Origin of the sequence: Paenibacillus sp. LHD-117 (genome assembly GCF_030929555.1) — a bacterium.
GTDB lineage: Bacteria > Bacillota > Bacilli > Paenibacillales > Paenibacillaceae > Pristimantibacillus.
Genome location: NZ_JAVFVT010000016.1, coordinates 57,672 through 138,820 on the forward strand (window position 1 = coordinate 57,672; position 81,149 = coordinate 138,820).

General features: G+C 54.5%; 79 protein-coding genes (1 of these 79 only partly in view). 53 read left to right on the top strand and 26 right to left on the bottom strand.

Features of this window, described 5'->3' with window-relative positions; translation table 11 throughout:
* Positions 1–531, top strand: partial view of an NAD(P)-dependent alcohol dehydrogenase gene (locus tag RB620_RS14235; RefSeq protein WP_308095321.1) — the 3' portion only. Its footprint begins 381 nt before the window's first position; 531 of the gene's 912 nt are visible here — the last part of the coding sequence; the start codon falls outside the window, past its left edge; its stop codon occupies positions 529–531.
* Between the two features lie 292 nt (positions 532–823).
* Positions 824–1,474 carry a FusB/FusC family EF-G-binding protein gene (locus RB620_RS14240; protein ID WP_308095323.1) on the top strand — a complete coding sequence of 217 codons (651 nt, stop codon included), beginning with the start codon at positions 824–826 and terminating at the stop codon, positions 1,472–1,474.
* A gap of 66 nt (positions 1,475–1,540) precedes the next feature.
* Here the strand turns inward: RB620_RS14240 and RB620_RS14245 are convergent, their stop codons facing one another.
* Complete coding sequence (locus RB620_RS14245; RefSeq protein WP_308095324.1) at positions 1,541–2,581, bottom strand: Gfo/Idh/MocA family protein; 1,041 nt, start codon at positions 2,579–2,581, stop codon at positions 1,541–1,543.
* 140 nt (positions 2,582–2,721) lie between these two features.
* On the opposite strand from RB620_RS14245, the gene RB620_RS14250 reads away from it, so the two are divergent.
* Entirely contained in the window at positions 2,722–3,039 is a 318-nt protein-coding gene (locus tag RB620_RS14250; RefSeq protein WP_308095326.1) for a DUF1806 family protein, read from the top strand.
* Positions 3,036–3,746, top strand: a complete 711-nt coding sequence (locus tag RB620_RS14255) for a PIG-L family deacetylase (protein WP_308095328.1) — start codon at positions 3,036–3,038, stop codon at positions 3,744–3,746. The genes RB620_RS14250 and RB620_RS14255 overlap by 4 nt, the downstream gene beginning before the upstream one ends.
* A 435-nt stretch (positions 3,747–4,181) precedes the next feature.
* Here the strand turns inward: RB620_RS14255 and RB620_RS14260 are convergent, their stop codons facing one another.
* Complete coding sequence (locus tag RB620_RS14260; RefSeq protein ID WP_308095329.1) at positions 4,182–5,345, bottom strand: acyl-CoA dehydrogenase family protein; 1,164 nt, start codon at positions 5,343–5,345, stop codon at positions 4,182–4,184.
* Positions 5,346–5,520: 175 nt separating this feature from the next.
* Between RB620_RS14260 and RB620_RS14265 the strand changes: the two genes are divergently transcribed.
* The 7 genes from RB620_RS14265 to RB620_RS14295 all read left to right on the top strand — a co-directional run bounded on the left by RB620_RS14265 (position 5,521) and on the right by RB620_RS14295 (position 11,518).
* Positions 5,521–6,345 (top strand): class I SAM-dependent methyltransferase, encoded by an 825-nt coding sequence (locus tag RB620_RS14265; RefSeq protein WP_308095331.1) that lies wholly within the window; start codon positions 5,521–5,523, stop codon positions 6,343–6,345.
* 31 nt (positions 6,346–6,376) lie between these two features.
* A complete protein-coding gene (locus RB620_RS14270) occupies positions 6,377–6,553 on the top strand; it encodes a hypothetical protein (RefSeq protein WP_308095332.1) in 177 nt (58 codons plus the stop codon).
* A 47-nt stretch (positions 6,554–6,600) separates the two neighbouring features.
* Complete coding sequence (locus RB620_RS14275) at positions 6,601–7,023, top strand: GNAT family N-acetyltransferase (RefSeq protein ID WP_308095333.1); 423 nt, start codon at positions 6,601–6,603, stop codon at positions 7,021–7,023.
* A 13-nt stretch (positions 7,024–7,036) separates the two neighbouring features.
* Positions 7,037–7,597 carry a GNAT family N-acetyltransferase gene (locus tag RB620_RS14280; RefSeq protein WP_308095334.1) on the top strand — a complete coding sequence of 187 codons (561 nt, stop codon included), beginning with the start codon at positions 7,037–7,039 and terminating at the stop codon, positions 7,595–7,597.
* Positions 7,598–7,611: 14 nt separating this feature from the next.
* Positions 7,612–8,463 (top strand): SDR family NAD(P)-dependent oxidoreductase, encoded by an 852-nt coding sequence (locus RB620_RS14285; RefSeq protein ID WP_308095336.1) that lies wholly within the window; start codon positions 7,612–7,614, stop codon positions 8,461–8,463.
* 5 nt (positions 8,464–8,468) lie between these two features.
* Entirely contained in the window at positions 8,469–10,019 is a 1,551-nt protein-coding gene (locus RB620_RS14290; protein ID WP_308095338.1) for an AMP-binding protein, read from the top strand.
* A gap of 80 nt (positions 10,020–10,099) precedes the next feature.
* Positions 10,100–11,518: an MATE family efflux transporter gene (locus tag RB620_RS14295; protein ID WP_308095340.1), complete on the top strand. Its 1,419-nt coding sequence runs from the start codon at positions 10,100–10,102 to the stop codon at positions 11,516–11,518.
* On the opposite strand, the gene RB620_RS14300 is transcribed toward RB620_RS14295, so the two are convergent.
* On the bottom strand, positions 11,519–12,052 hold the full coding sequence (locus RB620_RS14300) for a hypothetical protein (protein WP_308095341.1): 534 nt from the start codon (positions 12,050–12,052) through the stop codon (positions 11,519–11,521).
* Positions 12,053–12,114: 62 nt separating this feature from the next.
* On the opposite strand from RB620_RS14300, the gene RB620_RS14305 reads away from it, so the two are divergent.
* From RB620_RS14305 to RB620_RS14325, 5 genes are all read left to right on the top strand, one after another.
* On the top strand, positions 12,115–12,255 hold the full coding sequence (locus RB620_RS14305; protein WP_308095343.1) for a hypothetical protein: 141 nt from the start codon (positions 12,115–12,117) through the stop codon (positions 12,253–12,255).
* A 5-nt stretch (positions 12,256–12,260) separates the two neighbouring features.
* The gene (locus RB620_RS14310) at positions 12,261–13,562 is read left to right on the top strand and encodes a phytoene desaturase family protein (RefSeq protein ID WP_308095344.1); all 1,302 of its coding nucleotides are present in this window, start codon (positions 12,261–12,263) and stop codon (positions 13,560–13,562) included.
* Entirely contained in the window at positions 13,540–14,181 is a 642-nt protein-coding gene (locus RB620_RS14315) for a sigma-70 family RNA polymerase sigma factor (RefSeq protein WP_308095346.1), read from the top strand. The genes RB620_RS14310 and RB620_RS14315 overlap by 23 nt, the downstream gene beginning before the upstream one ends.
* A gap of 54 nt (positions 14,182–14,235) precedes the next feature.
* A complete protein-coding gene (locus RB620_RS14320) occupies positions 14,236–14,415 on the top strand; it encodes a hypothetical protein (RefSeq protein ID WP_308095348.1) in 180 nt (59 codons plus the stop codon).
* A 114-nt stretch (positions 14,416–14,529) separates the two neighbouring features.
* Positions 14,530–15,120 (top strand): Uma2 family endonuclease, encoded by a 591-nt coding sequence (locus RB620_RS14325; protein ID WP_308095349.1) that lies wholly within the window; start codon positions 14,530–14,532, stop codon positions 15,118–15,120.
* A 1-nt stretch (position 15,121) separates the two neighbouring features.
* Here the strand turns inward: RB620_RS14325 and RB620_RS14330 are convergent, their stop codons facing one another.
* Positions 15,122–15,706, bottom strand: coding sequence for an NAD(P)H-dependent oxidoreductase (locus tag RB620_RS14330; protein WP_308095351.1), 585 nt, complete (start codon positions 15,704–15,706; stop codon positions 15,122–15,124).
* Positions 15,707–15,735: 29 nt separating this feature from the next.
* Here RB620_RS14330 and RB620_RS14335 point away from each other — a divergent pair, with 29 nt between their 5' ends.
* Positions 15,736–16,872 carry an AraC family transcriptional regulator gene (locus tag RB620_RS14335; protein ID WP_308095352.1) on the top strand — a complete coding sequence of 379 codons (1,137 nt, stop codon included), beginning with the start codon at positions 15,736–15,738 and terminating at the stop codon, positions 16,870–16,872.
* A 13-nt stretch (positions 16,873–16,885) separates the two neighbouring features.
* On the top strand, positions 16,886–17,050 hold the full coding sequence (locus RB620_RS30355) for an S-layer homology domain-containing protein (RefSeq protein ID WP_374121409.1): 165 nt from the start codon (positions 16,886–16,888) through the stop codon (positions 17,048–17,050).
* 82 nt (positions 17,051–17,132) lie between these two features.
* Here the strand turns inward: RB620_RS30355 and RB620_RS14340 are convergent, their stop codons facing one another.
* Positions 17,133–17,432 carry a LysR substrate-binding domain-containing protein gene (locus RB620_RS14340; protein ID WP_308095436.1) on the bottom strand — a complete coding sequence of 100 codons (300 nt, stop codon included), beginning with the start codon at positions 17,430–17,432 and terminating at the stop codon, positions 17,133–17,135.
* Here RB620_RS14340 and RB620_RS14345 point away from each other — a divergent pair.
* Positions 17,343–17,531, top strand: a complete 189-nt coding sequence (locus RB620_RS14345) for a hypothetical protein (protein ID WP_308095354.1) — start codon at positions 17,343–17,345, stop codon at positions 17,529–17,531. The two genes, RB620_RS14340 and RB620_RS14345, sit on opposite strands and share 90 nt — an antisense overlap.
* Positions 17,532–17,570: 39 nt before the next feature.
* Here the strand turns inward: RB620_RS14345 and RB620_RS14350 are convergent, their stop codons facing one another.
* On the bottom strand, positions 17,571–18,545 hold the full coding sequence (locus tag RB620_RS14350; protein ID WP_308095355.1) for a glycoside hydrolase family 43 protein: 975 nt from the start codon (positions 18,543–18,545) through the stop codon (positions 17,571–17,573).
* A 401-nt stretch (positions 18,546–18,946) separates the two neighbouring features.
* Positions 18,947–19,426: a hypothetical protein gene (locus tag RB620_RS14355; RefSeq protein WP_308095357.1), complete on the bottom strand. Its 480-nt coding sequence runs from the start codon at positions 19,424–19,426 to the stop codon at positions 18,947–18,949.
* A gap of 362 nt (positions 19,427–19,788) precedes the next feature.
* Between RB620_RS14355 and RB620_RS14360 the strand changes: the two genes are divergently transcribed.
* Positions 19,789–21,660, top strand: coding sequence for a prenyltransferase/squalene oxidase repeat-containing protein (locus tag RB620_RS14360; RefSeq protein WP_308095359.1), 1,872 nt, complete (start codon positions 19,789–19,791; stop codon positions 21,658–21,660).
* Positions 21,661–21,772: 112 nt separating this feature from the next.
* Here the strand turns inward: RB620_RS14360 and RB620_RS14365 are convergent, their stop codons facing one another.
* A complete protein-coding gene (locus RB620_RS14365; RefSeq protein WP_308095360.1) occupies positions 21,773–22,525 on the bottom strand; it encodes an SDR family NAD(P)-dependent oxidoreductase in 753 nt (250 codons plus the stop codon).
* 186 nt (positions 22,526–22,711) lie between these two features.
* Here RB620_RS14365 and RB620_RS14370 point away from each other — a divergent pair, with 186 nt between their 5' ends.
* Positions 22,712–23,365 (top strand): TetR/AcrR family transcriptional regulator, encoded by a 654-nt coding sequence (locus RB620_RS14370; RefSeq protein WP_308095362.1) that lies wholly within the window; start codon positions 22,712–22,714, stop codon positions 23,363–23,365.
* A 240-nt stretch (positions 23,366–23,605) separates the two neighbouring features.
* On the opposite strand, the gene RB620_RS14375 is transcribed toward RB620_RS14370, so the two are convergent.
* Positions 23,606–24,526: an aldo/keto reductase gene (locus RB620_RS14375; RefSeq protein WP_308095363.1), complete on the bottom strand. Its 921-nt coding sequence runs from the start codon at positions 24,524–24,526 to the stop codon at positions 23,606–23,608.
* A gap of 175 nt (positions 24,527–24,701) precedes the next feature.
* Here RB620_RS14375 and RB620_RS14380 point away from each other — a divergent pair, with 175 nt between their 5' ends.
* Entirely contained in the window at positions 24,702–25,088 is a 387-nt protein-coding gene (locus tag RB620_RS14380; protein WP_308095365.1) for a MerR family transcriptional regulator, read from the top strand.
* Between the two features lie 80 nt (positions 25,089–25,168).
* Positions 25,169–25,591, top strand: a complete 423-nt coding sequence (locus RB620_RS14385) for a VOC family protein (protein ID WP_308095367.1) — start codon at positions 25,169–25,171, stop codon at positions 25,589–25,591.
* 1 nt (position 25,592) lies between these two features.
* Here the strand turns inward: RB620_RS14385 and RB620_RS14390 are convergent, their stop codons facing one another.
* Positions 25,593–26,978, bottom strand: a complete 1,386-nt coding sequence (locus RB620_RS14390; RefSeq protein ID WP_308095368.1) for a sensor histidine kinase — start codon at positions 26,976–26,978, stop codon at positions 25,593–25,595.
* A 9-nt stretch (positions 26,979–26,987) separates the two neighbouring features.
* Positions 26,988–27,677 (bottom strand): response regulator transcription factor, encoded by a 690-nt coding sequence (locus RB620_RS14395; RefSeq protein ID WP_308095369.1) that lies wholly within the window; start codon positions 27,675–27,677, stop codon positions 26,988–26,990.
* 204 nt (positions 27,678–27,881) lie between these two features.
* On the opposite strand from RB620_RS14395, the gene RB620_RS14400 reads away from it, so the two are divergent.
* From RB620_RS14400 to RB620_RS14410, 3 genes are read left to right on the top strand one after another with little or no spacing between them, the layout of a single operon-like run.
* Positions 27,882–28,751 carry a carbohydrate ABC transporter permease gene (locus tag RB620_RS14400; protein WP_308095370.1) on the top strand — a complete coding sequence of 290 codons (870 nt, stop codon included), beginning with the start codon at positions 27,882–27,884 and terminating at the stop codon, positions 28,749–28,751.
* 24 nt (positions 28,752–28,775) lie between these two features.
* Positions 28,776–29,633: a carbohydrate ABC transporter permease gene (locus tag RB620_RS14405; RefSeq protein WP_308095372.1), complete on the top strand. Its 858-nt coding sequence runs from the start codon at positions 28,776–28,778 to the stop codon at positions 29,631–29,633.
* Between the two features lie 35 nt (positions 29,634–29,668).
* Positions 29,669–30,952: an ABC transporter substrate-binding protein gene (locus tag RB620_RS14410; protein ID WP_308095373.1), complete on the top strand. Its 1,284-nt coding sequence runs from the start codon at positions 29,669–29,671 to the stop codon at positions 30,950–30,952.
* A gap of 30 nt (positions 30,953–30,982) precedes the next feature.
* Here the strand turns inward: RB620_RS14410 and RB620_RS14415 are convergent, their stop codons facing one another.
* Entirely contained in the window at positions 30,983–32,167 is a 1,185-nt protein-coding gene (locus tag RB620_RS14415) for an MFS transporter (protein ID WP_308095375.1), read from the bottom strand.
* A gap of 138 nt (positions 32,168–32,305) precedes the next feature.
* Here RB620_RS14415 and RB620_RS14420 point away from each other — a divergent pair, with 138 nt between their 5' ends.
* Positions 32,306–32,650 carry a winged helix-turn-helix transcriptional regulator gene (locus RB620_RS14420; RefSeq protein WP_308095376.1) on the top strand — a complete coding sequence of 115 codons (345 nt, stop codon included), beginning with the start codon at positions 32,306–32,308 and terminating at the stop codon, positions 32,648–32,650.
* 102 nt (positions 32,651–32,752) lie between these two features.
* Here the strand turns inward: RB620_RS14420 and RB620_RS14425 are convergent, their stop codons facing one another.
* Positions 32,753–34,372, bottom strand: coding sequence for a hypothetical protein (locus RB620_RS14425; RefSeq protein WP_308095377.1), 1,620 nt, complete (start codon positions 34,370–34,372; stop codon positions 32,753–32,755).
* Between the two features lie 87 nt (positions 34,373–34,459).
* Here RB620_RS14425 and RB620_RS14430 point away from each other — a divergent pair, with 87 nt between their 5' ends.
* Positions 34,460–35,302, top strand: coding sequence for an MBL fold metallo-hydrolase (locus tag RB620_RS14430; RefSeq protein WP_308095378.1), 843 nt, complete (start codon positions 34,460–34,462; stop codon positions 35,300–35,302).
* Between the two features lie 81 nt (positions 35,303–35,383).
* Here RB620_RS14430 and RB620_RS14435 read toward each other — a convergent pair whose 3' ends face one another.
* Positions 35,384–36,586, bottom strand: a complete 1,203-nt coding sequence (locus RB620_RS14435) for an ROK family protein (protein ID WP_308095379.1) — start codon at positions 36,584–36,586, stop codon at positions 35,384–35,386.
* A 271-nt stretch (positions 36,587–36,857) separates the two neighbouring features.
* On the opposite strand from RB620_RS14435, the gene RB620_RS14440 reads away from it, so the two are divergent.
* The 3 genes from RB620_RS14440 to RB620_RS14450 are packed head-to-tail and all read left to right on the top strand — an operon-like array spanning position 36,858 to position 39,055.
* On the top strand, positions 36,858–37,478 hold the full coding sequence (locus RB620_RS14440; protein WP_308095380.1) for a chromate transporter: 621 nt from the start codon (positions 36,858–36,860) through the stop codon (positions 37,476–37,478).
* A gap of 19 nt (positions 37,479–37,497) precedes the next feature.
* Entirely contained in the window at positions 37,498–38,040 is a 543-nt protein-coding gene (locus tag RB620_RS14445) for a chromate transporter (protein WP_308095381.1), read from the top strand.
* Positions 38,041–38,071: 31 nt separating this feature from the next.
* On the top strand, positions 38,072–39,055 hold the full coding sequence (locus RB620_RS14450; RefSeq protein WP_308095382.1) for an SUMF1/EgtB/PvdO family nonheme iron enzyme: 984 nt from the start codon (positions 38,072–38,074) through the stop codon (positions 39,053–39,055).
* Positions 39,056–39,161: 106 nt separating this feature from the next.
* On the opposite strand, the gene RB620_RS14455 is transcribed toward RB620_RS14450, so the two are convergent.
* The gene (locus tag RB620_RS14455) at positions 39,162–40,010 is read right to left on the bottom strand and encodes a helix-turn-helix domain-containing protein (RefSeq protein ID WP_308095384.1); all 849 of its coding nucleotides are present in this window, start codon (positions 40,008–40,010) and stop codon (positions 39,162–39,164) included.
* Positions 40,011–40,099: 89 nt separating this feature from the next.
* Between RB620_RS14455 and RB620_RS14460 the strand changes: the two genes are divergently transcribed.
* From RB620_RS14460 to RB620_RS14490, 7 genes are all read left to right on the top strand, one after another.
* The gene (locus tag RB620_RS14460; protein ID WP_308095386.1) at positions 40,100–40,909 is read left to right on the top strand and encodes a phytanoyl-CoA dioxygenase family protein; all 810 of its coding nucleotides are present in this window, start codon (positions 40,100–40,102) and stop codon (positions 40,907–40,909) included.
* A gap of 12 nt (positions 40,910–40,921) precedes the next feature.
* Positions 40,922–41,179 (top strand): helix-turn-helix domain-containing protein, encoded by a 258-nt coding sequence (locus tag RB620_RS14465; protein WP_308095388.1) that lies wholly within the window; start codon positions 40,922–40,924, stop codon positions 41,177–41,179.
* Positions 41,180–41,429: 250 nt separating this feature from the next.
* Positions 41,430–42,431 carry a phytanoyl-CoA dioxygenase family protein gene (locus tag RB620_RS14470; RefSeq protein WP_308095391.1) on the top strand — a complete coding sequence of 334 codons (1,002 nt, stop codon included), beginning with the start codon at positions 41,430–41,432 and terminating at the stop codon, positions 42,429–42,431.
* Entirely contained in the window at positions 42,431–43,237 is an 807-nt protein-coding gene (locus tag RB620_RS14475) for a sugar phosphate isomerase/epimerase family protein (protein WP_308095393.1), read from the top strand. Before RB620_RS14470 ends, RB620_RS14475 begins: the two co-directional genes overlap by 1 nt.
* A 188-nt stretch (positions 43,238–43,425) precedes the next feature.
* Positions 43,426–44,817 (top strand): spore germination protein, encoded by a 1,392-nt coding sequence (locus tag RB620_RS14480; protein ID WP_308095395.1) that lies wholly within the window; start codon positions 43,426–43,428, stop codon positions 44,815–44,817.
* Between the two features lie 21 nt (positions 44,818–44,838).
* Entirely contained in the window at positions 44,839–45,936 is a 1,098-nt protein-coding gene (locus tag RB620_RS14485; RefSeq protein WP_308095396.1) for a GerAB/ArcD/ProY family transporter, read from the top strand.
* Complete coding sequence (locus RB620_RS14490) at positions 45,936–47,048, top strand: Ger(x)C family spore germination protein (RefSeq protein ID WP_308095398.1); 1,113 nt, start codon at positions 45,936–45,938, stop codon at positions 47,046–47,048. Before RB620_RS14485 ends, RB620_RS14490 begins: the two co-directional genes overlap by 1 nt.
* An 80-nt stretch (positions 47,049–47,128) precedes the next feature.
* On the opposite strand, the gene RB620_RS14495 is transcribed toward RB620_RS14490, so the two are convergent.
* From RB620_RS14495 to RB620_RS14515, 5 genes are all read right to left on the bottom strand, one after another.
* A complete protein-coding gene (locus RB620_RS14495; protein WP_308095437.1) occupies positions 47,129–52,618 on the bottom strand; it encodes a family 10 glycosylhydrolase in 5,490 nt (1,829 codons plus the stop codon).
* 483 nt (positions 52,619–53,101) lie between these two features.
* A complete protein-coding gene (locus tag RB620_RS14500; RefSeq protein ID WP_308095400.1) occupies positions 53,102–54,106 on the bottom strand; it encodes a FecCD family ABC transporter permease in 1,005 nt (334 codons plus the stop codon).
* A complete protein-coding gene (locus RB620_RS14505) occupies positions 54,103–55,107 on the bottom strand; it encodes a FecCD family ABC transporter permease (protein WP_308095402.1) in 1,005 nt (334 codons plus the stop codon). Before RB620_RS14505 ends, RB620_RS14500 begins: the two co-directional genes overlap by 4 nt.
* A 19-nt stretch (positions 55,108–55,126) precedes the next feature.
* On the bottom strand, positions 55,127–56,089 hold the full coding sequence (locus RB620_RS14510) for an iron-hydroxamate ABC transporter substrate-binding protein (RefSeq protein WP_308095404.1): 963 nt from the start codon (positions 56,087–56,089) through the stop codon (positions 55,127–55,129).
* A 178-nt stretch (positions 56,090–56,267) separates the two neighbouring features.
* Positions 56,268–56,627 (bottom strand): c-type cytochrome, encoded by a 360-nt coding sequence (locus RB620_RS14515; protein ID WP_308095406.1) that lies wholly within the window; start codon positions 56,625–56,627, stop codon positions 56,268–56,270.
* Positions 56,628–56,967: 340 nt separating this feature from the next.
* Between RB620_RS14515 and RB620_RS14520 the strand changes: the two genes are divergently transcribed.
* Complete coding sequence (locus tag RB620_RS14520) at positions 56,968–57,126, top strand: hypothetical protein (protein ID WP_308095407.1); 159 nt, start codon at positions 56,968–56,970, stop codon at positions 57,124–57,126.
* On the opposite strand, the gene RB620_RS14525 is transcribed toward RB620_RS14520, so the two are convergent.
* Complete coding sequence (locus RB620_RS14525) at positions 57,080–57,472, bottom strand: helix-turn-helix domain-containing protein (RefSeq protein ID WP_308095408.1); 393 nt, start codon at positions 57,470–57,472, stop codon at positions 57,080–57,082. The genes RB620_RS14520 and RB620_RS14525 overlap by 47 nt on opposite strands.
* 89 nt (positions 57,473–57,561) lie before the next feature.
* Complete coding sequence (locus tag RB620_RS14530; protein WP_308095410.1) at positions 57,562–58,278, bottom strand: MerR family transcriptional regulator; 717 nt, start codon at positions 58,276–58,278, stop codon at positions 57,562–57,564.
* A 167-nt stretch (positions 58,279–58,445) separates the two neighbouring features.
* Between RB620_RS14530 and uvrA the strand changes: the two genes are divergently transcribed.
* Positions 58,446–60,980 carry an excinuclease ABC subunit UvrA gene (uvrA, locus tag RB620_RS14535; protein WP_308095411.1) on the top strand — a complete coding sequence of 845 codons (2,535 nt, stop codon included), beginning with the start codon at positions 58,446–58,448 and terminating at the stop codon, positions 60,978–60,980.
* Here the strand turns inward: uvrA and RB620_RS14540 are convergent.
* Positions 60,945–61,595 carry a TetR/AcrR family transcriptional regulator gene (locus RB620_RS14540; RefSeq protein WP_308095412.1) on the bottom strand — a complete coding sequence of 217 codons (651 nt, stop codon included), beginning with the start codon at positions 61,593–61,595 and terminating at the stop codon, positions 60,945–60,947. The genes uvrA and RB620_RS14540 overlap by 36 nt on opposite strands.
* Before the next feature lie 166 nt (positions 61,596–61,761).
* On the opposite strand from RB620_RS14540, the gene RB620_RS14545 reads away from it, so the two are divergent.
* The gene (locus RB620_RS14545) at positions 61,762–62,541 is read left to right on the top strand and encodes an SDR family NAD(P)-dependent oxidoreductase (protein WP_308095413.1); all 780 of its coding nucleotides are present in this window, start codon (positions 61,762–61,764) and stop codon (positions 62,539–62,541) included.
* Positions 62,542–62,661: 120 nt separating this feature from the next.
* On the opposite strand, the gene RB620_RS14550 is transcribed toward RB620_RS14545, so the two are convergent.
* The gene (locus RB620_RS14550; RefSeq protein ID WP_308095415.1) at positions 62,662–63,375 is read right to left on the bottom strand and encodes a FadR/GntR family transcriptional regulator; all 714 of its coding nucleotides are present in this window, start codon (positions 63,373–63,375) and stop codon (positions 62,662–62,664) included.
* A gap of 174 nt (positions 63,376–63,549) precedes the next feature.
* Between RB620_RS14550 and RB620_RS14555 the strand changes: the two genes are divergently transcribed.
* From RB620_RS14555 to RB620_RS14570, 4 genes are all read left to right on the top strand, one after another.
* The gene (locus RB620_RS14555; protein ID WP_308095439.1) at positions 63,550–64,965 is read left to right on the top strand and encodes an FAD-binding oxidoreductase; all 1,416 of its coding nucleotides are present in this window, start codon (positions 63,550–63,552) and stop codon (positions 64,963–64,965) included.
* A complete protein-coding gene (locus tag RB620_RS14560; RefSeq protein ID WP_374121408.1) occupies positions 64,958–66,346 on the top strand; it encodes a (Fe-S)-binding protein in 1,389 nt (462 codons plus the stop codon). Before RB620_RS14555 ends, RB620_RS14560 begins: the two co-directional genes overlap by 8 nt.
* A 70-nt stretch (positions 66,347–66,416) precedes the next feature.
* Entirely contained in the window at positions 66,417–66,734 is a 318-nt protein-coding gene (locus RB620_RS14565) for a cupin domain-containing protein (protein WP_308095416.1), read from the top strand.
* A gap of 281 nt (positions 66,735–67,015) precedes the next feature.
* Positions 67,016–69,001, top strand: coding sequence for a methyl-accepting chemotaxis protein (locus RB620_RS14570; RefSeq protein WP_308095418.1), 1,986 nt, complete (start codon positions 67,016–67,018; stop codon positions 68,999–69,001).
* 68 nt (positions 69,002–69,069) lie between these two features.
* Here the strand turns inward: RB620_RS14570 and RB620_RS14575 are convergent, their stop codons facing one another.
* Together RB620_RS14575 and RB620_RS14580 are read right to left on the bottom strand one after the other, a co-directional pair.
* The gene (locus RB620_RS14575; RefSeq protein ID WP_308095420.1) at positions 69,070–70,056 is read right to left on the bottom strand and encodes a Gfo/Idh/MocA family protein; all 987 of its coding nucleotides are present in this window, start codon (positions 70,054–70,056) and stop codon (positions 69,070–69,072) included.
* Positions 70,053–71,042, bottom strand: a complete 990-nt coding sequence (locus RB620_RS14580; RefSeq protein ID WP_308095421.1) for a Gfo/Idh/MocA family protein — start codon at positions 71,040–71,042, stop codon at positions 70,053–70,055. Before RB620_RS14580 ends, RB620_RS14575 begins: the two co-directional genes overlap by 4 nt.
* A gap of 133 nt (positions 71,043–71,175) precedes the next feature.
* Here RB620_RS14580 and RB620_RS14585 point away from each other — a divergent pair, with 133 nt between their 5' ends.
* From RB620_RS14585 to RB620_RS14620, 8 genes are all read left to right on the top strand, one after another.
* Entirely contained in the window at positions 71,176–72,057 is an 882-nt protein-coding gene (locus tag RB620_RS14585) for a helix-turn-helix transcriptional regulator (protein WP_308095423.1), read from the top strand.
* Positions 72,058–72,245: 188 nt separating this feature from the next.
* Complete coding sequence (locus RB620_RS14590; protein ID WP_308095424.1) at positions 72,246–73,289, top strand: ABC transporter ATP-binding protein; 1,044 nt, start codon at positions 72,246–72,248, stop codon at positions 73,287–73,289.
* Positions 73,290–73,319: 30 nt separating this feature from the next.
* The gene (locus tag RB620_RS14595) at positions 73,320–75,041 is read left to right on the top strand and encodes a putative 2-aminoethylphosphonate ABC transporter permease subunit (RefSeq protein WP_374121411.1); all 1,722 of its coding nucleotides are present in this window, start codon (positions 73,320–73,322) and stop codon (positions 75,039–75,041) included.
* Between the two features lie 27 nt (positions 75,042–75,068).
* Positions 75,069–75,866: a phosphonoacetaldehyde hydrolase gene (phnX, locus tag RB620_RS14600; RefSeq protein WP_308095427.1), complete on the top strand. Its 798-nt coding sequence runs from the start codon at positions 75,069–75,071 to the stop codon at positions 75,864–75,866.
* Positions 75,866–77,002 (top strand): 2-aminoethylphosphonate--pyruvate transaminase, encoded by a 1,137-nt coding sequence (phnW, locus tag RB620_RS14605; RefSeq protein WP_308095442.1) that lies wholly within the window; start codon positions 75,866–75,868, stop codon positions 77,000–77,002. The genes phnX and phnW overlap by 1 nt, the downstream gene beginning before the upstream one ends.
* A 1-nt stretch (position 77,003) precedes the next feature.
* Positions 77,004–78,185, top strand: a complete 1,182-nt coding sequence (locus RB620_RS14610; RefSeq protein WP_308095429.1) for a saccharopine dehydrogenase family protein — start codon at positions 77,004–77,006, stop codon at positions 78,183–78,185.
* 17 nt (positions 78,186–78,202) lie between these two features.
* On the top strand, positions 78,203–78,988 hold the full coding sequence (locus RB620_RS14615; protein ID WP_308095431.1) for a DeoR/GlpR family DNA-binding transcription regulator: 786 nt from the start codon (positions 78,203–78,205) through the stop codon (positions 78,986–78,988).
* A gap of 126 nt (positions 78,989–79,114) precedes the next feature.
* Positions 79,115–80,236, top strand: a complete 1,122-nt coding sequence (locus tag RB620_RS14620) for a putative 2-aminoethylphosphonate ABC transporter substrate-binding protein (protein ID WP_308095432.1) — start codon at positions 79,115–79,117, stop codon at positions 80,234–80,236.
* The last annotated feature ends 913 nt before the right edge of the window (positions 80,237–81,149 follow it).

An 81,149-nucleotide genomic window follows, 5' to 3' on the forward strand; every position in this document is an offset into this window, starting at 1 on the left:
TCGTTCGAGGATGCGGCTGCCGTAGCGTTCGGGGCAACGACGGCTCTGCATTTTTTTCGCAAAGGTAAGCTGGGCAGCGGTCAACGCGTGTTGATCTACGGCGCTTCGGGAGCGGTCGGAACGGCAGCGGTGCAAATCGCGGCTGCGCTTGGAGCGGAGGTGACGGGCGTATGCAGCACGGCGAACATGGGATTGGTGAAATCGCTTGGAGCCAGTCGCGTCTTCGATTACACCAAGGAGGATTTTGCGGCAAGCGGCGGTCCGTACGATTTGATTTTCGATGCGGTGGGGAAAACGTCAAAGGCTGCTTGCAAGAGCGCGCTGGCTCAGAACGGGACATTCGTGTCCGTTGAAGGGCAGGGCATGGCCAAGGAGCTGTCCCAAGACTTGGCATACATGAACGGTTTAATGGAGGCGGGAATTTATCGGCCGGCGATCGATAGGCGTTATCCGCTTGACCAAGTTCCGGAAGCGCACGGATACGTGCAGGAAGGTCGGAAAAAAGGCAATGTCGTCATAACGGTACGGTGAGCGCCACTGCATATACGGCCGTCCGCGGGTGAAATTCGTTATAATCGTTTGATGAATTGCGAAGGGAGCCGGCCGCCTTTTATAATGGGAATCGAAAGGTGGTCGGTAAATATGGCAAATCAGTTTGCCGGAACTAGAAGCAGCTCATGCAGAGCCTAGTTGGTTAGGGCGATACTTTGCATGGGCGGACGGGATATCGGAACAGAAGTCGCCCGATCGAACAAGCTATCGTTTCGAAGAATGGGCTCTGCTGCTTATTTGATCAAAACAAACAAATAAGGAGCTGTATCCTATGCAACCATTCATTAGAAACCATCAATATAACGTCATTCGCAAGCAAGCGGCTTTGCTGGAGCGCGCCTGCGCGACCGTCGCCGATCCGAAAGTCATCGAAGCGGTGCGGTACAGCACAACGACCAGAACGATAGAAGCATTCCCGAACGCGACGGAGGAACAGCTCGGCCTGCTCGAGCAGATCGCGGTGCTTCGAACCTCCGAACAGTTCCAGCTTTACCTGCAATCGTTTGAGCCGTATATGGCAGAATTCCCCTCCTTGACGGCGAAGCAGGCGAATCGATTGTTCCCGAAGGTCAAAAAATTGAAGTTACCCGATTTGGCGGCTATCGACTATAGGTTCGTGACGTATGTCGGATGGACCGATGTAGCCACGGGCCGCATGTATATCGTCTATGAGCGGGATGGCCGATTCGTGGGCATCGAAGGAAGGTTTACGCCCGCGAAGAAAGGCGTATGTTTCCTGTGCAATAGGCATGAAGAGGTCGCTTTGTTCACATCCGTGTCCAAGTTACGACCGGCCAATGCTTCGCCGGATTATTACATGGCCATCGGCAACTATATGTGCGTAGACAGCGGCGCCTGCAACAAAAATATAACGGACCTCGCGGCGCTGGAGAAATTTCTTCAGGCGGTCGTCGGTTCATAGGGAAAAGGAAGCGGCGCGCACCTACCGGTGAGCGCCGCTTTTTGGCATGCGAATTCGCGATGTCGGTTATCCCTTCATGTAAGTCGAAATATCGACTTTCATCCCGCTACGCGCGCTCTCGACCGCAGCCAGCACCATGGCCATGCTATGGATGTTGTCGCTGCCCGCCGTTTCCGGCTGACGGCCTTCCGCGAGCGCCGCGAACATCTCCTGCAGGCAGCCGTTGTGGAAGGTAAACGGCATGTCGATTTTCTCGCCTTCGACCTTGTTGTATTCGTTCAGGAACTTGCCTTCCTGCGAACCGGGCGCCAAAGTCTCGGCATAAGGGAATTCTTTGCCATCCCATATCGCGGTCCCCTTATCGCCGACGACCCGCCAAGCGGCCTCCCATGAAGTCGGCGCGCCTTCCGCGCACCAGGAACCGCGATAGTCGAACACGGAACCGTCCGACATTTCGAAGATGCAGAGGGCCATCGCGCCGCCCGAGTACCATGATCCCGGTGGATTAAATTCATGACAATACACGGACACGGGGTTGGCTCCGGTAATAAGTCTTGCCTGATCGAACGTATGGATGGCCATATCGAGCAATAACGGGCTTTCCATGGCATCGCGAAATCCGCCGAAGTGGGGCCCGAGGAAAAAGTCGGCGCCAAGGTATCCGACCTTGCCGATCGTTCCGTCCGTTACCAGCTTGCGAAGCGAACGAATACGAGGATCGTACCTGCGGTTCTGCATCACCGCATGCGTTCGGCCGAGCTTCTCCGATAGCCGTACCAAATCCGAGCATTGGCGCATCGTCTCCGCAAGCGGCTTCTCGCTGAACACGTTGCTGCCAAGTTCCATCGCGGCGGATGCGATGCCGAAGTGGCTGGCCGGAATCGACACGTCGAAGACCAGATTGGCTTTCGTCTCCGCAATCGCTTCCCGGATATCCGCGAACACGGGGCAGGAAAGCCCTTTCCGCTCAGCAAGCGCGATGGCCGCTTCCGGCTTAATATCGACTAATCCGACGATAGAGGCATCCGAACGACTCAAGGCATAGTCGACCCAAGCGTTCGCCATGCCTCCGCAGCCGGCCACAACAATACGATAATCGGTTGTCATTCTTTGAACCTCCCTTTAGAGCGTGCAACCCTATTATAGTGCAGTTCTATCCCGATTTCGTTATCCGATCTTGGCGGAATATTGCCCGATCTTGTGTTAAGATAGCGGAGAAAACACAATTCGAGGGGGGAGAAACGGAAATGATGAACCCAATCGACAAGCCAGTCGTTGAATCCATGCTCCGGAGTTATGTCGGGGCGGATGTTTACCTTCATAGTGAAGCAACTTCATTCATGTTCGTTCGCAATTTTAAAGTCAACGTAACGCATGCTTTCGTGGCTGGGGAAGGTCCGGTCTACCGCGCCGCGCTCCGCTTCGACGGGCACGGGTGGCTGAGAATGGAAGCGCTCACCCATTATGAAGCAGAAGGGGATAGCCGGCTTCTGCTTGCGGGATATGACGACAGAGGCCGCATGAACGTAGCGCTGCATATCGGAAAGGAGCCGTTTTCGGAATGAAACGCAAAGAGAATGAAAAGGCGCGCAAATTATTAGCCGTATTCGCACATCCCGATGACGAAACGTTTATTTGCGGGGGAACGCTTGCGAAATATGCCTGCGAAGGCGTTGACATTACGCTCGTGAGCGCTACCCGCGGCGAGATGGGCAGGAGGATGGGCAATCCGCCTTACTTGAACCGGGAGTCGATGCCGGCCGCTCGGGAGGCGGAATTGCGGGAAGCGTGCGAGCATTTGGGAATCCGCGATCTCCGATTTTTCGATATTAGGGACAAAACGGTCGAGTTCGAGGATGCCGCGATGCTTGAAGCGAGAGTGTTCGATTTGATCGAGGAGATCGAGCCGGACATCGTCCTTACGTTCCACGAAAGATTCGGCGGCCATCCGGACCATTGCGCGATCGGCAAAGCGGCGACCGCCGCCTATCGGAGGGGCGGTCGCCGAGGCGGACTGTATTTCATCACGTTCGGGAACGCGATGGAGCAGCCCGAGCGGTTTGGATACAGCCGGGAGCACGTCGTCAAGATCGACGTTCGCGCGCAGCGGGCTTCGAAGCTTGCCGCTTACCGCGCCCATCGCTGCCAGACCGAGATCGACGAGTGGGTATGGCTTCCCGACGAGGAAGCGATGAGGCATTTCGGCAGTCATGAATATTTCCTGGTAGGGGACAAGCAAGTCCCTCGTAGGAGCCCGCATGATTTATTTTAACTCAACTTTCGCAGCATGAAATTGGCCAGCAAGCCATGATGGAGCTGGGGTAAGTCGACAGCCATTGCTGGAGATGACTCTAGGTTGGGGTGGGATCCCCATGGTACCGTCGCGAGAACCAGAAATGCTGCGATTCTACATCAATTCGTCACCGTTTTGCTTCAAAAAACGGAGATTGATGCGATTGTACAGTATTTTTTTCCAATACACCTTGAAAAGCGCTTTCGGCAAGAAAAATGATGCAGAATCGCATCATTCCTTCAAAATGGATCGCTCAGCTGCAGGAAATGATGTATGTTTGCAGCAACTACAGGAATAAATGCATGGCCGGAGCTTCCAACTCATCGCGTCGCATGTCTTAACCCTCCATTAAACTCGGAATTCCAAGTCCATTTAGCGCTGCGAAAGTTGTGATTTTTAAGATAACGAACGCCGCTAAGGTTTGGAAGTATCCTCCAGAGCGGATGCGGCCAAGGATTGGATGACCGAGTTATCCATGGGAGGGTTGTGCAGGCCCGCTCGGACATCGCGGTAGTATCTCTCTAGCGGAAGGCTGCGGGACAAGCTGGCGCCGCCGACGATACGCATGGCACGGTCTACGACGCGAATCGCGTTGTTCGTTACCGTATACTTGGCGAGACCGAGCTCGGGCTTTAGCGCCGGCCGGTTATCCTTCTCCCGATCCCAACGATCGGCGGCCGCGAATAAAAGCGTTCTCGCGGTACGCAATTCGATCTCCATCTCGCCAATGGCCATCTGCACGGCGGGGAGAGACGCGATCGGCTTGTCCGTGTAATTAGGCTGGTAGGTGCGGGCAAACTCGAGGGCGTAATCCCTTGCCGCCATGGCGATGCCCATATAACATGCGGGAATATGAAGCAGCCAGCCGCCGCCGTCGTCGATACCTTTCCCGGAGATCCGGTCGCCTTCGCTAACGAACGCGCCGTCCAGCACGACATCGTGGCTGCCGGTGGCTCGCATCCCTAACGAATCCCAGGTTTCGACGACACGGACTTGCGCGGACTGTCTAACCAAAAATTCGCTCGTGACTCCTTCATCCGTAAGATAAGCGGATACAACGAAGCGGTCTAGCACAGGGGACAACGTACTGAATGTCTTGCGTCCCGTCAATCGCCATCCGCCTTCCGCCGGAACCGCGACCGTCTCGGGCTTCCCGCCTCGGCTTGGACTGCCCGTAGCCGCTTCGCTCGCGAACGTGTTGATCATCGTTCCGTCCCTGACGACCGATTCGCATAATTCGGCGAACAAGCTTTTCTGCCATTTGCCCGTCGCGCCAAAATGGAAGATTTGACCGATATGCCAACCGACGGCGAGCGCGGTTGCTCCGTCTCCGTAGGCCAGCCTTTCCTGTAGCAGCACGAGTTCATATAACGAGATTCCGTCCCCGCCGTATTCGGGAGGAACGGTTAGTTTCAAATAGCCTGCTTCCCGCAGGTCGGCGAAATTTTCGAACGGGAAGGACCCCTCGCGGTCATGTTTCTCGGCCCTCTCCGCAAACCGGGCAGCCAGCGGCTCGACTGTCTTCACCCGTCTCCATTCTTTTTCGTTTCGGATATAACGATCGATGTATCGCGTCATCCTATCCGCTCCTTCCCGCTTTTCGTTCATTTATGTTACATCATACACTTATTTTGAATGTTGGACTATACGGGCTAAGCGTAATCTACTGATCCTAAGCCGAAAAGGATTCGCAACTGTCAAGTGGAATATTATAGTAGCCAGAATAAGGAGATGCAAGAGAGGAGCTAGCCTGATGGAAAACATCATTAACTATTACAGCGCTTTCGACGAGTGGGGGCGTCTTGACCGGGAGCCGCTTGAATTTCAAGTGAACCTGCATCATATGCTGGCGAATCTGCCTGCTTCCGGCCATATTTTGGATAACGGCGCCGGGCCGGGCAAATATGCCATGGAGCTGGCTAAACGCGGTTATCAAATGACGCTGTCCGATTTGACCCCGAAGCTCGTGGATATCGCCAAGGAAAAAGCGAAGGAGTCGTCATTGCTTGATCAATTCCGTGGATTTCATGTTGCGGATGCACGCGATCTGGAGCCCTTCCCTGACCAACAATTTGACGCGGCATTAATGTTAGGTCCGCTCTATCATCTCCAGAAGGCGGAAGACCGAATCAAAGCAGTACGAGAATTGCATAGAGTAACGAAAACCGGAGGGCTCGTTTTTGTTGCTTTTATGTCCAAAACGCGCTTTTTGACGACTTCGATCCTGCATCCTGAAGCGTGGAAGCCGAACCATACCGCGCAAGGCATCGAGAGGTTTTTGGAGTCGGGGGAATTTAACCACCAGGACGAAGGCAGATTTACCGGAGCCTATTATTTTGAAATAAACGAGATTAAACCTTTTATGGAGGAGCAGGGCTTCCAAACGCTGAAGCTGATCGGCTCAAGCAGCATAGCCGGGGCGATGAAACAGGAGCAGTGGGATTATTGGCGGCAGCGAGGAGAAGCGGAATACAATCAGATTATGGAATGGGTGCTGAAGGAGTCGGAGAACCCCCATCTGCTAGGGACGGCATCGCATCTGTTGTATATCGGTGTAAGAGACGAGGAACGAAAGTAATTGCATATAGAAGAGAGGAGAGGACTAGATCATGGGAGCAGCAACCGTAGGAGCGTCATTTGGTATGATTTCAATCTTGCTATTATTTTTTTACCTTGTATTAGCGGGTCTGGGCGTATATTGTTTGATTTTATTCATCAGGCTCGCTCATCGAGGGATCAAAGCATTAGATATTTATATAGATGAAAAGTCCAATAGAATTCATTAAGGCCTTGAAGTTACAATCTCAGCAAATATTTACAGGAGGTTCTAGCGATGAATTCGCCTACAATTCTTTCTAGTACAAATGACGAATCAAATGATGTAAGAAAAAAACTCATTGCGTTTAATTCTAGACATGTACCGAACGGCATCTATGAAGAGGTTAATTTATGCATAAAAAATGACAAAGAAGAAATCATTGCCGGTCTCAATAGCGCGATATGCTGGAACTGGATGGAGATCGATATTTTATGGGTAAGCGATGACCATCGCGGACAAGGGTACGGCAAACGTTTATTGGAAAAAGCAGAACAAGTAGCAATACAGAATAATTGCGATTTTATAAAATTAAATACGTTCAGTTTCCAAGCTCCGGAATTTTACAAAAAGTATGGCTACAAGGTAATCGCAATCATCGAAGATGCTCCTACCGGATATAAACACTACTATTTTAAGAAGGATCTAAATAGACAATAGGAGGGCGGTTTCATTGAACGTTGCCGACATCTTCGGGGATTTGCCTGTGCTTGAGACGGAACGAACGTTATTGCGGAAAATAACGATGGCCGACGCATACGACATGTTCGAGTATTGTTCGGACGAGGCGGTTTCGGAATATACGACATGGTACGCGCACAAAACGCTTGAAGACACGAAGGTGTTCATCGAGCGTGTCTTGCATGCATACGGGAACAGCGATATCGGGCCTTGGGGAATCGTGGATAAACAAACATCGAAATTAATCGGAACCTGCGGATTCGTCTATTGGAATACCGTGCACGCGCGAGCAGAGGTGGGCTATGCTTTATCGCGCGCTTACTGGAATAAAGGGATCATGTCGGAAGTCGTGAGCAGGATCATCGATTTCGGATTCCGGGACATGCAGCTCGTCAGACTCGAGGCCAGGTGCCTACTGCCAAACATAGGCTCGGCTAAGGTGATGGAAAAAACGGGAATGGCTTTCGAAGGCACGCTGTGCAAAAATGTATTCACCAAGGGAATGCACCATGACCTCAAGTTGTTCGCGATTATCAACGACAATATAGAATGAAGAAGAGGTTCGTTATGCGCCAATACAGCTTGTTGGAAAATCTATTGTTTCCTTCAACGCCTCTGAACGGCGAGAAGCTTCGGCGCGCCCTGCAGGGCAGAACAATCGTCATTACGGGCGCCAGCTCCGGCATCGGGGAACGGCTTTCTTATTTGCTCGGCCAGTGCGATGCGCATCTCATCTTGACGGCTAGAAGAGTAGAGAAGCTGCAGAAGATCAAAAAAGAAATCGAGCAGATTGCTCCCGCATCCGCAAAGGTGACCGTATATGACGCCGATCTGCGGAACGAGGAGGAGCTGGATGGTTTTTTGGCTTTTATTCATTCGTTGCCAACCGCGCCGAATATCGTCGTCAGCAACGCGGGGTTATCCATCCGCCGTTCCATCTTCGATTCGCTGGACCGGTCCCATGATTTCGCCAGAACGATGGCGATCAACTACACGGCGCCCGTCCGACTGCTTCTGTCCGTCATCCCGGAGCTGGAGCGCAATCGCGGACAGATCATCAACGTCTCTACGATTAACGTCGCGCTGATCCCGTTCCCGCACTGGGCGGCATACCAAGCGTCCAAAGCCGCCTTCGACACGTGGTTCCGATCGGCTTCGCCCGAGCTTCACGCGAGAGGCATCGCGACGACATCGGTTTATTTGCCGCTCGTACGCACGCCGATGATCGCCCCGACGGACGCTTACGCGAAAATGCCCGCGATGAGCGCCGACCATGCGGCGCGGCGGATCGCGAAGTCGATGTATACGAAGCAACGTACGGTTCGGCCTTGGTGGCTGCCTTTCGGGCAGCTTGCTTCGATCTGGGGCAGAGGCATATGGGAACGCGTCGCCCCAAGCCGATTGCGCCGAAAGGAGTAATGCCCGTGCCGTTTGTTTTCCTTCTCCACGTGATGTACCGCATGCATCTGCTATCGCCTGCCGGAATCGGGCGGCTGCTAGCGGCCATTCGTCATTGCGGCGTCAACGTAATGGCGCTCCTGCATATCGCGGTGCGTACATACGGCGACTCGGCTGTCGTAACGGATGATCGCGAGACGGCAAGCTACAAGCAGCTGCTGAACCAATCGGAGCGATTTTCCGGCATGCTTAGGCACCGTTATCGTCTTGCGGGCGGCAAGAAAGTCGGACTTATGGGCAGGAATCGGCTGACGTTGGTCAGATCCGTATTTGCCGTGTCGTCCACGGGAGCCGACCTGTACCTGTTGAACGCGGAGATGAGCGCTAGCCAGCTCCGCGCCTTATCGGAAGAGTACGGCTTTGACCTGATCATCCACGATGAAGAACTGACGCATCTGGTTGATTCGCTTCACTGCCCCAAGCTGAAGCTGACGCCCAGCAACGAGCGCGATGAATTCGGCGATGGCGAGCACGCGGAGCAGCCGGCTCGGAAGCCCCGAAGCTCCTCTTCCGGCCGTATCATGCTGTTGACCGGCGGCACGACGGGCAAATCCAAGGGAGTGGCGCATAAGCCTTCGTTGTTTCATTATTTGCCTCCGTTCTCTTCGCTTCTGGCGAGACTCCCTCTGAACGATTGCCGGACCGTCTACATCGCGACGCCGATCTACCATGGGTACGGGATCGCGAATCTGTTGTTGTACATCGCGCTTGGGAAAAAAATCGTCTTATCCGCCCGATTCGAAGCCGCCGAGGCCTGCCGTCTGATCCGCAAGCATCAAGTCGATGCCGTTACCGTCGTCCCTTTGATGATTCACAAAATGCTTCGGCATAACGCGGAGGATCTAAAGTCGCTCGTCTGCATCGCTTCCGGCGGGTCCGAGCTGAATCCGAAGTTAGCCGCAGAGACGATGAGCCGGCTTGGCGACGTCTTGTACAATTTGTACGGGACATCGGAAGGCGGCTTGGCGACGATTGCGACGCCGAGGGACTTGCGGGCTTCGGCAGGCACCATCGGGAGGCGAATCAAAGGTGTTCCCCTTCATGTCCGGAATGCCTCCGGAAGCAGGGCGGAAATAGGCGAAGTCGGCCGGCTTTGCATCCGCGGCAAACGAAACTTCGCTAAGAAGAAAGCGGTCTGGATCGAGACGGGAGACTTGGGATATCGCGATCCGGATGACCTATACCGCTTATGCGGCAGGGTGGACGATATGATCGTGTCCGCGGGCGAGAACGTGTATCCCATCGAGGTCGAACAAGCCATCATTTTACATCCATCCGTAGATGTCGTCGCCGTCATCGGCATTCCGGACGAGCTGTTCGGGCAGAGGTTGATCGCGTACGTACAGCAAGCGCCTCAGGCCGGCATGACCGAAGCTGCCCTTAAAGATTGGCTGCGGGAACGGCTCGCCAGATACCAGCTTCCGAAAGCTGTCATTTTTCTCGACGAGCTTCCGTACACCCCACTGGGCAAACTCGACAAAAAACAGCTTCGAGCAAGATCGTTGCATATGAAATAAAATTTCGAAAAGCGGCAGTTTTGCCGCTTTTTTTGTTATACTTGGGAGGTCGGAGAAGCAATGGCGCTCCTGCGGCAGAGATGAAGAAAAGAAGTGATGATGAAGTGCATGGCCTATCAACTAGAATTCACGAGCGAAGCACGGCCCTCTTAACTAAATATTTCAACGGCAGCTCGATGGATTACAAACAAATTTTCGCGATTATTATTCCGATTTTCGTAGATTCGGCGTTTATCGTGCTTATGGCGATCATGAATACGGCGATGGTCAGCTCCTCGGGTGTCGCCGCCGTCAGCGCGGTGAGCATGGTCGATTCGATTAATATGTTCATCATAAATCTGTTCGTCGCCGTCGCGACGGGCGGAACGGTCATCGTCGCGCAATACAAGGGCAGCGGCAACGAAGAGATGGTGTCGAAAGCGGCTTCGCAAGCCATATCGACCGTCACCGCGTTATCGGTGCTCATTAGCGCGCTCGTTATCGTATTCCACGCATCTGCGCTCGAGCTGCTCTTCGGCAATGCGGATGCGGACGTGCTGCACAACGCGAAGATTTTCCTGATCGGCAGCTGCATCTCGTATCCGTTCATCGCGATCTATCAAGCGGTGACGGGCGCCCTGAGGGGCGTGGCCGAGACCAAAGCCTGCCTGGTCTTATCGTTAATTCTGAACGTCTCGTATTTCTTGCTGAATATCGTGCTGATCAAATGGTTTGATCTCGGTGTCGTCGGTCTGTCGATCTCGCTTATCCTCGCGCGCGTGCTCGGGATGATCGTATCGATCCTTTATTTGGTCAGATACAATCAAACGCTGCGTTTCAAGCTGAAGCATCTGCTGCAGGTGCACGTAGCGCTATTTAAGAAAATCATGTACATCGGCCTGCCGTTCGCGGCGGAGCAAATGTTTTTCAACGGCGGCAAGCTGCTCACCCAAACGTTCATCGTCCAGCTGGGCACGATGGCGATCACCGTCAACGCGATCGGCAATTCGCTTGCGATGCTGTTCCAGATCGGGGGAATGGCGCTCGGCGCCGCCATCGTCACGGTCGTGGGCCAGTCGATCGGGAGGAAAAACGTGGAGGACGCGAGAAAGTTCATTTCGTCGTTCCTTGGATTGTCCAACGTGTTTTTTGTCCTGATCACGATTCTTTTGCTGGCCCTTTTCCCGCTGCTCGTCGGCCTGTACGCGCCGCCGAAAACGATCGTGCCGGACATCTTCGCGCTGATCCTGTTGATCTCGATCACGCAGCCGCTGCTCTGGTCGCTTAGCTTCATCCTGCCGTCCGCGCTGAGGGCAGCAGGCGATTCGAAGTTTACTTCGATCGCTTCGCTGCTTACGATGTGGCTGTTCCGCATCATTCTCGGCTACGTGCTCGGCATTACGCTCGGCTTCGGCCTCATGGGCGTTTGGGTGGCGATGGTCGCGGAATGGGGCGTGCGCGGACTCGTCTTTTATTGGCGTTTCAAGGGCGACAAGTGGTACAAGCACAAACTGATCTAGTTAAGAGACGGATAGGAATCTCACTAAACCTAGTATCGCGAAGCCGAACAGTACCGTTCCGGAGCCAATGCCCGTAATCGCGCTGCGCGCGACTTGAAGCTTGGGAGCAGCGAACACCGCGATGACGGAGACGACCACCAATAGCGCCGCGAGCAGGTATAAGCTCGGATCGTCGAACACGTGCACCAAGCCGATGAAATGAATGCCGACGATAAACGCGATCCACGGAGCGACGTAATCGGAGCGCTTCTTCCGAATGAGGAGAAACGCTCCGGCTCCGGCAAGGAAAAACTCGATGTAGACCGTAATCAGATAATCGCGGAACGAGCCCAAATCGGACAGAGCAGATGCGGATTCCCAATTCGTGATGCTTAAGTAAACCCCGGTTAGGCAAATCAGAAGCGCCAGCGCCGACGCGATGCCGATATAGAGGCGCCACTCTTGCCGAGGCCTTTCCTGAGCCCAACCGAACCAGCTGAAGCTGAACATGCCGAATACCGCTGCGTACATCGCGTAATCGCGAATATATTCCATAGGTTACCTCCTAAACTTTTCATAGGCTCATTCCACTATACCACGGAGCTTGGTGGAAGGATATGGAGAAAACGGGGGGCGTAATCCGCATGGCCAATCTCGCATCGATCAAGCAGCGGGTCCCTGCCAAATTTTTTTTCGTCCAGTTGTCACATCGCGGCAGCCTCGTCCGTCACATTAGCAAATATGCGAAATGGGGATGATGGAGATGCAAAAGTTCGACGTTGCGATCATAGGCGGAGGAGTCGCGGGACTGACGGCGGCCGTTCTTGCCGCGAGAGCGGGCAAAAAGACGATCGTCATCGAGAAGCAGGAGCGTCTGGGCGGCAGGGCCATGACGAACAAGAAGGATGGGACGTATTTCAATCTAGGCGGGCATGCTTTGTACAAAGGGGATGCTTACGACACGTTCCGCGAATTTGGGCTGACTCTGAAAGGGGGAAAGCCTTCGATCGACGCCCATGGGATATGGCAAGGGGAGTTAAGCGTGCTGCCGACCGGGATCGGTTCGCTGCTCGCTTCGCCGCTGTTCACTTGGAAGGGGAAGCTGGAATTCGTCGGATGGCTGGCTAAGTTTCCGAAGCTGGATACGCACGCTTACGACGCGATCAGTCTGAGGGATTGGATCGAAGGCAACATCCAAGACCCGATGGTCCGCCATGTCTTTTATTCGCTGCTGCGAACGGCTAGTTACGTGATGGCGCCGGATCTTCAGGCGGCGGGACCGATCCTCAGGCAGCTTGCAAACGCCTTGAAAGGCGTGTTGTACCTGGACGAAGGCTGGGGGGCGATGATGGATGAGCTGGAGGAAAAAGCTAGGCAATACGGCGTTCAATTCCGAACGAAGCTCAAGGCGGCTGCCGTCGAACATCAGGACGGGGTGGTGAAGGGAGTTTCATTCGAGGACGGAACGCGTATTGAAGCGGATCATGTCATTATTGCCGCAGCTCCGGCAGTCGCTTGCAAGCTTGTTCCTCACGCGGACGGCACCTCGCTTGGCGTCTGGAAGGAACAAGCGATCGAAGTGACGGCGGCTTGTTTGGACGTTGCCTTGCGGAAGCTGACGAAGCCGAAGCAGCAATTCGTGTACGGCATCGACCGGCCGGTGTTCCTGACGAATCAATCCCGCGCTTCCAAGTTAAGCGACAACGGGGCGCAGGTCGTGTGCGTCATCAAGTATCAAGGAGCGGAGACGGATCCGGAGAAGGACTTGCGGGAGCTCGAAAGCACGCTTGATCTCGTTCAGCCGGGCTGGCGGAGCGAACTCGCGTCCAAACAGTTTTTGCCGAAAATTACGGTCTGTCATGATTTCCTTCATGTTCGCGGCCGCGTCAATCCGGGGCCGGACGTCCCCGAGATCAAAGGTCTGTACGTGGCAGGGGATTGGGCGTCGCATGGTGAATTATTGGTAGATGCCGCCACGGCCAGCGCAAGAAGAGCCGTCGAGCATTTGCTTGCAAGCGAGGTCAAGGAAAGGAACTTCGGCCATGGATATAGAGTCACTGTATAACGCGTACAGGAGGGAGCTATTCGCGCTTTCCTATCGGATGCTGGGCAGCGTCATGGACGCGGAGGATATCGTGCAGGAAACGTTTCTGGCCTTCAGCCAATCCGCGAATGCCGATGCGATTAAGAATGAAAGGGCCTATCTGTACAAAATCGCAACGAACCGCTGTTTGGATCTGCTTCGTTCATCCGCGAAGAAACGAGAGCTCTACGTCGGTCCTTGGCTGCCGGAGCCGCTGCTCGGCAATGATCCGGTCGAAGGGGATCCGGCGGAGGCCTACGTGCGGCGGGAATCCATGTCCACGGCATACCTCATGCTGCTGCAGCAGCTGAACGCCGTCGAACGCGCGATCTTCCTGCTGCGCGAGCTCTATCGGTATTCGTACGACGAAATCGCGGACATAGTCGGGAAAAGCAGCGCGAATTGCCGCCAAATTTTCGTGCGGGCGCAGAGGAGCATCCACGACGGCAAGCCCGAGCATCCGCCGGTCCCGGTAGCGGATTCGGTGGTCAAGGCGTTCGTGCAATCCGTCAAGCAAGGCGATACGTCCCGGATGCTGGAGCTCGTCAGCGACAGCGTCGTATTCCTCTCGGACGGCGGAGGCAAGGTGAAAGCGGCGTAAGTTCCGGTCAAAGGGTTCAAACCCGTTATCGGTCTTTTGCAAAATTTGCTCGTCATGTACGACGGGAAGTTCGCGTTCGCATACGAGACGATCAATGGGCTTCCGGGTCTACGGTTCGACTTCGACGATGGGAACCGATATTTGTACTCGTTCGCCTTCCGGGACGGTCGGATCGAGACGATCTATTGCGTCGCGAATCCGGAGAAATTAAGGCATGTATTGACAGCAACTTGAATTTATTCGAAAATAGATTCAATAGGAACTACGGGGAAACACCTCGCAAAGACGACACTGCCAGTGTTTCTTTGTCGGGGTGTTTTTTGTGGACAACGAAAGGAGTTTGAGAAGATGACAGAGAACCGGGGTCAAGGCAAGGGGATTGGCGATGAGAAAAAGTTGACCTATGACGATTATGCTTCGCTTGACGATGGACTTCGATATGAGCTGGTGGACGGCCGATTGGAGCTCATGAGTCCTGGTCCAGCATCCCTTCATCAACTGGTAAGCTCCGAGATGCAGAGAACGATGTTTGATTCGTGCCATTCGAGCTATATCGTACTGAGTGCGCCTATTGATTTGATCTTATCCGAATACGAAGTCCGTCAGCCCGATCTGTTAATGATCCATCGAAGCCGAATGGACATTATTCGCAAAAGAGGAATCGTAGGAGCTCCCGATCTTGTGGTGGAGATCCTGTCTCCTACGACGCTGCGGCGCGATAAACGGGACAAGCTGAAAACCTACGCGCGATTCGGCATAACGGAATATTGGATTGTTGAACCGACCCTTGGAACCTTGGAGCAGCATGTGCTGGACGGGGAACGTTATGAGCTCTACAATACCTACCAGGGGGAGGAGCCGGTAGGCTCCCCTCATGTATCCTGCATTTCTTTCACGATGAAAGCGATTATGGATCATATACCGGAAATAAAAGACTAGTTTAGGCGAGACTTGCTCCGAGTCGTTTCGCCCGTTCCAGCCACTTGGAACGCTGTTCTTTCGTCGAAGGTTTGACCGGCGTGATCTCGGTAACGCGGACCGGACTGATTCCGCAAAATTTCAAGATGTTTTTTTTCATCACGTTATGGCCCGCATGCCGGTAGATCAACCGATTGTACCAGGACGGCGTATCCATCGTCACGATCAGATGCGCGGATTTGCCCGTAAGAAGCTTATCCCATAACGAAGAATTCTCGCGGTACTTGAAGGCGAAGCCGGGCAGGAAGACGCGGTCGAAAAATCCCTTCAGAACGGCGGGCATGGATCCCCACCAGGTTGGATAGACGAAAACCAAGTGATCCGCCCAACGGATCAGCTCCTGCGCTTCCAGCAGCTCCGGCTCCAGCTCCGTTCTTTGGCGGTAACCGAAAGCGAGGTTCGGGTTAAACGTGATCCGGCTGAGATCGATCGTGCGTACTTGGGCTCCGCTGCCCGATGCGCCGGCCGCGTAAGCTTCGGTTAACGCCAAGCAGTAGCTTTTCGGATCCGGATGGCCGTTAATGACAAGGATATTGGATTTGTTCATATTCATATTCCTCCGTATGATGATCGTTTATGTTGTGGCTGAGTTCAGGATACGACAATTCGGCCGGCATGTGGATGATCGATGGCGCAACGGAGGTTGCGAATTCACGCAAGGAAGGAGTGGCGGGTTTGGGCAACCGGGACGTAACGATCACAATGGTTTATCCCATTATGAAAACGATCGTGCAAAAGGGATTTTCCGCGGAAACATTCTGCGCTTACGCATCGTTTGATGCCGGGCTGTTGAAAAACGCGGAGGCGCGCATTCCCGGCGAAGAGCTGGAGCGGTTGATGTTTGCCGCCGCCGCGTTTACAGGCGACGACCATTTTGGCCTCCATCAAGGGGATATAACGGAATACGCGGATTTGGGCATCCTCGGTTACGTGATGATGCATTCCCGCACGGTGGCGGATGCGCTTGCCGCTTACAGGCGTTACAACGACATCCTGTGCAGCGATTTTACGCTCGATTGCGAATTGAGGGACGACGAGCTCTCCATTCGGATGTATCCGCAACAGCCCGGGCATGGGCGGTTGTCGCGGCATTGCTCGGAGGATATGGCGAGCTCCCTATTCAAGCTCATCGGAAAACTGAGCAACCGCGCGATACCGCTCAAGGAAGTGGCTTTCGCGCATAGCTCGTCCGGCGATACGGCACCGTATCTGCCAGTATTCGGTAAAGTGCCGCTGTTCGACGAACGCGATAACGTGCTGCGATTAAGCAGGGAAGTACTGGATTATCCGATTTTGTACTCCGATGCCAGACTGCTCGATATTTTCGAATCGATCGCTCAGCAGGCAAAGGTTAAACTGACGCAGGAGGATGCAGCGGAAGCTCCGTTCCCCGAACGGATTATCGGGTGGATGCGAAGCTGTCTGCCTGCCTACTTCCCTACCGTCCAGCAGACGGCGGAGACGTTCGGCATGAGCGCAAGAACGCTCCAGCACAAGCTGAAGCTCGAAGGCACTTCGTTTAACGATTTGTCGATCCTGATCCGCAAGGAGCTTGCGATGGGGTATTTGAAGAAACGGGATATTTCTGTCGGCGATATCGCATATGCGCTGCATTTCTCGGAACCTAGCGCCTTCCAGAGCGCGTTCAAGAGATGGACGGGGCAAACACCCGGACAATACCGCGAGCATGTTTGGCAAGAACATTCGGGTTGAGCCTTACTGGGCGATGGCAGCGGCCTCGGAAGCGGTGTCGGCCGGTCTCATGAAAGGCGTAACCGACGATCTATTCGCGCAGAACGAGCTTACCACGCGCGCACAAATGGCAACAATTCTGAAGCGCTCGATTGATACGCGAAAGACCGCCAAGTTTGAACTGTGCCCAAATGGTTAGACAACCTCTAACCATTTGAGGGGCAGTTCAGCTCCTTGGCGGTCTTTTTTATTGGCAGCCGCCGAAGGACGGCGGCTGCCGGTTACGCTTGCTGCATCCGAATCAAGTCCATGAAGCGCGAGGCGGCCGCACTTAACGGCTCGTCTTTCCTTGTGCAGACCGCAATGCTGTTCTGAAGCTGAATTCCTTCCACGTATACGCGACTTAACTCTCCCCGTTCGATGGCTTCGCGCACGACGAGCGAAGAGACGAAGTTGGCGCCGTAACCCGCTTTGACCGCCGTAATGGCTTCATGCAAGCCGTCAACGCGAACAGCGATGACCCGAAGGTGATCGGGGTCAGGGCGTTCTACGACATGCTGGCGGCGGAGCCGCGCATCGATGCTACGGCCATTCAGACCGTAGGGGCCAAAGGTTATGACGGATTCGTGCTCGGAATTGTGAACGGAGAAGAAGGTATGATGAACGGAGAAGAAGGCTGAGCTCGGTTGGAGCCAGCCTTCTTTTTTGTTTCCCGCGGATTAATTGCCGTAAGGGTCTATCGTTTGGATCGTGCCGTCTTCATTGTATTTCAGCTCGGTATATTTGACGCTTCGTTTGTTGTCCGCGCCTCCGGACAAGGAGCTGTCGTGGTAGAACAAATACCACTTCTCCTTGAATTGCACGATGGAGTGATGAGTCGTCCAGCCGATCACCGGGGTTAGAATTTTGCCTTTGTACACGTAAGGCCCTTCGGGTTTATCGCTCATCGCGTATACGATATAGTGAGTGGAACCCGTTGAATACGAGAGGTAATAGTTGCCGTTATGTTTGTGCACCCAGGGGCCTTCAAAATACCTTCTGTCCTCGTCGCTGGCAGCAATCGGACTGCCTTCTTCGTCCACGATGGAAATCTCTTTCGGCGGCTCCGCGAAGGTGAGCATATCGTCGCTTAGCTTGGCCACGCGCGGTCCAAGGGCAGGCGCCGACGGGTCCGGTCCTTCGGCATCGGGCAGGAACTCGCCCGTCTGCCACTTCTCCAGCTGTCCGCCCCATAATCCTCCGAAATACATGTAAGCGTTGTTATCGTCGTCAACCAAAACGGCGGGGTCGATGCTGAAGCTTCCCGGAATGTAGTCCGGCTCCGGGGTGAAAGGACCGGCAGGGGAGGCGCTTGTCGCGACGCCGATGCGGAATACGTCGTTTTGGTCGCGCGCCGGGAAAAACAAGTAATACGTTTCGTTTTTGTAGGCTGCGTCAGGCGCCCAGAGCTGCTGCTTGGCCCAAGGGATATCGCGCAAGTGAAGCGCTTCCCCATGATCGACGCAAGGCGCGTCCGTATCTTCCAGCGACAATACGTGGTAATCTTCCATATCGTATTGGTCGCCGTTATCGTTGGATTGCTTTTCGTGATCGAGGTCATGCGAAGGGTAAATGTAGATTTTGCCTTCGAATACGTGGGCGGAAGGGTCTGCCGTATAGATGTGAGTCACCAATGGTTCGTTCGGTTTTGCCATATTAGTTCCTCCTAAGGTGGGTTATTCCCTCTATCATAACAAATAAGGAGGAGCAAGAAACCCTTAGAAACTATGGGTTTTGGTATAAAAATTATAGGTGTTGGAGCGTTTTGAGCCTATATTCACTAGGTGTTGTTGATGCAGCGAAGAACTAGCCTGAGAATTGTTGTATTTCATACAGCAATTCTCAGGCTTAAATAGTTCCATAAAGGGATTCCTGCAAATGTGCAGGATATTCCTTAGTTTTGAAGACGACTCGCTAATAATGGGCTGAATTGCTGCATGAACTGCAGGATTACTCGTTTATTCATTGAAAACAAGTCGAAATTCCTGTATGTTCTGCAACATTTTAACCGAAGGTTCAGCAGATACAGCTCAGTAAGTCTACCGGCTTTCCCCTTTTACAATAAACGCAAAGCGGCAGGGTTCATTTCGTAACGAACGACATACTTTCCTTCACCTCCGGATATAGGAGTGAATAGCCCCCTCTCGGATAACGAATGCAGTATTTTCACCGCGGTTCGATGGTTGATGTCGAGATGTTTTTCCACATCGATAGGCCGTAACGGACGAGCGAGTATGCAGGCCAGCCGGACGATTTCCCGGTCGGTCACCTTTTTCATCGTAATCGGCGACGATTCCTTTACGTATCGTCCCAGGATCATGCGCAGCAAAGTGATACACAATTCCGGACGTTGCGAAACATCGTCATAGGCGAACGAGATGACTCGATAACCCATGGCGGATAAAAAGGTTTCTCGATTAAGCTCGTTGCAGTATTTCTGCCGATCCATATCCTTGACATGGGGACCGAATCCTTTGATTTCGAAAATAAACGTTTCCACCGGCGTCGAATAGGCAAAATCACAAAAGTAAGACAACCCCCGCCAATCCAATACCTCGAACTCGGGATGCAAGTCGTCGAAATTCCCGAAAACGGGCCACCAAACATTGCGGCAAAACAATTTTTCGGCTTCTCGATGCCCCCGTTCTAACCGACCTTTTCTTTCTCCAGATCGTTTCTTGATGTGGTTACTCACAAATGCAAGATGCGCGTCCTCAAAACTCATCATCTATCGCCCTTTCCAAAAAAATAGAACGCCCAATGGCCACCCGCTCACCGAGGGATGGATTGGACGTTCTTCGTCTGTTGCCTCCATTATACTTCGGCAGCCTTATTAATGCCAACGCCGATCTCCGCATATATATGAAGCAACGAAAAGGGCAAAGGATGGAGCGGGGAATGGACATAAACGTATTGCGGGACGGGATCCGCCAGCTGGCGCACGAAGTGATGGGGCGGCAGACTGCCGACGGGTCGTGGCGATTGTGCATGGATACCGGAGTGACGACCGATTGTTACTTTATTATATTGTTAACCGCGATGAGAAGAAGGGATGGGGCTTTCATCCATCCGTTAGCCGGGCGCATCGCGTCCATGCAGCAGCCGAACGGGGCATGGAAGCTTTATCCCGACGAGGAAGGAAGTTTGGAAGCGACGGCCGAAGCTTGTTACGCGCTCCTTTGTTCCGGTTATTACAAGCCATCGGACATGAAGATTCGGCAAGCCAAACAGTTTATCCAATCCAAAGGCGGATTGTCCGAAGCAAAAAGCTTGCTGACGCAAGTCGTCTTCGCGGCAACCGGCCAGGCCGAGTGGCCAAAGCAGCTTCGATTGCCGCTGGAGCTCTTTTTCTCCAAGCTTGGACTGGATCTCTATTCGTTATCCGGGCATGCCCGCGTCCATCTGATCCCGACGCTCGTTATGTCCAATCAGCTGTTCTCCGTGCGGAACGAATGGATCCCGGATATGTCCGACCTTTTTGTCGGAGGGGCTAGAACTTTCACGAACGATAACACTTGGATATCGGCGCTGAACGTTTTTTTGTCCGCTTTGCCTTTGGATAGCATACCCGCAATCGGTTCGCCGAACGCGCTTGAGGAAGCGAAAGTTTTTATGCTGGAGAGACTGGAGCCGAACGGTACGCTGCTGACGTACTCCACTTCGACCATTCTGATGGCTTTCGCCCTCATGGCGCTGAATGAACCCGAAACGTCCCCGTTGATGGACCAACTGCTGCAAGGCATCTGGTCGCTTCGATGCCGGGATCGAGCCCATATTCAGACGGCATCGTCGGAAATTTGGGATACGGCCATGATCAGTTATGCCTTAAGGGAATCGGGACTGCCAGCTTCCGAGACGTCAACGGCGCTGGAGAATGCGGCATTGTATTTAGCATCCAGGCAGCAAAACCGAATCGGGGATTGGAGCAGAAGAAGTCCCCATACCGAACCGGGAGGCTGGGGATTCTCGGACGTTAACACCTTATACCCCGACGTTGACGACAGCGTAGCCGCGCTGCGCGCCATTCGGCCTTATTTGAACAGGCTCGCAGGTGGACGCGCCAATTGGCAGCGGGGATTGAATTGGGTGCTCGCGCTGCGCAACGACGACGGGGGATGGCCGGCTTTCGAACGAAAGGGGAGCGCGGTGACGGATCTATTCTTCGCGTTCGAAGGCAAGTCGGATATCGCATCGGACCCGTCAACGATAGATTTGACGAGCAGGGTTCTTGGGTTTCTAGGCAAGGAGCTTGCGATGACGATCGGACACCGATGGGTGGACGACTCGGTGAAGTGGGTGTTGTCGCGGCAAGAACGGGACGGCAGCTGGTACGGCCGATGGGGGATCGCCTACCTTCACGGAACGGGCATGGCCGTGCAAGGTATGTTGTCCGTAGGGCTCGCGAGCGATCATCCGGCGGTCATGAAGGCGGTTGACTGGCTGCTCGGCATTCAACAAGCTGATGGCGGTTGGGGCGAATCCTGCATGAGTGATGAAGTGAAGCGGTACGTGCCTTTGTCCGCAAGCACGCCCTCCCAAACGGCTTGGGCAATGGACGCCCTAATCGCGGCAAACGGCCAAGCGACGCCGGAGATGGAACGAGGAGCCGAAGCGCTTCTGCGATCGGTGCAGAAGCGGGATTGGACTTATTCGTATCCGACGGGAGCGATGCTTCCCGGCAGCCTGTATGCCCATTATCCAAGCAACAACTACATTTGGCCGTTGCTTACTTTATCCGCTTATGCGAAAAAATACGGCGCTCAAGCTTAAACGGCTGTCGCCGTCCTCCGCGTTCAAAAACAAATCGCCCTCCTGCTGCGAGTGCTTCGAGGCAGGAGGGCGATTCGATGAGAGCATCTTTCAGGCAAAAAATCCTCCGTCTTTACTTCGCCGTAACGCCGCCGTCGACCGGCAGCTCGACGCCAGTGATGTAAGAAGCATCGTCCGAAGCCAGGAACAGCACGGCACGCGCCACTTCCGAAGCCTCCCCGACTCTAGGCAGAGCCGTCTGGGACAGGAACCACTGCAGCATCTGCGGATCGTTCACGAACTGGCTGCTCATCGGGGTCGAGATAAACCCCGGATGCACGGAGTTCACGCGGATATGGTGCTGGCCGTAGTCGACCGCCGCGGCTTTGCTTAACATCCGGACCGCGCCCTTGGAGGCTGTGTAGGCGCCGGCTCCGCTGCCGCCAGTCAATCCCGCGATGGAAGAGATATTAATGATCGAACCGCCGCCGTTTTCGATCATGTTCGGCACGACGTATTTCATGCCGAGGAACACGCTTGTCACGTTAATGGCCATCACTTTGTTCCATTGCTCTACGGTCGTGTCCAGCAACCCCGCAGGCATCGAAATGCCCGCGTTGTTCACGAGCACGTCCACCTTGCCGTAACGTTTCGCCGTCTCCGACACGACCTCCGCCCATTGCTCCTCGGAAGCGACGTCATGCCTCATCGCGAAAGCTTCTCCGCCTTCCTCGCGAATGGTTGCCGCCACCGCCCGAACGGCCTCTTCGTTAATGTCGGTCAGCACGACGCTTGCGCCTTCCCGTGCCAGCAAACGGGCTTCCTCCAGTCCCATGCCGCTTCCCGCTCCCGTTACGATTGCCGTTTTGCCGCTTAATCTAGTCATAGGATAGCCTCCCCAAGGTGAATGAATAGTTTGTTTGTGAAAATGATAGTAATAACTATCACTATCATAATTAATTATATCACTAGCTTCGAATTTGTTCAATCTCGCCCCGACGGCGATGACGCGCCTTGTGATGCGGACGGACGATGGGTATAATTTGGTCATAATGGAGAGAAGGAGAACCGTATGAAACCGCAGGAACGTTACAAGCAAGAGAGAACCGACATCAAACAGCAGCGTCATGACAACATCGTAAAAGCGGCCGAGGCGGTTATTTTCCGCAAGGGAATCGAAGGCGCCACGATGAACGATATCGCCGCCGAAGCGAACGTCGGCGTGGCGACCGTATTCCGATACTTCCCGTCGAAGGAGAAGCTTGTGCTGGAGTTGTCGGCAGGCATAATGGAGGAAACGCGCAAAGCGTTCGAGTCCATAGCCGCAAGCCAGACCGACTGTCTGGGCAAGGTCGAGATGCTTTTCGATTATTTTATAACCATGCTAGAGACTAATCGCAGTCCCTTCGTTAAATTTCTTGAGGAAATGCATCTCAGCATGGCCCATGGCGGGGAAAAAGAAGAGGAGACGTACCGTGACGGACTCGCGGATCGCAAAATCTTCGCCGTATTCGTTTCGATTATTGAGGAAGGAACGAAAGACGGATCGCTTCGAGGGGACTTGCCGATCCAGGACGTGTTAATTACGCTGGTGAACGCGTTCGGTCAATTCGCCAGTAAGCTGGCCTTTCACAAAAACGTGCTGATGCTGCCGTCGGACGTGGAGCCGGAACGCCAGCTATCGCTCGTCAAAGAGATGATGCTGGACTACATCCGGCCGAGATAGCGAATAGACAAGGAAAAGACGCTTTCCTTCCCCGCGGCGTGCGGAGACGAAAGCGCCTTTTTTGACCACATCAGAAAGTTTAAGTTCTTTAAAGCGATAAAGCGTAAAGGAGATCTTTCTGATTGGCGATAAAAACTTCCCTATGCTTACGAAGCTGCTTTGCTTTGCAAAGCTGTAGGTCGCACATCTTCGAATTACTCCGTTAGGAGTTTTTCTCATAAAATCGCTACTGAAAATATTCTAAGGTACGATATTGCCTGCGGCTTTGTAGATGCCGTACCATTCTTCGCGCGTCATCGGAATGTCGGAGCCTTGGCAGGAATCCTTCAGGCGGCCAACGTTCGTGGTGCCGAGCACGACTTGGATGTTCGCCGGATGTCTCGTAATCCAAGCGACGGCGATTGCCGTATTCGTCACGCCGTATTTGTCCGCCAGCGTGTCGATCAGGGCGTTGAGTTCCGGGTATTCTTCGAGGTCGCCCAGGAATGGGCCGTTGAAGAAACCTTTCTGGAACGGGGACCATGCTTGTACCGTGATATCGTGCAAGCGGCTGTAATCCAGGATGCCGCCATCGCGATTCACGGATTGGTCGACGTTCATGTTCAGCGCGATGCCGGAATCGATCAGCTTCGTATGCGTGATGCTGTACTGGAGCTGATTGACGACGAGCGGCTGCTTCACGTATTTTTTGAGCAGCTCGATTTGCATCGGAGTATGGTTGGATACGCCGAAGTGGCGCACTTTGCCGCTTGTCTGCAGCTGATCGAACGCCTCTGCGACTTCTTCGGGCTCCACAAGCGCATCCGGGCGATGCAGCAGCAGGATGTCCAAGTAATCCGTGTTCAGTCTATTAAGGATGCCGTCGACGGATGCAAGGATATGCTCCTTGGAGAAGTCGAAGTATCCTTTCCGAATGCCGCATTTGCTCTGAATGATCATCTTCTCGCGCAAGCTCGCGTTCATGCCGATCGCTTGGGAGAAATGCGTCTCGCATTCGCCTCCGCCGTAAATATCCGCATGGTCGAAGAAGTTGATGTTCTCCTCCATGGCGGTTCTAATCAACGTTTCCGTCTCCTGCAAGGTCAGCTGCATAATGCGCATGCAGCCCAGGATGAGGTTGGAAACCTGCAAATCCGTTTTGGCTATCGGAATGTATTTCATGACGTAGCGGCTCCTTTCGGTTCTTATTCATCTACAAGATAAACGATAGAGTGGACTCTAGGTCAACTGTTTGGCCAAAAGAAATTGACAATCGGCGATCGTTGGCGTAACCTCTAAGCACTTAAACACTTTTTGAACAACCTCTTTATATGTAAAAGAAAGCAGGCATGCGGAAATGACGTATACGATCTCGCAGGTGGCGGAGAGAACCAAGTTATCCATCCATACCATTCGCTATTATGACAAAGAAGGACTTCTGCCTTTCATCGACCGCAGGAACGGGACAAGGGTATTTCATGAGCAGGATATCGATTGGATCGATCTGATCTGCTGCTTGAAGAATACGGGAATGCCGATCAAGGACATTCGAACCTTTATCGAGCATTGCACGGACAACGATGCCGTTCTCGACAAAGGCCTTCAAATTCTCGTCAACCATAAGCGGCACGTCGAAGAGCAGCTGGAGGACATCAAGTGCAGCTTGGAGACGATCGAATACAAGATCAACCATCTTCCGCAGATGTACCGGGAGAAGTTCGCGAAGGAGCCGACGTTACCTTAACCGTATAACGGAAACGAACTAAACAATCCAATTATATGATAAAATGGTACTGAAATCTATTTAAAGAAGGTAGGGATATCATGTCCGCGTTCAAGGATTTATGGATTAATCTTCCTGTGAAGGACCTTGGCCGTTCCAAGGCGTTTTTCGCCAAGCTCGGCTTTGTCTTCCATCCCCGGCACGAAGGCCGCGACGATGCGGCGGCGCTAGTCGTCGGGGAACAGAAAGTGATCGTGATGCTGGTCCCCGAATCGACGTTCCAATCGTATACCGGCAACGAAATATCCGATACGTCCAGAGGAAATGAGGTATTGGTGTCGCTCGGCGTGAACAGCAAGGAAGAAGTGGACGAAATTTTGCGCAATGCGGTAGAAGCGGGCGGGAGCGTCCATGGAAAACCCAATGACCAGGGCTGGTTATACGGCGCCAACTTCATCGATCTCGACGGCCATCGTTGGAACTTGCTCTACATGGATATGAGCAAAGCTCCCGCTGAATTTTAGGTTAATCGGATGGATGGCGGAAGGGCGGGAATGACATGACGAATGTCACGCCGCCCTCCTGCCCGTTGCTTGCGGCGATACGCCCGCGGCACCGTTCCACGATCGCGCGCGATATCGCGAGGCCTAACCCGGTTTCCCCGTTGCTGCCTTTCGCGAACCGTTGGAACAGCCGAGGGAGCAGCTCGTCCGGGATACCGTCGCCGTCGTCCGTTACTTCAAGCTTGATGCCTTGTTCGTTAGCGCTGGCGCGCAGCCGGATCGTCGTTCTGGCGTGACGCGTCGCGTTTCCCGCGATGTTCAACAAAGCTTGAAGCAGCTTCTCACGATCGGCCCTGATCACCATTTCGCTGTCGGTAATCAAGATATCGAGGCGCAATCCTCTTTTGACCAGCATCGGCTTTACTCTCTCCGCCGTCTCCCGGATCAACTCCCCTACAGGAACGTCTTCCATTCGGAAAATGCCTTCTTCGCTTTCGAGTTTGGCCAGAAGGATCATTTCCGTCACGATTTTTTTTAACCGCTCGCATTCGTTTGCGATGACATCTAGTCCTTTATCCGCCCGCTCGCCGGTAAAAATGCCGTCTTTAATGCCTTCCGCGTACCCTTGAATCGACATCAAAGGCGTCTTCAATTCATGCGAAGCGTTCTGGAAAAATTGTTTCTGCGCGTCTTGAAATCGCTGCAGCTCCCCGGCCAGCACGTAGACGCTTCGCGCCACTTCCCCGATTTCGCCTTTAGTTTCCACCACTTTAACTTCCGAGAACCGACGGTTTTCAACCTTCTTCAGTTCCGTTCTAAGCTTGCCGAGCGGCGTCACGAGCCGTTTGGTGATATACATGCTCATGAGGAAGGTTAAGAGGCCGCCGATCAACAAGATGACCAACATCCGTTGGAACAAGTCAAATTGCAACGTTCGCACTTCGCTTAGGGGCGTCGCCATAATGGTCGTTATGCCTTGCATGACTTCGGAGTTTTGGTCGAGCAGAGGGGGCGATAAAGTTTCCACGATATATTTATCGTCCGCGCCTTGCCAGAACCCATCGGCTGCGCTTTGCTGCTTCAGTTGATCGACTAGCGCTGCGGCTTGTTCATCGCTCATGGTGCTGTAAACGACTTTTTTGCTTGGCGTGATGAGAATCGCTTCCATTTTGCCCGTTAAGATTGCGTCTTTCGGCCAATTTCCGACCGGTATCGATGGCGTTAGCTTTTCGGCCGGAATGGTGGGAACTGTAAGTTGCATCAGCTTGCTGCCCTGCTCCCGCATTTCCTTCCGCTCGCCATCCACGAGCGTGTCCAGCAACAGGGGATAGATGAGAGCGGCCGTTATCGCCAATATGCAAAGCAGCAATAATCCGATAGACAAATTTAGCCGATAGATGAGTTTCATTATTAAGACCTACTTTCCTTCCTCCCTCAGTCTATAACCGTGTCCCCATACGGTCTCGACGGGAAGCTCGTTTATTTTCCTGCGAAGCCGCTTGACCAGATCGTCGATGGCCCGGTCGCTCCCGTAATAATCCTCTCCCCATACCAAAGTGAGGAGCTCTTCCCGAGAGAAAGCGCGATTCGGATGTTCCGCGAACGTTTGCAGCAGCTTAAACTCTTTTAGCGTCATCTCGATCTCCAGCCCCTGCCAGAATACCCGCCTTTCTTCGAGCGAAAGCTTCAGGTCGCCGATCTCCATAGCCGCCCCTTGTTTGGGAGCCGATTGGCGAATGGAGCCGATGCGATGGAACAGCCGGTTCACGCGCGCGACTAATTCCCTCGGGCTGAATGGTTTGGTTAAATAATCGTCGCTGCCAAGCTCCAGGCCGAGCACTTTATCGACTTCCTCGTCCCGCGCCGAGATCATAATGATAGGAACCTCCGCTTCCTTGCGGATATTGCGGCAAAAGTCGAAGCCGCTCATGCCGGGCAGCATGATATCGAGCACCCACATATCCGGCGGATCGTTCCTCCACAGCTCCCATGCTTCCTCCGCCGAAGATAGCAGAATCGTCCGGTAGCCTTCTTTCTCCAAATAAGCTTCAACGATTTCGCGTATTTGATGATCGTCGTCCACGACGGCGATTTGGTAGGATTTCATGTCAATGGGCCTCCAAATTCCAAACTCCAATCTCTAAACAACCACCATTGTATCAAAAAAGCGATCGCGCTTGGCCGATTCCACACTTTTTACACAGTTATCCCAAAGCTTTGCCGGATATGACTTGTACACTAATACCTGTGGAAACGGTGAATCCGATCCGCTGCGCGCTAACCGAATAAACATGCATTGGAGGATTACATGATGAAGATTCAGCGCCTGGCGCGGAAGGAAATGCTTGTCGCCTTTTGTTTTCTTGCCCCGAGCCTGGCCGGTTTCGCCGTTTTTTATCTCGTTCCGTTCGGTCAGAGCATGCTGTATTCTTTGCGGGATCGACTTGGCGGTTCGTCTCTTACGCTCGCGAACTACAGGGAGTTGCTGATGAGCTCTTCCTTCCAGAAGGCGGCATCCAATACGTTCTGGTTCATGATGACCAGCGTTCCGGTTTTGGTTGCATCGTCCTTGGCGCTTGCTTTGCTCCTGAATGAACGCGTATGGTTCCGCCGCTGGCTTCGAACGGCTTACGTGCTTCCCCTGGTCGTACCCGTTGCGTCGATCGTATTGGTTTGGCAAGTGTTGTTCGATTGGAATGGCGCATTGAACATGCTGCTCGAACGTTTCGGTCAAAGCAGGATCGATTGGATGAAATCGGATTGGGCCGGCTTTGTTATCGTTCTTATTTACGTTTGGAAAAACATTGGGTATAACATCGTGCTGTTTCTGGCCGGGCTCCAGAATATTCCGGATCAATATTACGAGATTGCCGATCTCGAAGGGGCTGGTCCTATGCGCAAACTGGTCGGGATCACGTTGACTTATTTGACGCCGACGACTTTCCTGGTCGTTCTGATGTCCGTACTGAACTCGTTCAAAGTTTTTCGGGAGACTTATCTGGTTGCCGGCGCTTATCCGCATGACCGTATCTATATGATGCAGCATTACATGAACAATATGTTCCTATCGCTTGACATTCAGAAGCTGTCTGCGTCGGCCGTCCTTATGGCGATCGGCATCCTGACGCTCATTGCGGTTCTGTTCCGCGCCGAACGATTGTTCAGGTCGTTTATGGAGTAATCGAAGTTCAGAGAGGTGAAAGACATGAACAAAAATGCGGCATTGCCGGTTTTGCGAACTTTTTTGTTGGTGGCGGTTGCCGTGCTTATCCTTATGCCGGTTATTCTGACCGTCGTTGATTCGTTGATGGCCGAACGCGAGATTCTGACCGCTTACGGCATGTTGGGGAAGACCGATACTAGCGAGTTCGTCCATGTGAAATGGATTCCTGGCGTCGTTTCCTTCGAGCAATATGCCAAAGTGCTGTTTGATTCGCCTGTGTTTCAAAACATGTTCTGGAACTCCGTTAGGATGACGCTGCCCATCATTGCTGGACAAGTCGTCATCTCGGCTTTAGCCGCCTTTGCTTTTGGGAAATTGCGTTTCCCAGGCAGGGACAAGCTGTTTGTTTGTTATTTGATCACCATGCTGATGCCGTTCCAAGTCACGCTAGTGCCGAATTACATCATGGCGGATCGGTTAGGGCTGTTGGACACTACCAGCTCCATCATATTGCCGGGCATATTCGGCGTATTCGGCGTGTTCCTGCTTCGGCAGTTTATGCTTCATATCCATTCGGCTTACTTGGAAGCGGCTAAGATCGACGGGGCAGGTTACCTTCGCCTTTTTGTTTCGGTTGCTCTTCCGATGGTGAAACCCGGCATTGCCGCGTTAGTCGTTTTATTGTTCGCCGATTATTGGAACATGGTCGAGCAGCCGCTTATTTTCCTGCAGGATACGGAATTGCAGCCGTTGTCCGTGTTCCTGTCGCGAATGCAGGAGGAGAACTTCGGCGTTTCGTTTGCCGCTTCAGTCGTTTATATGGTGCCGATGGTGCTTTTGTTTATGTGCGCCGAACGTTATTTTATCGAAGGCATCCAGCTTTCAGGCGTGAAGGGATAAGCTTCGCATTTCATAATGGAATGGAGACGATGGGAATGAAGAAAAAAGGATTCGTATTATTGGCAGCCGTCATGCTGTTTCTTTCGGCGTGCAGCGGCAATAGCGGGGGGCAGGACGCGCAAACGGGCGATGGTTCGAAAACCGTCGTAATCGCCGTCATGAACGCGGACGGGTTCTTGCAAACCGCGGTTCGGAAGTTCGAAACGCTCCATCCGGACATCCATGTCGAGATCAAGGAGTACATGGCTCTTCCGGAAACGAACGGGAACGGGATGACCGGGGCGATCTCGATTGCCGATATGGAGAAATTCGTTCAAACGGTAACGACGCAGGTCATCGCCGGCAAGGGCTCGGATCTGATCTACATGAACTCCTTGCCCGAAGACAAGTTTGTCGATAAGGGTTTGCTGGTTGATTTGAACGAGCTGATGGACACGGATTCGTCTTTCGTGAAAAACAAGTATTACGAAAATATAATGAAAGCCTCGCAGAACGGCGACGGTTTGTATGCCATGCCTTTTTCCTTTGCGCTCGACTTGATTCAAGGCAATACGGAACTCATGCAGCAAGCCGGCATTACGTTCGACGACAAGACTTGGACCTGGAAGCAACTAAAGGAGATAGCCAAGAAGCTGCAGCAACATACCGGTCCGGATCACGTTGCGTTCGTGAATTTGTTCTCGAATCAGCTGCTTTACGATTTCATTAACAGCAACTACTCGCAGCTCGTTCGGGACGGCAAACCCCGTTTCGATTCGGAAACGTTCAGAGACATGATGAAGGAAATCAAATCCATGTACGACGAAGGCGTTCTGAAAGAAGAATTTACGTATGATTACGAAAAGTCTTTGTTTAGGATGGCGGGCCTCGCGAGCCTGGAACAAGTTGCCTTCAACAAAGATGGATTTCTTCGGAAACCTACGGTGGACGGCGAATCGAATGGCGTAGGCTTTCAATCTTATTTCGAGCTGGGCATGAACAGCAAGTCAAAGGTTCAACCGGAGGCGTGGGCGTTTATCAAGTTTTTGTTATCCGACGAAATGCAGGCTTCATCGGACCTAATAGGTTTGCCGATGAACAAAAGCATTGTCGAGGCTAAGCTTGAAGAGATTTCGGTGCAAGCCAGGGATGAAGCCGTTAGCAAGTCGATCGATTCCATCAAGGAGCTTCTGAATGGCGAAGCGGAACGGAGGACAAGCGACATGACCGTCATTAATATCGCCATGGAGGAATTCGCGGCGTTTATGAGCGGACAGAAATCGGCCGAAGAAGTAAGCAAGCTCATCCAGAACCGGGTGACGACATATCTCAATGAATGAATAAGGAAGGTTAAGCCCGCTCCCGCGGGCTTAACCTTCTTTGGCGAGTCGGGCCGGTCCGGAGAACGCTTTTTTTCTACCGTAAGCGAAGCTTGCAATGACCGCCAGACTTATTAGGAGTAAGGAAGCAGAAAGCCATGGATGAAAGCGAAGCGTGGAGGAAGCGTCTACCAAATAACCGCCAGCGCCGGCGCCCGCCGCCAAGCCAAGATGAACGACCGAAGTATTCAAGCTTAGAACCAGATTCGTAGAGCGGGGAGCCTGTTGGATGAAATAACTCTGGACGGCAGGACCCGTAGCGAACATGATGAAGATCATGACGCCGATCAACAAGATGCCGACTGCGGTCGAATGGCTAAACAACGGCATGGCCGCGATGGCCAGAATTTGAATGACCAGGTTGACCAGAATGACGCGGCCCGCGCCCCATCGATCGACTCCGTAGCCGCCTAGACGTGAGCCGATCGCCCCGAATAAACCGAAAGCCAACATGATGCCGCTGCCGTAGGAAGGATCCATTCTTAGAATGTTCTGCATATAAGGTATGATATAGGTGAACAGGACGGAGCCTCCCGACTCGCGGAATAACGTGAAGATCAAGCCGCCGACGATCGCCGCGCTTCCCAACGTTTTGAACTGCTTCGCGAACGCGACCGGCTCGTCGCCTTCGATTTCCGGAACATGCCTGTAAACTAGATACGCCATGATCAGGCTGGCTGCGCTTAAGATCAAGAAAATCGCCCTCCAATTCAGCCACTCTGTAATCAGGATGCCAACCGGCACGCCTAATATCAACGAGAGGCTAAAGCCCATGACGATCGTGGCTATGGAGCTCCCGAGTTTGCCGGCCGGCACGATCTTGGCGGTTGCGCCGAAGGCGGCGACCAGGAATACTCCGGAGCTTATGCCCAAGATGATTCTTGATCCCATAAGCACGTAAATATCGGAAGCGAAAGAAGCAAGCGATGAGCCAGCCGCAAAGACGACTAGCATATACGCCAGTACTTTGCGGCGCTTCATCCGGGAAGTGAGCGACACGAATATCGGCGTTCCGATCGCGAAAGCCAGCGAATACGCCGTCACCAGCTGCCCCGCGAGGGCGAGCGAAATTTGCAAGTCATCGGCGATGATGTTCATAATGCCGGAGACGACCAGCTCCGACGTAGCGGTGAGAAAAACGCCGAAAGCCAAGATGTAGACCGTCCAACGATACATGTATACCATTCCTCTCCATTTGTGGTTTACATGTATTATATTTGTGTTGCATACTTTATGTAAGAAGGCAAAGTATTTGGATATTATCCAAATAAACTGACCAACTAACATTTTGGTAAGTGAGGAGCGTGAAAAGCCATGGCCGAAGAGCAGCATAAGCAGCAGGAGCAGCAAGAGCAGCCGGACTTCTCCCACATTTGTTCCGTACTTCAGATTCTTGGCGCCAAATGGTCGTTTCTGGTTATCGCCGAGCTTTCGAAGGGGCCAAGGCGGTTCAAGCAGCTCCATCGGGACGTCGCGGTCGTGAAGACGCAGTCGCTGACAGATTCGCTCCGCCATTTGGAGAGAAGCGGGATTGTGCATCGCGAAGTGTATCCCTCGGTCCCGATATCGGTTGAATATTCCTTGACCGAGAAAGGCATCGATTTCCTGGACTCGCTTAAGGAGATGGAGAGATGGGCGGCGAAGTGGGGCGCGATTTAAAGGAACGGGAAAGGGCCCGGCCGCATGGACCGGACCCTATCTGCGTTCACCCGATAAGAACGGGCGGCTCCCGCGTTGTTGGCAGATGCAGATTGCCGCGCTTTACCGGCTATGCCTAAGCGAAAGCGGCATCCCGGTTATCGAAACATAAGAGGCGGACAAGGGGATGTACGTAAACCGAGGTTTGTTCCTGCCTCTGTCCGTCACGAAGTCGTCTAAGGACGATATGCCGTATGCCGCCGCCTCGATCGTCGAGATCGCCTCCAGTACGACGCCATTCGAACCGCCTTCCAGCGCTTCTACTTCCAAACCGGTTTCGATCGCTTCCATGATGAACGGTTTCATGAAATGGACCGCCAGATACGTTTGACCAACTTGCCCATATAAAGCAAGCTCGCCTGTGACCCATTCCCCAAGCGGCAATATGCCCACGATCCCTTGTTTTTTGTCCGCTTCGGAAATCGGTTGATACAAAGCGACCAAGCAGTTCCGGTTCAAGGCGATTTCTTCGGCGTCGCTGCTATGGCGCAGCTTGTCCTTGGCGTTTGCTGCGGGATGGACGAAATAGGCCTGATTAACGGAACCATCTCGGATCGGAAACGTGAAGTCCCACCGATGCTGTTCGTTATCGAATTCGGACGCGCGCTCGAGCATGCCACCAAGGGCAAAATGTTCATCCATATAAACGTAACTATGCCGCGTTTGGTCCTGTTCCAGTACGGAAGAGGGATAATCGCGCGTTATTTCGAAAGGATATTGTCGCTCCAGCACCTGCCGCCTCAGTGATTCAGAAATTTCATAGGCAAGCAATCCGGCATATTCGGCCCGCTGCACGCCAAGAGGCAATGGGAAGTCACCGAACTGGACGTAATCGAACGCAACGCAGCGGTCGGCAGGGGCATCCATCGGAAGCGAACGGGAATGCGGTCCGGCCCAAGCGCCTTGGAAATAATGATCGGCGCGTTCCTTCCACAGCCATTCCAATAACGTTTCGATGTCCGCCCGAATGCCGTCGTCTTGAACGATTTCCCAAGCGGCTGAATAGGCCTGCGTCCAATGCCAGAACCAAGGCAATATGCCATATTCCGTCATGCCGTGCGCCTGAAGCTGCGCAAGCGTGGATCGGACCCGTTCGCCGCCAGATTGCACAAGTCCGCGATCTTGTTTGATCGTACCGAACAGGATGGCCGCCGCGGTATGTTTCGCTTCGTGATGGTTGTACATTCGGAGCGGCGCGGCGTAATAGCGGGAGAGATACATATGTTCGATCGATTGGGACAACGACGACCTCAGCGCGGAAGGCAGGCTGTCGCCGTAACGTTGGTTGAATACGGCGATCAGGCATCCCATAAGCTCGACGGGCAACCGGTTAATCGGCGCTTGCGCCGGTCGTTCGCCGAGGTTCAGCGGCCAATGCCCGTAGGTGTCGCTGCCCGGATCCCGGTCTTGCAGCGATAATACGCCGAGCAGCACCGACGTTGCTTTATTGATGGCGGCTACTTTTCCGACGGCAAGTTGCTCATCTTCTATTGCGGCCGCGTAGAGATAGGACGCATAATAAAAGTTGTCGCGAATATCGCCATGAAACCAAAGTCCGCTAGGCAATAGTGGCATCGTGCATGCTTGATCGGCGATAAGCTTCCTTACCTGTCGCCCGCGTTCCTTGAAATCGGTCATAAGCAGCTTCGTCCTTTCCATGCCGGATGATAGATTCTGTTCCATTATATAGAATCGTCGAGAAGACGGAAACCGCGAATTGCGTTTGGCCTTTACCATCCAAAGTAAAAAGATTAGGAGAGTGGAGCATTTATGATTCGAACGCCGCACGAACCATCCATCATCGATCAGATGCATAACACGTCGCTGCCCGGGCATGCCATTGCGTTATGGTCGCTCGGCCAGGAAGGATTCCTTGTCAAATGGAAAGAAACGACCGTTTTGTTCGATCCCTACCTGTCGAATTGGGTATTCGAGCTTGCGGGAGCGCCTTGGCAGCGGGCTTTCGAGTCGCCGCTTCGGCCATCGGAATGCCTGGATGTCGATTACGTGGTTTGCTCGCATCATCACGAGGACCACATGGACAAGCTGACGCTGCAAGCGATCGGCCAATCGGCCAAAACGCGGTTCGTCGTGCCAAGGGCCCATTTGGGTCTCATGAAAGAATGGGGGATCGAGGAAAGTCGGTTGATCGGCATCTCGCATGGAGAGAAGCTCACGCTTGGGGACGGCCTGTCGCTTGAAGCGCATGCCGCAAAACACGAGGAGTTCGAAACGGACGAAGCCGGCGAACACTTCTACCTGAGCTACGTCGCGTCGTTCGGGGATGTAAAGATGCTTCATGCAGGGGATACGATCGGGTTTGCGGAGCTTGAAGATTGGCTAAAGCCGCAAGCGATCGACGTTGCCCTGCTGCCCATCAACGGACGGGATTACGTCAGGCAGCGGCAGGGCATTATCGGCAACATGAACTACCGGGAGGCCGCCGACCTGGGCGCCGCCATCGGCGCAAGGCTGATCGTGCCGATGCATTACGGCTTGTTCGCCCATAACGACGAGAACCCGGCGTTCTTCGTCGATTATATGTACAAACGATATCCGTATCAAAGCATGCATTTGTTCGCGCCGGGCGAGCGGTTTATTTATATGAAGTAGCGGCAATACGGCAGCTGAAAAAATCCCTTCGACCATCCGGTCCCAGAACTTACGGAAGGTTGAAGGGATTTTTGCGCGCGGTCATACCGGCATCGCTTTCCAAACCATCAGGGCGGCGCCGGTCGCGACAGCGTCTTCCTTAAGAACGCCCTTTGAGAACACGGGCACGTATTCCGGATAATAATACGCATTGCTTCTGGCGACCTCGATGGCCGTCTGGAAAAACCGCTCATGCGAATTCACGAGCGTCCCGCCAAGCACGATCGTCTGGGGGTGGAACAGATTGATCACATTCGACAGCCCGATGCCGAAGTACCGCGCGGCGCGGAGGAACAGGTCGGACACGTAGACGTTCTCGCGCGCGAGCTCCCTAAGCAGCGTATCGTAACCGATCTGATCCGCTGCCAGATGATAGGCCGCCGTCAGGTCGCCTCTACCCATCTTCGCATCCGATCGAGCTTGCTTCTCCAGAGCGAGGATCGAAACAAACGCCTCAAGCGCGCCGTAATTCCCTTCTTCGTGCAAGCGCGGCCCATCGGCTTGAATAATCATCTGGCCGATTGAACCTTCCATATCGACGGAGCCGTATACGATCCGGCCATGCGACATCATGGCGGAGCGCATGCTCATTCCCGCATGTACGTAAACCATATGCTGGATTCCCTCATGACTGAGCGCCCAATGCTCGCCGATAAGCGCGGTATTCGCCCCGTTGTCCAGCTTGGCCGCAATGCCGGTCGCCTGCTCGATCAGGCTGCAGATCGGCACGTTCCGCCATCCTTTCGCGGGGAAATAAAGCGGGTTCAGGATCATGCCGTCCTCCCGGCTTAGCGGGCCGACGGCCCCGATGCCGATTCCGACGATTTGCGATTCGAGCAATTGATGATCTGCGAGCAGCTGTCTGATCCGGCCGGCGACGTATGCGACAAAATGTTCGGGCGTCATGTCTTCGTCCATGCGCCAGCGAACGGACGACTTCGGATTCATGCCCATATCGAACAATCCCAGCGTGGAATAGAATCGGGAAATTTCCAGACCGAAGACGTAGCCGTATGCTTCGTTGATCCGATACAGAATCGGCTTTCTGCCGCCGTTCGACGGCCCGAAACCGGACTCCACGATGAGCCGGTCGCCAAGCAATTCCTCCAGCAAGCGGTTCATCGTGCTGGACGTTAACGAGTAGCTGGGGAGAAGATCCGCCTTCGACACGACGCCTTGATGGGCGATATGCTGGTATATCGTTTGTTTGATCGATTGTTTCGTAGCGTGTTGGTCCATCCTCATCCCTACTTCTCCTATTTGTTTAATCATAACCTAAAAGAAAGGAGCTAGCTAGGAAGAGGTGGAGCATGCCTGCTTTTTTGCAAAATGACAAAAACGAATTCAATTCAAAGTAATCCAATTCGAATTTAGTTACAAATTTTTTGATTTCGTTTCCCTTATATCTATCATTAGTTATCATTATAGCCCTTTTTCGAAAAGATAATTCCAAAATGAAAAAAAGATGCTATAATAGCAGTAGTTAAAAGAACGTATGATTAAGGGAGACGATGATGTGAAGGCTTCGGGGAAGCTGCTGTGGCGGATATTCGTTACATTTCTGAGAATCGGCCCTGCTACCTTCGGCGGCGGCTATGCGGTGATGCCGGCGATGGAGCGGGAGGTCGTGGAGAAACAAAAATGGCTGGAGAGCGGCGACATCGCCGATGTATTTGCCGTTGCCCAATCGATTCCAGGCGCGGTGGCGATCAACTCGGCTACCTTCATCGGCTACCGGATTGCCGGTATTCGCGGCGCGATTGCCGCGATGGCAGGCATGTTGCTGCCGACCTTCAGCATTATCGTCGCTTTGTCGTTCGTGTTTCTGCAGGTGAAAGACAATCCCAAGGTCGAAGCGGCGTTCATGTCGATCAGAGCGACGATCGTAGCGCTGATCGCGTATGCGGCTATTAAATACGGCAAAAAAGCGCTCGTTGACAAATCATCGGCTGTATTGATCGGTGTCACCGTCTTGCTTCTTTTCTTCGGGCAGTCGTACGTTCATCCCGTCCTGCTTATCGCTGGCGGAGCCGCCGCGGGCATCGCCATCCAAGCGGCAAAGGCGAGGTTCGGCCGCGAGCGGACATCTAAGCCGAAGGCGCATCAGCAGGAGCAAATATTCGACTATATGATATAGCCTGGCAAGGAGGCGCGGAATGATCCTGATAGAGCTGTTTCTGACTTTCCTAATGATCGGCTTCGTTGCGTTCGGCGGAGGGTATGCGATGATTCCGATTATCCAGCAAGAAGTCGTTGACCGGCACGGCTGGATGACGATTGCCGAATTTACGGACATGATCGGAGTGGCGGGCATGTCGCCCGGTCCGATCGCGACGAATATCGCGATATTCGTCGGCATGCACCAAGCGGGACTGGGAGGCGCAATCGTCGCCGCGCTCGGCATGGTGCTGCCTTCGTTAATGATCATCGTGGCGGTAGGCGCGGTTTTTTTCAAAATCCATCAGAACAAATGGATGCAATCCTCGTTATACGGCTTGCGTTCCGTCATAACAGGACTTATCCTATATGCAGCGTTTATGTTTGCGGTACGGAACGGTCTGGTCACGTCTCTGTCGTGGTTCACGTTAAGCCAGGTGTTGATCTTCGCGGGATCCCTCGCGGCGCTTCTTATTTTCCGCAAACATCCGCTTTCCATTATTTTGATTTCCGGTCTGATCGGGATCGCCATATATAGTTAGTCAAATTGTGGAATGTTAAGGAGGATCACGCATGGATGACAAGGACAAGCTGCAGGCATGCTGCTCTGCCGCACGCTCGGACGTACGGCCCTACGCGGCGGAACAAGCTGAATTCGTCGCGCTCGATCGAAGCTTTTATATGAAAACGGGCCAATCATCGCATGCTGACATGGCGGACATTCCCGGCGGTTCCTTCCTGATGGGCACGGACACGAAGGAAGGATTCCCGGCCGACGGCGAAGGTCCGGTTCGGCAAGTGACGATGAAGCCATTCCGCATGTCGCCGCATGCCGTGACGAACGCGGAATTTCGCCGATTCGCAGAGGCTACGGGCTACGTCACGGAAGCCGAACGGTTCGGCTGGTCGTACGTCTTTCATCTGCTGGCTTCCGAAGAGACGAAGGCGAAGGTTGCAAACGTGCCTGAGTCTACCCCTTGGTGGCTTGTCGTGGAAGGCGCTTATTGGGCTGCGCCAGAAGGTCCTGATACTTCAATCGAGGATCGGTTGGATCATCCCGTCGTGCATGTCTCGTGGAATGACGCCGAGGCGTATTGCCGCTGGGCGGGCGCGCGACTGCCGACCGAAGCGGAATGGGAGTACGCGGCGAGGGGCGGTCTCGAAGGGAGAACGTACCCGTGGGGCGATCTGCTTAAGCAGGACGACGAACACCGATGCAATATTTGGCAAGGGAAATTCCCGGCGAAGAACAACGCTAGCGACGGGTATGTCGGCACGGCGCCGGTCGATGCCTACAAGCCGAACGGTTACGGCTTATATCAAATGTCCGGCAATGTGTGGGAATGGTGCGCCGACTGGTTTTCCCCCCATTACCACAAGACGACGGAAAACGTGAATCCGAAGTATGCGAAGCCGACCGGCAAACGTTCCATGCGCGGTGGCTCTTATTTATGCCATCGCTCCTACTGCAACCGTTACAGGGTAGCTGCCCGCAGCTCGAATACACCGGACAGCTCGACGGGCAATTGCGGGTTCCGCGTCGTGCGAGATTTATAATAGAACAGATCATCGAAAAAGCGTTCCGTGGCATAGGCTCAGCGGGGCGTTTTTTTTGCGCTTTGAACGCAATGGATCAGGACACGGCGTAGTTCGATAGCCGAATTTATTTCCCCGGCTCCGATTCGTTCATCTTCTTCCTATATTCGGTTGGACTCGTGCCATAGATCGCGGTAAATTGTTTCGTGAAATAGAAGGGGCTCTGGAAGCCGACCTCGCCCGCGATCTCGGATACCAGCATGGATGTATGTCGCAGCAGCCTCGCGGCGCGCTTCAACCGGAGCTTCAGCAGCGTCTCCATGACGGAGTCGCCCGTCTGTTCCTTGAACAGATGGGAGAAGCGGGAAGGCGAAAGCGATACCCGGCCGGCAAGTCCCTCGATGGAATGCGGGAGATGAAGATGATCGATCAAAAAAGTCAACGTATCGTCGATTCTCGGATCCGCATGCGATTCTTTCGCCGCGAACTGGGTCATATGGAGGAGTACTTCTTCCAGCGCGTTGAGCGAGAGCAGCTCTCCGTAACGTCCGGTATGCCTGCTTTCCCGAATCAGTCGACGGAAGGCGCCGGCCGTCCGCTCGTAGGTCGCGGACGTTCCGCCGAGTGAGATTCGTATCATGCCGTATTCGTCGGCGGGAATGCGAAGCCATTCCAGCCAACGGGACTCGGGCACGAAATGAGCCCATACGAACTCCCAGCAGCTCTCCGGAGGCGTGTAATAATGATGCGGCGTACCCGGCGGAAGCAGGACGATATCGCCTTCTCCGCAAGGAAAAGTTTCATTCCGAAGCTTGTATTCCCCTCGGCCGGACAACGTCAGCGTGATAAGCCAGTCTCTCGTGCCGTTCGGTCTGTAGGTGCCATAGCCAAACGGCTCCGTAAAGTAACCCGAGATGAGTACGCCAGGGGGGTGTCTATCTTCGTTGATAGCAGGATCGTTAATGTAATCGACCATTCCGAACATTCCTCCTTATTCTTCGCCATTCTATAATGGAACCAAGAAGAACGCAACATAAGACGCTAAAGGAAGAGGGAGTGTTTTCGATGAACGAGCAGCTTCGTATATTAACGGAAGAGCAGCTGGCGTCATTCCGCCAGGAAGGTTTTTTGATCGTCAAAGGATTGTTCCAGCCTGCTGAACTGGAGGAAATCGATACAACTTTCGAGGAGATTAGCCGAGAACCTGTCCCGGGTTACTTCGATCCGGATATGCAGGCGGACGATTCGGATCCGCTGAAGCGCTACCCGCGCGTCATGCATCCCCACCGCTTTAACGACAATGCGATGAAATACATGCTTCATGCGCCGGTCATGGCAGTTCTGCACGACTTGTACGGGGAGGAAGCGCTAGCGGCGCAGAGCATGTTTTATTACAAACCTCCTGGTTCGAAAGGGCAAGCGTTGCATCAAGACAATTTCTATCTGCAGGTAGAGCCCGGCAATTGCATCGCGGCATGGACGGCGGTCGACGCCGCGGACATGGAGAACGGCGGCCTGCTCGTCGTGCCGCGGACGAACGAATACGAGATCAGCTGCCCGGAGCTGGCGGACGCGTCCGAATCATTCACGACCCATTACGTGAAGCCGCCGAAAGACCGCGCCGTCGTGCCGGCCATCATGGATCGAGGGGACGTATTGTTCTTCAACGGCAACCTGATTCACGGTTCTTACCGGAACAAGACGAAGGACCGGTTCCGCCGGGCGTTCATCTGCCATTACGCAAATGCTTCGGCCACAAAAATCAGCAACTTCTACAGACCGTTGTTCCGCGAGGACGGGACGTCGGTCGATCTGGAGATTAACGGCGACGGCGGGCCATGCGGCATCGAGTTCGAAAAAGCTTATCCGCATTAAGAACAAATGCATATGCTCGTAGAGCTGAGACTCAGGCTTGCCGAAAGCCATTTGATGAGGAATTCCGGCACGGTGAAGCAGGTCGCGTTCTGGGTGGGGTTCCGGGACGAACACCATTTCTCGAAGATGTATAAACATATCCGGGGCATAACTGCAACGGAATATTCGAGACGATGCAACGATCCCCTCTTCCGCCATACGGTCGCGGGAACGGACCCGTATTCGCTTTACCCGCTAAACCGATACGTCGTCGTGAATGAAAATGTTTAACTCCTGCTAAAATGAGAAAATGCTTGTTATGATGAGAAAACCACTATCGAGGCATCTCGAGGATGAGCGACCGCGTTTAAAGGTAGGTTTTATCGCCAATAAGAATTTACGCTTCCGAAATCCTCGGAAGCAACTAAATTCTTATGTGGTCAAAAAAACACATCGTTTCCCCGCATGAAGCCATGGCAGGTTCGCGTGGCTCCCAAGTACAATGGACGTAAGTAACCGGTCATTAAGGGAGGAAACGGCAATGGGGAACTATTATTTGCCAAAATCGCGCGCCCGCGACGACCGCTACATGGTCAGCGTCGAAGCGTACAAGCACTATCATCGGGAGGGCTACTTGATCGTCAAGGGACTGCTCTCCACGTCCGATGTCGCCGAGCTGTACGAGCTCGCGGAACAATCGAGAATACAATCGCTTAAGCAAGACGCGGCGGCCGATCCGGACAGCAAGGATCCGCTTAAGGAGGAATTCGCGAAAGCGACGCGAATTCATATGTTGTCCAGGCAGAACGCGGCCGCGGAGAGAGGAATGCTTCATCCGAGAATCGTGGACGTGACGGAAGCGCTGATCGGTCCGGACGTGCTCGCGTTGCAATCGATGATGTTCCTGAACCCTCCTGGCAAAGGGGGACAGGGCTGGCATCAGGATGCTTGTTATATCAAAACGCATCCCGATACGCTCATCGGCGCTTGGATCGCGCTCGAGGAAGCGGACGAGGAGAACGGCTGCCTATGGGTCGTGCCGTGTTCCAACCATGAGCCGATCTATCCGCCCGACGGCGTCGGCGGCGGCAACGTGCATGCGCTGGACGCGTTCCGGGATCTCCATGCGGTTCAGAACGTCAGCCATATCGACGATGAAGTGAACACGCTGTCCAAGGTCGTGGCGAACTATCCGCCGGCCATCCCGGTGCCGCTCAGCCCGGGGGACGTGTTGTTTTTCCATTCGCACCTGTTCCATCGCTCCTATCCCAACCGGACGACGGACCGGTTCCGGCGTTCTTACGTGTGCCATTACTGCAACGCGAGATCATGGGTGCCTTGGGATCACGACGGGTACGAAGGGGATTCCGGCAATTACCGCCAAATCTTGGCGAGAGGGGCGACTCACTTGCCTTACTCCGAACCTTCGTTCGGGACGGAAGTGTATCTTTCGGACGGAGAAGAAGCCGCGAATAGCGTGACGATGATGGGAATGGATAACGGCATGATGATGCCGATGGGAATGAAGAAGGAGGAAGAATGATGAAATTATTGACGCATCTGGCGTTTTGGGGAGTGGAAGGTACGCTCCTGGACAATATGGAAGCTGCCAAATCGGCAGGGCATAACGGCATCGAAACGGGTGTTCCGTCGGAAGCGGACGGAGAAGCCTTTAAGGAAACGCTTGATCGTCTCGAATTAACTTACGTGGCGCAAATTTTCACCTCGGGCGACCACCTTGCCAGCTTCGAGGAGCAAGTGAAGCGGGCGGCAGCCTATCGTCCAGTACTGATCAATGCGCATAGCGCGAAGGACAGCATGACCGAAGCCGAACAGGATGCCTTCTACGAGGGCGCGCTTCGGATCGAGCAGCAATATGGCGTTCCGATCGGCCACGAGACGCACAGGGGGAGAGCGATGTTTACGCCTTGGGCAACGTCCAGGCTGCTGAAGAAATTCCCGGAGCTGCGCATCACGGCTGATTTCAGCCATTGGGTTAACGTATGCGAATCCCATCTGACGGATCAAGAGGAGAACGTCGCGCTGGCGATCGACCGGACGATTCATGTCCATGGCCGTATCGGCTTCCCGGAAGGGCCGCAGGTTCCGCATCCTGCATCGCCTTTCTTCAAGGGCGAGCTCGAGCTGTTCACGGGCTGGTGGAAGCGCATCATGGAGCGACAAGCGAAGGAAGGGCGCGATTTCGCGACGTTTACGGCTGAATTCGGGCCTCCAGGCTACATGCCGACGGAGCCGTTCACGAATGCGCCGATCGCGGATCTGATGGAGGTCAACGCGTGGACGACGAGACATATGCGCGAGCAATTCGCGGGATGGAAGCTCGGCTAACGGGCGACAACGGCTCGAGATTTTATAATCCGTTTGACTGATGACTGGAACTGCAGAAACTTTCCTGAACGCGTGTTGCGACCGCGCTCGGGAAGGTTTCTTTGCTTTTCCTCCAGACCGCCTGCATTGCATAGATCTTCCTCGGCAGGGGGATATTCTAGGTAGACTAGGCGAGAGGAGCGAACACGATGAAGGTTCACGCGGATGCCGAACGGAACGGGGAATGGTTCAGGGAACAATTAACGAGCAGCTCGGACTTGGTGCTGAAGAAACTAACAATCGAAGACTACCATTATCTCATGGTCTACCTCGAGCCGATGGTCGATACCGACACCATTAACGAGAACGTCATTAAACCTCTCCAAGAAAATCCGTCCAAACCTTATACGTCTGTCATTTCGATGCTGGACAACAAGCCGACCGATACATTAGAAGACGCATTGGACGCCGTCGTGAACGGCAAATCGGTGATCCAGAAGGATGGCGAATCGTATTGCCTCCTGCTCGGCACGGAGCTAAACAATGACCGAGCCGTCAATATTCCCGTCAATGAACGTGTCATTCGCGGCGCCAAACAAGCCTTTATCGAAAGCTTCGAAACCAATATTTATATGATCAGGAAGTATGCGTCCTCCTCAAAGCTTGCGGTAACTTATCATGATCTTGGCGGGCATTCCGTGACTCGGGTGGCGATCGCATACATGAAAGGAATCTGTAAGCAAGAGGTAGTCGAAGAGCTGACGAAACGAATCACGGCCGCGGAAGGCATCGACGCGACAGTCACGCTCGGTTACATCAAAGGTATCGTGACCGGAAGGTCCTTTTCGTTTATGCCTCCGATTATGATTACGGAACGACCGGATCGCGTCAAAGCGTACCTGATGGAAGGCAAAGCAGTGCTGATCGTCGAAGGGAGCGCGGATGCGCTTATCGTGCCGATCTCCTTCTGGTCGTTCTTCCAATCGCCCGACGATTACAATATGAATTGGATTGTGGGCAGCGCCATTCGATGTATTCGGTTGCTTGCCTTTCTCGTGACGTTAGCATTGCCCGGGTTATACGTGGCGTTCACGACGTTTATCCCGTTTATGCTGCCGACCGAATTCGCTTTGACCTTACAGAGCTCTCAGCGGTATATCTCGATGCCGCCCGTCATGGAAGTGTTATTCATGATGTTCGTGCTGGAGATCGTCAGGGAAGCGGCGATACGGCTAGCCAGCCCCATCGCGCAGACGATCGGCGTCGTCGGAGGTATCGTGCTCGGATCCGCGGTCGTGCAATCCAATATCGTTTCGAATACGTCGATCATCGTCGTCGCATTAACCGGACTGGCTACTTTCGTCATTCCCGTATACGAGATGAGCGCTTCCATTCGCCTTTACAGCGTTGTCGTCATTTTCGCAGCCCAGCTGTTAGGCATCGTCGGAATGACGCTCAGCATTTTGCTGTTCGTGATTCATATTTGCCGGATGAACACGCTAGGCGTGCCGTACTTCGAAGCGACATTCCCGTTCTTGGATCAGATGAAGGATACGTTCTTCCGTACCCCCGGCCGCAAAGCGGGAGCAGGCAAAAAATAAGCAGAATGGAGAGTTATCATCATGCGGCTTGCGCTGGAGCATGTATCGGCACGCCAACTGTTCGTGCTTGTTTTGCTGCTGCAGAACGGCTCTCAATTGTTCCGCAGACCCTGGGCGACAGGGATCGAGAATCTATTCATCATAATGGCCGGAGCGCTGCTGTCCCAGCTGCTTCTAGTTCTGTTGTGGTGGTTGTTAGCGAAGGACGGCGGCAATACGGGGCTCTTTCCTTGGGTCGTCAGGAAATGCGGGAGGAAGATTTCGTTTGCTGTTTTTGCGGTACTGGCGATCTATTTCGTGTTTACGGCCTTTTCGGATGTGATCTATATGGCCGATTCGGTCAAAATATGGGTATTATCCAGTACGCCTTCCTGGATTGTATTGTTCCTGCTCCTCGTCCTAAGCGCGCACGCGGCATCGGCGAGCTTCGGCGCCGCAATAAACGTGATAAAGGTGAGTCTGCTTCCATTCGCGATCGGATTGCTTATGATCGTGATCATGATCGTATCGGATTGGGATATGGAGAAACTGCTGCCCGTATGGGACAGATATAACGACCATCGCTCGTTTGCAGAGGGCATCATTCGATCCTTCTCGGCCTTTGCCTCCTACGAGGTGTTATTGTACGCGTTCCCGCTGTTGGATAAGAAAAAGAGCAAAGCGGGTTTGGTCGCGGTCAGCCTGGGGAACGGCGTTAGCGCGATCATGTATGCGGCGGTTTCGGTCGTATCGTCGCTTCTTTACACGTCGGCCCAGATGGATGGCGTTCCGGTCCCGATCTTATTCGCGCTTAAGCAACTGGAGACGAATGTGATCCAAAGCTTTGACGTCTTCTTTTCTTGCTTATGGATTTTCGTATCTATCGCAAGAGTCATACTCTGTTTATTCGCGGCAGCCAAGGCGCTGGACCACTTGCTTGGCAATTCTCGGAACAAACACGGCTATTGGGCGTGGGGGGCTGCGGCTTGCTGTTTCGCAGTCGGTTGCTTTATTCCGAACCACTATACGATTATATCGATTCTGGATTATAGAACGTTCCTCTCGCTCGCGTTCCTTGCTGCCGCCGTTCTCTTCGTTTGGATGTTGTCGAGATTTAAGCGAGAGCAAGGAGGTCCATGATGAAAAAGTGGTTGATCGTCGCGATGTGTTTGCTGCTGACGGGCTGTTGGGACCGGCAATCCTTGAAGGCATTGCATATGGTGGACATTATCGGCATTGATCAGGAAAAGGACGCCGGAAACATTCATCTTAACTATGTCGTTTCGTCGTTAGCCGATGCGTTCCAAGGAGGAGGGAAGCCGGACGCGCATCTTTACGAAGCCGAAAACGAAAATTTGTTCGGAGCGGCGGCTTTGGTCGAACGGCAGATGCCCGGTGCGGCAAGTCTGGCGAATAATCGGATCTATTTGTTAAATAGGGAGTTCGCTCGGCATAACCCGGGTACGAATCTCGATTTTATCGGGAAAATTCCGGCTAGTCCGATGCTGGCAAGAGTCGGAATCGTTGACGGATCGGTGGGCAGCCTGCTCAAGCTCGAAAAAATTCAAGGAACGACGATTCCGAATATTCTCGTCTCCATGCTTAATCAAGCCGAGCAGCGCAATAGTCTGGTCGGAATTAGGTTATGGGAGCTTATCTTAAGCAAACGGAATGATTTCAAGGATATAGCCGTCCCTCTCATCGGGTTAACCAAGGATAACAAAATCGAGATTAAAGGGCTCTCGTTATTCAGTGACGGATCGTACAGCGGGATCGACCTGAGTCCCCCTCAATCCGTGATGCTTATGACGATCGATCGTTATAAAAAAAATCAGTTGCTCTACATCAATGGCGAGAACGAGACTTTTATTGTCAAGGTAGATAAAGTGAAGCGAAGCTTTTCCGTCATCCCGGGACCGGATGGCATACAGAAAATCATCATTCCCGTTCGGATGGAGGTACAGCATATTTCGCGCGGGAAAATGGAAAGACCGATCAATCAAAAAGACTTGGCCAAATTCGAAAAGGCGATGTCAGAGATTATGTCGGTTAATGCCAAAAAAATGATCCGGCTGCTGCAGCAAGCCAAATGCGATTATCTAGGCATCGGCCGGTATATCTACGCGAACAAACCAGATCTATGGATGAACATGAATTGGCATGAAACGTATCCGAAGCTGCAGATCGAACCGGAGTTCAAGGTGAATATTATCAATTCAGGCATCTATGATTATCAGGTCGAGAAGGAGTGAGCTTGACCGAGCAGATTCAGGATTCGCCAAAATCAAACCCCGCTCGGCGCGATTGGCGCTGAACGGGGTTTCGTTTTGCTTTAAGTTTCGTCGCGATCAAGCAGGGCAAGGAGCAGCACGACCGCTTCCGCTCGCGTAGCGTGCGCGTTCGGGGCGAAGCGGTTGCCGCCGCGGCCTTGCATCAGACCGGCGTCGACCGCGGCCGCGATGTATCCGCGCGCCCAGGCCGGCGCTTCGTCGGCGTCGACGAAGGCGAGCTCCGCGTCCGGGACCGGCTGCAGGCCGGCCGCCCGCACGATAAGGGCGGTAATCTCGGACCGTGTGATCGGGTCGCCAGGTCGGAACGTGCCGTCGTCGTAACCATCGATCAAGCCGGCGGATACGGCTTGATCGACCGCTTCCTTGGCCCAGTCCGGGATGGACGAAACGTCCTTGAATGTCGAAGTCTCCGCGTTCGCGCTATTCTCTTGCGGGAATGCCCGCATGAGCAGCGTCACGAACTCCGCGCGCGTCACTTCCCGCTGCGGTCTGAACGTATCGTCGTCGAAGCCTTGAACGATGCCGAGCTTCACGGCGCGTTTAATGGCGTCCTCGGCCCAATGGCGTTCGATGTCGGTCAGCTCGGTCCCCGGTTCCGGTTCAGGCTCCGGCTCCGGATCCGGTCCGGGTCCCGGACCAGGGCCAGGTCCCGGATCGACGGGCTGCGCGATGACGGTTAGGCGATGTTCGGCCGAGAAGCCGCCCACCGTAACGGTGATGACCGTCTCGCCGGCCGACAGTGCCCGGACGCGGCCTAGTTCGTCGACGGACGCTACGGCAGGCCGGCTGCTGACGTAACTGACGCCGGCGCCGATCGTTTTTTTGGATCCGTCGCTGTAGGATCCGCCAACCGACAATTGATCCGTTTGACCGACGTATCTGCCGGTCTCCCCGGATACTGCGATGCTCGTCACGATCGGAGTCTCGAGATCGGCTATGGCCATATTCGCATAATAAGTATTCAAGATGGCGTCGTACGTCTTGCCTTCCTTGGCCAGCATCTGCGCGCCGTATTGGCTCATGCCGACGCCGTGGCCGTTGCCGCCTCCGTAGAACGTCACGGTTTCGATGCGGCCGTCGTCGCCCGTCTCCGTCTCGAACGCGAAGAAAGCGGAGTAGAGGATGCTCGGATTGCGCAGTGTGGCCGCGGCGTCGTAGCCGGAAGAACCGCCTTTCGCGCGGTAGGCGAGAATATCCGCGGCGCTGCCGGTATCCGTTTTGTTCGGACGAATCGTAAATCGGATATTAAATTCCTTCAAAATCTTGTACGTGCCCGTCGACCCTTCGACGATCAGCTCCGTGACGTTGCCGCCGGCGCCTCGCTTCGCGACGATCAATCCTTTCAGCTCGCCGATGCCGGCTTCCGGTAACGGCAAGCTTGCGTAGCCGCCGTCCGCATTTTTCGTCAGGATGGCATGCGGCTCTGCCGCGTAACGGACTTTAATGTTATTGTTAATCGTATTTTCCAGCTCTTGGCGGCTTAATCCGACCTTCCAGCGAAAATACAACGATTCGGAATCGTAACCCGTGAGGGACAGATTTTGGTACAGCTCGCGAACGGCCTCTTCATTCGAGGTATCGATCGTCAGCATCGAGCCGGCATTCGCGGGATCGAACGTATAGCTGCGCGCCGTCAAGTAAGGGATCGGCGTGCCAGGGAACTTGTTCGTGACGGCGTCCGCCCACACCTCGTGTTTGGAGGCTCCGAATCCGCCCGACGTGGAGTAGAACCGCGCATCGACCAGCATGCCGTCGCTTAACATAATCTGGCCTGACGTCGCGTCGATCGCTTGGGTCGTCAATGCGTTCTCGACCTGGTTGTTGTAAACCTGGCTCAGCGTGCTGTCGTCGATATGGAAGCCTTGGTCGGCGAACCGGCTGGCGACGTAGTCGGTGAGCGCATAGGTGCGCGCCGCAACCGCCTGGGCTTTCAACGCCTCGAGACCGAAGGATGCAGGCATTTCGCTTGGCACGACTTGATAGAGATAATGTTCGATGTTCACCTCGTTGATCAGCCGCAGTTTATCGCCGGCAGGAGAGAGGAACAGCTCGAACGAACCTCGGTAGCTCGGCTTGCCATGCGCCCGCGTAATCGACGTGACTTGCAGGAGCGCCCCGGCATCCGGAGCGAGATAGATGCGGTTCTCCGTCTCGAACAAGGTTTCGCCGTTTCTCGCGATTTGGATTTTGCCGTTTGCGATTTTCGCTTCCAAGCTGTCGCCGGCAGCGAATGCGTACGTCGCTTTGCCGAGCTTGTCGATGACTTGGAACGGCTGAGCGGATGTCATGGAGACCCCCGCATGATTCAACTGCGTCAAGTCCGTAATGTCCGCGATGCTGCTCCGGATGCCGATGCGCATCGTGTCGCGAGGCGTTTCGCCTTGCAGCGATATTTTGACGATTTCGTTGTTATCGTTCAACGTGAACGTTGCGTTGCCGGCGCCGACCATCACTTCGGAAAGCTGGCGGCTGACCGTCTTGTCGCCGAGCCGCTGCTCGATTACGGCGTTATCGGCGAGCTTCAGCACGCCGCTGTATTCCAGCTCCAGCGTCCGTGCATTGGCGTTTTTGGCCAAAATTTTCTCTTGCCGCGGATTCGACTGCCTCATCTCCGAGGTTAATGGTTCGCTAGGCGCGCTTTCGTTATGAAGCCGATCCAGCGCGGTGACGACGTAGGTGTAGGTCTTCCACGGCTCCGTGCCGTTGTCCGCGAACGATTGCGCCGCCGCGCCGGGTTGATGTCTAGCCTTCCCGATGAGCAGCGCGGGATTATCGGTATCCGGCGCAACCGAGCCTTCCTGGCGGTAGATGGCGTAATAGGCGGTATCCGACCCGCTTGCCGCGTTCGTCCAGCCGATCTCGGTCTGCCCGTTGCCAAGAATCGAGATGGCCGAATTCAGCGCCGGCGCGTCCGGCGCGTCGCCGTCGAGCCAAGTCATTGCGGGCGGAAGTGCAGGGTAACGGAACAGATCGTTTGCGAGACGATCCGTAATACCGCGCGCGTTCGAGAGGACGTCTTTGGCGCTGAACAGCATGTTGCCGTGCACGTCGTCCGCGAAGCTGCGGTTATACCGGATTTGGTTCGCTAGCTCATCCGGGTTTTCCCAGGTCGGTACGCGATAGATCGCCTGCCCGACGTATAGGTGGACGTCCTTGCCGCTCGTAACGGTTCTCCACCAATCCAGCACTTTCTCGTATGCGGCGGGACTGTAGCCGAAATGCCAATAATCCTGCGGCGCGATGTAATCGATCCAGCCTTTCTCTACCCAGCCGAGCGAATCGGCGTTCAGAGCGTCGTGGCTTTGCAGCCCGTTCGTATCGGAGCCTTTCGGATCCGTGCTTTTGTTCCTCCAAATGCCGAACGGGCTGATGCCGAATTTGACATAGGGTTTGCTTGCCTTGATTTCCTCCGACAGGCTTTGGATCAACGTGTCGACGTTGTTTCTGCGCCATGCGGCTTTGTCGGCAAACCCGCCGCCGTACGCCGCGTATTCCGCCTCATCCGGGAAGTCCGCGCCGCCATCGGCGGGATACGGATAAAAATAATCGTCGAAGTGGACCGCGTCGATATCGTAACCGTCGACCACTTCCATGACGCTGTCGATAACGAACGCCTTTGCCTCTGGCACGCCGGGATTAAAGATCAGCTTCCCGCCGTAGCTCTCGACCCATTCCGGATGCTGCTTGGCCGGATGATCGTCCACCAGGCGTGCCGGATCGTCCGACATGCTGACGCGGTACGGATTGAACCAGGCATGGAATTCCATGTTTCGTTTGTGGACTTCCTCGATCATGAACGCAAGGGGATCATAACCCGGATCCTGTCCTTGCTTGCCGGTCAGCCATTCCGACCAAGGGGCGAACTCCGATGGGTAGAAGGCGTCGGCGGTCGGCTTGATCTGCACGATGACGGCATTGATGCCCGTAGCCGCTAAGCCGTCGATGAGTGAAATAAAGCCCGCTTTCTGATCCGCCTCCGTCGTCGCGCCTTTCGCCGGCCAGTCGATATTCTCGACGGAAGCGATCCAGGCTGCCCGCAGCTCCCGCTTATGAAGCTGACTTGGCTTTAACACGATCAGCAGATAATCGGATATCTTGCCTTCGAATGTCGCTTTGATTCTCGCCGTGCCGGCAGCGATCGCGGTGACGAGACCGGCATCGCTTACGGTTGCGACCGAAGGATTGCTGCTCGCGAAGACCGCCTGACCGGTTACGTCCGAGTCCTCTTCCAAAAGCGAGTAGTCCGCCATTACTTTCGCCTGGCCTATCTGGCTTTCCGTCAGCGGCGCCAATCCATCGATTCGGATAGTCTGCAGGACGGGCACGGGTTTCGAAACGGTGAGTGTATACGATGCGGTCTGTCCGCCGAAGGCAGCTGTGATGACGCTCGTGCCTTCGCCAACGGCCGCGAGCGCGCCTTCTTCCGTTACGGTTGCGACCAGCGGGTCCGAGCTGGCAAAGATGACGCCCGACTGGATAAGCAGAGGCTCTGGTTGACCTGCATAGAAGGCAAGCGCGCGCAGCTGTTCCGCGTCGCCGGTCACCAAGCGGGTACTGCCTTCGAGCTCCAAACTCTCGACGGCTGCAGCCGTCGCGCCGACCGTCAAAACGTAAGCGGCTTCAAGTCCTGCGAAGGTTGCCGTAATGGTCGTGGTGCCAAGCCCGATGGCTTCGACGAGGCCTTGTTCGCTCACGGTCGCAACGTCGGCGGCGCTGCTTGTATAGACGGCTTGGGACGATACGTCCGCGATCGCCGTATTGCCGTTAGCGGTGGCTAACACGGCTGCTTGCCTCGTATCGCCGACGGCCATCCCGGCAAGGCCGGTCAGCTCGATAACATGCGGGCTTGCGTTCGTATAGATCGCGGACAACTGATCGAAGTAGACCGTGCCGCCGTTTTTGTTGTTATTGTTTGTCTCCGCAATATAGATCTGCCTCAGCTTGATTGGTTCCTGCAAGCCTGCCGGGATTGTGGCCGTTACGTATCGCCAGCCGCCCCAACTGAAGCCGCCGGTTGAAGTGAAATCCGCGACAGGTTTGCTTCCCGCGTTATCTTGGAACATGGCGCGGAGCCAGTGTTTGCCCTCGTCACCATATACCCACATGCCGATTTTGTTCGGGTACCCTTCGAAAGCGCGGCCTGCCGAGCCGTTGAAGTTCATGTAGGCGGCGGAGGTGCCTTCCGTGCCGGTAAAATCGTAGCTGAACTTGCCCGAGGAATGGCCGTACTGAACGGGCTCCGGACGTTTGCCGCCGACCAGCTTCGTAGAACCCGGGATGGTGCGAATTTCCGATACGGCGATGTCGGACAGCTCCTCGAAATCTTCGATAAGCTTCGTCGTCGGTTGAACCGCCAGCAACGGCTGCGCGAGGTTCGGAGAGGAGGATGAATCCGCCTCTCCGTAGGCCGAGTCGACCTCCGTCGTTACGGTCGGTGAAGAGATTTCTTGCGGAACCCCATCGGTTTGCTGCTCGGCATAAACGTTTCCGGTTAGCAGGCTTCCCCACAGCATCGTAAATGCGACTAGCATCGCCAATCTCTTTCTCCTTTTCTGCCCATACACGATCACGTTTGCACTTCCTTTCCGATAATATGAATCGTCATGAAATAAAATTTCGAAATATATTCGTCTTAAAGTATAAAATTTTCAAAATTATTTGTATATCATGTAAATTGGCCTGTTTTAGTGAGGGACTTGGGGATTAAGCCGTTCGTGAACGTTCGACGGCATTCGCCGGTTTATGCTGGGCGTGAGGGACTAAGTGGGGGAGAGACAGACCGAGGAAAATATCGTTGAAGTCGGAACTCGGATGTGAACAGGCTGCTGCCGATTGATTACTTGGCGTTAAACGAAATGAGAGATCGGCTGCAAAAGGCGGAGGCGGGAAGCGGGATGTTAGCGAAATGACAAATTGCATTTATTCGAGCAGACAAAAAAAGCTCCAGCCAAGCGCTTTTTCACGCTGGCTGGAGCTGAAGCTGAGGATGTGGCGGCGCCAATCGGAGCCGTCTTCTATGCCTTCTTCAGCAGAAGGTAAGCGAAGTAAGGCACTCCGATGAGCGATACGACGATGCCGGCCGGCAAGCCGGTCGCGATATTGCGGCCAATCGTATCCGCGATGAGCAGGAGAAGCCCTCCCATAAGGACGGCGATCGGGATGAACAGCTGGTTTCGCGGCCCTACGAGCGTTTTCGCGATATGCGGGGCGATCAGGCCGACGAAAGCGATGCCGCCCGAGACGGATACGGCGGACGCGGCTAGCGCGACCGATGTAAGGAGCAGCAGAACGCGCTCTCGTTCCACGGGCAGCCCGACGCCGATCGAGACGGGTTCGCTCAGGCCAAGCAGATTCAGCCGCGTCGCCTTGTACAGCGTGAACGGAAACAGCACGAGCAGCCATGGCAGGAGCGCGCCGACGAACGTCCAGTCCGTGCCCCAGATGTTGCCGGAGATCCATTTGGCGATGAAATCGACCTTCTCTCTATCCGTCGATGAGATAATGACGATCATGACGCCGGATAATGCGGTGGAGAAACCGACGCCGATAATAACAAGACGTATCGGGTTCATTCCTTCCGACTTGCGGAACGACAATAGATAGATGCATGAAGCCGTCAGCAAAGCGCCAAGGAACGCGGCAATCGGCAAGTAATAGATAAAGGTGCCCGCATCGATCGGAAAATACAAGAAGAAGATCGCGACCGCGACGCCGGCGCCTTGATTAATGCCGATAATGCCGGGGTCTGCCAGATCGTTGCGGGTAATGGATTGCAGGATGGAGCCGGACAGCGCGAGCGCCATGCCAGCAAGCACCGTAATCGCGATTCTCGGCATGCGGACGTCGAACAGGACAAATTTCTCCTTAAACGAGCCTTGCCCGAATAGGACGGGCAGGATCCGGTCGAACGATACCGATGAATAGCCAAGACCGAGCGCGAGCAGAACAGCCGCGGCGATACATCCCGTCAGGCCGATGATAAGGAAACGTTGTTTGCGCAATAACGATTTGCCGATCATGTAAGCGATTTGCCTCCTTTCTGAACGACGAATAGGAAGAAAGGCAAGCCAAGCATTGCGACGACGGCCACGATCGGCGTCTCGTAAGGCATGTTGATCGTACGCGCCACCGTATCGGCCAGAAGCATGAACGCGGCCCCGAAGAAAACGCATAGCGGCACGATGAACCGATAATCCGTTCCGGCGAACCGGCGGACGATATGGGGGATCATCAGACCGATGAATGCCATGTTTCCGATTAACGCGACGGAAGCTCCGGTTAGCAGAATGACCACGATGAATAACATGAATCGAATTCGACCGAGCTTCTGTCCGAGACCGACGGCTACTTCCTCGCTCAGGCTAAGAATCGTGAGCTGTCTGGATAGCAGGATGGAGACGATCACGCCGATCGCGATAAAGGGAGCAATCATGCCAAGCTGCACCCAAGTCGTTCCGATCAGGCCGCCTGCCGTCCACATGGATACATCCTTCGACATTTTGAACAGGATGCCAAGACCTTCCGTAACGGCGATTAGAAAGGTTGTGATCGCTGCGCCCGCCAGCACGACGCGTAGAGGGGACAGCTTGCCTTTCTTCGCCATGCTAAGCCCGAGCACCATGGCGGCGCCGAGAGCTGAGCCGATGAAACATGCGATCATAATGCCGTAATAATCGATGGCAGGGAAGAAGGATAACGTAATGGCGAGCGCCGCGTTCGCTCCGGACGTTAAGCCAAGCAAGCCGGGATCGGCAAGCGGGTTGCGCGTGACGCCCTGCATGACGGCCCCGGCTACGCCGAACGCCGCGCCGACAAGCGCCGCGCCGACTTCGCGCGGCAGCCGGATCTCTTGAATGATGAGAATATCGCTGTTCACGCTCGAGAACGTAATCGCTTTCCAAATATCGGCCAGGCTGATGTCCGCCGCACCGAAGATGATCGAAACGACAAACATGCCGGCAAAAAACACAATGCCGGCAAGAAGTTTGTATGGATAAGGGATCGTTTTTTTTGTAGTCATAAGAACAACTCTTTCGCGATTATTCGCCTAGCAGCTTCTCGATGAAGAACTCGAGCTGGAAGTCCAGCGTGAGCGGATCGTTGAAATAAAATTCTTGGGCATTTACTTCGTAGACATGGCCATCCTTAACCGCAGGGACGTTCTTGTACGTATCCGTGTCCTTGAAGGATACGTCCGAGCCAGGGAAGTTGCTGAAGATGACGTAGTCGCCCATGAACTCTGGCAGTACTTCGGCGGATACCGCGTAATAACCGTCTTTCAGCGCCGTGTCTTTTACTTTTTGAGGCATTTCGAGCTTCATGGCTTGGTATAAAATTTCCGTGCCGCGGCCCCAGTTGTCGCCGTAGACGTAAATTTGTTTGTCGTAGCTCTCGAGTACGGAGATCGTTTTGCCTTCGCCGATCTTCGCTTTAATGTCGTTGCCGGCTTTCTCGGCGCGGGCTTTGAAGTCGTTCACCCAGTCCGTCGCTTCTTTTTCTTTGTTCAACAGCTTGCCGATCTCGATTTGCTGCGTTAAGTAGTCTACCTTGCCGTACGTATAAACAACCGTAGGCGCGATTTCTTTCAGCTTTTCCACGTTTTTGACGTTGTCGAGACCGACGATGAGATCCGGCTCAAGCTCGATGATTTTCTCAAGATCTTCGTCCGTTACGACTACCGCGTCCTTCAGGCGCGTTTCCCATTTCGGGTTTTGTTTGGACCAGGAGTCCACGCCGACAATGTTGACGCCGAGCGCCATGACGTTGCCCGCGAAGGAGGACAGGACAACTACGCGCTGCGGGTTAGCAGGCACTTCGACAGGCCCTGATTGAGATTCGTATGTAATCGTTCCGGTTGCAGGCGCTTCCGTTGGCGCCGCGGACTCGGATGGAGATGGTTCGGCCGCATTGTTGGAGCCTTCGGATGGGGCATTGTTGTTCCCGCCGCAAGCGCTGATTAGCAGAAGCATGACGAGCGCGAAGGGCAACAGTATTTTTTTCATGGTGTTTCTCTCCCTTTTCTATGATAATGATTATCAACTTCACGTTCGTAATTCTATCCCGTACGAGGACAGAAGTCAATAGAAAAAATCCGAGGGAAATAGATGGAATAAGAAGGAAGGAAATTAAATAAGCCCCGCAAGGCGAGCGCGCCAGCGGGGCTTTCCGGCTGAGGGAGGATTACTTCATCTCCGCAAGCCAATTCGTTAGATTGATGATTTCTTCTTCCGCGATCTTGCCTTCGAACGCCGGCATTCCACCGCCGCCCTTGAGCACTTTCTTGTAGATCTCTTCCTTGCTCAGGACGCTGCCGATATTCGCGAGCGCAGGGCCCATCGCGCCTTGATACTGGTCGCCGTGGCAGCCCATGCAGTTGCTCTTGTAGAACGCTTCAGCCGCCGCCGCGTCTGCTGGCGTATCCGGAATCGTAAATTCTTCTTCGGCTACCTGATGTTCCTTCTCCGGGAGATTAAACGTAAGCAGGTACACTGCTAACAGGCCTGCCACTCCGAGCAGAGTTGCCATAATCCACTTATGCATGCCGATAACCTCCTTTCCAATCCGACTCACCTAAATTCGTATTCTAGCAGGTATTAGCTATTTTTTCAAGAAGATGCGCGGTCTATACACTTTGGGCGAAGATGGATTTGTTAATTGTCAAACATTGTTCATATTTCGCGCTATTAATGAAGAAAACCGATCTTGAGCGATTGGAAAGGAGCCGGGGAAACTGATTATTTATCGGTCGGGAACGGCATGCGAGGAAAACGTTCGACGAAACTTCCTACGGTTTGACAAATGATGTCCATTTACGGATAGATCCGGCGTTAGTATAATGAACCCGTTCGGCGGTAATTCCAATTGGGAAGAGGCGAATCGGATGGGAGAAACAGGAGATCGCGCAGTAGTCATCGACGTGCGCGACATATTGGACCGGCTCGGCATGAGCCAGGAATCCGTCGCGTTTCTGTTCGACGCGATTAAAGAAGGCGTTATGAGCCCAGCCGATCGGAATGCGTCGCGCGTTCAGAGCGAATAATCGCGATAAACCGTTTCGTCTCCTCGGGTGTCAGCGTTCTGCCGTCGATCGTCAGTTCGTATCTGCTCGCAATTTTATCATCGGCCAGCTCTACGCGATTGAGAAATTCCGTAATATGAATCTGAGGGTCGGTAGGCTGATCGTCCGGCGACCGGCCCATCAAATCGTCGAACGAGACGCGAAACAAGTCGGCCATTTTCGTCAAGATTTCGTAATCGGGTTCCCTGCGATCCGTCTCGTAATGGGACAAGGAAGCCCTCGTAATGCCAAGAAGACCTGCCAGCGATTCTTGATTCATCCCCCTCTTTTTGCGCAGCTCCGCGATTCTTTTCCCGTACCTTGCCATCTGCCTCGTTTCCTCCTTAGTCCGTTAGACCCATGTCGTTGCCATCCATTATAGCAGAAAATGATTCAAAAGGTATGGCTTATTCTCGTTTAAGGCTCTTGCATTAACCCTGTCGCCAGACATAGCTTATAGAAATAATGGGCACCCCTGATTTGATGCCTTATTCGATGATTTAGATAGTCGACCGCGTCGCGGGCGATGCGTCTCGCGTTCTCGACATGGTGGTGATCGAGCTCCCGCATAACCTGCCGGATTACATCCAGCGGGTGGTTCGCCGATCGCAGCGTGCGAATGATCGAAATTTGGCGGACATGCGCGCTGCTCATGTAACGGTAGCCGTTATCGCTGTTGCGAGGCAGCTCGAGCAGCCCTTCCTTCTCCCAATGGCGGATCGCAGAGCTCGGGACGCCAGTCAGCTCGGAAATTTCGCGGATCGTAAGTCCCGCGCGCCTGGCTTTGCGATCGACCTCCTCGAGCGCGTCGGCTTCGAGCAGCTCGATCGTGCGTTCCGCGAGCCTCTTATCCTGATACAGCCCGGACTGCTGCTCGTTGATCAGCCACATGGCATCGTCCAGCCGCTTCTGCTGGATGAGCAAAAGCACCTTCCGAACGGTATCCATGCCGAATCCCGGGAACATGGCGCGAATGCAGGCGAAGTACGCATAATGCTCGTCCGTATAGAGGCGATAACCGTTAGCCGCCCTCTCCGGAGGGGGGACGATTCCCCAGCTTTCGTAATGACGAAGCGCGCTTGTGCTGATCTTCAACTCGCGGGCGATTTGCGCCGGCTTCCACTTCTTGCCCATGCCTGTTCCACCTTTCATCAACCTTCTTCATAAACCTTAAAGCTCCATGACGGATTTGATTATGCTCAATTGGCGATACATAAGCTATTATAGCGATAAACTTTAGGACTTGCATGAATGTTGTAGAATGAGTTGGTAAATGATTATTTCGTATTGGAGGAACGTGAATGAGCGGTACGATCAAGATTAGGGGCGCGCGGGAAAATAATTTAAAAAACCTGTCCCTGGAAATTCCGAAACATAAGCTGGTCGTCGTGACGGGGCCGTCCGGTTCGGGCAAGTCGACGCTGGCGATGGATACGCTGCAGAGGGAATGTCAGCGGCAATACATGGAGTCGATGGGCATGGTATCCGATACCGTCAGCAAGCCGAAGGTCGACGCGATCGAAGGGCTGTCGCCTTCCATCAGCGTCGGCCAACATCAGACGAACCGCAATCCGCGTTCCACGATCGGCACGGTCACGGATATTTATACGCTAATGAGAATCGTCTACGCCAAGCTTGGCGAGCGGCCGTGTCCCTCCTGCGGCGAAAAGGTCGTTAGCCTTATCGGCGACAATACGGCTCCGGCGAATGCGGGGGAGGACGAGGAAGAGAGCGGCCGCGATAAAGTGTGCTGCGGCGCATGCGGACATGTGATGGACAAGCTGACGATGTCGCATTTCTCGTTCAACAAGCCGGAAGGAGCATGCGCGGAATGCGCGGGGCTCGGCCATGTGTCCACGCTGATCATGGATGCGGCATTTGACAACTCCAAGAGCCTGCGGGACGGCGCGGTCAAGTTCTGGTTCGAAATGTGGATCGATTACAATGTCGGGACGCTGAAAGCCGCGGCCAAGTATTACGGCATCCCGTTCGACGAGAACCAGCCGCTAGACGACTATGATCCGGCAACGCTGGACTTGCTGTACTACGGAGTCGAGAGTGAGCAGTTCTCCGGCCGCTTCCCGGACAAGAAACCGCCGAAGACGGTTGGCCAGGGCAAATACGAAGGCGTCATTACCGGCATCTGGCGCAGGTTCAAGGAGAAGGGCGGCGAGTCGGGCGAAGCGGCGATGTTCGAGCAGCGCGTCTGCGAAAGCTGCCAAGGCGCGAAGTTGAAGAGAGAGAGCCTCCTCGTCACCGTGAACGGGTTAGCGATTCACGAAGCTTCCTACAGCGCGTTCGGAGAGACTTTGTCATGGCTGGAGAAGCTGCGCGCGGGCCTCTCCGAGAACGAAGAACAGCTGGTAGGCGGCGTCATCCATGATATGTCCGTTCGAATCCGGAGAATTATGGAGGCGGGCCTCGGCTACATGACGCTTGACCGGCAGATCGTCACGCTGTCCGGCGGCGAGTCGCAGCGGCTCCGGCTGGCTTCGATTATCGGCTCCGGCCTGACGGGCGTGCTTTACATTCTGGACGAACCGACGGCGGGGCTTCATCCCAAGGATACCGGCGGCCTCATCCAGGTTTTGATGCAGCTGCGCGACCTCGGCAATACGGTTCTCGTCATCGAACACGACGAGGAAGTGATGAAGGCGGCCGATCACATCATCGACATCGGTCCGGGCGCCGGCATTTACGGCGGCAACGTCGTTGGCCAAGGGACACTGGAACAATTGATGGATCAGCCGGAATCGGTGACCGGCGCATACTTCAGGCAGGAGCTGGAAAGGCAGGCGGAGATGCCGAAGCGGCGTGCTGGAATCGGCCATGCCTTAAAGGTGCATGGCGCGACGCTTCGCAACCTGAAGGGCGTGACCGCGGCTTTTCCGCTCGGCTGCCTGGTTTCGGTAACAGGCGTATCCGGCTCCGGCAAGTCTACGCTCGTCTTCGATCTGCTGGCCGAATCCGGACCGGAGAAGCTGGTTCCGCTAGGCTGCGAACGGATAACCGGCTGGGAGCACGCGGGTTCGCTGATCACCGTCGATCAATCGCCGTTATCCCGGATGCAGCGCTCCAATATCGCCACTTACACGGATGTCTATACGCATCTGCGCAATTGGTACGCGGGTTTCCCGGAAGCCAAACGCAGGAAGCTGACGGCCAAACACTTCTCATTCAACACGCCTAGCGGCCGCTGCGAGGAATGCCAAGGTCTCGGCGTCGTGCCGATCCATATGCATTTCTTGCCGGAAATCGAAGTCCGCTGCACGGCGTGCAAAGGGAGAAGGTTCCAGGACGACGTGCTTGCCGTGACGCATGATGGTTATAGCATCTCGGATCTGCTGGACATGTCCATCGAGGAGAGCTTGTCCGTGATCGGTGACCAGACGAAGGTAGGCGACACGCTCAAGCTGCTGTGCGAAGTAGGGCTCGGTTACTTGAAATGGGGGCAATCGCTTAGCACGTTGTCCGGCGGGGAAGGGCAGCGAATCAAGCTTGCTAAACATCTAGGGAAGAAAACGAGCCAGCATGCGGTCTATCTGCTGGACGAGCCAACGACGGGACTCCATCCCGGCGACGTCCGCCGCCTGATGGTGCTCCTGAATAAGCTGGTCGATGCCGGCAATACGGTTATCGTCGTGGAGCATAACCTCGATGTCATCTGGCAATCGGACTACGTGATCGACATCGGACCGGAAGGCGGCGAAGCGGGGGGAATGATCATGGCGGAAGGGACGCCGGAGCAAGTCGCCCGGAACGAAGCTTCGCGCACAGGCCGGTTTTTTGCGAGAGAAGCTTTAGGCTTTCAAATAATCGAGGAACAGCTCCTTTAGCATGAGGAGCTGTTTTTTCGTTTCATGCTCCGATTGGAACCGCGGCAGGTTTTGGAGCAGAAATAACTTTTTCGAAACGTTGCCGAACGTACTGATGATGGTATGCAGCGTTTCTTCGACCGGAATGTCTTGGCGAAGAGATCCGTCGCGCATTCCTTGTTCGATCAAGCCGCGGAACGTATCCATGCTTTCGCGGTACGCCAGGAGATAATCATCGATCCCGTCAAGCGGTTCGGCAGATAGGGCGGCGAAGCTCTCGAAAGCTTCCACGAGCTGAATATTGACCCGATGCTCCTCGTGCTGGAAGGAGATAAAGAGATCGAACAAGTTGCCCAGTTTGTCGAGGCAGGTGCCGCTGCCGGCGACAATGCTTCGGAAAGCGGTCGTCTGCGAGGAAATAACGGAACAGGCTACGGCGATGATCAGCTTTTCCTTTTTGGGAAAATAACGAAACACGGTCGCTACGCCGACCGGAATTTCTTTGGCGACGTCCTGCATCGTCGATTTGTCGAACCCTTTCCTGGCAAATACTTGTTTGGCCGCATCTATGATGCTTTCCTCGCGTTGAACCTTGCCCTCTTGACGTTCCTGCTCCCATCTACCCTTCGCATCCATAACCATTCCGTCCCCTCATTCCATTCATACGATGCATGCTAACAAAGAGGGTATCCATTGTCAACGGAAAACGATCGTGATATTATTAGTATAGTAGTGATAGTAATGCTATCATCACTATTTAAATGATATCACATTATTCATTCTAAAATCGGAGGTTATGAAGATGACGGAAGCGAACGGCGTTAGAACGCATGAAGGCAAAGTCGCGATCGTAACGGGAGCAGGAAGCGGAATCGGCAGAGCAAGCGCCATCAAGCTGGCGGAGAAAGGCGCGAAGGTTGTTGTTGTCGACTTCAACGAACAATCCGGCAAGGAGACAATAGAAGCGATCAAAGATAACGGCGGCGAAGGGTTGTTCGTGAAAGCCGACGTATCGAGCAGCCAAGACGTTCAGCATTACGTGCAGAAAACGATGGATGAATACGGCAAGATCGACATCGTGTTCAATAACGCGGGCATTATCCAAAAGTTTTCGATGATGTCGGACGTCGAGGATGACCATTTCGATCGGATTATCGATATTAATCTCAAAGGCGTCTTCCTAGGCATGAAATACGCGCTGAAGGTGATGGAGAAGCAAGGCTTCGGCACGATCATCAATACCGCTTCCACGACGGGCGTACGCGCGGAGCACAGCTTGTCCGCCTATACGGCGAGCAAGCACGGCGTCGTCGGATTAACCAAAACCGCGGCGCTCGAATACGTGAAGAAGGGCATCCGCGTCAACGCGATCTGTCCGGGCGGCGTAGACACAGCCATTACGGCCGGCGTTCCCAAGCAATTTCAGGAGAGCGGTTATATCCCCGAGGAGCTTCCGAATATGCGCATCGGCCGTTTCGCGGATCCGAACGAGCTTGCGGAGGTCGTCGCTTTCCTTGCCTCGGACAACTCCAGCTATATGACGGGCTCCATCGTGCTCGTGGACGGCGGGTTGACGTTGTAATCGATCCTAATATCTCGTTCGTATGATTAAAAAAGCAGGCAGCCGCCATTTCCCTTCAAGGAATCTGGCGGCTGCCTGTTCGTTATGGGAATGAAAGTCGGCGCTTGATTGCGCCGCTGGTTAGTCGGAAGCCGGGATGGACGCTCTCAGGACAGACTCGACCTTGAACAGATGCTCGTGGATCAGCGCCGTCGCCTGGCCGGCATCGCCTGCTTGGATCGCGCCGTAAATATGTCTGTGCTCCTCCAGCAGCCGTTCGGCAGTCGACTTTTGTTGATAGAACCATAGCTCACGCGTTTTGCCGATCGTTTCGCCCAGCCTCTGCGTGAGGGAATCCATAAGCTGGATCAGCAGCGTGTTGCGGGATGACTCCGCAATCGCTTTATGAAACGCCACGTCGGCTCGTTCTCCTTCGACCGTATCGTTATCGCGAAGCGCATGCTCCATCCGGTCCAGAATGGCTTGGAGCTTCGCCAAATCGCGTTCGTCGCGGCGTTCCGCGGCGAATGCCGAAGCTCCGGCCTCCACGATTTTGCGGACTTCCAGAAGCTCCAGAATGGAGTCGGCCTCCTGAAATAGCGACATTCCGCCTTGCTGAGCTTCCGTCGGCAATATCTTCTTCACGAAGGTTCCGCCGCCATGCCGGATGTCCAGCCAGCCGGTCGCCTTGAGCGCGCTGAGCGCTTCGCGGACCGTTGAGCGTCCGACGCCGAATTGCTGCGACAGCTCCACGACGGAAGGAAGCTTCGCGCCGGGATCCCATTCTCCTTCGCGAATTTTCGTCAAGAGGACGCGGCTGACGATCTCGTGTCCTTTTTCCGTTTCGATCTTCATTCTAATAAGCCTCCCGCGTCTATATAAACCGATTGGTAACAACCATTGCTTATAAGAAGTACATAACCGCACCTTAGAAAGGTCTGTCATTTAATATAAGCATAAGCTATAATGAATGAAAAGTCATCTGATGACCTGATCTATTGATCGGAAGGTCGGAAAACGGAGGTAATGATGCTTAAACCCGAACTGATTGCCAAATTGCGCGCCATTGTCGGCGAACGCCACTTCCGCAACGATCCCGAAGCGCTCGTCGCCCACTCATACGACGGGACTCCGATGCTGCAGTCGCTGCCGCACGGCGTGATCTATCCCGATTCGACGGAGCAAGTTGCCGCCGTTATGAAGGCGTTGTCCGAATACCGCGTTCCGCTCGTCAGCCGGGGATCCGGCTCCAACCTGTGCGGCGGCACGGTGCCGGTCGAAGGCGGAGTCGTCATGGTCATGCACCGCATGAACCGCATCGTCGAGACGGATACGGAAAACTTGACCGTCACCGTTCAGCCCGGTCTCATCACGGCCGCTCTGATCGCGCATGTGGAGTCGCTTGGCCTGTTCTATCCGCCCGATCCGAGCAGCATGCGCATCAGCACGATCGGCGGCAATATCGCCGAATGCTCCGGCGGCTTGCGCGGTCTCAAGTACGGGACGACCAAGGATTACGTCATCGGACTGGAAGCGGTGCTGGCCAGCGGCGAAATCATCCGAACCGGCGGCAAGCTGATGAAGGATGTCGCGGGCTACGATCTGACGAAGCTGCTAGTCGGCTCGGAAGGGACGCTTGCCATCATCACGGAGGCGACGCTCAAGCTGATTCCGCCGCCGAAGGCGAAGAAGACGATGCTGGCGATGTACCGCGACCTGTACGGCGCGGCGAGAACGGTATCCCGCATCATCGAGAACCGGATCATTCCCGCGACGCTGGAGTTTATGGACAATCCGACGATCCGCGTCGTGGACGACTTTGCCAAGCTGGGTCTTCCGCTCGACATGGAGGCGATTCTGCTGATCGAGCAGGACGGCGATCCGGCGACGGTGGAGGCCGATATCGCGCGTATTCGCGAGATCTGCGCGATGGAGTCGGCGGACCGCGTCGAGGTTGCGGAGAGCCGCGAGGAAGCCGAGAAGCTGCTGACGGCGCGCCGAAGCGCGTTTACCGCGCTGGCGAGGCTGCGTCCGACGACGATTCTCGAGGATGCGACCGTACCCCGTTCCCGCATCGCGGACATGGTGCTCCGCATTAACGAGATCGCCCGGAAGTATGACGTGACGATCGCCACGTTCGGCCACGCGGGAGACGGCAATCTCCATCCTACGGCGACCACCGATGCTCGCGATTTGGAGGAAGTACACCGGGTAGAGGCGGCGTTCGCGGAAATATTCGAAGCGTCCATCGAGCTTGGCGGCACGATTACGGGCGAACACGGCGTCGGCCTTGTGAAGGCGCCTTATCTGGAGTGGAAGGTGGGTGCCTCCGGCATCGAAGTCATGCGAGGCATAAAGGCCGCATTCGATCCGCACGGCTTGCTTAATCCGGGCAAGGTGTTCGCCAAGGAAACGAAAAAAAGGGTGGTGCTGCAGCATGGCTGAGGGAATCGTCATGAAGAAGCCCGATGTGCACCATGCCAATCCGCTTGCGCGGACGCTGCTGAACAAGCTGGATTACGACCAATTAACCAACTGCATGCGCTGCGGCTTCTGCTTGCCCGCCTGTCCGACCTTCCGGGAAACGGGACTGGAGCCGGAATCGCCGCGCGGGCGCATCGCGCTGATGAAAGCGGTCGCCGACGGGCTGATGGACCCCGACCAGGCGTTCCAGGATCAGATGAACCATTGCCTCGGCTGCCGGGCATGCGAGCCCGCTTGTCCGGCCGACGTCAAGTACGGCCAGCTCATCGAGCAGGCAAGAGACGCGATCGAGGATCACGCGGAGCATAGCTTGCCGGTGAAGGGCCTCCGCAAGATTATGTTCGAAGGCGTGTTCCCGAGCCGCAGCAAGCTTAAATTGCTTGGAGGTTCCATGCGTCTCTATCAGAAATCGGGGCTGCAAAAGCTTGCGCGAGGAACGGGGATCATGAAGTTATTCCCCCGGCATCTGCGAGAGATGGAGGCGATTCTGCCCGAATCGACCTCGAAAGGCGTCGTCGAGCAGCTCGGAACGTTCTACCCGGCCAAGGGGGAGCCGATTGCCCGGGTGGCGTTGTTCAGAGGCTGCATTATGGACGTCATGTTCGCAGGTACGAACGTGAATACCGTCAAGCTGCTGTCCGAGGCCGGATTCGATGTCGTTATTCCCGAGACGCAAGTGTGCTGCGGCGCTCTGCACGCGCATAGCGGAGAGATGGACGGCGCCCGCGGTCTGGCGAGGACGAACGTTGCCGCGTTCCAATCGGCGGGCGTCGATTATATCGCGTCCAACGCGGGCGGCTGCGGGGCGCTGCTCGTGGAGTACGACCATCTGCTCGGCGAGGACGACGACCCGCAGGTGCGCGAGGCGGCAAGCTGGTTCGCGAGCCGGGTGAAGGATGTCAGCCAGCTGATCGTCGAGAAGGGACGCATCCCGGCTTTCGCCGAGCTGGCGTCGGAGGCTGAGCATGGCACGGTCACTTACCAGGACTCCTGCCATCTGCGCAACGTGATGAAGAGTTCGTCCGCGCCGCGTCAGCTCATGAAGAGCGTGGAAGGCGTCTCGTACGTCGAGATGAAGGAAGCGGATCGCTGCTGCGGCTCGGCCGGCATCTACAACGTGACGCAGCCGGAAATGGCCGGGCAAATTCTGGCGCATAAGATGGCGCATGCCGCCAATACGCAGGCACGGTACATGCTGACGAGCAATCCCGGCTGCCTTCTTCAGATGAAACACGGCATCAAGAAACATAAACCTCCGTTCAAGATGGAGGCGATGCATATCGTCGATTATTTGCACGAGCGAATCGCGGCGTCCTCCGGCGATGCATCCAAAAAACGTTGATGCAGCATCCTTGCTAATGGTACGATGATCGCGGACAATCGTATTTTTCTGACGGGGGAGCTGACGAAGGATGGAGCATATCGGAAAGTGGGAAGCTGCGGAGCCGGGCGTGAAGTGCCGCATCATGGCGCCGGGCGAATCGCTCATGATGATGGAAGTGCAATTCGAGGAAGGCGCCGAAGGGTATCAGCATTCGCATGTGCATGAACAGATGTCCTATTGCCTCAAAGGGCGAATCGCTTTTACGATCGACGGAGTGACGATGATCATCTCCGAGGGCGACAGCATCGTGATCCCGAGCGGCGCCATGCACGGCGTCAAAGCGCTGGAGCCAAGCGCGCTGCTCGACTGTTTCACGCCGCTTAGAGAGGACTTGCTTCGCCGCTAAGCGGATCGGTCAGTTTATTTCGTTAGCCAACATTCAAGCACGCTCGCGAGAGCGTGTTTTTTGTAATTCTAAGAATTAATAAGTTTTGCACCTTATCAGGGCTTAGAATTCTCGGAATGAAACGAGCTGCTCCGCCAGTGGATGGAGACAGCCGTTTTACCTTGGTTGAACGGTGACCAACAAATTTTATGTAGATTATTGTCGAATCATGGAGGTTTGTGACGAACAAAGTAGAATAAATTTAATTATTCATCGTAGTTACATACATAGGGGGTTTATGAATGCGAAAATCGATCAAAACAAAAGTGACCGCGTTCCTTCTGCTTGTGACCGTCATTCCCGTCGTTCTTGTGGCGTGGTTGCTGACGAATATGTTTACAGGCAACGTTAGCGACGGCATTATGGAGCAGCAGCGGAGCTTGGCGGCCTCCAACGCGGCTAGGCTCAACGATTTTTTGAACGGAAAGATCGCTTCGATCGAGCAGCTGATCGAGACGTACGGAGAAGTTCTGATGCAAGGAGATGCTGATGCAAAGCTCGAGCTTCTGCAAGTCATGGCTGCGGCGAATTCGGATGTGCTCTCGTATACCTACGCGCACGAATCCGGCCAGTCGGTGAGTAATAAAGGCGAGAAGCTGGATTTATCGCCATTCGATAATTTCAAGCGGATCAAGGAAGAGAAAAGCGTAGGCATCTCCGATATATTGAATGACGCGGCGACGGGCAGCAACATTATCATTATCGACGTTCCGATCCTTGACGGCCAAGGCAGCTTCAAAGGGTTGATCCAGGCGATCGTCAGTCCCGAACATCTATTGGCGACCTTGAACCAAACGAAGATGGGGGAGACCGGTTATGCTTACTTGCTCTCCGGATCCGGCATCTACCTGGCCCATCGTACAGCGGACAAAATCGGCAAGGACTATCGCGAGTACGCGAACGAAGCAAAGATCAAGCTATACGACGAGCAAGTGTTGAAGCAAGCCTCAGGTTCCGCCTATTACGTTGAACCGGATGGTACGGCCAAGCAGGCTTCTTACGCGGAGGTGAAGCTGACGGGCTGGCGCGTCATCGTGTCCGGCGATGAGAAAGACCTGATGGCAGCCGCCGAGAAGAGCAAGCAGACCGGAATCGTGGCGATCATCGTTGCCGGACTTGCCGTTGCCGCGCTGGCTTATTGGTCGGCGGGCGTCATGCTTCGTCCCGTCTATGCGCTGACCGGCCTGATGAAAAAAGTCGCCGGAGGCGATTTGAGGGAGCGGTTGGCGGTTAAAGGCGAGGACGAGCTCGAGCAGCTGAAGCGCAATATGAACGAGATGCTGGACTCGTTCAGCTTCACCTTGACGAAACTTTCCGAAGCCGTGGAACATACGGCCGCGTCATCGGAGCAATTGACGGCAATCTCCGGAAGCTCCGCCCAATCGGCCGAAGCCTCTGCCCAATCGGCCGAACGCGTCGCGCTTGGAGCGAAGTCGCAGCATGAAGGCTCGGAGCAATCGGCGGTGGCCATGGAAGAGATGGCGGTCGGCATTCAGCGGATCGCCGAATCGTCCGGGCATGTCAGCGAGCAGGCTCAGCACGTACACGCGCAAGTGTCGCAAGGCGACAACGCGGTTCGGTCGGCCGTAAGGCAAATTGCCGATGCAAGCCATGCCGTGGAGAGATCCGCAGAGAAGGTCAAAGCGTTGGAGGCGAAGTCGGTGGAGATTAACGAGATTGTCAGGTATATCTCCGATATCGCCACGCAGACGAACCTGCTATCGCTGAACGCCTCCATCGAAGCGGCGCGGGCCGGCGAACACGGCAGAGGTTTCGCGGTCGTGGCGGGCGAAGTGAAGAAGCTTGCGGAGCAAACGTCTCAAGCGACCGTATCCATTGCGGCCATTCTGCAAGAACTACAGCACTCGACGACGCTAGCGGCCGTATCGATCTCGGACGGAATCGGCGAAGTGCATAGGAGCGTGGAAGGGATCGAACAAGTCGGCGACATCTTCGGCAACATCGTGCAGGCGGTGGAAGGCGTATCCGCCCAAATCCAGGAAGTGTCCGCCGCGACGGAAGAGCTGTCGGCGAGCACGGAAGAGGTATCCGCCTCGATGAACGAGCTTGTCGGCATTTCCAAACATTCGTTATCCGAGCTGAACGGGATATCGGATGCCGCGAGCCGGCAGCATCATTCTATGCTGGAGATCGCTTCTTCTTCGGAGTCGCTCAGCCGGATGGCTTCGGAGCTTCAGGAGCTTGTTTCGAAATTTAAGGTGAAATAGGGAAAGGGACGTAAAAAGTAACCTCCACGCTGGCGCGCATCGCCGTGCGTGGAGGTTTTTTGCAGAAACTATAGAAGGACAGGTTGACCGGCTGCCAGCGATCGATATCCCGCGAGCGCAACCTCCGCGGAACGAATGCCGTCCTCGCCCGAGATCGGAACGGGCTCGCCGCTGGCGATCGCGGCCACGAATGCCCGAACGAGCCCGAGATCCATGTTCTCTCCCCAGTAGGATAACGTACCCGAGGCTAGGCTGTTGCTGTAAAGCTCGTTGGATTGGGCCAAGCCGTCGACGCTGATGACGCCTCTCGTCCCGATGATTTCCATCGTGACATCCCCCCATGTAGGGTATGGAGCTTGGCGGGACCAGCTTGTGTCGATTACGCCGAAGGCGCCGTTCCCGAACTTCACGTGAATCATCCCGGCATCTTCGACTTCCAGTTCTTCGTGGAAGAGGGTCGCGGCATACGCGTACACCTCGCGAACCTCGGAGCCGATGAACCAATTCATCAGATCCATGACGTGAACGGTATGGTCGAGTAGCGCGCCGCCGCCGGACAGCTTCTTGTCGACGAACCAGCCGCCGGGCGCCGTTCCCCGGTTGGTGCCTTTGATCGCGACGATATCGCCGATATCGCCCCTGTCGACGGCTTCCTTCGCTTGCGCAACCGCGGCTAAATAGCGGCAAGGGAAAGCCGTCATGAGCTGCGCGCCATTCGCTTCGCAGGCGCCGATCATCTCATGCATCTCGTCCATGCCGATGCCAAGCGGCTTCTCGCACAAGACATGGCTGCCTTTGTTTGCCGCGGCGATCGTCAGCTCCGCATGACGCGCGTTCTCCGAGCAGATGACGACGGCATCCGGCTGAAGCTCCAGCAGTTCGCGGTAGTCGCCGAACGTCCGAAGGCCGTGTTTTTCAGCCGCTTCGCCGATCCGCTCCAAGACGTCATCCGCGAGTCCGACGATTTCAACCTCGGGCAGCGATAACAGCGCGTTCAAATACGAATACGCATGTCCGTGAGCGAAACTGATGAGTCCGATCTTGATTTTTTTCATGCGCGCACTCTCTCCTTTCCAATAACGACGGCTTTGCCGCTGCTTACGCTTTCGTACGCGGCTTTAGCAAGCTCCAACGCTTTGTAAGCATCTCTTGCCGTAACCAGGGGCTCCGAGCTGTCTCTGATGCAAGCGACGAAATGCTCCAATTGCAGCTCGTAGGGGCTTCTGAACGTAGGGCTTTGGGGGATTTCGATTCCGCCGGATTTGTCGGCGCCGGCCGTTCTGCGAATGGTGAGCGAGCTGCTTCTCAGGCTGTCCGCCCGAATGATGCCGCCGCTCCCCGCGATTTCGGCTTTCGTATGGAACGGGCCGGGATAACCCCAATGCGCCTCAACGTTCGCGACGGCATCGTTCTCGAACTCTAGCGTAACGAGCGCATAATCCATTCCTTCTCTCCGCGTATTCAGCGCATAAACGCTGCGAACCTCGCCAAGGCACCATCTCAAAAAGTCGAGGTCATGGATCATCAAATCGGTGATCACGCCTCCGCTTTGCTCGATATTCGCGTACCAGGCCGCTCCAGGATGTCCGCCGACCCGGCTTGCGTGCGCGACGGCCGATTTTCCGAGCGAACCTTCGTCAAGCGCGCGTTTCATATTCGCGTAATCGGGGAAGAAACGGACGACGTGCCCGATGAATAGCCGGACGCCGTTCTCCTCGCAGCAAGCGATCATTTCTTCGGCGTCTTCCAGCGTCAGGGCGATCGGTTTCTCGCAAATGACATGTTTCCTTGCTTTTGCCGCGAGCAGCGTATATTCTTTGTGTAAATAGGTAGGCAGCGCGATGCTTACGGCATCGATATCGGCTTCTTCCAGCATGTGCTGGAAGCTAGCGTAGGCGGGCGCGCCGGTACGTTTCGAGAGCACGTCGGCCATTTCCTGCCTGACGTCGCAGACGCCGGTTAAGCGGACGCCTTCGAGCTTCGCGTAGATGTCGGCGTGAACGGCGCCCAAACCGCCGCAGCCCAGAACGGCAATATTCATATCGTTATCTCCTTTTCGAATGGCAATGTTTGCTTGGCATTATAATACCGCCGGAGCGTGCCCGCGTATATGCGCGGATTTAGTGCGTTTATATCCATATTCAATCTCTGCGAACGCGAGAAGGAGGAGTCGCATGGACATCTTCAAGGAACCCATCCACTACCAAAACCCGCAGCTATGCCTGAAGGTATGGACGTTCGTACAGTCCGGCAAACATAACGAGGAATCGCACAGCTGGCACTTTCATAAAGAGGTGGAGTTTCTTCTTGTTCTGAGAGGCGAGCACCACATCATCACGCCGAGCCGGACGTACCGTCTGGAGCCCGGCGCGGTCATGGTCGTAGGCTCGAACCAGCTGCATCGCGGTTATGTCGGACCGGAGCATGAATCGGAATATATCGTGCTTCACGTCGATCTCGAAGCTTATTTCGACCCGGCGACTATTAGCTTCATGGGCCGGTTCATGGAGCTGCTGTATCCGCTGGATGGATTCAACGATTTGTTCGCGAGCGATCTCTCCGTGCGTTCGGAGGCGGGCGGGATCATATCGCGAATCCATGAAGAAGTGATGCGTGCCGAAGCGGGCTACGAGCTCGCGGTCAGCATGCATATGAAACATTTGCTGCTTGTGCTCCTGCGTAACGACAGGGACGGGGTTTTGTCCTCGCTCGGTCCGCTGGACGCCGGAGTGCTTGGGCCGGTCATCGCCTATATCGATGCTCGCTTGGAAACGAGAATCGACATGAGGGAGGTTAGCCGGATTGCCGGTATGAGCTATGTTTATTTTTCGAAGTTTTTTAAGGAAAAGCTTGGCATTTCCTTTACGGAATACGTCAATCGCAAGCGGATCGCGAAGGCCAAACGGCTTCTTGCGATCAGCGACCGCCAGATTTCGGACATCGCCGAAGCGGTAGGCTACGAGAATATGGCGCATTTTTATGGCTTGTTCAAACGGTATTCCGATTGTACGCCTAAACAATTCAAGGAGCGGCTGAATCGTTCAACTGGATCATAAATCTAAGCAAACAAGAAACCTTCGGAACAGCTCCGAGGTTTCTTTTTTTTTGGCAATTCCACAACATAACAACAATATACAACTTAAAAACAATTAAATACACAAAATTTACTTGTGTTTGACACTGGGTTAACAATACAGCCTTACACTGAAACCAAGTTAAATGGAGCGAGGAGATGGATAAACGAATGGCTAATGAAGGATTAATGTTGCGCGGCATTACGAAATCGTTCGGAAGCTTTCATGCTTTGGATGATATAAACGTTCATATCCCCAAAGGCAAATTCACATGTTTGCTAGGGCCGAGCGGATGCGGGAAAACGACGCTGCTTCGAATCATATCCGGTCTGGAACAGGCGAATCGGGGACAGGTGCTGCTTGATGGCGAAGATATTTCGAGCCTCTCGGCAGCCAAACGGAACTTCGGCATCGTGTTCCAATCCTACGCGCTGTTCCCCAATCTGAGCGTAAGGGAAAACATCGGATACGGATTAAAAGGGAAGCTGAAACGGGGCGAAATACAAGAGAAAATCGATGAAATGCTGGAGCTGGTCGGGCTTGGCGAGCTCGGGCGCCGTTATCCTGCTCAGTTATCAGGCGGCCAGCAGCAACGCGTTGCGCTCGCCAGGGCGGTCGCGATGTCCCCGAAGGTGCTGCTGCTGGACGAGCCGTTATCCGCCCTGGATGCCAGGGTACGCGCAAAGCTAAGAGAGCAGCTGTGTGAGTTGCAAGAGAGGCTCGGCATCACGACGGTCATGGTGACGCACGACCAAGAAGAAGCATTGACGATGGCGGATGACATCGTCGTGATGGACCATGGCAGGGTCGTGCAGACGGGAACGCCTCAGGTCGTATACGAAGCGCCGAACAGCCCGTTCGTGGCGGATTTTATCGGAGCCGTAAATTTCCTGCCTGCGGGCTATGTCGATGGCAAGGATGGTCTTCATGCCGTTAGACCCGAGCATATCGAGATGCTTGTCGGCGAGACGGGGGAAGCGTACGAGGCTGACGCCAAGAGCGGTTACGTGCAGCATGTGGAGTTCCGGGGCGCTTATTGCCGGATTAGCTTGAAGCTGACCGATCTTAGGGGAGCGGTAACGGATTCCGTCGTTACGATCGATCTTCCTTCCGAGAAAGCAGCTAACATCCCACTCGCAAAAAGCTCGCTGGTGAAATTCCGGATCACGCCCGATCGGCTGCTTTATTATCCCGACCAGGCAGCCAGTTTGTAGAAGGAGCCAATAATGAAACCACATTCACTCATGAAATCAAAAGGACGTATGCTCCGAACGAGGGAAGTGACCGCCGCCGGTTCCGGGCAAAACGTCGTCAAGCTCCTGCTGCTTCTCACCTTGCTCGCTTTAGTCGTCGTCATCGCTTTGCCGCTGGTTGCCATGTTCAGGCAAGCATTCGTGGACATCGACGGCGCGTGGATCGGCTTCTCGAATTTCGTTCAGTACGTGCAGTCCAAGTCTCTGCTGCAATCGGCCCTCAACACCGTATCGGTGTCCGCGGCGACGACGGCCATATCGGTACCACTTGCTTTCGGGCTGGCCTATGTAATGACGCGGACGGATATCAAGGGCAAAGGATTGTTTAAAGCGCTCATGCTGCTTCCGTTGTTCGCTCCGACGATGATGCATGGCATCGCGCTGACGTACCTATTCGGCCATCAAGGCATGTTCTCGACCGGGCTGTTCGGCTTATTGCCGTTCGAATGGCGCATTCCTTTGTACGGCCCGGTGGGGATCGTCATCTCGGAAGTCGTTTACACGCTCCCGCAAGCGTTCCTCATTCTGTGCGCGGGGCTTGCCGTCAGCGACTATCGACTGTACGAAGCGGCGGAGTCGATGGGAGCATCAGGTCCGCGCAAGCTGTGGACCGTTACGCTCCCTTCGGTGAAATACGCCTTGCTCAGCGCGATCGTCATCTGTTTCACGTTAAGCTTTACGGATTTTGGCGCTCCGAAGGTCGTCGGCGGGCAATACAACGTGCTGGCGACGGATATCTTCAAACAAGTCGTCGGCCAGCAAAACATGTCCATGGGAGCCGTCGTCGGCATCGTGCTGACGATTCCGGCCATCGCCGCTTTTATCGTGGACCGGATCGTAACGAGGAGGCAGCAGGCTTACGTCACGTCCAAATCGGTACCGTATGCGGTGAAGCGGAACCGGCTTCGCAACGCGATTGCCTACGCGTACGCCAGCCTCATCGCGGCGTTCATGCTCCTCTTGATCGGCGCGGTCGTTACGGCGTCCATCGTGAAGAAGTGGCCATACGATCTGTCGTTCACCTGGAGCAACTTCGACTTTTCGAACGCGGCCGCCGGCGGTTACGAGCCGTTCTGGACAAGCGTGCAGGTCGCGATCTGGACGGCAGTCATCGGAACGGTTGTCACCTTCCTCGTGGCATATCTGATCGAGAATGTGAAGGTTTACCGGAAGATCCGCCAAGCCGCTTACTTCTTGTCGATCTTGCCTTTGGCGCTTCCGGGTTTGGTGATTGGATTGTCGTTTATCTATTTCTTCAACCATCCGGACAATCCGCTTCACTTTATTTACGGAACGATGGCCATTCTGGTGCTGGCGAACATCGTGCATTTCTTCTCGGTGCCGTTCATGACGGCTACGGCGACACTCAAGATGATGGACAAGGAGTTCGACCAGGTGTCGGAATCCATGAACGTTTCAAGGCTTCGCACTTTTTTCCGAATTACCGTTCCGTTATCGCTTCCCGCGATTCTGGAGATGGCCGTTTATCTGTTCGTCAACGCTATGGTGACGGTATCCGCCGTTATCTTCCTATACAGCTCCGATATTAAGCTCGCATCCGTCATGATCGTCAGCATGGACGATGCCGGCGATACCGCGGTCGCGGCCGCCATGTCGGTACTCGTCGTCCTGTTGAACGTCTTCGTTCGCGCTGCATACGAGCTCGGGACTGCCAGGCTAAGACGCAAGATGTCGGCTTGGCAGAAGCGTTAAACCTAACTACTCTTTGGAGGGATTTATATGATTAAAGCAGTCATTATGGATTGGGCAGGAACAATGGTGGATTACGGCAGTTTTGCGCCGGTCGAGGCATTCCGAAGATTATTCCGGGAGAGAGGCATAGAAGCTTCGCATCGCGCCATTCGCAAGCCGATGGGACGGATGAAGAAGGATCATCTCCGCGACATTTGCGCCGAGCCGGATGTTGCCGCCGCTTGGCTGGAGCGTTACGGGCAAGCGCCGACCGAAAGCGACATCGACGAGATGTACGAAGCGTTCGAACCGATGCTGATGTCCATCGTCCATGAATTTGCGGAGCCGGTCCCGGGCGCGGTTGAGCTCGCCGATCGACTGCGCGGCCAAGGGATCAAGATCGGCACTACGACGGGATATACGCGTCCGATGCTGGATCTGATCTTGCCCGAAGCGGCGAAACTCGGCTACACGCCGGACAGCACGGTTACGCCTGACGAAGCGGCCGCCGGCCGCCCCGAGCCGTGGATGGTTTACCGCAACGCGGAGAAGCTTGGCCTATTTCCGATGGAGAGTTACGTGAAAGTCGGGGATACCGAAGCGGATATGCAAGAAGGCCGCAACGCGGGGGTATGGACGGTAGGCGTGGTGTTCGGCGGCAACGAGGTCGGTCTATCGCTGGCGGAATACGAGATGCTGTCTGAGGGCGAGAAGGAAAAAACGTACGTTGAGATTTCCGAACGCCTAACGAAAGCCGGAGCCCACTTCATCATCCGCGAAATCGGCGAATTGGACCGCATCATTGCCCATATCAACAATCGCATGGAAGCGGGTGAACGTCCTTGATCCAGACAGGACAACAAACGATCGTTCGGACGGATACGGAAAATCCTTATTTGCTGCTGACGCCGGGCCCGCTTACGACGACGCGGACGGTGAAGGAAGCGATGCTGAAGGACTGGTGTACGTGGGATGAGGAGTATAACGGGCTGGTCCGATCCATTCGCGACCGATTGACCACGCTCGCGGCTCCGGGCCGTGAGCGGGATTATACGGCGGTGTTGATGCAAGGGAGCGGAACGTTCAGCGTGGAAGCGACGATCGGGACGGCTTTGCCGAAGGAAGGCGGGAAACTCGCCATCGCCGTGAACGGGGCATACGGGGAGCGGATCGTCCAAATCGCACAGACGCTCGGCATCGAGACGGCCGTGCTGCGCTTCGATGAGCGAGAGCCGGTCGACCCGGCGAAGGTAAGCCTGCTGCTAAGCTCCGACCCGGCCGTGACGCATTTCGCCGTCGTCCATTGCGAGACGACGACGGGCATTCTTAATCCGCTCGCCGAGATCGCGAGCGCGGTGCGAGACAGCGGCGTCACGTTTATCGTGGACGCGATGAGCAGCTTCGGAGGCATTCCCATGGATATCCATGAGCTCGGAGCCCACTTTCTGATCAGCAGCAGCAACAAATGCATTCAAGGCGTGCCGGGATTCGGATTCGTCATAGCGGAGAGGGAAACGCTTAAGGGCTGCAAAGGCCGAGCAAGATCGTTGTCGCTTGATCTGTACGACCAATGGGAGACGATGGAAAGCTCCGGCGGCAAGTGGCGTTATACATCGCCGACGCATGTCGTGCGCGCATTCGACCAAGCGCTGCAGGAATTGGAGCAGGAAGGCGGCATTGCGGAACGGCATCGTCGATTCGCGGCGAGCCAAAGCGCGTTGGTGTCGGGATTAAAAGAAGCCGGTTTCGAGGCGTTGCTGGCCCAAGAACTGCAATCGCCGATCATAACGGCTTTCCGATACCCATCCGAATCCTTTGATTTCAGCCTGTTCTATCAGCACTTGAAGAGTAACGGATTCGTTCTTTACCCGGGCAAGCTTACCGCGGTTCCGACATTTCGGATCGGAAGCATCGGGGACGTAAGCGAAGTAGATATGGAACGGTTAACGGCAATTGTAAAAACATACATGGAGGTACAATGACATGAAAGTGTTTTGTTTGGGCGGAGCGGGACGGATATGCAGCGAAGCGGTGCGCGACTTGGTCGAATACTCCTCGTTCGACACGATCACGATCGGAGATTTTAATCTTGAAGCGGCCGAGGCGCTCGCCGCCTCTTTGAACGATCCCCGGGTGAAAGCCGTGCAAGTGAACGTTCATGACCATGAAGCGACGGTTGAGCAACTTCGGGGTTATGACATCGTAATGGACGGAACGACGATCACGCTTAATGGGTTGTCGACGGCTTGCATTGCGGAAGCCGGATGCCATGGGGTGAATCTGAACGGCTTCGGCGACGAAGACCGCAGCCACGAAGGTTTTGTCCGACACGGCAAGCTGTGCCTGCCGGGGTTCGGCATGACGCCGGGCGTAACGCAGATGATGGCGATGCATGCGGCGAATGCGCTCGGCGAGGTGCATGAAGTCCGCGTAAGCCACGGCTCTTACCGACCGATCGCATTCTCCAGGTCGATCGCGGAGACGACGGTGTACGAATACGATCCGGCGCTGCCGGGGCGCGTCGTGTACGAGAACGGGGAATTTATCCAAGTGGAGCCGTTCGCGCGGCCTCGCGAGATCGAATTGCCGGAACCGTACGGCAAGGCCGTCCAATACATTATTCCGCACGCGGAAACGCGCACGCTTGCCAAAGCGCTTGAATCGAAAGGCGTGAAGCTGATCGAAGTGCGCGGGACATGGCCGCAGCAGAATATGAGGCTGGTTCGCGCTTTATACGATTATGGTTTCCTGCGCAACGATAAAGTAACGCTTAGTCCTTCCTTCGAACCGTTCGGCATCATGGATGCTATCGGCGAATATTTGTTCCAATCGCAGGAAGGCCATTCGACCGAGCTATACGGCTATGCGCTTCATATCGAAGCTACGGGTATTTCGGCAGATACGGGACTTCCTGTCAAACATACATTGACCCACACGCATCCCGCGTCGGACGGTTCCGTGCCCGGCTGGGAGAAGCTGCGCGCCTACACACGGAACGTCGGCATTCCGCTTGCGATCGCGACGGAGCTCATCGCGTCCGGCCGAACCATTTGCGAAGGCCGCGCCGGCATCGTAACGCCGGAGGAAACGTTTGAACCGGCCGCTATTTTCCAAGAGCTGGAGAGACGTGGCATCTTCATCCACCACCGTATCGAGAACGCGTAGAGAAGGAGAGATCGCCCGTGTCATTGGCCGGTGAGGAAAGAAAAGCGATCATTATTAACATGCTTCAACTGCAAGGGAAAGTCCGTACGCCGGAATTGGTCCAAGCGCTGGAAGTATCGTCGGAGACAATCCGGCGTTACTTGGAAGAGCTCGAGAATGAGCATAAGTTGAAGCGGGTATACGGAGGCGCGGTCAAAATCAACGTGGAACGCGAGGAGCCGGCGTACGTGCGGAGGGAAGTGCTGCAGGCGGAGGAGAAACGAAGGATAGGCCGTACGGCAGCAGCCTTGGTACAGGACAAAGACGTTGTTGTCATCGACGACGGAACGACCACTCTCCAAATGATCGATTCGCTCGTCTTGAAAAAGCAGCTCACGATATTGGTCACTTCGGTGTACACATTGAATCTGTTGATCGGATATCGGAACCGAAATGTTTTCGATGGCGATATCGTGTTAGTCGGCGGGCGTGTGAATACCAAACATTACCGGACGGCGGGTTCTCTTGCCATCGATTTCATGAGCAGCTTCAACGTGGACAAGGCGTTCGTGGTGGCCGACGGCCTGCAGATCGACAACGGATTTACGAGCTACGAGGACGAGAGGGGCATGCTCTCCCGAATGTACATGAAACAAGCGAAGCAAACGATCGTTCTTGCCGACCATACCAAGATCGGCACGACCCATTATTTCAAAATAGCGGATTTCAAAGACGTCGATATGATCATTAGCGATGTGCCGCCTCCGCTCGCTTGGCAAGCCAAAATGGCCGATCAGGATATTCATTGGATTGTCGCCGATTAAAACACACGAAAAAACAATTAAAACTAAAAACAATACAATTTATTAACGTGTATTTAACGGTGAGTTAAACAACCAACCTTATACTTGGAATTGTAAGAAAGAACATAACCAAGGGAGAGAAAAAGAATGAATAAAAGAGGTTTATGGCTTGTCTGCGTCATCGCGATCGTGGCTTTGATGTCCGCTTGCGGCAATGCGGGCAATACAGGCGGCAATAACGGCAGCAACGCGAAATCGGGCACCGAGGCGGTAAGCGACGCGAACAGCGGCGGCAGCAAGGCGGATACGGAAAGCAAAGAAATCACCGTATATACGGCGCTGGAAGACGATCAGCTGAAGGAATACTTGAAATCCTATTACGCCAAATATCCGGACGTCAAACTGAACATCGTTCGCGACTCCACGGGTATCATTACAGCCAAGCTCCTCGCGGAGAAGGACAACCCGCAAGCCGACGTCGTTTGGGGCGTTGCCGCAACGAGCTTGCTCGTTTTGGATCAGAACGGCATGCTGGAGCCTTATTCCCCAGCAGGTATTGACCGGATCCAACCAGAATTCAAGGATAGCAACGATCCGGCGCATTGGGTGGGTATTGACGCATGGGAAACGGCGGTTACGGTTAACACGGTCGAGCTGGAGAAAAAGGGCCTTGCGATTCCCCAGTCTTACGAAGATTTGATCAAGCCGGAGTACAAAGGTTTGATTACGATGCCGAATCCGGCTTCGTCCGGTACAGGATTCCTTACCGTTTCGGGTCTGCTCCAGCTAATGGGCGAAGAGAAGGCTTGGGAGTACCTGGACAAGCTTCATGAGAATATCGGCATTTACACGCATTCCGGCTCCAAGCCAGCCAAGATGGCCGGCACGGGCGAATACCCGATCGGCATCTCTTTTGGATACCGTGGCATTACGGAGAAAGAAAGCGGATCGCCTGTCGAAGTCGTGTTCCCGACGGAAGGCTCCGGATATGATGTAGAAGCGAATGCATTGATGAAAAAAGACTCTATCAAAAAAGCGGCTCAAGACTTCCTCGATTGGGCGATCACGGACGAAGCGATGGCAGAGTACGCCAAAAACTACCCAATCGTGTCGATAAAAAATGACTCGGCCGAGATTCCCGCCGGATATACCAAAAATCCGATCGAACAATTGATCAAATACGATCTGCAATCGGCAGCGAAAAACCGTGATGCCGTTCTCTCGGAATGGAGCACGCGTTACGATGCCAAAAGTGAACCAAAATCGTAACGGCTCAATGAACGAAGGACTGACCTGCCAGAGGTCGGTCCTTTTTTTGGTGTTTGTCGACCACGGCGCTCATGCCTCAAGCGGATGATGTCATAAACAATGGGATAAGTTGGTCATCAAAGGGAAAAACACCGATATCATCCGGGACGTGAAAACGATCGGCGATTAAATGGCCAAAGGAAACCCCGAAGATAACGTGCTTGTCGGCTGACTCTCCGTGCCGTTGCCCACAGAAATACTTGTCCTCAGAGATACTAATCCTCAGTTTCCGCCGGTACTAACCAGGGGGGAGTTTTTCTCGGCTCATTCTTTTGTTAGTGCACCATACGGCAAACTTTCATGACCAATTGCACGCCTTCTAACACCATCCCTTCTGCTCAGAAAATCTCTATAAGCGAAGTCGCCATCAAGTACATTTTGTGTTGAACTGCTAACTTATTGGGTTCAGCTAGTCCGAACCAGGACAGTTTTTCCCGGTGACATTCTTTTCTTAAGGCGCCATACGGCAAACTTTCATAACCAATTGCACGCCTCCTAACACCATCCCTTCTGCTCAGGAAACCTCTAAAGGTGAAGTCGCCAACATGTACATTTTGTTTTGAACTGTTAACATAGTGGGTTCCGCTAGTCCGAACCAGGAAAGCTTTTCCGGGGGACATTCATTTTATTAGGCCGCTATGCGGCAAACCTTCATGACCAATTGCACGCCTTCGAGCACCATCCCTTCTGCTCAGGAAACCTCTAAAGGCGAAGTCGCCAACATGTACATTTTGTTTTGAACTGTTAACATAGTGGGTTCCGTTGCTATGAACGTTTTAGTCAAGCCCTTGCATTTTGCACCACCAAAACACTAGGCGCGGGAGCAAATAAGCGAGCGACGGTCGGCACGCTGCTATCCGTGGGTTGGTTACCA

Excerpts from the sequence above, each read along its gene's own strand:
- RB620_RS14240 (WP_308095323.1), top strand. The coding sequence starts at position 824 with ATGCAACCATTCATTAGAAACCATCAATATAACGTCATTCGCAAGCAA.
- RB620_RS14245 (WP_308095324.1), bottom strand. The coding sequence starts at position 2,581 with ATGACAACCGATTATCGTATTGTTGTGGCCGGCTGCGGAGGCATGGCG.
- RB620_RS14250 (WP_308095326.1), top strand. The coding sequence starts at position 2,722 with ATGATGAACCCAATCGACAAGCCAGTCGTTGAATCCATGCTCCGGAGT.
- RB620_RS14255 (WP_308095328.1), top strand. The coding sequence starts at position 3,036 with ATGAAACGCAAAGAGAATGAAAAGGCGCGCAAATTATTAGCCGTATTC.
- RB620_RS14260 (WP_308095329.1), bottom strand. The coding sequence starts at position 5,345 with ATGACGCGATACATCGATCGTTATATCCGAAACGAAAAAGAATGGAGA.
- RB620_RS14265 (WP_308095331.1), top strand. The coding sequence starts at position 5,521 with ATGGAAAACATCATTAACTATTACAGCGCTTTCGACGAGTGGGGGCGT.
- RB620_RS14270 (WP_308095332.1), top strand. The coding sequence starts at position 6,377 with ATGGGAGCAGCAACCGTAGGAGCGTCATTTGGTATGATTTCAATCTTG.
- RB620_RS14275 (WP_308095333.1), top strand. The coding sequence starts at position 6,601 with ATGAATTCGCCTACAATTCTTTCTAGTACAAATGACGAATCAAATGAT.
- RB620_RS14285 (WP_308095336.1), top strand. The coding sequence starts at position 7,612 with ATGCGCCAATACAGCTTGTTGGAAAATCTATTGTTTCCTTCAACGCCT.
- RB620_RS14295 (WP_308095340.1), top strand. The coding sequence starts at position 10,100 with ATGAAGAAAAGAAGTGATGATGAAGTGCATGGCCTATCAACTAGAATT.
- RB620_RS14300 (WP_308095341.1), bottom strand. The coding sequence starts at position 12,052 with ATGGAATATATTCGCGATTACGCGATGTACGCAGCGGTATTCGGCATG.
- RB620_RS14305 (WP_308095343.1), top strand. The coding sequence starts at position 12,115 with ATGGAGAAAACGGGGGGCGTAATCCGCATGGCCAATCTCGCATCGATC.
- RB620_RS14310 (WP_308095344.1), top strand. The coding sequence starts at position 12,261 with ATGCAAAAGTTCGACGTTGCGATCATAGGCGGAGGAGTCGCGGGACTG.
- RB620_RS14315 (WP_308095346.1), top strand. The coding sequence starts at position 13,540 with ATGGATATAGAGTCACTGTATAACGCGTACAGGAGGGAGCTATTCGCG.
- RB620_RS14320 (WP_308095348.1), top strand. The coding sequence starts at position 14,236 with ATGTACGACGGGAAGTTCGCGTTCGCATACGAGACGATCAATGGGCTT.
- RB620_RS14325 (WP_308095349.1), top strand. The coding sequence starts at position 14,530 with ATGACAGAGAACCGGGGTCAAGGCAAGGGGATTGGCGATGAGAAAAAG.
- RB620_RS14330 (WP_308095351.1), bottom strand. The coding sequence starts at position 15,706 with ATGAACAAATCCAATATCCTTGTCATTAACGGCCATCCGGATCCGAAA.
- RB620_RS14335 (WP_308095352.1), top strand. The coding sequence starts at position 15,736 with ATGTTGTGGCTGAGTTCAGGATACGACAATTCGGCCGGCATGTGGATG.
- RB620_RS30355 (WP_374121409.1), top strand. The coding sequence starts at position 16,886 with ATGGCAGCGGCCTCGGAAGCGGTGTCGGCCGGTCTCATGAAAGGCGTA.
- RB620_RS14345 (WP_308095354.1), top strand. The coding sequence starts at position 17,343 with ATGCAAGCCGTCAACGCGAACAGCGATGACCCGAAGGTGATCGGGGTC.
- RB620_RS14350 (WP_308095355.1), bottom strand. The coding sequence starts at position 18,545 with ATGGCAAAACCGAACGAACCATTGGTGACTCACATCTATACGGCAGAC.
- RB620_RS14360 (WP_308095359.1), top strand. The coding sequence starts at position 19,789 with ATGGACATAAACGTATTGCGGGACGGGATCCGCCAGCTGGCGCACGAA.
- RB620_RS14365 (WP_308095360.1), bottom strand. The coding sequence starts at position 22,525 with ATGACTAGATTAAGCGGCAAAACGGCAATCGTAACGGGAGCGGGAAGC.
- RB620_RS14370 (WP_308095362.1), top strand. The coding sequence starts at position 22,712 with ATGAAACCGCAGGAACGTTACAAGCAAGAGAGAACCGACATCAAACAG.
- RB620_RS14375 (WP_308095363.1), bottom strand. The coding sequence starts at position 24,526 with ATGAAATACATTCCGATAGCCAAAACGGATTTGCAGGTTTCCAACCTC.
- RB620_RS14380 (WP_308095365.1), top strand. The coding sequence starts at position 24,702 with ATGACGTATACGATCTCGCAGGTGGCGGAGAGAACCAAGTTATCCATC.
- RB620_RS14385 (WP_308095367.1), top strand. The coding sequence starts at position 25,169 with ATGTCCGCGTTCAAGGATTTATGGATTAATCTTCCTGTGAAGGACCTT.
- RB620_RS14390 (WP_308095368.1), bottom strand. The coding sequence starts at position 26,978 with ATGAAACTCATCTATCGGCTAAATTTGTCTATCGGATTATTGCTGCTT.
- RB620_RS14395 (WP_308095369.1), bottom strand. The coding sequence starts at position 27,677 with ATGAAATCCTACCAAATCGCCGTCGTGGACGACGATCATCAAATACGC.
- RB620_RS14400 (WP_308095370.1), top strand. The coding sequence starts at position 27,882 with ATGAAGATTCAGCGCCTGGCGCGGAAGGAAATGCTTGTCGCCTTTTGT.
- RB620_RS14405 (WP_308095372.1), top strand. The coding sequence starts at position 28,776 with ATGAACAAAAATGCGGCATTGCCGGTTTTGCGAACTTTTTTGTTGGTG.
- RB620_RS14410 (WP_308095373.1), top strand. The coding sequence starts at position 29,669 with ATGAAGAAAAAAGGATTCGTATTATTGGCAGCCGTCATGCTGTTTCTT.
- RB620_RS14415 (WP_308095375.1), bottom strand. The coding sequence starts at position 32,167 with ATGTATCGTTGGACGGTCTACATCTTGGCTTTCGGCGTTTTTCTCACC.
- RB620_RS14420 (WP_308095376.1), top strand. The coding sequence starts at position 32,306 with ATGGCCGAAGAGCAGCATAAGCAGCAGGAGCAGCAAGAGCAGCCGGAC.
- RB620_RS14425 (WP_308095377.1), bottom strand. The coding sequence starts at position 34,372 with ATGGAACAGAATCTATCATCCGGCATGGAAAGGACGAAGCTGCTTATG.
- RB620_RS14430 (WP_308095378.1), top strand. The coding sequence starts at position 34,460 with ATGATTCGAACGCCGCACGAACCATCCATCATCGATCAGATGCATAAC.
- RB620_RS14435 (WP_308095379.1), bottom strand. The coding sequence starts at position 36,586 with ATGAGGATGGACCAACACGCTACGAAACAATCGATCAAACAAACGATA.
- RB620_RS14445 (WP_308095381.1), top strand. The coding sequence starts at position 37,498 with ATGATCCTGATAGAGCTGTTTCTGACTTTCCTAATGATCGGCTTCGTT.
- RB620_RS14450 (WP_308095382.1), top strand. The coding sequence starts at position 38,072 with ATGGATGACAAGGACAAGCTGCAGGCATGCTGCTCTGCCGCACGCTCG.
- RB620_RS14455 (WP_308095384.1), bottom strand. The coding sequence starts at position 40,010 with ATGGTCGATTACATTAACGATCCTGCTATCAACGAAGATAGACACCCC.
- RB620_RS14460 (WP_308095386.1), top strand. The coding sequence starts at position 40,100 with ATGAACGAGCAGCTTCGTATATTAACGGAAGAGCAGCTGGCGTCATTC.
- RB620_RS14465 (WP_308095388.1), top strand. The coding sequence starts at position 40,922 with ATGCTCGTAGAGCTGAGACTCAGGCTTGCCGAAAGCCATTTGATGAGG.
- RB620_RS14470 (WP_308095391.1), top strand. The coding sequence starts at position 41,430 with ATGGGGAACTATTATTTGCCAAAATCGCGCGCCCGCGACGACCGCTAC.
- RB620_RS14475 (WP_308095393.1), top strand. The coding sequence starts at position 42,431 with ATGAAATTATTGACGCATCTGGCGTTTTGGGGAGTGGAAGGTACGCTC.
- RB620_RS14480 (WP_308095395.1), top strand. The coding sequence starts at position 43,426 with ATGAAGGTTCACGCGGATGCCGAACGGAACGGGGAATGGTTCAGGGAA.
- RB620_RS14485 (WP_308095396.1), top strand. The coding sequence starts at position 44,839 with ATGCGGCTTGCGCTGGAGCATGTATCGGCACGCCAACTGTTCGTGCTT.
- RB620_RS14490 (WP_308095398.1), top strand. The coding sequence starts at position 45,936 with ATGAAAAAGTGGTTGATCGTCGCGATGTGTTTGCTGCTGACGGGCTGT.
- RB620_RS14495 (WP_308095437.1), bottom strand. The coding sequence starts at position 52,618 with ATGCTAGTCGCATTTACGATGCTGTGGGGAAGCCTGCTAACCGGAAAC.
- RB620_RS14500 (WP_308095400.1), bottom strand. The coding sequence starts at position 54,106 with ATGATCGGCAAATCGTTATTGCGCAAACAACGTTTCCTTATCATCGGC.
- RB620_RS14505 (WP_308095402.1), bottom strand. The coding sequence starts at position 55,107 with ATGACTACAAAAAAAACGATCCCTTATCCATACAAACTTCTTGCCGGC.
- RB620_RS14510 (WP_308095404.1), bottom strand. The coding sequence starts at position 56,089 with ATGAAAAAAATACTGTTGCCCTTCGCGCTCGTCATGCTTCTGCTAATC.
- RB620_RS14515 (WP_308095406.1), bottom strand. The coding sequence starts at position 56,627 with ATGCATAAGTGGATTATGGCAACTCTGCTCGGAGTGGCAGGCCTGTTA.
- RB620_RS14520 (WP_308095407.1), top strand. The coding sequence starts at position 56,968 with ATGGGAGAAACAGGAGATCGCGCAGTAGTCATCGACGTGCGCGACATA.
- RB620_RS14525 (WP_308095408.1), bottom strand. The coding sequence starts at position 57,472 with ATGGCAAGGTACGGGAAAAGAATCGCGGAGCTGCGCAAAAAGAGGGGG.
- RB620_RS14530 (WP_308095410.1), bottom strand. The coding sequence starts at position 58,278 with ATGGGCAAGAAGTGGAAGCCGGCGCAAATCGCCCGCGAGTTGAAGATC.
- uvrA (WP_308095411.1), top strand. The coding sequence starts at position 58,446 with ATGAGCGGTACGATCAAGATTAGGGGCGCGCGGGAAAATAATTTAAAA.
- RB620_RS14540 (WP_308095412.1), bottom strand. The coding sequence starts at position 61,595 with ATGGATGCGAAGGGTAGATGGGAGCAGGAACGTCAAGAGGGCAAGGTT.
- RB620_RS14545 (WP_308095413.1), top strand. The coding sequence starts at position 61,762 with ATGACGGAAGCGAACGGCGTTAGAACGCATGAAGGCAAAGTCGCGATC.
- RB620_RS14550 (WP_308095415.1), bottom strand. The coding sequence starts at position 63,375 with ATGAAGATCGAAACGGAAAAAGGACACGAGATCGTCAGCCGCGTCCTC.
- RB620_RS14555 (WP_308095439.1), top strand. The coding sequence starts at position 63,550 with ATGCTTAAACCCGAACTGATTGCCAAATTGCGCGCCATTGTCGGCGAA.
- RB620_RS14560 (WP_374121408.1), top strand. The coding sequence starts at position 64,958 with ATGGCTGAGGGAATCGTCATGAAGAAGCCCGATGTGCACCATGCCAAT.
- RB620_RS14565 (WP_308095416.1), top strand. The coding sequence starts at position 66,417 with ATGGAGCATATCGGAAAGTGGGAAGCTGCGGAGCCGGGCGTGAAGTGC.
- RB620_RS14570 (WP_308095418.1), top strand. The coding sequence starts at position 67,016 with ATGCGAAAATCGATCAAAACAAAAGTGACCGCGTTCCTTCTGCTTGTG.
- RB620_RS14575 (WP_308095420.1), bottom strand. The coding sequence starts at position 70,056 with ATGAAAAAAATCAAGATCGGACTCATCAGTTTCGCTCACGGACATGCG.
- RB620_RS14580 (WP_308095421.1), bottom strand. The coding sequence starts at position 71,042 with ATGAATATTGCCGTTCTGGGCTGCGGCGGTTTGGGCGCCGTTCACGCC.
- RB620_RS14585 (WP_308095423.1), top strand. The coding sequence starts at position 71,176 with ATGGACATCTTCAAGGAACCCATCCACTACCAAAACCCGCAGCTATGC.
- RB620_RS14590 (WP_308095424.1), top strand. The coding sequence starts at position 72,246 with ATGGCTAATGAAGGATTAATGTTGCGCGGCATTACGAAATCGTTCGGA.
- RB620_RS14595 (WP_374121411.1), top strand. The coding sequence starts at position 73,320 with ATGAAATCAAAAGGACGTATGCTCCGAACGAGGGAAGTGACCGCCGCC.
- phnX (WP_308095427.1), top strand. The coding sequence starts at position 75,069 with ATGATTAAAGCAGTCATTATGGATTGGGCAGGAACAATGGTGGATTAC.
- RB620_RS14610 (WP_308095429.1), top strand. The coding sequence starts at position 77,004 with ATGAAAGTGTTTTGTTTGGGCGGAGCGGGACGGATATGCAGCGAAGCG.
- RB620_RS14620 (WP_308095432.1), top strand. The coding sequence starts at position 79,115 with ATGAATAAAAGAGGTTTATGGCTTGTCTGCGTCATCGCGATCGTGGCT.